Annotated in this window: 112 protein-coding genes, 1 tRNA gene, 3 rRNA genes and 1 pseudogene (2 of these 117 only partly in view); 31 read left to right on the top strand and 86 right to left on the bottom strand. The window is 68.9% G+C overall.

From position 1 onward, the window contains the following. Positions 1–6: the beginning of a DUF1653 domain-containing protein gene (locus AAEP80_RS09895; RefSeq protein ID WP_420364279.1), read on the bottom strand. Its footprint begins 219 nt before the window's first position; only the first 6 of its 225 coding nucleotides appear in the window; its start codon is at positions 4–6; its stop codon lies beyond the left edge, outside the window. A 164-nt stretch (positions 7–170) separates the two neighbouring features. Between AAEP80_RS09895 and AAEP80_RS09890 the strand changes: the two genes are divergently transcribed. The 3 genes from AAEP80_RS09890 to AAEP80_RS09880 all read left to right on the top strand — a co-directional run bounded on the left by AAEP80_RS09890 (position 171) and on the right by AAEP80_RS09880 (position 1708). Further along, complete coding sequence (locus AAEP80_RS09890) at positions 171–605, top strand: MupG family TIM beta-alpha barrel fold protein (protein WP_420366858.1); 435 nt, start codon at positions 171–173, stop codon at positions 603–605. A 249-nt stretch (positions 606–854) separates the two neighbouring features. After that, a complete protein-coding gene (locus AAEP80_RS09885) occupies positions 855–1286 on the top strand; it encodes a very short patch repair endonuclease (protein WP_420364278.1) in 432 nt (143 codons plus the stop codon). A gap of 17 nt (positions 1287–1303) precedes the next feature. Further along, the gene (locus tag AAEP80_RS09880; RefSeq protein WP_420364277.1) at positions 1304–1708 is read left to right on the top strand and encodes a (deoxy)nucleoside triphosphate pyrophosphohydrolase; all 405 of its coding nucleotides are present in this window, start codon (positions 1304–1306) and stop codon (positions 1706–1708) included. Here the strand turns inward: AAEP80_RS09880 and AAEP80_RS09875 are convergent. The 4 genes from AAEP80_RS09875 to AAEP80_RS09860 form a co-directional block, all read right to left on the bottom strand. Next, a complete protein-coding gene (locus AAEP80_RS09875; protein ID WP_420364276.1) occupies positions 1693–2511 on the bottom strand; it encodes a hypothetical protein in 819 nt (272 codons plus the stop codon). The genes AAEP80_RS09880 and AAEP80_RS09875 overlap by 16 nt on opposite strands. 224 nt (positions 2512–2735) lie before the next feature. Next, the gene (locus AAEP80_RS09870) at positions 2736–3230 is read right to left on the bottom strand and encodes a DNA/RNA helicase domain-containing protein (RefSeq protein WP_420364275.1); all 495 of its coding nucleotides are present in this window, start codon (positions 3228–3230) and stop codon (positions 2736–2738) included. A gap of 50 nt (positions 3231–3280) precedes the next feature. After that, positions 3281–4447, bottom strand: coding sequence for a DNA/RNA helicase domain-containing protein (locus AAEP80_RS09865; RefSeq protein ID WP_420364274.1), 1167 nt, complete (start codon positions 4445–4447; stop codon positions 3281–3283). Continuing rightward, complete coding sequence (locus AAEP80_RS09860; protein WP_420364273.1) at positions 4434–4754, bottom strand: nucleotide pyrophosphohydrolase; 321 nt, start codon at positions 4752–4754, stop codon at positions 4434–4436. Before AAEP80_RS09860 ends, AAEP80_RS09865 begins: the two co-directional genes overlap by 14 nt. A 608-nt stretch (positions 4755–5362) precedes the next feature. Between AAEP80_RS09860 and AAEP80_RS09855 the strand changes: the two genes are divergently transcribed. Beyond that, positions 5363–5479, top strand: a complete 117-nt coding sequence (locus tag AAEP80_RS09855; RefSeq protein WP_420364272.1) for an excalibur calcium-binding domain-containing protein — start codon at positions 5363–5365, stop codon at positions 5477–5479. Positions 5480–5683: 204 nt separating this feature from the next. Then, positions 5684–7765 carry a UvrD-helicase domain-containing protein gene (locus AAEP80_RS09850; protein ID WP_420364271.1) on the top strand — a complete coding sequence of 694 codons (2082 nt, stop codon included), beginning with the start codon at positions 5684–5686 and terminating at the stop codon, positions 7763–7765. Positions 7766–7793: 28 nt separating this feature from the next. Here the strand turns inward: AAEP80_RS09850 and AAEP80_RS09845 are convergent, their stop codons facing one another. From AAEP80_RS09845 to AAEP80_RS09820, 6 genes are read right to left on the bottom strand one after another with little or no spacing between them, the layout of a single operon-like run. Further along, positions 7794–9431, bottom strand: coding sequence for an ATP-binding cassette domain-containing protein (locus AAEP80_RS09845; RefSeq protein ID WP_420364270.1), 1638 nt, complete (start codon positions 9429–9431; stop codon positions 7794–7796). Next, positions 9407–10201, bottom strand: a complete 795-nt coding sequence (locus AAEP80_RS09840) for a hypothetical protein (protein ID WP_420364269.1) — start codon at positions 10199–10201, stop codon at positions 9407–9409. Before AAEP80_RS09840 ends, AAEP80_RS09845 begins: the two co-directional genes overlap by 25 nt. Then, positions 10188–11078, bottom strand: coding sequence for an ABC transporter ATP-binding protein (locus AAEP80_RS09835; RefSeq protein WP_420364268.1), 891 nt, complete (start codon positions 11076–11078; stop codon positions 10188–10190). Before AAEP80_RS09835 ends, AAEP80_RS09840 begins: the two co-directional genes overlap by 14 nt. Then, positions 11075–11470, bottom strand: coding sequence for a hypothetical protein (locus AAEP80_RS09830; RefSeq protein ID WP_420364267.1), 396 nt, complete (start codon positions 11468–11470; stop codon positions 11075–11077). The genes AAEP80_RS09835 and AAEP80_RS09830 overlap by 4 nt, the downstream gene beginning before the upstream one ends. Positions 11471–11499: 29 nt before the next feature. Then, positions 11500–11937 (bottom strand): hypothetical protein, encoded by a 438-nt coding sequence (locus AAEP80_RS09825; RefSeq protein ID WP_420364266.1) that lies wholly within the window; start codon positions 11935–11937, stop codon positions 11500–11502. After that, the gene (locus AAEP80_RS09820; protein WP_420364265.1) at positions 11934–12338 is read right to left on the bottom strand and encodes a hypothetical protein; all 405 of its coding nucleotides are present in this window, start codon (positions 12336–12338) and stop codon (positions 11934–11936) included. Before AAEP80_RS09820 ends, AAEP80_RS09825 begins: the two co-directional genes overlap by 4 nt. A 206-nt stretch (positions 12339–12544) precedes the next feature. On the opposite strand from AAEP80_RS09820, the gene AAEP80_RS09815 reads away from it, so the two are divergent. From AAEP80_RS09815 to AAEP80_RS09790, 6 genes are all read left to right on the top strand, one after another. Then, positions 12545–13204: a DNA-binding response regulator gene (locus tag AAEP80_RS09815; protein ID WP_420364264.1), complete on the top strand. Its 660-nt coding sequence runs from the start codon at positions 12545–12547 to the stop codon at positions 13202–13204. Between the two features lie 81 nt (positions 13205–13285). Then, positions 13286–14122: an ABC transporter ATP-binding protein gene (locus AAEP80_RS09810; RefSeq protein ID WP_420364263.1), complete on the top strand. Its 837-nt coding sequence runs from the start codon at positions 13286–13288 to the stop codon at positions 14120–14122. Beyond that, positions 14119–14901 carry an ABC transporter permease gene (locus AAEP80_RS09805; protein ID WP_420364262.1) on the top strand — a complete coding sequence of 261 codons (783 nt, stop codon included), beginning with the start codon at positions 14119–14121 and terminating at the stop codon, positions 14899–14901. The genes AAEP80_RS09810 and AAEP80_RS09805 overlap by 4 nt, the downstream gene beginning before the upstream one ends. Positions 14902–14930: 29 nt before the next feature. Further along, positions 14931–16145 carry a sensor histidine kinase gene (locus tag AAEP80_RS09800; RefSeq protein ID WP_420364261.1) on the top strand — a complete coding sequence of 405 codons (1215 nt, stop codon included), beginning with the start codon at positions 14931–14933 and terminating at the stop codon, positions 16143–16145. Next, complete coding sequence (locus tag AAEP80_RS09795) at positions 16142–16765, top strand: response regulator transcription factor (protein ID WP_420364260.1); 624 nt, start codon at positions 16142–16144, stop codon at positions 16763–16765. The genes AAEP80_RS09800 and AAEP80_RS09795 overlap by 4 nt, the downstream gene beginning before the upstream one ends. A gap of 37 nt (positions 16766–16802) precedes the next feature. After that, positions 16803–19220: an ABC transporter gene (locus tag AAEP80_RS09790; protein WP_420364259.1), complete on the top strand. Its 2418-nt coding sequence runs from the start codon at positions 16803–16805 to the stop codon at positions 19218–19220. A gap of 129 nt (positions 19221–19349) precedes the next feature. On the opposite strand, the gene rrf is transcribed toward AAEP80_RS09790, so the two are convergent. From rrf to AAEP80_RS09760, 6 genes are all read right to left on the bottom strand, one after another. Then, a 5S ribosomal RNA gene (gene rrf, locus AAEP80_RS09785) occupies positions 19350–19466 on the bottom strand. A 134-nt stretch (positions 19467–19600) separates the two neighbouring features. Further along, positions 19601–22729: ribosomal RNA gene (locus AAEP80_RS09780) — 23S ribosomal RNA — on the bottom strand. 425 nt (positions 22730–23154) lie between these two features. Next, positions 23155–24676, bottom strand: a 16S ribosomal RNA gene (locus tag AAEP80_RS09775). The 16S, 23S and 5S rRNA genes sit together here, the layout of an rRNA operon. Before the next feature lie 713 nt (positions 24677–25389). After that, positions 25390–26622 (bottom strand): 23S rRNA (adenine(2503)-C(2))-methyltransferase RlmN, encoded by a 1233-nt coding sequence (gene rlmN, locus AAEP80_RS09770; RefSeq protein ID WP_420364258.1) that lies wholly within the window; start codon positions 26620–26622, stop codon positions 25390–25392. 41 nt (positions 26623–26663) lie between these two features. Further along, positions 26664–27593: an NlpC/P60 family protein gene (locus AAEP80_RS09765; RefSeq protein ID WP_420364257.1), complete on the bottom strand. Its 930-nt coding sequence runs from the start codon at positions 27591–27593 to the stop codon at positions 26664–26666. Positions 27594–27775: 182 nt separating this feature from the next. Then, entirely contained in the window at positions 27776–28516 is a 741-nt protein-coding gene (locus tag AAEP80_RS09760; RefSeq protein WP_420364256.1) for a pyridoxamine 5'-phosphate oxidase family protein, read from the bottom strand. A 22-nt stretch (positions 28517–28538) separates the two neighbouring features. Here AAEP80_RS09760 and AAEP80_RS09755 point away from each other — a divergent pair, with 22 nt between their 5' ends. Continuing rightward, positions 28539–30089, top strand: a complete 1551-nt coding sequence (locus tag AAEP80_RS09755; protein ID WP_420364255.1) for a PLP-dependent aminotransferase family protein — start codon at positions 28539–28541, stop codon at positions 30087–30089. Here AAEP80_RS09755 and AAEP80_RS09750 read toward each other — a convergent pair. From AAEP80_RS09750 to AAEP80_RS09725, 6 genes are read right to left on the bottom strand one after another with little or no spacing between them, the layout of a single operon-like run. Next, positions 30079–30993, bottom strand: a complete 915-nt coding sequence (locus tag AAEP80_RS09750) for a phosphogluconate dehydrogenase C-terminal domain-containing protein (RefSeq protein ID WP_420364254.1) — start codon at positions 30991–30993, stop codon at positions 30079–30081. The genes AAEP80_RS09755 and AAEP80_RS09750 overlap by 11 nt on opposite strands. Next, on the bottom strand, positions 30990–31820 hold the full coding sequence (locus tag AAEP80_RS09745; RefSeq protein ID WP_420364253.1) for a sugar phosphate isomerase/epimerase family protein: 831 nt from the start codon (positions 31818–31820) through the stop codon (positions 30990–30992). Before AAEP80_RS09745 ends, AAEP80_RS09750 begins: the two co-directional genes overlap by 4 nt. After that, positions 31817–32605 (bottom strand): triose-phosphate isomerase family protein, encoded by a 789-nt coding sequence (locus AAEP80_RS09740; protein ID WP_420364252.1) that lies wholly within the window; start codon positions 32603–32605, stop codon positions 31817–31819. The genes AAEP80_RS09745 and AAEP80_RS09740 overlap by 4 nt, the downstream gene beginning before the upstream one ends. Then, the gene (locus AAEP80_RS09735) at positions 32605–33087 is read right to left on the bottom strand and encodes a ribose-5-phosphate isomerase (RefSeq protein ID WP_420364251.1); all 483 of its coding nucleotides are present in this window, start codon (positions 33085–33087) and stop codon (positions 32605–32607) included. Before AAEP80_RS09735 ends, AAEP80_RS09740 begins: the two co-directional genes overlap by 1 nt. 29 nt (positions 33088–33116) lie before the next feature. Next, positions 33117–34829, bottom strand: a complete 1713-nt coding sequence (locus AAEP80_RS09730) for a dihydroxyacetone kinase family protein (protein ID WP_420364250.1) — start codon at positions 34827–34829, stop codon at positions 33117–33119. Then, positions 34826–36220, bottom strand: coding sequence for an MFS transporter (locus tag AAEP80_RS09725; RefSeq protein ID WP_420364249.1), 1395 nt, complete (start codon positions 36218–36220; stop codon positions 34826–34828). The genes AAEP80_RS09730 and AAEP80_RS09725 overlap by 4 nt, the downstream gene beginning before the upstream one ends. Before the next feature lie 161 nt (positions 36221–36381). Here AAEP80_RS09725 and AAEP80_RS09720 point away from each other — a divergent pair, with 161 nt between their 5' ends. Continuing rightward, a complete protein-coding gene (locus tag AAEP80_RS09720) occupies positions 36382–37128 on the top strand; it encodes a FadR/GntR family transcriptional regulator (RefSeq protein ID WP_420364248.1) in 747 nt (248 codons plus the stop codon). Positions 37129–37194: 66 nt separating this feature from the next. After that, positions 37195–37875 (top strand): class I SAM-dependent methyltransferase, encoded by a 681-nt coding sequence (locus AAEP80_RS09715; protein ID WP_420364247.1) that lies wholly within the window; start codon positions 37195–37197, stop codon positions 37873–37875. Between the two features lie 82 nt (positions 37876–37957). On the opposite strand, the gene AAEP80_RS09710 is transcribed toward AAEP80_RS09715, so the two are convergent. From AAEP80_RS09710 to AAEP80_RS09700, 3 genes are read right to left on the bottom strand one after another with little or no spacing between them, the layout of a single operon-like run. Continuing rightward, positions 37958–38623, bottom strand: a complete 666-nt coding sequence (locus AAEP80_RS09710; protein ID WP_420364246.1) for an SDR family NAD(P)-dependent oxidoreductase — start codon at positions 38621–38623, stop codon at positions 37958–37960. After that, complete coding sequence (locus AAEP80_RS09705; RefSeq protein ID WP_420364245.1) at positions 38620–39012, bottom strand: (R)-mandelonitrile lyase; 393 nt, start codon at positions 39010–39012, stop codon at positions 38620–38622. The genes AAEP80_RS09710 and AAEP80_RS09705 overlap by 4 nt, the downstream gene beginning before the upstream one ends. After that, positions 38969–39886, bottom strand: coding sequence for a helix-turn-helix domain-containing protein (locus tag AAEP80_RS09700; RefSeq protein WP_413602307.1), 918 nt, complete (start codon positions 39884–39886; stop codon positions 38969–38971). The genes AAEP80_RS09705 and AAEP80_RS09700 overlap by 44 nt, the downstream gene beginning before the upstream one ends. Positions 39887–40037: 151 nt before the next feature. On the opposite strand from AAEP80_RS09700, the gene AAEP80_RS09695 reads away from it, so the two are divergent. Beyond that, complete coding sequence (locus AAEP80_RS09695; protein WP_420364244.1) at positions 40038–41255, top strand: FAD-dependent monooxygenase; 1218 nt, start codon at positions 40038–40040, stop codon at positions 41253–41255. Between the two features lie 18 nt (positions 41256–41273). Continuing rightward, the gene (locus AAEP80_RS09690; protein ID WP_420364243.1) at positions 41274–41975 is read left to right on the top strand and encodes an alpha/beta hydrolase; all 702 of its coding nucleotides are present in this window, start codon (positions 41274–41276) and stop codon (positions 41973–41975) included. Positions 41976–42133: 158 nt separating this feature from the next. On the opposite strand, the gene argG is transcribed toward AAEP80_RS09690, so the two are convergent. Further along, complete coding sequence (gene argG, locus AAEP80_RS09685) at positions 42134–43576, bottom strand: argininosuccinate synthase (RefSeq protein ID WP_420364242.1); 1443 nt, start codon at positions 43574–43576, stop codon at positions 42134–42136. A 108-nt stretch (positions 43577–43684) separates the two neighbouring features. On the opposite strand from argG, the gene cmtR reads away from it, so the two are divergent. The 3 genes and pseudogenes from cmtR (at position 43685) to AAEP80_RS09670 (ending at position 45272) form a co-directional block, all read left to right on the top strand. Next, the gene (gene cmtR, locus AAEP80_RS09680; RefSeq protein ID WP_420364241.1) at positions 43685–44038 is read left to right on the top strand and encodes a Cd(II)/Pb(II)-sensing metalloregulatory transcriptional regulator CmtR; all 354 of its coding nucleotides are present in this window, start codon (positions 43685–43687) and stop codon (positions 44036–44038) included. After that, positions 44035–44715 (top strand): annotated as a pseudogene (locus AAEP80_RS09675) (cation diffusion facilitator family transporter); the annotation flags it as partial. The gene cmtR and the pseudogene AAEP80_RS09675, both read left to right, overlap by 4 nt. A gap of 158 nt (positions 44716–44873) precedes the next feature. Continuing rightward, entirely contained in the window at positions 44874–45272 is a 399-nt protein-coding gene (locus AAEP80_RS09670; protein ID WP_420364240.1) for a hypothetical protein, read from the top strand. Between the two features lie 20 nt (positions 45273–45292). Here AAEP80_RS09670 and AAEP80_RS09665 read toward each other — a convergent pair whose 3' ends face one another. From AAEP80_RS09665 to AAEP80_RS09640, 6 genes are all read right to left on the bottom strand, one after another. Continuing rightward, positions 45293–46291, bottom strand: coding sequence for a hypothetical protein (locus AAEP80_RS09665; RefSeq protein ID WP_420364239.1), 999 nt, complete (start codon positions 46289–46291; stop codon positions 45293–45295). Beyond that, positions 46288–47181, bottom strand: coding sequence for a DUF5677 domain-containing protein (locus AAEP80_RS09660; protein ID WP_420364238.1), 894 nt, complete (start codon positions 47179–47181; stop codon positions 46288–46290). The genes AAEP80_RS09665 and AAEP80_RS09660 overlap by 4 nt, the downstream gene beginning before the upstream one ends. 34 nt (positions 47182–47215) lie before the next feature. Next, the gene (locus tag AAEP80_RS09655; protein ID WP_420364237.1) at positions 47216–48871 is read right to left on the bottom strand and encodes a UvrD-helicase domain-containing protein; all 1656 of its coding nucleotides are present in this window, start codon (positions 48869–48871) and stop codon (positions 47216–47218) included. Beyond that, positions 48868–50808 carry an ATP-dependent nuclease gene (locus tag AAEP80_RS09650; protein ID WP_420364236.1) on the bottom strand — a complete coding sequence of 647 codons (1941 nt, stop codon included), beginning with the start codon at positions 50806–50808 and terminating at the stop codon, positions 48868–48870. Before AAEP80_RS09650 ends, AAEP80_RS09655 begins: the two co-directional genes overlap by 4 nt. 103 nt (positions 50809–50911) lie before the next feature. Further along, complete coding sequence (locus AAEP80_RS09645; protein WP_420364235.1) at positions 50912–51586, bottom strand: DUF3846 domain-containing protein; 675 nt, start codon at positions 51584–51586, stop codon at positions 50912–50914. Continuing rightward, positions 51576–51995, bottom strand: a complete 420-nt coding sequence (locus tag AAEP80_RS09640) for a hypothetical protein (protein ID WP_420364234.1) — start codon at positions 51993–51995, stop codon at positions 51576–51578. The genes AAEP80_RS09645 and AAEP80_RS09640 overlap by 11 nt, the downstream gene beginning before the upstream one ends. Before the next feature lie 573 nt (positions 51996–52568). On the opposite strand from AAEP80_RS09640, the gene AAEP80_RS09635 reads away from it, so the two are divergent. Further along, complete coding sequence (locus AAEP80_RS09635; RefSeq protein WP_420364233.1) at positions 52569–53024, top strand: GIY-YIG nuclease family protein; 456 nt, start codon at positions 52569–52571, stop codon at positions 53022–53024. Between the two features lies 1 nt (position 53025). Here the strand turns inward: AAEP80_RS09635 and AAEP80_RS09630 are convergent, their stop codons facing one another. From AAEP80_RS09630 to AAEP80_RS09620, 3 genes are read right to left on the bottom strand one after another with little or no spacing between them, the layout of a single operon-like run. Continuing rightward, positions 53026–53865, bottom strand: a complete 840-nt coding sequence (locus tag AAEP80_RS09630; RefSeq protein WP_420364232.1) for a hypothetical protein — start codon at positions 53863–53865, stop codon at positions 53026–53028. 9 nt (positions 53866–53874) lie between these two features. Beyond that, positions 53875–54465 carry a hypothetical protein gene (locus AAEP80_RS09625; RefSeq protein ID WP_420364231.1) on the bottom strand — a complete coding sequence of 197 codons (591 nt, stop codon included), beginning with the start codon at positions 54463–54465 and terminating at the stop codon, positions 53875–53877. After that, on the bottom strand, positions 54465–54632 hold the full coding sequence (locus tag AAEP80_RS09620) for a hypothetical protein (protein ID WP_420364230.1): 168 nt from the start codon (positions 54630–54632) through the stop codon (positions 54465–54467). The genes AAEP80_RS09625 and AAEP80_RS09620 overlap by 1 nt, the downstream gene beginning before the upstream one ends. Positions 54633–54768: 136 nt before the next feature. Between AAEP80_RS09620 and AAEP80_RS09615 the strand changes: the two genes are divergently transcribed. From AAEP80_RS09615 to AAEP80_RS09605, 3 genes are all read left to right on the top strand, one after another. Next, a complete protein-coding gene (locus AAEP80_RS09615; protein ID WP_420364229.1) occupies positions 54769–55140 on the top strand; it encodes a hypothetical protein in 372 nt (123 codons plus the stop codon). 3 nt (positions 55141–55143) lie between these two features. Continuing rightward, the gene (locus tag AAEP80_RS09610; RefSeq protein WP_420364228.1) at positions 55144–55611 is read left to right on the top strand and encodes an ImmA/IrrE family metallo-endopeptidase; all 468 of its coding nucleotides are present in this window, start codon (positions 55144–55146) and stop codon (positions 55609–55611) included. 308 nt (positions 55612–55919) lie between these two features. Continuing rightward, positions 55920–56195, top strand: a complete 276-nt coding sequence (locus tag AAEP80_RS09605; protein ID WP_420364227.1) for a hypothetical protein — start codon at positions 55920–55922, stop codon at positions 56193–56195. Here the strand turns inward: AAEP80_RS09605 and AAEP80_RS09600 are convergent. After that, positions 56158–56234: transfer RNA gene (locus AAEP80_RS09600), tRNA-Pro, on the bottom strand. The two genes, AAEP80_RS09605 and AAEP80_RS09600, sit on opposite strands and share 38 nt — an antisense overlap. A 327-nt stretch (positions 56235–56561) precedes the next feature. On the opposite strand from AAEP80_RS09600, the gene AAEP80_RS09595 reads away from it, so the two are divergent. From AAEP80_RS09595 to AAEP80_RS09585, 3 genes are all read left to right on the top strand, one after another. Continuing rightward, positions 56562–58034, top strand: coding sequence for a hypothetical protein (locus AAEP80_RS09595; protein WP_420364226.1), 1473 nt, complete (start codon positions 56562–56564; stop codon positions 58032–58034). 66 nt (positions 58035–58100) lie between these two features. After that, positions 58101–60248 (top strand): RecQ family ATP-dependent DNA helicase, encoded by a 2148-nt coding sequence (locus tag AAEP80_RS09590; RefSeq protein WP_420364225.1) that lies wholly within the window; start codon positions 58101–58103, stop codon positions 60246–60248. Between the two features lie 25 nt (positions 60249–60273). After that, positions 60274–60717, top strand: coding sequence for a hypothetical protein (locus AAEP80_RS09585; protein ID WP_420364224.1), 444 nt, complete (start codon positions 60274–60276; stop codon positions 60715–60717). Between the two features lie 63 nt (positions 60718–60780). Here the strand turns inward: AAEP80_RS09585 and AAEP80_RS09580 are convergent, their stop codons facing one another. The 19 genes from AAEP80_RS09580 to AAEP80_RS09490 form a co-directional block, all read right to left on the bottom strand. Beyond that, entirely contained in the window at positions 60781–61902 is a 1122-nt protein-coding gene (locus AAEP80_RS09580; RefSeq protein WP_420364223.1) for a 5-methyltetrahydropteroyltriglutamate--homocysteine S-methyltransferase, read from the bottom strand. 241 nt (positions 61903–62143) lie between these two features. Then, entirely contained in the window at positions 62144–62632 is a 489-nt protein-coding gene (locus tag AAEP80_RS09575; protein ID WP_420364222.1) for a hypothetical protein, read from the bottom strand. Between the two features lie 85 nt (positions 62633–62717). After that, a complete protein-coding gene (locus AAEP80_RS09570) occupies positions 62718–63203 on the bottom strand; it encodes a hypothetical protein (protein WP_420364221.1) in 486 nt (161 codons plus the stop codon). Positions 63204–63404: 201 nt separating this feature from the next. After that, positions 63405–63980 carry a hypothetical protein gene (locus tag AAEP80_RS09565; protein ID WP_420364220.1) on the bottom strand — a complete coding sequence of 192 codons (576 nt, stop codon included), beginning with the start codon at positions 63978–63980 and terminating at the stop codon, positions 63405–63407. Positions 63981–63982: 2 nt separating this feature from the next. Further along, positions 63983–64459 (bottom strand): hypothetical protein, encoded by a 477-nt coding sequence (locus AAEP80_RS09560; protein ID WP_420364219.1) that lies wholly within the window; start codon positions 64457–64459, stop codon positions 63983–63985. 288 nt (positions 64460–64747) lie between these two features. Beyond that, on the bottom strand, positions 64748–65185 hold the full coding sequence (locus AAEP80_RS09555) for a hypothetical protein (protein ID WP_420364218.1): 438 nt from the start codon (positions 65183–65185) through the stop codon (positions 64748–64750). Positions 65186–65225: 40 nt separating this feature from the next. Beyond that, positions 65226–66710 carry a hypothetical protein gene (locus AAEP80_RS09550; RefSeq protein ID WP_420364217.1) on the bottom strand — a complete coding sequence of 495 codons (1485 nt, stop codon included), beginning with the start codon at positions 66708–66710 and terminating at the stop codon, positions 65226–65228. Next, the gene (locus AAEP80_RS09545) at positions 66703–67548 is read right to left on the bottom strand and encodes a hypothetical protein (protein WP_420364216.1); all 846 of its coding nucleotides are present in this window, start codon (positions 67546–67548) and stop codon (positions 66703–66705) included. The genes AAEP80_RS09550 and AAEP80_RS09545 overlap by 8 nt, the downstream gene beginning before the upstream one ends. Next, the gene (locus AAEP80_RS09540; protein ID WP_413602322.1) at positions 67545–68096 is read right to left on the bottom strand and encodes a hypothetical protein; all 552 of its coding nucleotides are present in this window, start codon (positions 68094–68096) and stop codon (positions 67545–67547) included. Before AAEP80_RS09540 ends, AAEP80_RS09545 begins: the two co-directional genes overlap by 4 nt. A 62-nt stretch (positions 68097–68158) precedes the next feature. After that, positions 68159–68455, bottom strand: coding sequence for a WXG100 family type VII secretion target (locus AAEP80_RS09535; RefSeq protein ID WP_071270879.1), 297 nt, complete (start codon positions 68453–68455; stop codon positions 68159–68161). 2 nt (positions 68456–68457) lie between these two features. After that, positions 68458–72990 carry an FtsK/SpoIIIE domain-containing protein gene (locus AAEP80_RS09530; RefSeq protein WP_420364215.1) on the bottom strand — a complete coding sequence of 1511 codons (4533 nt, stop codon included), beginning with the start codon at positions 72988–72990 and terminating at the stop codon, positions 68458–68460. Between the two features lie 49 nt (positions 72991–73039). Beyond that, positions 73040–73915, bottom strand: a complete 876-nt coding sequence (locus tag AAEP80_RS09525; protein WP_420364214.1) for an oxidoreductase — start codon at positions 73913–73915, stop codon at positions 73040–73042. A 65-nt stretch (positions 73916–73980) separates the two neighbouring features. Beyond that, a complete protein-coding gene (locus AAEP80_RS09520) occupies positions 73981–74307 on the bottom strand; it encodes a hypothetical protein (RefSeq protein WP_420364213.1) in 327 nt (108 codons plus the stop codon). A gap of 9 nt (positions 74308–74316) precedes the next feature. Further along, positions 74317–74841, bottom strand: a complete 525-nt coding sequence (locus AAEP80_RS09515) for a hypothetical protein (protein ID WP_420364212.1) — start codon at positions 74839–74841, stop codon at positions 74317–74319. Between the two features lie 121 nt (positions 74842–74962). Continuing rightward, positions 74963–75508, bottom strand: coding sequence for a hypothetical protein (locus AAEP80_RS09510; protein WP_420364211.1), 546 nt, complete (start codon positions 75506–75508; stop codon positions 74963–74965). 40 nt (positions 75509–75548) lie between these two features. Then, positions 75549–77075: a ribosome biogenesis GTPase Der gene (gene der, locus AAEP80_RS09505; protein WP_281267471.1), complete on the bottom strand. Its 1527-nt coding sequence runs from the start codon at positions 77073–77075 to the stop codon at positions 75549–75551. 58 nt (positions 77076–77133) lie between these two features. Further along, entirely contained in the window at positions 77134–77829 is a 696-nt protein-coding gene (gene cmk, locus AAEP80_RS09500) for a (d)CMP kinase (RefSeq protein ID WP_281267563.1), read from the bottom strand. A gap of 152 nt (positions 77830–77981) precedes the next feature. Further along, positions 77982–79106, bottom strand: coding sequence for a prephenate dehydrogenase (locus AAEP80_RS09495; RefSeq protein ID WP_402729312.1), 1125 nt, complete (start codon positions 79104–79106; stop codon positions 77982–77984). A gap of 39 nt (positions 79107–79145) precedes the next feature. Next, positions 79146–79919 carry a pseudouridine synthase gene (locus tag AAEP80_RS09490; RefSeq protein ID WP_413603034.1) on the bottom strand — a complete coding sequence of 258 codons (774 nt, stop codon included), beginning with the start codon at positions 79917–79919 and terminating at the stop codon, positions 79146–79148. A gap of 165 nt (positions 79920–80084) precedes the next feature. Between AAEP80_RS09490 and AAEP80_RS09485 the strand changes: the two genes are divergently transcribed. Then, positions 80085–81209 (top strand): hypothetical protein, encoded by a 1125-nt coding sequence (locus tag AAEP80_RS09485; protein WP_420366826.1) that lies wholly within the window; start codon positions 80085–80087, stop codon positions 81207–81209. Here AAEP80_RS09485 and scpB read toward each other — a convergent pair. From scpB to AAEP80_RS09440, 9 genes are all read right to left on the bottom strand, one after another. Next, the gene (gene scpB / locus AAEP80_RS09480) at positions 81136–81861 is read right to left on the bottom strand and encodes an SMC-Scp complex subunit ScpB (RefSeq protein WP_413602332.1); all 726 of its coding nucleotides are present in this window, start codon (positions 81859–81861) and stop codon (positions 81136–81138) included. The two genes, AAEP80_RS09485 and scpB, sit on opposite strands and share 74 nt — an antisense overlap. Then, positions 81851–82675, bottom strand: a complete 825-nt coding sequence (locus tag AAEP80_RS09475; RefSeq protein WP_281267465.1) for a segregation and condensation protein A — start codon at positions 82673–82675, stop codon at positions 81851–81853. The genes scpB and AAEP80_RS09475 overlap by 11 nt, the downstream gene beginning before the upstream one ends. After that, on the bottom strand, positions 82659–83537 hold the full coding sequence (locus AAEP80_RS09470; protein ID WP_281267464.1) for a ParA family protein: 879 nt from the start codon (positions 83535–83537) through the stop codon (positions 82659–82661). The genes AAEP80_RS09475 and AAEP80_RS09470 overlap by 17 nt, the downstream gene beginning before the upstream one ends. A gap of 50 nt (positions 83538–83587) precedes the next feature. Further along, positions 83588–84400: an SseB family protein gene (locus tag AAEP80_RS09465; RefSeq protein WP_413602334.1), complete on the bottom strand. Its 813-nt coding sequence runs from the start codon at positions 84398–84400 to the stop codon at positions 83588–83590. 3 nt (positions 84401–84403) lie between these two features. Continuing rightward, on the bottom strand, positions 84404–85150 hold the full coding sequence (gene priA / locus AAEP80_RS09460) for a bifunctional 1-(5-phosphoribosyl)-5-((5-phosphoribosylamino)methylideneamino)imidazole-4-carboxamide isomerase/phosphoribosylanthranilate isomerase PriA (protein WP_281267462.1): 747 nt from the start codon (positions 85148–85150) through the stop codon (positions 84404–84406). Positions 85151–85266: 116 nt separating this feature from the next. After that, a complete protein-coding gene (gene hisH / locus AAEP80_RS09455) occupies positions 85267–85902 on the bottom strand; it encodes an imidazole glycerol phosphate synthase subunit HisH (RefSeq protein ID WP_420366825.1) in 636 nt (211 codons plus the stop codon). Beyond that, positions 85899–86501, bottom strand: coding sequence for an imidazoleglycerol-phosphate dehydratase HisB (gene hisB / locus AAEP80_RS09450; RefSeq protein ID WP_420366824.1), 603 nt, complete (start codon positions 86499–86501; stop codon positions 85899–85901). The genes hisH and hisB overlap by 4 nt, the downstream gene beginning before the upstream one ends. Continuing rightward, positions 86498–87604, bottom strand: coding sequence for a histidinol-phosphate transaminase (locus AAEP80_RS09445; protein ID WP_420366823.1), 1107 nt, complete (start codon positions 87602–87604; stop codon positions 86498–86500). The genes hisB and AAEP80_RS09445 overlap by 4 nt, the downstream gene beginning before the upstream one ends. 126 nt (positions 87605–87730) lie before the next feature. Beyond that, positions 87731–88090 carry a hypothetical protein gene (locus AAEP80_RS09440; protein WP_281267458.1) on the bottom strand — a complete coding sequence of 120 codons (360 nt, stop codon included), beginning with the start codon at positions 88088–88090 and terminating at the stop codon, positions 87731–87733. Between the two features lie 237 nt (positions 88091–88327). On the opposite strand from AAEP80_RS09440, the gene lexA reads away from it, so the two are divergent. Further along, complete coding sequence (gene lexA / locus AAEP80_RS09435; protein WP_402729303.1) at positions 88328–88972, top strand: transcriptional repressor LexA; 645 nt, start codon at positions 88328–88330, stop codon at positions 88970–88972. A gap of 137 nt (positions 88973–89109) precedes the next feature. Here the strand turns inward: lexA and hflX are convergent, their stop codons facing one another. Beyond that, on the bottom strand, positions 89110–90633 hold the full coding sequence (hflX, locus tag AAEP80_RS09430) for a GTPase HflX (protein ID WP_281267456.1): 1524 nt from the start codon (positions 90631–90633) through the stop codon (positions 89110–89112). Between the two features lie 61 nt (positions 90634–90694). Between hflX and AAEP80_RS09425 the strand changes: the two genes are divergently transcribed. After that, a complete protein-coding gene (locus tag AAEP80_RS09425; RefSeq protein ID WP_420366822.1) occupies positions 90695–91309 on the top strand; it encodes a class I SAM-dependent methyltransferase in 615 nt (204 codons plus the stop codon). A gap of 337 nt (positions 91310–91646) precedes the next feature. Here AAEP80_RS09425 and dapF read toward each other — a convergent pair whose 3' ends face one another. The 17 genes from dapF to AAEP80_RS09340 form a co-directional block, all read right to left on the bottom strand. Then, positions 91647–92537: a diaminopimelate epimerase gene (gene dapF, locus AAEP80_RS09420; RefSeq protein WP_420366821.1), complete on the bottom strand. Its 891-nt coding sequence runs from the start codon at positions 92535–92537 to the stop codon at positions 91647–91649. Beyond that, complete coding sequence (gene miaA, locus AAEP80_RS09415) at positions 92534–93445, bottom strand: tRNA (adenosine(37)-N6)-dimethylallyltransferase MiaA (RefSeq protein WP_420366857.1); 912 nt, start codon at positions 93443–93445, stop codon at positions 92534–92536. The genes dapF and miaA overlap by 4 nt, the downstream gene beginning before the upstream one ends. A gap of 55 nt (positions 93446–93500) precedes the next feature. After that, positions 93501–94994: a tRNA (N6-isopentenyl adenosine(37)-C2)-methylthiotransferase MiaB gene (gene miaB, locus AAEP80_RS09410; RefSeq protein ID WP_420366820.1), complete on the bottom strand. Its 1494-nt coding sequence runs from the start codon at positions 94992–94994 to the stop codon at positions 93501–93503. 24 nt (positions 94995–95018) lie between these two features. After that, positions 95019–95894 carry a regulatory protein RecX gene (locus AAEP80_RS09405; RefSeq protein ID WP_420366819.1) on the bottom strand — a complete coding sequence of 292 codons (876 nt, stop codon included), beginning with the start codon at positions 95892–95894 and terminating at the stop codon, positions 95019–95021. Next, positions 95891–96961 carry a recombinase RecA gene (gene recA, locus AAEP80_RS09400; RefSeq protein WP_281267451.1) on the bottom strand — a complete coding sequence of 357 codons (1071 nt, stop codon included), beginning with the start codon at positions 96959–96961 and terminating at the stop codon, positions 95891–95893. Before recA ends, AAEP80_RS09405 begins: the two co-directional genes overlap by 4 nt. A gap of 257 nt (positions 96962–97218) precedes the next feature. Then, complete coding sequence (locus AAEP80_RS09395) at positions 97219–97443, bottom strand: DUF3046 domain-containing protein (protein ID WP_123656394.1); 225 nt, start codon at positions 97441–97443, stop codon at positions 97219–97221. Positions 97444–97521: 78 nt separating this feature from the next. Continuing rightward, entirely contained in the window at positions 97522–97830 is a 309-nt protein-coding gene (locus AAEP80_RS09390; RefSeq protein ID WP_058725115.1) for a helix-turn-helix domain-containing protein, read from the bottom strand. A 154-nt stretch (positions 97831–97984) separates the two neighbouring features. Next, positions 97985–98473, bottom strand: a complete 489-nt coding sequence (locus AAEP80_RS09385) for a CinA family protein (RefSeq protein WP_420366818.1) — start codon at positions 98471–98473, stop codon at positions 97985–97987. Next, positions 98470–99105, bottom strand: coding sequence for a CDP-diacylglycerol--glycerol-3-phosphate 3-phosphatidyltransferase (gene pgsA, locus AAEP80_RS09380; protein WP_413602345.1), 636 nt, complete (start codon positions 99103–99105; stop codon positions 98470–98472). The genes AAEP80_RS09385 and pgsA overlap by 4 nt, the downstream gene beginning before the upstream one ends. A 5-nt stretch (positions 99106–99110) precedes the next feature. After that, positions 99111–102023: a DNA translocase FtsK gene (locus AAEP80_RS09375; protein ID WP_420366817.1), complete on the bottom strand. Its 2913-nt coding sequence runs from the start codon at positions 102021–102023 to the stop codon at positions 99111–99113. 74 nt (positions 102024–102097) lie between these two features. Further along, positions 102098–103327: an ABC transporter permease gene (locus AAEP80_RS09370; RefSeq protein WP_420366816.1), complete on the bottom strand. Its 1230-nt coding sequence runs from the start codon at positions 103325–103327 to the stop codon at positions 102098–102100. Then, a complete protein-coding gene (locus AAEP80_RS09365; RefSeq protein WP_281267446.1) occupies positions 103324–104022 on the bottom strand; it encodes an ABC transporter ATP-binding protein in 699 nt (232 codons plus the stop codon). Before AAEP80_RS09365 ends, AAEP80_RS09370 begins: the two co-directional genes overlap by 4 nt. A 7-nt stretch (positions 104023–104029) precedes the next feature. Next, a complete protein-coding gene (locus tag AAEP80_RS09360; protein ID WP_420366815.1) occupies positions 104030–105022 on the bottom strand; it encodes an efflux RND transporter periplasmic adaptor subunit in 993 nt (330 codons plus the stop codon). Between the two features lie 116 nt (positions 105023–105138). Then, positions 105139–106815, bottom strand: coding sequence for a ribonuclease J (locus AAEP80_RS09355; protein ID WP_281267444.1), 1677 nt, complete (start codon positions 106813–106815; stop codon positions 105139–105141). Positions 106816–106862: 47 nt separating this feature from the next. Next, entirely contained in the window at positions 106863–107840 is a 978-nt protein-coding gene (dapA, locus tag AAEP80_RS09350; RefSeq protein WP_420366814.1) for a 4-hydroxy-tetrahydrodipicolinate synthase, read from the bottom strand. A 147-nt stretch (positions 107841–107987) separates the two neighbouring features. After that, positions 107988–108500, bottom strand: a complete 513-nt coding sequence (locus tag AAEP80_RS09345) for a dihydrofolate reductase (RefSeq protein ID WP_420366813.1) — start codon at positions 108498–108500, stop codon at positions 107988–107990. Beyond that, positions 108500–109330: a thymidylate synthase gene (locus AAEP80_RS09340; protein WP_420366812.1), complete on the bottom strand. Its 831-nt coding sequence runs from the start codon at positions 109328–109330 to the stop codon at positions 108500–108502. Before AAEP80_RS09340 ends, AAEP80_RS09345 begins: the two co-directional genes overlap by 1 nt. 90 nt (positions 109331–109420) lie before the next feature. On the opposite strand from AAEP80_RS09340, the gene AAEP80_RS09335 reads away from it, so the two are divergent. Further along, a complete protein-coding gene (locus AAEP80_RS09335) occupies positions 109421–110329 on the top strand; it encodes a TIGR01777 family oxidoreductase (RefSeq protein ID WP_420366811.1) in 909 nt (302 codons plus the stop codon). Here AAEP80_RS09335 and AAEP80_RS09330 read toward each other — a convergent pair. Together AAEP80_RS09330 and AAEP80_RS09325 are read right to left on the bottom strand one after the other, a co-directional pair. Beyond that, positions 110326–110769, bottom strand: coding sequence for a tetratricopeptide repeat protein (locus tag AAEP80_RS09330; protein WP_402729285.1), 444 nt, complete (start codon positions 110767–110769; stop codon positions 110326–110328). The two genes, AAEP80_RS09335 and AAEP80_RS09330, sit on opposite strands and share 4 nt — an antisense overlap. Positions 110770–110804: 35 nt before the next feature. Then, positions 110805–111551: a 4-hydroxy-tetrahydrodipicolinate reductase gene (locus AAEP80_RS09325; protein ID WP_420366810.1), complete on the bottom strand. Its 747-nt coding sequence runs from the start codon at positions 111549–111551 to the stop codon at positions 110805–110807. 23 nt (positions 111552–111574) lie between these two features. On the opposite strand from AAEP80_RS09325, the gene AAEP80_RS09320 reads away from it, so the two are divergent. Beyond that, positions 111575–112081 (top strand): GNAT family N-acetyltransferase, encoded by a 507-nt coding sequence (locus AAEP80_RS09320; protein WP_420366809.1) that lies wholly within the window; start codon positions 111575–111577, stop codon positions 112079–112081. 390 nt (positions 112082–112471) lie between these two features. On the opposite strand, the gene AAEP80_RS09315 is transcribed toward AAEP80_RS09320, so the two are convergent. After that, positions 112472–112755 carry the final stretch of a histidine phosphatase family protein gene (locus tag AAEP80_RS09315; RefSeq protein ID WP_413603035.1) on the bottom strand. The gene runs 319 nt beyond the window's last position, so the window shows 284 of its 603 coding nt (coding positions 320–603); its start codon lies beyond the right edge, outside the window; the stop codon is at positions 112472–112474.

Raw genomic sequence — 112755 nt, 5'->3', positions numbered from 1 at the left:
GTTCATCACTCTCCCGATCGTAGTGAGCTACCGCAACCGGCCACACCATCAGAACTCCACGTATGAACCAATACCTCCCCACGGTGATGGCATCGCCGCGTTGACCAACAACGAGACGTGGGAAGGAGGGAGGGAACCCAACATTCGCGTCCGCAGTCCACTTCACCACGCTGCTGCTCGGTTGGAACCAGCTGGGCCCCGCGGCGTCGTACCCCCGAGCGTGCGCCGGCCACGCTGCTCGACCGTGCGACCGACCACGTGCCGCAGCTCAGTGGGGACCACACGCAGCAGTACGTCGCCATGCTCGATGCTGCTCTCGGTCCACGAAACCGACGAGCTCACCGAACTGGCTCGGCGAAGGACTGCCGACTGTCGAGGCACATCGGAACGTGCCGCCGCTGTTCCAGGCGGTAGCGCTCGTCGACGCCGGTGTGGACGACGTGTACCTGGGTGATCCCGCGCTGACGGAACATTCGTGGGCGCGGCTGGGGTCGTTCGTCCGCGATGACGTCGTGCTCGACGGAGTCGCTGCGACCCGACGCTGCCGAGGCCATGATCCGGTTGGAGCACTCGCGGGAGCGCTTTGCCGGCTTGCCGCTGCCTGAGGCGGGTGGGCAGCCGAGGCCGGCGGGCGCGCTCACGGTGCAGATGGCGTAGGCGGGGAGGTACTGCGGGGAGGTGGCGGTCACATTGCGCGACTTGCCGGCTGATGACCGAGTGGCAGTGCTCGGGGTGCTTGGCGTGGGCACGAGTGCGATCAGGGCTCACTCCTCCACAAGCCCTTTGCGTTGACCTCGGCGCACGGCTCCGCCGCCGTGCACAGTCCGAAGCGCGTAGGCGTCTAGCGTCGTCGGATGCAGGTCTGGGAGGCGGATGATGCACGGCGTCGGCACATGGGTCGGTTCAGTCGGCGGGACACCGCGCCAGAGCTCGCCCTTCGTCGAGAGCTCCATGGTCGCGGCCGACGGTTCTTCGTGGATCGCCGGGTGAGCCCGTGCTCACGCGTTCGACCCGACATCGTGTTCCCTCGGGCACGGATCGCCGTGTTCGTCGATGGGTGCTTCTGGCACTGGTGTGAGGAGCATGCGCACCTCCCGAAGGCCAACGCCGCCCTCTGGCGCTCCAAGCTGCTCGCGAACCGACAGCGTGACGCGCTCAACGAGGCGATCCTGATCTCGGAGGGGTGGCGGGTCATCCGAGTGTGGGAGCACGACGACGTCGGTTTGGCAGCCGACTTGGTCGAGGAGGCGCTCGATCGTTGGGCGATGATCACCGGGCGGCTCTGATCCTGTAGACAGAGGGCATGCCGAACATCGAGGTGGTTGCCGCTGTCCTCACGCGCGACGACGGATCGGTGTTCGTCTGCCGTCGCTCGCCGGGGCGAGCATCCGCTGGGTTCTGGGAGTTCCCAGGTGGAAAGGTCGAGAGGGGCGAAGAGCCGCGGGATGCCCTCGCCCGTGAGTTGCGCGAGGAGCTCGACATCGAGTCACAGATCGGAGCGCTGATCACCCGAGACACGACCGCCGTCGGCAGCGCCCAGATCGACCTCGCGTGCTACCGCGTCGCATTCGACAGCGAAGGCCCGAAACGCAGCACCGACCACGACGAGCTGCGTTGGATGACACCGTCGGAGCTCCATCTTCTCCGGTGGGCGCCGCCCGACCTTCCGGCGGCGCGTATCGTCTCAGCGGGTCAGCCGAGCCCGTAGCGGCGATTGATTGCACGCTGGAACCGCCGGTGGTGCGCGAAGTACCGTTCAGTGAACTCATCCCACGCGCCGCAGGTTCGCCCGACGAGAGCGTTCACGGCGAGCGTGAGGTCCTCGGTCATCGGCGCGCGGCGTGGACCACGTTCGATCAGACCGCCTTTGGCGACGACGACGTATCCGAGTTCGAAAAGCGAGTCGCAGCCGATCAGACAGGCCGGCATGACAGTGTCTCTTCGCGCTCTCTCGGACCGCGATGTGTCCGCGCGTCGTTTGATGTGCGCTGTCACGAGCATCGCGACGGGAAGGTCACGACCGCAGAGAGCGCAGGTCGCGAAGAGCGCATCACCAAACAGGTACCTGCGAAGTGCCGACTGCTCCCCGCGCGCGTTCACCACGACTTGTCGATCCCCGCGGTACGTGAAGTGCTCGACGGCGTCGTCGTCATCGGGCCAGGCCTGAAGCTGTGCGGCGTCGGCGCGAAGACCGGCTTGTGTGAGGAGCCAGGTCGACAGCGCCCCTCCGATCTCGGTGAGGTAGACCTGCTTCACCGCACCCCGTCGCGAGAACGGCCAGGCGGTAGTGTCAGTTTCCGTTCGGAGTTCGAGGGGGATCTCGTCGAGGTCGATCGGGCGGTCGAGCTCTTGTATCTCGACTCGCAACACTCGGCCGTCAGTGGACCATCTCCTCGCTGGGTCCTCGAAAGGTGGTGGCCCTTCGAACGCGGGTGCCAGGACGGTGCTCCACGCACGGACAGCACCGCGTGAATAATGGAAGACCACGTCACCGGCGGTCGCTTCGAGCAAGCGGTCCCAGTGCGCGCGACTGGTTCCTGCGGTCTGGCCGGGACCTCTCCGGGAGCGCTTCGGGGCCCACAGGACTCGAGCTCGTCGTTCTTCGTCGAACGTCTGTCCCTGGTTGACCCAGAAGATCCGCACGTTTCCCCAATCGACCGCTTTGCTAACGGTCGACAGGATAACGAGTCAGGGGATCCAGTGTCGGGTGAGTTCTCTCCCGGCGACACTGATCGTCAGAAGAACTGTCGGAGGTACCGGCGGAGTTCAGGGTCGACGACGTGAACGAAGGTCCCCCTGACACCTCGCGTGAGGAGCACCGAGTACGCGTTCGTGACGAAGCGTCGGACGTCTTCGTCGGTGTAGGTGATACCGAGGCGGGGGTTGTTCTCCATTCCCTTCTTGTCGAAGTAGTTCGATCGGTCGAAGACGATCCGCCGAGCGATCGCGTCGAAACGGAGGTCCGGACCGATGATCACTCCGACGTAGTTGAGGTCGTACCCCTGGACCGTGTGGATCGAGCCCACTTGGTCGACCGCCCCGGTGGACGTGATCCAGTCGGTCTGCGTCTGGTTCCACTGCAGCCGACGCCCGTCGATCTCTATGTCGATCGCAGATCGATCACGCTTGCTCTTCCACTCCCATGCGTATCCAGCGACGAGACGGGAGAGCCCAACTTCATCGTCCTTCGCGCGGATCGCGTCGTGCATCGCACCGAGATCGTCGTACATCCTCAATTCGTAGTCACCGAATGACTTCACCCCAGGGGTTTCGCCGCGCATTATCGAACGGACAAGGAGACGTAGTCAGCGCCACCCTGAACCCGCATCTGTGTGAAGAGCCGGTAATGCCGATGGAGGCCGCGCGCCTTGCGCACCAAGTCCGCTTGAAGCGTTTGGGGCAAGTCAGCTGGCCGCACGCTCTGCTCTGAGTCGAGGAGGAACACTTGATGGGCGCTCTGGTGCTTGATCCAGTCCACCTGCGTGTAGTGGTCAGCATCTACCCCGAAGAGTCTCTCGTTGATCTCGCCGAAGCTCTTGTTCTGGGGACCTGACGCCTGGTTCGCTCGATGGTTCAACCGGTGAGACTCATCCACGACCAGCAAGTCCCATCGCTCCTCGCTCTTGCCGACCTCGAACGGGGTGAGGACCATCGACTTGTCGAGACCGGGGGTCTTCATGAACACACGCTTCAGGGAGGTACGCAACGCCTGCTGTGGCACCACCAATCCCACTCGGAAGCCGTCGAGGAGCTCGCGGTGCCCGTCGGTGAAGTAGTCCGAGAACATCGAGTCGCCGTCGATCTCGTCGATCCCTACGCCATCAGCGATGTCGCGGAGCAACTTGAGGAGATAGACAGCGACGATCGTCTTCCCGGTACCCGGGTCCCCTTGAACGACGATCGTGCTGTCCGCGCCTGATTCGAGGTCGTCGAACAATCCCTCGAGGATGTCTTCCGTGACCACCGCTTGATCCCGGTTGAGAGCCTTGAACGGGGAGAGCTTGTACAGCTCGCTGTTCTCGATGTCCGCGATGCTCCGTGTGAAGAGCTCCTGCGATCTCAGAGCGTCGAAGACCGCATCGAATGTCTCTCGGTAACGCTCTCGATCGTAGTAGTCCGCGTTCACGATGCCCTTGTTGCTGTTGAGCACGGTGTACTTGTCGTCGCCAGCGAACAAGCCGATGAGCTGAGACTCGAGATCGAGGCACACGGACTTGTTGAACGTGCTGTCGAGCACCAGGCGAACGGCCTTCAACGAGCGCCGTTCTTCCGAATCCAGGTGCTGGCGCATCCTTGCCGCGGTGTTGAGCGTCTCGCCGACGTACACCCGTTTCCCGTCATCGAGGATGTAGACGACCGGCCAGTTCAAGAACCGGGGGTCTCTTTCACGCCACAACCGGAGGTGAGCCTCGCTGAACGGCCACTTCTCGATGTCAAAGCTGGTCATACTTGGTGCTTCGTCCTCGGGCTTTGTCGATCGGGTATTTCTCCCTGGTCACAGCGAGCTTCGCTCGGACGAGATCGACCGGTTCGACGCCCAGCCGATCGGCGAGCAGAAGACAGTAGGTCAGGACGTCGGCGAGCTCCGCACGCACTCTGCTGTCGTCCGCGTCCGCCGACCACTGAAAGCATTCCAGGAGCTCAGCCGCCTCGATCGAGATGCTCTTCGCGAGGTTCTCCGGTGAATGGAACTGTGCCCAGTCACGTTCGGCGACGAACTCGCGTAGTTCGTCGCGAAGTCCCTCATCTGCCATGTCGGCACGCTAGCAGCTCGCTCGAGAACGCTCACGTGACGAACAACTCTCTCAACGTCGGGACTCGGACCCGACGCAGCACTGGGCGGCGACAACGCAACCACGGATGAGCTGTGTGAAGACGCGACCCCACGAACGGGGCATCGACTCGATGGGATCAGATCATGAGAATAGAACCTTCCTCAGATATTGGAGTACCTGGTATGAGCACCCCATCGAAGCTTCGTCGAGTCGCTTTCACTTCCGGGGGCGTCATAACCCTCGTGTTCGCACTCAGTGCTTGCAGTTCTGCGGACGGGACCGGGGCAGCAGGAAGCGCGGCGGGCCTCCCTGCAGCGAGTTCGTCGGCTTCCGCTGCCGCGGCTTCGACATCGGCATCGGCATCGGCATCGGCTGCAGCGGAAGTCGAAGCTCAGAAAGCTGCAGACGAGGCGTCTGCAGCGCAAGCAGCGGCGAAAGCGAAGGCAGCAGCAGACGCGGCGGCGGCGGCGCAGGCTGCCGCGGACGCGCAGGCAGCTGCGGATGCAGCAGCGGCGCAAGCCTCCGCTGATGCAGCCGCGCAGGCTCAGGCGGCTGCGGCGCAGCAACCGGCTCAGGCTGCAGGATCTGTGTACTACGCGAACTGCGACGCCGCTCGCGCTGCCGGCGCAGCCCCAGTCCGGACCGGAGACCCGGGATACTCCCGGAAGCTCGACCGAGATGGCGATGGAGTTGGCTGCGAATAACGCCCTCCATCCGAACCCGCGGTCGGTACCGGTGGCTTCTGACCGACCGCCGCCTTCCGGCGGTCGCCCACGCCGCCAACGCGAACAACGGCACGCGCGAACTACCGGCCCCCAGAATTGGTCCTACCGTCCGCCACGGCGAGCCACGAGAATAGCTCATGACCATCCGCCCACGGGAGGCGCGGGTCGAGAGGGCACCACACCATGACCATCGCCGGCGACTCAGCACGCACCGAAGCCCGCCGCCAACGAGACCGCGCCCACGAACTCCGCCGCCAAGCCGACGAAGCCGAAGCCCGCGCCAGCCGCTTCGACATCGCCCACCGCACCGAGAGCGAGACAGCGAAGGTCCTCGCTCCCCTGGCCGGCATCGGCTACCACCTCCTCGCCGATCGCCGCTGGCCCGGCAGCAAGACCGCCCAGGTCGACATGGTCGTCGTCGGCAGCGCCGGCGTCTTCATCGTCGACACGAAGGCCTGGCGCGACGTCGCCGTCCACAACGGCCGCATCACCCGCGGCCAAGAGGACGTCACGGACGACGTCGCGAACCTCGCCGACCTGGCGTGGAAGACCGAGGCCGCCCTCGCGGAGATCGGCCTCCCGCCGGGCGAGGTCCACGCGGTCGTCGCCCTGGCAGGCCAGAAGAAGGTGCACGCCGAGGTCGCCTCGGTCGACGTCGTCGGCGTCAACGACCTCATCGCACACATCACAAAACGTGGCCGCCGCCTGAGCGCGACCCGAGTCGACCAGCTCCTCACCGCAGTCCTCGCGCACTTCCCGGTCATCGACGGCGAGCAACACGCGCCACCGCAGGTCATCGTTCCGGCAACGGTCCTCCCCCGTGATCCCGACCCGGTGGTCGACACCGAAGAACTTCACGACCACCTCATCGACGCCGTCCTCGACGCCCCCATCGAGGAGTGGATGGCCTTCCTCGACCCGGCCCAGGCCAAGCTCGTCCGCCGCAACTTCAACGGCCCCGCCCGCATCCGCGGTGCGGCAGGCACCGGCAAGACCGTCGTCGGCCTCCACCGTGCCGCCTACCTGGCACGCGCGTCCGGCGGCCGCGTCCTCTTCACCACCTACATCCGCACCCTCCCAGCCGTCCTGCGGTCGCTCCTCGAACGCCTCGCGCCCGACATGGTCGACCGCGTCGACTTCGTGAACGTCCACGCATTCGCCAGCCAGCTCCTGAAGGAGCGCGGAGTCGTGTTCCGTATCGACGGGCTGGAGGCTCAGCGCGCGTTCTTCGATGCATGGAACGTGATCGGAGCCTCCAGTCCACTGCGCGCCCCGCGCTTCACGCGCCGGTACTGGGAAGAAGAGATCGGGCACGTCATCAAGGGTCGTGGGCTGACGCGCTTCGACGAGTACGCCGACCTGGCGCGCGTCGGGCGGAAGCACGCGCTGCCGGTCGAGATCCGGCAGGCGGTCTGGGACCTGTACGAGGCGTACTCGACCAACCTGCGGAACCGGGGCATCTGCGACTTCGAGGACGTGGTCCTGCTCGCCCGCGATGCCGTCCGCGAGCAGCCGCTCGACCGCTACGACGCCGTCATCGTGGACGAGGCCCAGGACCTGTCGTGCGCGATGGTCTCGCTCCTGCACGCGCTGGTCGGCGATCGTCCAGACGGCCTCACACTCATCGGCGACGGCCAGCAGACGATCTACCCGGGCGGGTACACCCTCGGCGAGGTCGGCATCAGCCTCTCGGGGCGCGGTGTCGTCCTCGACGTGAACCACCGCAACACCGCGGAGATCCTCGAGTTCGCGAAACAGATGGTGGCGGACGACCAGTTCGTCGACATCGAGGGGGTCGACGGTGCCGGCGATGCGGTCTCCGACGTCACCCGATCCGGCCCGCAGCCTGCCGTCCGACGATTCGCCGACCGCGCGGCGCACGATGCCGCGCTGCTCGCCCGCGTCGAGGAGGTCCTCCGTCTCGTCGGCACCGGCCGCGGCGACGTCGGGATCCTCACCGCGACGAACCCGCAGGCCGACAAGGTGATGGCGGTCCTCGACGCCGCGGGGGTGCCGTCCGTCTCGCTGAAGCACTACACGGGCAAGAGCTCCGACCGGGTCCGCGTCGGCACCATCAAGCGTGCGAAGGGCCTCGAGTTCAAGCAGGTCCTGCTGCCGCACGTGCCGGCGAAGCTCCTCGCGGACGCTCCCGACACCGAATCCGTCGCCGCCCGCGAGCGCCGTGAGCTCGACCGCCGCGAGCTGTACGTCGGGATGACCCGAGCGCGGGACGGCCTCTGGGTCGGTTCACTCGGGCGATCCTGAACGACCTGCACTCGACGAGGGGTCGGCATCACAACCGCACAACGCGATCCGCTCGACGGGCGAACTCCGCCGAGTGCGATGCGACGATGACGATCCGGCCGGGTCGAGCCCGGTCGATCGCCTCGAGCACCTGCTCCTCGGTCGCGACGTCAAGATGAGCGGTGGGCTCGTCCATCAGCAACAACGGACGGTTGCTCGCCAGCGCCCTGATCACAGCCAAGCGCTGCCGCTCTCCCCCGGACAGACTGGTACCGCCGCGTTCGAGTGCCGCATCGAGCCCGGCGCTGCCCAGTCGTTCCGTCATCCCGAGCTCGTCGATCAACCGCATGACGAGGTCGACGTCGGGCGGGTGCTCGGCGTCGGGGGTCAGGAACTCGCGGACCGACCCGCCGAGCGTCGGCGTCGTCTGCTCGACGTAGCCGATCTGCCGCCACAGCTCGATGGGGTCACAGCCACCGACGTCGATCCCGCCGACGCTGAGCGTCCCGTCCTCCACGTGCGCGAGCGCCGCGATCGCAGACAACAGCGTCGTCTTCCCGGACCCGCTCGGACCGACCAGGCACACCATCTCGCCAAGGCCAGCCGAGAAACTCACCGCCTCGGTCAGCACGCCGTCGGCGGGAGAGCACCTGACGTGGACCGCTCGGACGACCGGCGGAGTCATCGGCACTCCGAGGCCCTGCGGCAGCGACCGGGTCGACGGGGTGGGCGGCACGGCGCGAAGTTGCTCCGCGGCGGCCCTGGCTGCTTGGAGCTGCTGCGCGGCTTGCGCGGACGACGCCGCGGGTCCGAGCAACACCGCGACCGTTCCGAGGAACCCCGAGAGGCGCGCCGCCGAGAGCGTCCCGCCGGCGACGAGCGCTACCCCGAGGGCAGCGAGACCGATGAGCAGCGCCATCGAGATGACCTTCACGACCAGGTCGACGAGGGCCTGCGCACGGCCGATCTGTCGCTCCGCCAGAGCGACGTCGGACAGGTCGCGTCCGAGACGACGGAGGTGGGGCGCAGCGAGTCCCCAGACGGTCGCGGAGCGGATCGACAGGAGGTGCTCGTTCAGATCGGCAGTCGTCCGGCCGAGCGCGACCAGCGCTCGCCCAGCTCGAGCCTTCACCGGGCGCAGGACCACCGCGATCGAGGTGGCACCGACGGCGAGCGCCCCGAACATCGCCGATGCGAGGCGCCAGTCGAAGACGAACAGCAGGACGAGACACCCGGCGAGCATCACGATCGCGGTCCGACGGCGGATGCGGGCCGCCGACAGCAGCGGCTCGAGTTCACCCACCGTGCGGGAGGAGATCGAAACGGCCTCGCCGACCCCGAGCTGCTCGACGGCACGAGGAGACATCCCGAGCAGTCTGCGGGCGATGCCGAGGCGTAGGCGTCGCATTTCCTCCGCGCCGATCCGCGCGAGGACGAGGGCGCGCCAGGCGGCGGTCGCTCCCGATCCCACCACCGCGGCTGCGACGGGCAGCCAGACGAGCGGCGAGTCCGCGCCGCGTGCAGTGAGCGCGCTCACGCCGAAGGCGATCACGAGGGGCAGAACGAGTTCGAAGGTCGATGCAACGAGTGACGCGACGTGACCGAGGACGAGCTGAGTGCGATCGCATCGCGCTTCCGCGACTGCCGGGTCCAGGGTCGCGATCACGCGGCCCTGTCTCGACGACATCGCGCGACCGCGATGCACACCAGGCCGAGTGCCGCCAGGAGCACAGGTAGCGCATGAAGGGGCTCAGCGTCGGTCCGAACGAGCGCGGTGAGCGCCGACCGTGGAAGCCAGACGGCCCCATCCGGGATCGTCCCGGCAATGACGGGCTCGATGACCACCAGGTACGCGAGCATGACGACCAGGACGATCACGGAGCGCCGCGTCAGACAGGCGAGTGCGAACGTGAGCAGCGCGATCACCGCAGCGGACGCCGCTGCCCCGGCGACGGTCCTGCCCGTCGCTGTACCCGCGGTCAGATGGAGCAGCCCGGCAGCTCTGACACCGACGTCCGCCGCCCCGATCGCGGCGAGCGCGGTCAGCGCGCCGACGGCGCCCGCGATGACCGCGAGTGACACCGCTCGGACCGCGAAGACCACGCGGAGCCGACGCGCGGCCACCGCGACATGAAGCAGCGCGCCAGAAGTCATCTCGGCACCGGCGAAGTGCGCGCCGATCACCACCGCGACCAACGGCACCAGCATCGTCACGGCGCTCTGGGCGAGGGACGCGAGATCCGCGCTCGACGACGCCGAAGTGAGCGCGCCGTCGGTCTCGAGCTGCACGCCGCCGGTGCCGGTGTCCGTCCCACCAGCAGCCGCGACGGACACGGCGAGGAACGTCAGGCCAGCAGAGAGGACGACCGCCGTGCCACCGGCGATGCCAGCAGTGGTGTCCCGACCCCACCGACGGGATTCCGTTCGGACGATGGAACCTGCTTCACTGCCGTGCATCGAACCGTTCCTCCAGTGTTGCGGACCGCCGGTCTCGGTGGGTCACCGGGACGCCAACCGCACGCAATGCCTGTTCTGCCGCCGGTGCGTCGTCGAGCGGAACGACCGGGAGTCCCGAACGATCTGTCCACCACCGGAGGTTCTCTCCTGACAACGCCTCCGTGGCGCGGTCGGTGTCGTGGGCGGAGATCCCGAGCACGATGACCGCCAGCTGTTCGGCGTAGTCCTCCACCGGCCCCGAGAACATCAATCGCCCGGTGTCCAGCACGATGAGCTCCCGACAGACCGTCTCGACATCGTGGAGGTCGTGGCTCGAGAACACCACGGTCCGCCCCTGCCGGGCGAGCGTGAGGATGAGGTCGCGGGTCCGACGTCGAGCATCCGGGTCGAGACCGTTCATCGGCTCGTCGAGCAGCACGAGTCGGGTGCCGCAGAGCACAGCCGCAGCGATCGAGACCCGCTGGCGGTTCCCGAGCGACAGGCGTCGGAGCCTCGTCTTGAGCTCGCCGGCGATGTCGGTCATCTTCGCGGCGTCGTCGACAGCGGAGGGCGCGACCCCGGCGAGCCCGGCGAGGTAGCGGAGGTTCTGCTCCACCGTCCACCCCGACCAGAGCGACATGCCGTCGATGGCCGCCCCGACACCCGATCCAGCTGATTCGGCGGCGAGGTCCGTCCCCGCCACGGACAGGCATCCGCTGGTCGGTCGGGTGACTCCGGCGATGATCCGCAGCAGCGTGGACTTGCCACTGCCGTTCGCTCCCACGAGACCGACGACAGCTCCACGTGGCACGCGAAACGAGACGTCACTGAGTGCGATCCGCTCGCCGTACCGGTGCGAGATGTCCGCGGCGGACACCGTGTCCACGATCGGTGTCACCCGCCGTAGCTCGCGCAGAGGATGTACCCGATGCTGACACAGAACCCCATGCGGGGGTCGGTACCAGGACGGACCTGGACGAGCGGGGACGCCGATGCTCGGCCGTCCTCCGGCATCTCGAACTCGCGCGTCGCGATGCGCAGCCCCTCGGGGGTTGGCACACCACGCTGCTCCAGGGTCGCGAGCGTTGCAGTCGCGGCGGTGTGCGCACGACGCTCGGAGTAGGTGGGCAGCTCGGCGATGCCGTTGACGTAGTCGATGAATCCGTCCGAGGAGATGATCTCGATGAACTCGTCGATCTGCTTCGTCACGGCTTCCTTGGTGACTCGGTGACGGATCTCGTCGAGGGTCATCTCGAGCGCGGGGTCGATGGAGGTCGTGCTGATGGTCATGGTTCTCTCGATTCTGTGGATCGGGTCGTTCAGTGGGCGGACGCGATGAAGCGTCGGAGTGCGGTCAACGCGGCACGGTTGTGATCGAGGCCGGAGACGGAGCGGAAGCCGACGAGCAGGACGATCGACTCCCCGGCCCGCAGGTCGAGGACCAACGGCGCCCCATCGGCACGGGCGGCGGCGAGCGACGGGAATCCCCCGCGCACACCACCGGCAGCGAATCGTCCGTACGACGGCACGTACCGCCGCTCGACCCGCTCGATCTCGGCGGGCACGAGACGCCTCCAGTCGCCGAGTTCCAGGGCGCGCGCGCTCAGCCGGAGCTGCCCGCGGTGCGGGAACCGCAATCGCTGGTCGACGAGCCCGGTCACGCGACGGATCGGTCCCGCTGCAGCGAGTTCGTCCGTCGTTGCCGCACTGAACTCGTCGACGAGGTGGATCTCGGTACCGGACTCCGTCTTGCTCATGCTGGCGTCGGGATCGATTCGTTGTCGAACGTGTACGTGACTTTCCGAACGCCGTCGCTCATCAGCTTCGTCACGCAGAAGATGGTCGGGCGGTGGTCACCGAACTGCGAGCGCTGGACCTTGATGCCGTCGGGGACGATCACGCCTCGTTCTCGCAGTGCTTCCGGGTCCAGCAGGACGGTCCGGACGAATTCGTCACGGTGTTCCGGAGCCTGGTCGTACAGGTCGCCGAGCACACGGATGAACTCATCACGCGTGATGAAGTCCCGGATCGCCTCGAGCCCGGCCCGGGCTTCCCCCCGAACAGCCTCGCGCGACAGTTTCGGGACCGCGGCGTCTTCCTCGACCTTCGGGTAGTCGATCTTGGCCAGGTTTTCGTACTCGTGACGCTCGTTCGGCATCGTGTCCCCTCCTCAGGAGCGCATCAGCGCGCTCTGCGGTACCGAGATTCGCAGCCTCGCACCCTCGGCTGCATCGGCCATCGGCCCTCCTTGTTCCATCCGTTCGGCCAGGTAGTCTCGACGTCGATACGACCTAAAGTACTACCGCTAACATTCAAAACGCGAGACGCGACGAGGGTGGGGGATGAACTGTGATCCGAGTACTGGTGCACGACCCGGACCCGCTCGCTGCGGCTGGTCTACGAGCGGTCTTCTCTGGCGCAACCGGCATCGAGGTCGTCACCAGCGCCGCCGGGATCGAAAGCGTCGTCGAGCCCGCCGCCCCGACTCGCCGACAGGTCGCGATCGTGTCGGTCTCGAACCGGGCAGACACGTCGATGGTGGTGATCGAACGGCTGGCAAGTGCCGGAACCGCCGTGCTGACGCTCACGCTCGACGAGGACGACGACCTCCTCCTCGCGACACTCGAATCGGGCGCATCCGGCAACCGCACCAAGTCAGCGAATCCAGATGAGCTCATCCGCGCCGTTCGCGGTCTCGCCGACGGACGGCCTGCACTCTCGGACCGTCAGTCCCGACTCCTCCTGGACCAGTGGGTGCTGGGTCGCCGAAGTCCGGGACACATCGAAGCCCGACGGGCCGCGGCACGCCTCAGCGCGCGCGAACGCGAAGTCGTCCGCGCCGTCACCCGCGGCCTGACCAACAGCCAGATCGCCACCGAGCTGCACTGCGCACCTACCACCGTGAAGGCCCACCTCGCGGCGGTCTTCACGCGACTCGGGGTGACGAACCGCGTCGCACTCGCGATCCTGGGACTGCGTGCCGGTCTGCTCGACGACGAGGGCACTGACGACGACGACGACTGAGCGGCCCATCCTCCGATCGGAGGATGCACCCACGCCCCACCCACCGATCCGCCGGCGGCCCGGCCGCGCCACGCTGGACTCATGCCCGAATCCCCCGCCATCGAGGTCCACCACCTCACGAAGCGCTACCCCACCGGCAAGCTCGCCGTCGACGACGTCTCCTTCACCATCGAGGCCGGCGAGACCTTCGCCCTCCTCGGCCCCAACGGCGCCGGCAAGTCCACAACGGTCGAGATCCTCGAGGGCTACCGATCCCGCACGGACGGCACGGTCACGGTCCTCGGCCACGACCCCGCCCGCACGAGCCGCAGCCACAACGCCCGGATCGGCATCGTCCTGCAGTCCAGCGCGGAGTCCCCGAACGTCACCGTGGCCGAGCAGCTGCGCCACTTCGCAACGCTCTACCCGAGGCGTCGGGACGTCGAAGAGACCCTGCACGCCACAGGGCTCACGGAACAACGCAACACCCGGATAGCGAGGCTCTCCGGTGGCCAACGCCGCCGCGTCGACGTCGCCCTCGGCATCATCGGCCGCCCGGAGGTCCTCTTCCTCGACGAACCGACGACCGGCTTCGACCCGGAGGCTCGCCGCCAGTTCTGGGGTCTCCTCCGGCAGGTCCGCGGCGAGGGCACGACGATCCTCCTGACCACGCACTACCTCGACGAGGCAGCGCACCTTGCGGACCGGGCGGCCGTCATCGCCGACGGCAGGCTCCTCGACCTCGCCCCGATCAACGAGCTGGGCGGCGCGGAGGCACGCACCCCCCGAGTCAGGTGGACGAGCGACAACGAACAGCACGACGAACGCACGAACGACCCCGCCGTCCTGATCAGGGCAAGCACAGACCCGATGCGCGACCTCGAAGTCATCCGCCCGTCCCTGGAGGACGTCTACCTCGAGATGGTGGGGTCGAAGTGAACCGCATCACCTACGAGATCCGCTCCTACTTCCGCGCCCCCGACGCGGTGTTCTTCACGTTCCTCTTCCCGATCATCATGCTGGCCCTCTTCTCGGTCGCCTTCAGCAGCGCCGCGGACATCAGAGCAGGAAGCGCCAGCGTCGACTACGCGACGTACTACCTCCCGGGCCTGGTGGCGACGGGCTTCCTCCTCTCCGGCACCCAGTCCCTCGGCGTCGACATCGCCACGGAACGCAGCGACGGCACCCTGAAGCGCCTCGGCGGCACGCCACTCCCGGTGCTGAGCTACTTCATCGGCAAGATCGGCATGGTCCTCGTCACGACGATCCTCCAGACGGCATTGCTGATCGGCATCGCGAGCATCGTCTTCCGCGTGGACCTGCCGACAGCCCCAGAGCAGTGGGCTCGATTCGCCGGCATCATGCTGCTCGGCATCGCGACGAGCTGCGTCCTCGGCATCGCGATCTCCGCACTCCCCCGCGAGGGCCGCCGCGCCACCGCGACGATCGTCCCCGTGGTCCTGGTCCTGCAGTTCATCTCCGGCGTCTACCTCCCCTTCACGCAGCTCCCCGGCTGGCTGCAGAACGTCGCGTCGGTCTTCCCCCTCCGCTGGATGGCGAGCGGGATGCGCTCCGTCTTCCTGCCGGACGCGTTCGCGTCCGCCGAGCCGGGAGGCTCGTCGCAGCTCGGCCTCGGAACGCTCGTCCTGGTCGCGTGGCTGGTCCTCGGCACGGTGGCCTGCGTGCTGACGTTCCGCTGGAACCGCAAGGACGCGTGATGCCGACTCCGAAGTGGGATGCTCGGACCATGGGCACAACGCGCATGACCGATGAGTCCTGGGTGCGAAACCGGTGGCTGCACGCCTTCTTCGCCGCGACGATGGCCCTCACGGCGTTCATCACCGCCTACGGCTGGTCCCCGTGGAGCACCCGCTGGCCCGCGTACGCCGCGATCGCCGTCCTGGTCGTCGCGTACGCCGCGTTCGGCCACCGCGGCTACGACGAGCCCCGGGCGGCAGCGGCGTTCCTCCCCCTGCTCGTCGCCGCCGCGCTGGTCCTGCCCGCCGTCGCCCCGAGCACCGCGTTCGTGCAGTGCATCCTGTTCCCGCTCGTGTGGGTCCAGTCCGAACGCATCAGGAGCGCCGTCCTCCTCTCGATCGCGATCGGTGTCGCGAGCGGCATCGGCCTGCAGGTCTCCAGCGGCGCCGGGGCGCTCGTCAGCACCCTCCTCATCGAGGGCATCAGCGTCGTCGGCGCGTGCGCCATGGGCGTCTGGATCTCGAGCGTCGCCGGGCTGTCCGAGGAGCGCCGCAGACTCCTCGACGAGCTCCGCGCGACACAGACGTCCCTCGCCGAGGCGAACCGCACCGCGGGCATCGCCAGTGAGCGGGAGCGCCTGGCCCGGGAGATCCACGACACCGTGGCGCAGAACCTCGCCGGCATCGTGATGCTCACGGAGCGCGCGCAGAGCGACCTCGCAAGCGACCGCACCGACGCGCTCGAAGAACGCCTCACCGTCCTCGAGGAATCCGCCCGCGCAGCACTCGAGGAGTCACGCGCCCTCATCGCCGCCGGTGCCGCCGGTGTCACCCGTGACAGCCTCGGCGGCGCGCTGCACCGCCTCGGCGAGCGGCACACCCGCGAGACCGGCACGCCCGTCACGGTGGACGCGCCCGACTGCGCGCTGGACCGCGACGCGCAGGTGGTGCTGCTCCGGGTCGCCCAGGAGGCTCTCGGCAACGTCCGCGCGCACGCTCGCGCCGCCTCGGTGCGCGTCGCACTGCTGCCCTCGCCCCAGCAGACCGTCCTGCGGATCACGGATGACGGGGTCGGCTTCGACGCATCGGACCCGACCGCGGGCCACGGACTCCGCGGCCTCCGGGAGCGCCTCGCCCTGGCGGGCGGGTCCTGCCGGATCACCAGCGGCCCTGGACGCGGCACCGTCGTCGAGGCGAGCCTGCCCGCCGGGGCCGCACCGAGCCTCCCGGCTGTCCAGCACCCCGCTGCGGCGGTGACCCGGTGATCCGCGTCGTAGTGGCGGACGACCATCCGATCGTCCGCGCGGGAATCGTCGCGCTCCTGCAGGACGCCGACGACGTCGAGGTGGTCGGCCAGGCCGCCGACGGCGAGTCAGCGGTGTCGACGGTGCTCGCCGAGCGGCCGGAGGTCGTGCTGATGGACCTCCGGATGCCGGGGATCGACGGGGACGCTGCGACCGCGCGGATCCTCGCCGTGGAGCCCGGGATACGCGTACTGATCCTGACGACGTACGAGTCCGACGACCAGATCCTCGCCGCGATCGAGGCCGGTGCCACCGGGTACCTGCTGAAGGCCGCTCCCGAGTCCGAGATCCTCGCCGGGGTCCGGGCGACCGCGCGGGGCGAGACGGCACTCGCGCCCTCGGCAGCAGCCGCACTGGTCCGCCGGGCGACCGGCGCAGTGCCGACCGGGCCATCGCTCACGCCCCGGGAGCTCGACGTGCTCCGGCTCGTCGCGCAGGGCCAGAGCAACCCGGCGATCGGTCGCACGCTGTTCCTCAGCGAAACGACGGTGAAGACGCACCTCGGCCACGTGTTCGAGAAGCTCGGCGTGGGCGACCGCACCCGAGCGGTGACGCGCGCGATGGAGCTGCGCATCCTCTGACGGCCGCGGTCAGCCGCGCGCGTCTACAGTCGAACGAATGCCCGCCCCGCACGCACGACCGACCCCGTCCACCGCGATCGACGGCATGATCCGCGTCCGCGGCGCCCGCGAGAACAACCTCCGGAGCGTCGACGTGGACGTGCCCCGCGACCGGATCGTCGCCTTCACCGGGATCTCCGGCTCGGGGAAGTCGTCCCTGGCCTTCGGGACGATCTTCGCCGAGGCGCAGCGTCGCTTCCTGGAGTCCGTCGCCCCGTACGCGCGACGGCTCATCGCGCAGGGGTCGACGCCGCACGTGGAGTCCATCACGGGCCTCCCGCCGGCGGTGGCACTGCAGCAGCGGCGCGGCGCCCCGAGCTCCCGGTCGACGGTGGGCACGCTGACGACCCTGTCGAACTCGACCCGCATGCTGTACTCCCGCGCCGGCACGTATCCTCCCGGGGCGGAGCGGCTCGAGTCCGACTCCTTCTCCCCGAACACCGTCGCCGGTGCGTGCCCGCGGTGTCACGGGCTGGGCACCGCGCACGAGGTCACCGAGGCCTCCGCCGTGCACGACCCGTCGCTGAGCATCCGCGACGGGGCGATCACCGCGTGGCCCGGTGCGTGGCAGGGCAAGAACCTCCGCGACGTGACGGCGGTCCTCGGGTACGACATCGACCGGCCGTGGCGGGAGCTGTCCCGCGAGGACCGCGACTGGCTGCTGTTCACCGAGGAGCAGCCCGTCGTCGAGGTGCACCCGCAGCGCGACCGGATCGCGAAGCCCTACAAGGGACGGTTCTGGAGCGCACGACAGTTCGTACTGCACACGCTCGCCGACTCGCAGAGCGAGACGCAGCGGAAGAAGGTGCTGCAGTTCGTCGAGTCCGGACCGTGCACGCTGTGCGGCGGCACCGGGCTGACGCAGGCGGCGCTCGCGGTGACGTTCGGCGGGAAGACGATCGCCGAGCTGCACGCACTCCCGCTCACCGCACTCGCCGAGGTGCTCCGCCCCGTCGCCGAGCTCACGGATGCGGCGCCGGCGACGTCTCGCGCCTCGTCGGGTGAGCGCACCGAGGTCGCCGTCGCGATCGCGAAGGACCTGCTGACCCGGGTCGAGGTGCTCACCGGGCTCGGCCTCGGGTACCTCGGGCTCGACCGCGCGACGCCGACGCTCTCCCCCGGCGAGATGCAGCGGCTCCGCATCGCCACGCAGCTCCGGTCGGGACTCTTCGGCGTCGTCTACGTGCTCGACGAGCCGAGTGCCGGTCTGCACCCGGCCGACGTCGAGCCGCTCGTCGAGGTCCTCGACGGACTCCGCGCCGGCGGCAACAGCGTCTTCGTCGTGGAGCACGACATGAGCATCGTGCGGCAGGCCGACTGGATCGTGGACGTCGGCCCGGGTGCCGGGGCGTCGGGCGGGACGGTGCTGTACAGCGGGCCCGTGCCCGGGCTCGCGTCCGTGGAGGAATCCGTCACCCGCCGCTACCTGCAGCCGCGACCGCCCGTCGATCGTCAGCCGCGGACAGCGTCCGGCACGCTCGAGCTCCGGGACGTCACGCGGCACAACCTCCGCGGGCTCGACATCGACCTGCCGCTCGGTGTCCTCACCGCGATCACGGGCGTGTCCGGGTCGGGCAAGTCGTCGCTCGTCGGTGGGGTCCTGCCGTCCGTGGCCCTTGAACACCCGGGCATCGACCGGGTCGTCGAGGTCGACCAGAAGGCGATCGGCCGGACGCCGCGGTCGAACCTCGCCACGTACACCGGGCTGTTCGACGCGGTGCGCGCCGCGTTCGCCGGCACCGACGAGGCGAAGGCCCGCGGGTGGACCGCCGGCCGGTTCTCGTTCAACGTCGTCGGCGGCCGGTGCGAGGTCTGCCAGGGCGAGGGATCCGTGTCGGTGGAGCTGCTGTTCCTGCCGGGGAGCTGGGCCCCGTGCCCGGAGTGTCACGGGTCGCGGTACACGGCCGAGACGCTCGAGGTCCGGTGGCACGACGCGACGATCGCGGACGTGCTCGGGATGACCGTCGAGGACGCGGCGTCGTTCCTCGCGTCGTTGCCGGTGGCCTCTCGCGCGCTGGAGACCCTCCGACAGGTCGGACTCGGGTACCTGCGCCTCGGACAGCCGGCGCCGGAGCTGTCGGGCGGTGAAGCGCAGCGGATCAAGCTCGCGACCGAACTGCAGCGGGCTCGCTCCGGCCACACCCTGTACCTGCTCGACGAGCCGACCACCGGGCTGCACCCCGCGGACGTCGAGCTCCTCACGACGCAGCTCCTCCGACTCGTGGACGCCGGCAACACGGTCGTGGTGGTCGAACACGCGATGAACGTCGTCGCAGCGGCGGACCACGTCATCGACATGGGCCCGTCGGGCGGCGACGAGGGTGGTCGGGTCGTCGCTGCTGGCACCCCCGCCGAGGTAGCCGCGGCGGCCGGCAGTCGCACCGCCCCCTACCTCAGGGCCGAGCTCGGACGCTGACGCCAGGTCCGGGTCCGGGTCCTGGTCCTGGTCCTGGTCCTGGTCCTGGTCTTAGTCCTGGTCCGGCCCCGGAAACGCAGAAAACCCCTGACCAGTACTGGTCAGGGGTTCCCTGGTGTTGCAAAAGAAGTCCGGCGGCGTCCTACTCTCCCACAAGGTCCCCCTTGCAGTACCATCGGCGCTGAGAGGCTTAGCTTCCGGGTTCGGAATGTGACCGGGCGTTTCCCTCTCGCTATGACCACCGGAACACTGTCGACCATGATCTGGTCTCAACATGTTCCTTCAAGCCGTTGCTGAAGTATTCAATTGATTCCCGATCGTCTGTCGGGAACCACAAAGTGGACGCGAGCCCGTGACCCGAAAGTCACGGAAATAATTGTGTTGTCAAGTCTTCGGCTTATTAGTACCGGTCAGCTCCACGGGTCGTTAGTCCCCGCTTCCACATCCGGCCTATCAACCCAGTAGTCTGCTGGGAGCCTCTCACACTCAAGGTGCATGGAAATCTCATCTCGAAGACGGCTTCCCGCTTAGATGCTTTCAGCGGTTATCCGGTCCGAACGTAGCTAATCAGCGGTGCCCTTGGCAGAACAACTGACACACCAGAGGTTCGTCCATCCCGGTCCTCTCGTACTAGGGATAGATCTTCTCAAATTTCCAACGCGCGCAGCGGATAGGGACCGAACTGTCTCACGACGTTCTAAACCCAGCTCGCGTACCGCTTTAATGGGCGAACAGCCCAACCCTTGGGACCTACTCCAGCCCCAGGATGCGACGAGCCGACATCGAGGTGCCAAACCATGCCGTCGATATGGACTCTTGGGCAAGATCAGCCTGTTATCCCCGAGGTACCTTTTATCCGTTGAGCGACAGCGCTTCCACAAGCCACTGCCGGATCACTAGTCCCGACTTTCGTCCCTGCTCGACCTGTCAGTCTCACAGTCAAGCTCCCTTGTGCACTTACACTCGCCACCTGATTGCCAACCAGGTTGAGGGAACCTTTGGGCGCCTCCGTTACTCTTTGGGAGGCAACCGCCCCAGTTAAACTACCCATCAGGCACTGTCCATGAACCCGATCAGGGTCCTACGTTAGACATCCAAAGTGACCAGAGTGGTATTTCAACAATGACTCCACGAACACTAGCGTGCCCGCTTCACAGTCTCCCACCTATCCTACACAAGCCACTCCGAACACCAATACCAAACTGTAGTAAAGGTCACGGGGTCTTTCCGTCCTGCTGCGCGTAACGAGCATCTTTACTCGTAGTGCAATTTCGCCGAGTTCGCGGTTGAGACAGCTGGGAAGTCGTTACGCCATTCGTGCAGGTCGGAACTTACCCGACAAGGAATTTCGCTACCTTAGGATGGTTATAGTTACCACCGCCGTTTACTGGGGCTTAAATTCAGAGCTTCGGCCGAAACCTAACCCCTCCTCTTAACCTTCCAGCACCGGGCAGGCGTCAGTCCGTATACATCGTCTTGCGACTTCGCACGGACCTGTGTTTTTAGTAAACAGTCGCTTCCCACTGGTCTCTGCGGCCTTCAACGCTCACGGAGTGAATCCGGTCACGTGTCCGGCCCCCCTTCTCCCGAAGTTACGGGGGCATTTTGCCGAGTTCCTTAACCACGATTCTCTCGATCTCCTTGGTATTCTCTACCTGACCACCTGAGTCGGTTTCGGGTACGGGCGGCTGCAACCTCGCGTCGATGCTTTTCTCGGCAGCATAGGATCACTGATTTCCCCTAACGGGTACGCGTCGGATCTCAGGCGTACAGACGACGGATTTGCCTATCGTCAGCCCTACATCCTTACACCAGGTTCACCTTACGGATACCATCGCCTGGCTCAGCTACCTTCCTGCGTCACACCTGTTCATACGCTAACCGCACCAGCATGGGGTCGAGCGTTAGACCGCACCGCTTCACCCCGAAGGGATCCGCTGGATACGGGTTAGGACTCTTAGCACCACTGGATTAGCTTGGGCGGTTGTTCGCCGGTACGGGAATATCAACCCGTTGTCCATCGACTACGCCTGTCGGCCTCGCCTTAGGTCCCGACTTACCCAGGGCGGATTAACCTGGCCCTGGAACCCTTGGTCTTTCGGAGGACGGGTTTCTCACCCGTCTTTCGCTACTCATGCCTGCATTCTCACTCGTGTGGCGTCCACGGCTGGATTACTCCGCCGCTTCACTCGCCACACGACGCTCTCCTACCACTCCGCACGACTGAACCACGAAGGCTTGTCTAACATGCGAAATCTACAACTTCGGCGGTGTGCTTGAGCCCCGTTACATTGTCGGCGCGGAATCACTTGACCAGTGAGCTATTACGCACTCTTTCAAGGGTGGCTGCTTCTAAGCCAACCTCCTGGTTGTCTATGCAACTCCACATCCTTTCCCACTTAGCACACGCTTAGGGGCCTTAGTTGGTAGTCTGGGTTGTTTCCCTCTCGACGATGAAGCTTATCCCCCACCGTCTCACTGCTGCGCTCTCACTCACCGGCATTCGGAGTTTGGCTGACGTCAGTAACCTGTTGAGGCCCATCGGCCATCCAGTAGCTCTACCTCCGGCGAGAAACACGCAACGCTGCACCTAAATGCATTTCGGAGAGAACCAGCTATCACGAAGTTTGATTGGCCTTTCACCCCTATCCACAGCTCATCCCCTCCATTTTCAACTGAAGTGGGTTCGGTCCTCCACGACGTCTTACCGTCGCTTCAACCTGGCCATGGATAGATCACTTCGCTTCGGGTCTAGGACATGCGACTAAAATCGCCCTATTCAGACTCGCTTTCGCTACGGCTGCCCCACACGGGTTAACCTCGCCACATATCACTAACTCGCAGGCTCATTCTTCAAAAGGCACGCCGTCACCCCTACAAGGAGGCTCCGACGGTTTGTAAGCAAACGGTTTCAGGTACTATTTCACTCCCCTCCCGGGGTACTTTTCACCTTTCCCTCACGGTACTTGTCCGCTATCGGTCATCTGGGAGTATTTAGGCTTATCAGGTGGTCCTGACAGATTCACACGGGATTTCTCGGGCCCCGTGCTACTTGGGATACACATCCGGCCATAACACCATTTCGTCTACGGGGCTGGCACCCACTACGGCCCGGCTTTCAAACCGGTTCGACTATGATGCGCTGTAACCGCCCCAGTCCGGCAGAACTGAGCGACGTGTCCCACAACCCCGACCATGCAACGCCCGCCGGCTATCACACATGATCGGTTTAGCCTCATCCGCTTTCGCTCGCCACTACTCACGGAATCACATGTTGTTTTCTCTTCCTGTGGGTACTGAGATGTTTCACTTCCCCACGTTCCCTCTACCCGCCCTATATATTCAGGCGGGAGTCACCAGGTCGACAAGTCGCCTGGCGGGGTTTCCCCATTCGGAAATCCTCGGCTCACAGCTCGATTATCAGCTCCCCGAGGCTTATCGCAGATTTCTACGTCCTTCTTCGGCTCCAGATGCCAAGGCATCCACCGTTTGCTCTTAGAAACTTGACCACAAAGATTAAAATTGCGATCGACTCGACAACACGACCACCCCGAAGAGCAGTCATCGTTGCGAGCGATCTAAGATGCTCGCGTCCACTGTGTAGTTCTCAACATACGATCGGCACCACACTCCCCCAGCCATAACAGCTAGCTTCATGTGGCCCATCGAAGAACCATGCGGATCACTCCGCCGGCCCAACCCCCACCACCACTCACGTGGACGGCAGGAAGCCTGGTCCCTCAGGACCCAACAACGTGCACCAGCCAGCCCGCTCACCCCCGACCCCTTCCAACCAGACCCGAAGACCTGGCGTACTAAGACCGGAAGCCGCGCTCCCGACTGCACTGTCAATGTTCCACCCATGAGCTACCGGCGAGAACGTTCGTCTCGATCCGGCGCCTGGACATCGCAAGCGATGCCAGATGCTCCTTAGAAAGGAGGTGATCCAGCCGCACCTTCCGGTACGGCTACCTTGTTACGACTTAGTCCTAATCACCGATCCCACCTTCGACGGCTCCTTCCACAAGGGTTAGGCCACCGGCTTCGGGTGTTACCGACTTTCATGACTTGACGGGCGGTGTGTACAAGGCCCGGGAACGTATTCACCGCAGCGTTGCTGATCTGCGATTACTAGCGACTCCGACTTCATGAGGTCGAGTTGCAGACCTCAATCCGAACTGAGACCGGCTTTTTGGGATTCGCTCCACCTTACGGTATCGCAGCCCTTTGTACCGGCCATTGTAGCATGCGTGAAGCCCAAGACATAAGGGGCATGATGATTTGACGTCATCCCCACCTTCCTCCGAGTTGACCCCGGCAGTCTCCTATGAGTCCCCGGCATAACCCGCTGGCAACATAGAACGAGGGTTGCGCTCGTTGCGGGACTTAACCCAACATCTCACGACACGAGCTGACGACAACCATGCACCACCTGTACACCGACCACAAGGGGGCGACCATCTCTGGCCGTTTCCGGTGTATGTCAAGCCTTGGTAAGGTTCTTCGCGTTGCATCGAATTAATCCGCATGCTCCGCCGCTTGTGCGGGCCCCCGTCAATTCCTTTGAGTTTTAGCCTTGCGGCCGTACTCCCCAGGCGGGGCGCTTAATGCGTTAGCTACGACACAGAAACCGTGGAAAGGTCCCTACATCTAGCGCCCAACGTTTACGGCATGGACTACCAGGGTATCTAATCCTGTTCGCTCCCCATGCTTTCGCTCCTCAGCGTCAGTTACGGCCCAGAGATCTGCCTTCGCCATCGGTGTTCCTCCTGATATCTGCGCATTCCACCGCTACACCAGGAATTCCAATCTCCCCTACCGCACTCTAGTCTGCCCGTACCCACTGCAAGCCCGAGGTTGAGCCTCGGGATTTCACAGCAGACGCGACAAACCGCCTACGAGCTCTTTACGCCCAATAATTCCGGACAACGCTTGCACCCTACGTATTACCGCGGCTGCTGGCACGTAGTTAGCCGGTGCTTTTTCTGCAGGTACCGTCACTCTCGCTTCTTCCCTACTAAAAGAGGTTTACAACCCGAAGGCCGTCATCCCTCACGCGGCGTTGCTGCATCAGGCTTTCGCCCATTGTGCAATATTCCCCACTGCTGCCTCCCGTAGGAGTCTGGGCCGTGTCTCAGTCCCAGTGTGGCCGGTCACCCTCTCAGGCCGGCTACCCGTCGTCGCCTTGGTGAGCCATTACCTCACCAACAAGCTGATAGGCCGCGAGTCCATCCCCAACCAAAAAATCTTTCCACCACCAGACCATGCGGCCAGTGATCATATCCAGTATTAGACGTCGTTTCCAACGCTTATCCCAGAGTCAGGGGCAGGTTACTCACGTGTTACTCACCCGTTCGCCACTAATCCACCCAGCAAGCTGGGCATCATCGTTCGACTTGCATGTGTTAAGCACGCCGCCAGCGTTCGTCCTGAGCCAGGATCAAACTCTCCGTAAAAAATTACAGACCCAACACCCGAAAGCGTCAGGCCGAGTTGATCTTGACTGTTGACTGTCTACTGACAATCTTCAATCCAAAAGGAATTGTCTCCGACTCGACCAGCAAAACCGGCCGAGCACGGGGTCAATAAATTGGCATTGACAATGTGCACGCTGTTGAGTTCTCAAGGACCAGACGCACTCCCCGCTCGACCCCGAAAGAGGTTCCGCCAGAGAGGCATTCGTTCTTGTTCCCCGAGCACGCCGAATCTCTTCGGCTTCTACGGGGGGTGGTTGCCAGAGCGGGAACCCGTCCGGACTGCGACTTCCGGGGCTTGCACCCTGGTGTCCGTCTCGGCCGTTCCGTTCTCCGCCTCAGCGGCAACGAGTGATTACTTTACACACGCCCCGGGGGCCCTGCCAACCGTCGCTCCCCCCGGGCGTGTCGCGCGTCCGGGCGCTCATGGCCAGGCGCCGCGATCGGCCCGAGTGCGCAGAAGTGGCGGCCAGTCTGGCCCCGGACGCGCATCGTCTGCGCACTCGATCCCCGCGGCCGACGCGAGCCCGATCGAGAGCGCGGATGGTGCGACGTGCAGGGACTCCGGGTCGCCACGTCTGCGCACTCGATCGGCGCGGCGCGAGGCGGAGTCCCAGCGGGCGACGGCGGAACCCCCGGGACGACGAGGGGCACAGTGCGCGAACGCACTGTGCCCCTCGAGGTGGAACGGCCGACTACTCGGCAGCGGCGAGCTGCCCGCAGGCCCCGTCGATCTCCTTGCCACGGGTGTCGCGGAGGGTCGTCGGGATGCCGGCGGCGTTGAGTCGACGGACGAACTCGTCCTGCACGTGGACCTCCGACGAGGTCCACACCGATCCGGGCGTCGGGTTGAGCGGGATCGGGTTCACGTGCACCCACCCCTTGCCGCGCTTGTTGAGCTTCTCGGCGAGCAGGTCGGCTCGCCAGGCGTGGTCGTTCATGTCCTTGATGAGCGCGTACTCGATCGAGACCCGTCGCCCGGTCTTGACGTAGTAGTTGTGGGCGGCGTCGATGGCCTCGTCGGCCTTCCACCGCGAGTTGACCGGGATGAGCTCGTCACGGAGCTCGTCGTCCGGCGCGTGGAGCGACAGCGCGAAGGTGATCGGGATGTTCTCGTCGGCGAGCTTGTTGATCGCGGGGACGAGCCCGACGGTCGACACCGTGATGCCGCGAGCGCTCATGCCGAGTCCGTGCGGCTGTGGCGCGACCATCGTCCGGACGGCGTCCATCACCCGCTTGTAGTTCGCCAGGGGCTCCCCCATGCCCATGAACACGATGTTCGTCACGCGCTCGGCGTCGACACGGTCCTTGCCGCCCTTGCGCGGATCTCCCCCGAGCTCTCCCGCGGCGATGGCCGCGTTCGCCCGGACGATCTGCTCGATGATCTCGGCGGTCGACATGTTGCGCGTCAGGCCCTGTTGTCCGGTCGCGCAGAAGGGGCAGTTCATCCCGCAGCCGGCCTGGGACGAGACGCAGAGCGTGATGCGCCCCGGGTAGCGCATGAGCACCGACTCGACGAGGGCGCCGTCGTGCAGCTTCCAGAGGAACTTGATGGTGTCGCCCTTGTCCGTCGCGAGGCGCCTCGTCTCGGTGAGGAGCGGCGGGAGCATCCCGGCGACGAGCTGCTCGCGCTGGGCGGCGGGCAGGTCGGTCATCGTCGACGGGTCGGACGAGTAGTGCGTGAAGTAGTGCGTCGACAGCTGCTTGGCCCGGAATTTCGGCAAGCCGAGCTCGACCACCTTGGCCTCGCGTTCCTCCACAGACAGGTCGGCGAGGTGCACCGGCGGCTTGCCGCGCTTCGGCGACGCGAACTGCAGGAGCGGACGGCCCTCCCCGTCGGTGGCCTGGGTCCAGCCCTCGGTGCGCGGACGCACCTGCGGGCGAGCAGAGCGCTGCTCTTCGAACGGGGTTCGGGTGTCGGCGGCCATCACTCCAGCTTACGGGACGCGTGGCGCGGGTCGGCGTCCGGTCAGGAACCGGCGGGCAGCAGGCGGGCGAAGTGGTGCGCGGCGGCGTACATCGGGACGATGTCGACGACCTCGCCGGGGTGCGGCGCCTGCAGCACGAGACCCTCGCCGAGGTACAGGCCCACGTGGTCCTCGTTGTCGTACACGACCATGTCGCCAGGCTTCGCCTCGGACTCCGGGATCGTCGTCGCGGCCGCGTCCTGGGTCGGGACGTAGTGCGCCAGCTGGATGCCGACCGCCTGGTACGCCACCATCGTCAGCCCGGAGCAGTCGATGCCCGAGTGGCTCGCCCCGCCCTCGACGTACGGGTCGCCGAGGTACTGCAGCGCCGTCGACAGGATCGTCGCCCGATCGCCGCCCGCGGAGAGCGCCGTGGACAGTGCGGCCTGCGCCTGCGCCGTGGTCACGCCGAAGCGCGTCACGAGGGTCGGGTACGAGACGACGGTCGTGGTCGTCGCACTCATGCCGTCGGTCGTGGTGATCGGCACCTGGACGTCGTGCGCCACGGTGTAGTTCTGGAGCGGCTCGGCGGCGGACACGGTCTGCGCCGCGGTGACGTCCGGCGTCGCGGCGTTCGCCGGCATCGACAGGGTCAGCGCCGAGGTGAACGCGAGCGCCGGCGCGAGCAGGATCGCGGCACGCTTGGCGTTCGTCGCACGACGCACGTGCCGGGGATCGAGTGCACGTTCCGCGCGGAGCGCGCCGGAGCGGGACACGAAGGCGGCGCCGGCCGGCTGGGCCACGGCGATGGGCCGTCCCGAGGACGCCTGCCGGAGTGCGATCACCTTGGCGGGCTTCGCGTGTTCGACGTAGGTGGAACGGGCCGCGACGGGACCGGAGGCCGATCGTCGACCGCGGGCACGGGAGGTGGGAAGAGCAGGCGGCGCGGGCTGACGGTCGTCGGCTGCTGCGGGCAGGGCGTGGCGTCCCATGGTTCCTTCCGGGTCTCGAGCCGTCGAGCGGTGGTGCACGGGCACGGTCGCAGCGGTGCGATCGCGCCGTCGGGAACGGCGACTCGGGAAGATAACGTATTGGTCACGAACCTGATCCCGGCTGGGGAAGACCGGCGAGTCCCTGCGGGCCGTCACAGGAACCGCCCGGTCTCGCAGGTTCCTCAGGCGACCGGCTCGTCGACCGTCGGCCGCATGACGGCGGCGAGGCGGGCCTCCCGGTCGGCCGCGACGTCGTCGAGGCGCGCCGCCAGCCCGAGGACCGACGCGTCGACCGGTGCGTCCCCCGAGATGTCCCCCGCGATCGGGGCTCCCGCGCGCAGCGCGACCGGCAGGACGCCCGCCCAGACGCCGTGGTCCTCGCTGTCCGTGGGGTCCTCGCCGACGCCGGCGAACCGGATCTTGACGCTCGCGTGGTCGAGCGGGACCTGCAGGACCTGGGTCTGCCTGACCTCCTTGGCGGCCATCTCGCGCACCTCGTCACGGCGGCCGGGCATCAGGTGGTCGCTGACCTGCCACAGTGCCTCGGCGCGGAGTTCGGTGGGCACCACGGTCGCGCGGCCGGCGATCATCGCGCTCCGGTAGTTCGCCGAGCTGTCGAAGGTCGAGCGGGCGAAGACGATGCCGTCGAGGTGCGTCACCGTCGCGGCGACCGGCACACCATCGGCGCCGGCGTCGAGGAACAGGCCGCCCCCGGTCGACCCGTGCAGCAGCAGGACGGGCCCTGCGCCGAGGTCGCCGACGCCGCAGAGGAACGGCAGCACGATCGGGTGGCCGTCGCGGACCAGGCCCACGTGGGCGACGAACGCCTCGGCGAGGACCTCGCGGAGGGCTTCGGGATCGGTGGCCTGGCGGTCGCGCTTCCGGCGGACGGACATCGAGGGAACGGCGGGGGTGCTGGTCATGGCGATCACGCTAGGTTCGGGAGTGGACCAGTCAGTAGTCCAGATCGGATCGAGTGCGATGGACCAGTTCGGGAAGACCGCCGGCGTCGTCGCCCGGGTGCGCGGCATGGTGCATGACGGGACGCTCCGCGCCGGGGACGCCCTGCCCTCGACGCGAGTGCTCGCTGCCGAGCTCGGGGTCGCCCGCGGAACGGTGGTCGCGGCGTACGAGCAGCTCGACGGCGAGGGGTACATCCGGACCAGGCACGGGGCGGCGGCGCGGGTCGTCGCGTCGGTGGACCCGGCCCCGGGCGCGGGCACGAACCCGTCCGCGGACGGGGGCGCGCGGGCGATCGGGGCTGTGCGGGCCGCCGGGGCTGCGCGGGCCGCCGGGGCTGCGCGGGCCGCCGGGGCGGCGCGGGCTCCGGAGGCCGGCGTCGTCGACGCACGCCCCGGGATCCCTGCCGTCACCGCGATCTCCGCGCGGGACTGGCGCGCCGCCTGGCGTGCGGCGGCGGACCAGCCACTCCGGAACACCATGTCCGACCCGCTCGGCCTGCCGGCACTCCGGGAGCAGATCGCCGTGCAGCTCGGGCTGAGCCGCGGGTTCGCCCCCGACCCGTCGCGGGTGGTCGTCGCCGCCGGGACCTCCGACGCGGTGTCGCTCGTGACCGAGGCACTCCGCAACGCGCTCGGCCGCCCACCGCGCGTCGCCGTCGAGGACCCCGGCTACCGCTCCGGCCACCGTGCGGTCGCGAGTGCGGGCGGGATCGTCGTGCCGGTTCCCGTCGGGCCGGACGGCATCTCGCTGTCACACCTGGCCGACACGGCCGTGGACGCCGTCATGGTCACGCCCACCCACCAGTACCCGCTCGGCTCGGTGATGCCGGTCGCGGGCCGGCAGCGTCTGCTCGCCTGGGCCGCCGACACGGGAACGCTCGTCGTCGAGGACGACTACGACTCCGAGTTCCGGCACCGCGGGCAGCCCGTCCCGGCCCTCGCCGCGCTCGACGCGTCGGTCCTGCACGTCGGTGGGTTCTCGAAGACCTTCGACCCGCGGCTGCGCTGCGCGTACGTCGTGCTGCCCGACCACGACCGGGCAGCAGACGCCGTGGTCACCGAAGCCGTCGTCGCGGCACGCGTCGCGCGTGGTGCGGTCGTCGCGGAGCCCGTGCAGGCGGCGGTCGCGCACCTGCTCAGGACCGGCGCGTTCCGCCGACACCTGGGGCGGGTGCGGCGCGACTACGCGCACCGACGGGAGCTGATCGCGGCGCGGCTGGCCGGTGCGTCCGGCACGACCGGACTGGAGGCTCGGGCCCTGAACGGCGGGCTGCACGCGGTGGTCTCGTGGCCGGGTCACCCCGCCGCCGCCGACGTCGTCGCCCGGCTGGCGTCGCGCGGGGTCCTCGTGGCGGAGCTCGCGGACTACGAGGTGACGCAGGGGTCGGCCGGCAACGGGGTCGTGCTCGGGTACGGCGCGGTGGCGCTCCCGGCCCTCGAGCACGCCGTCGACGCGTTGCTCGAGGAACTGGGGGCCGGCCGGCCGCGCCGCCGCGGTCAGCGGACGGCGCCAGCGGACGGCGTCAGCGCTTGACGGCGTCGATCTTGAGCATCTTCGCGATGACGCTGTCGAGCTCGCTGTCGTCGAAGACCTGCTTCCAGTCCTCCTTGATGAGCTTGTCGCGGCCGTAGCCCATCGCGATGTGGCAGGCGTCCGAGAACGGGTTCGAGCCGCGGAGCCCGTTCGTCAGCGCGATCCAGGTGTGGCCGTAGAGCATCGCGCGAGCGGCCTCACGGGGAACCCCGACACCGGTGACGGTCTCCTCCAGGGCGTCGTTGAGGAAGTCGCCGATCATGCAGGCGATCGTCTCGACGAGGGTCGGCTCCAGGACGGCGAGCTGCTTGACGGTGACCCAGTGCACCTGGATGACGGGCGCGTACATGGTCGAGATGACGGCTTCGGCGACGGCCTTGGCGACGTCGCCCTCGTCACCGAGGGACTCCGACGCGTCGAACGCAGCGATGACCTCCTGCGGGGCGGCGATGCCACCGAAGGTGTCGTCCCACTCCTCCTTGGTGGTGCGCTCGAGGAACACCGACGGGTGGCACGGGTGCGCGACGGCGTAGTGGATGTCCTCGCGCTTCGCGAGCAGCCCGGCGTACGCGGCGGCGGGGTCGAGCGTCAGGATCGTCGCTCCGGGCCGCATGACCGGCACGAGCTGCTCCGAGATCGTGCCGAGCAGGACGTCCGGGACGGCGAGGACGACCACGTCGGCGGCCTTCGCGGCGTCGAGGCTGTCGGTGATCGATCGGCCGAGGGCCTCGATGCGCTCCTGACCCGCAGGCGAGGCCTCGCTGTAGAGCGTCGTGTACTCGCTCTTCGCGAAGTTGTTCGAGACGCGGGTGCCCATCTTGCCGCCGGCACCGATCACGGCGACGGTGACGTCGGCGGTGCCGGAACCTGCTGCGATGGTGTGGCTGATGGCGGTGTCGGTCATGATTCCTTGCTCCTGGTGTACTCGATGGTGTGTTCGGTCCACGCCGCCTCGACGCGCGTGGTGGTCTGTGCCGGATCGCCGTCTGCGCCCACGGTGGCGTCCTGCCACGGGAGCCAGAACTCGATGACCCGGTTGATGTCCCGGCCGTGCGGGTCGATCGCGTCCCGGACGGCCACGTGGTCGATGCGTCCGGTGCCGATCGGGACGCCGGTGTACTGGAACCCGACCCATCCCGGCGAGCGGGTGAAGTCGGCGTCCTTGACGTGCCAGTTCCGGGTGTGCGGGGCGCACGCGGCGACGACGTCGGACGGGTGTTCCAGGTTCGCGACGGTGTTCGCGGGGTCCAGGCAGATCCCGAGGGACGGGGACGCGACCGCTGTGACGACGGCGACGAGGTCCGCGGTCGGCACGACCTCGTACGTCTCGAGGGCGAGCGTCACGCCAGCGGCTTCGTACGCGGGCAGCGCCGCACGCAGCCGGCGTTCGGTCTCGTCGCCGGACGGCAGGTCGTCGCCGGAACTCCACATCGAGCGGACGAGCGTCGCGCCGAGCGCCACCGCGATGTGCAGGTACCGCGCGAGGTGGTCCGGCGCGGTCCCCCTGGTCCCCACCTCGAGCACGAGCCCGAGCTCCCCGGCGAGCGAGCGGATGGCAGCCAGACGCTCGTCCGACGCGGTGTCGAGCGGCAGGTGGTCGCAGATCTGGAAGAGGTCGACCCCGTGCGCCGCCGCGTCCCGCATCGCGTCGTCGAGCGACATCGGCGACGGCACACGGTCGGACATCCGCCAGAAGTAGGCGTAGGTGGAGAGCCCGAGCAGCGACGTCATGCGGTCACCGCCAGGGCCTGCGCTTCGTCCAGGATCGTCCTGATCGCCTCGGGGTCGTGCGCGAAGCGGCCGAGGAACAGTCCTCCGATGCCGCCCCGCCCCCGGGTGAGCAGGCCGGGTCCGGCGCTCCCGCCGTAGATCACGACGCTCCCGGCCAGTTCCGGCCGGGTCGCGAGGTGCGCCTCGATGCCCTCGAGCACCTCGACGATGTGGTCGTCCGGCGCCGGCTGCGGCGCGCCGATGGCCCAGACCGGCTCGTACGCCGCGATCACCGGGCCGGCGATGCCGTCGGCGACGGCCGTCGAGACGAACCGGTCGAGCTGCGCCGTCACGTCCGAGATCGCTTCCGGACGGGAGGCTCGGGTCGCCTCTCCAACGCAGATCAGGGGACGCAGGTGGTTGCGGAAGGCAGCGTGGACCTTCCCGGCGACGTCGTCGTCCGTCTCGTGGAACAGGCTGCGACGCTCCGCGTGCGCGATCTCCACGAGGTCGACGCCGATCTCCGCGAGCTCACGCCCGGAGACCTCGCCGGTGAACGCGCCCTCGTCCGCCCACGCCAGGTCCTGGGCACCGAGGAGCACCGGGGTGCCCTCGAGGACCGACCGGACCGGGACGAGAGACGGGAACGTGGGGATCACGAACAGGTCGACGGCGCCGCTCGTGACGGCGGGGTGCTCGCGGGCGATGTCGGCCACGGTGGACGCCCACTCGAGCGTCCGGGCGTGGCCGAAGTACATCTTCAGTGACACCCCGATCGTGAGTCGGGGCGTTGCCGTGGCCGTCATCAGGCGTCCGTGCCGACCGGAGCCGAGCCGTCGTACGAACAGATCGCGGCGACCTTCTCGGCGCTGGCGGAGGTCTGGTCGAACTCGTAGCCGAGCCACTCCTTCGCCATCCGGCGGGCGACCTCGACTCCGACGACGCGCTGCCCCATGCAGAGCACCTGCGCGTCGTTCGACAGGATCGACCGCTCGACCGAGAACGAGTCGTGCGCGGTCACGGCACGGATCCCGGGGACCTTGTTCGCCGCGATCGCCACACCGAGCCCGGTGCCGCAGATCAGGATCGCCCGGTCGGCGTCGCCGTTCGCGACCATGCGGGCCGCGTCGACGGCGACGTGCGGGTAGGCGGTGTGCCCGTCCGCGTCGACGCCCACGTCGACGACCGACGCGACGCGCGAGTCCTTCGCCAGGTCGGCCTTGATGATCTCCTTGTAGTCGAACCCGGCGTCGTCGGAACCGACGACCAGACGGAACTGCGTGCTCATGGTGATGCCTTTCAGGGGGTGCGTGCGGGTCAGGCCGGGACGGAGATCGTCGACAGGACCGCTGCGGTGATGAGGGCGAACGAGATCGCGCCGGCGTCGGGTGTGCCGACGGCGTCCTCACCGTGGGTGCGCGCCCGGCCCATGCGGGGCAGGAGGGACGCGGTCGCGTCGGCAGCGCTGGTGGCGGCCGCTGATGCCTCGGACCAGGCGGTGGTCAGGTCGTCGCCGGCGGTGATGCGGGTGGTGAGGACGTCGTCGAAGGGGACGAGGGCGTCGACCATGGTCTTGTCGCCCACGACCGCGCCGAAGGCGAGGACCGCGTCGGTGGCTGCGTACACCGCGCGCTGGACGGTCGCCGCTGTCGGACGTTCCTCGTCCCCGATGACGCGACCCAGAGCCTCCAGTGCGGCACCCCAGATCGCGCCGGACGTGCCACCGGCCTTGTCCGACCACGCGTCTCCCGCGATCGTGAGGACCGTGCCGGCGCCTGCGCCGCGTTCGGCGGCGTCGCGTGCTGCCGCGTCGGCGGCGGTGGAGCCGCGCTGCATGCCGATGCCGTGGTCGCCGTCACCGGCGACCGCGTCGATCCGACCCAGCTCGTCGGCGTGGCGGTCGATGGTCGCGCGGATCGCGGTGATCGCTTCGGCGACGACGCGGGCGGACTCCTGGGATTCGGGGGTGCCGGGGGTGACCTGGACCTGCGCACCGGCGGTGAGGACGTCTTCGGGGAGACGCTCCTGCGCGACCGCAGCGCCCTTCCGGAACGCGGGCGCGTTCGCGGGTGCTGCCCAGAGCTGCTCGAGTTCCGCGTCCGGCCAGAACAGCGTCAGCGACACCCCGGCCATGTCGAACGACGTGACGAGCTCCCCGACCTCGGGCTCCACGATCGTGATGCCCGCATCGGTGAGGCGCTGCTGCACAGCGTTGAACACCACGAACAGCTCCTCGTACTTCACGCTGCCGAGGCCGTTGAGGATCGGGACGACCCGGTCTCCGGCGCCCTCCGGACGCTCCTGGAGGAGCCGGTCGGTGAGGAGTTCCGCGAGGCCGTCGGCGGTGGGGACGTCGGCTTCGTCGATGCCCCGTTCACCGTGGATCCCCATCCCGATCGCCATCCGCCCCTCCGGCACGGTGAAGAGCGGTTCGTCCGCGCCCGGCAGGGAGCAGCCGGAGAACGCGACGCCGAAGGACCGGGTGCGCTCGTTCGCACGGGTGGCGACGGCGGTGACCTCGTCCAGGGACTTGCCTTGCTCGGCGGCGGCACCGGCGACCTTGAACACGCACAGGTCCCCCGCGATCCCCCGCCGCTTGTGCGTCTCGCCCGCCGGCGCCGACGCGACGTCGTCGGTGACGCGCACCGTGCGGACCTCGATCCCCGCCTCGGTCAGTGCCCGGGCGGCGGCGTCGAAGTTGAGGACGTCGCCGGCGTAGTTGCCGTAACTCAGCAACACGCCGCCGCCGTGCTGGCTTGCGCGGGCGACCGCGGCGACCTGCTGCGCGCTCGGGCTGGCGAACAGGTTGCCCATCGCCGCACCGGCGGCGAGCCCGTGGCCGACGAGCCCGCCGAACGCCGGGTAGTGGCCCGACCCGCCGCCGATCACGAGGGCGACCGTGCCGTCGGTGGACGCAGTGGACCGGGCGACACCACCGTGCACCTTCCGCACCCACGCCCGGTTCGCCGCGACGAACCCGTCCACCATCTCGTCCGCGAAGTCCGCCGGGTCGTTGAACAGCCGGGTCATGCGCCTGCCTCCGTGGTGACCGCGCGCTCGGCGTCGGTCGTCGTCGGTGCGGAGCCGGCATCGCCGGTGCCGCGGTGCTGTCGGGACACGATCACCATGAGCACGCTCGACAGGATCATGAAGAAGCCGACGATGAACATCGGGATCTGGTACCCGCCGGTCCACTCGCTGACCGCGCCCGTGATGTACGGCGCCGCGAACCCACCGAGGTTGCCGACGGTGTTGATGAGCGCGACACCGGCGGCCGCTGCGGCACCGGACAGGAACTGCGTCGGCACCGTCCAGAAGTTCGGCAGCGCGGCGAAGATCGAGCACGCGGTGATCGCGATGACCGCGACGGTGGCCGCCGGGGAGTTCATGTAGAGCGCCACCGGGATGCTGACGCCGCCGACGAGCGCCGGCAGCGCGATGTGCCAGACCTTCACGCCGCGGCGGAAGGCGTCACGCGACCAGAAGTACAGGACGACCGCGGCGGGCACGTACGGGATGGCCGTGATGAGCCCCTTCTGGAACAGGTCGAACGACGTGCCGAACTGCTCCTGGAAGCCGTCGATGATCGTCGGCAGGAAGAAGCTCAGCGCGTAGAGCCCGTAGATGAAGCCGAAGTAGACGAACGCCAGCATCCAGACGCGGCCGTTGCCGAACGCGGCGCGCAGACCACCCTTGCCGTGGCCGTCGTTCTTTCCCTGGGCGTCCTTGGCGAGCGCGGTCTCCAGCCAGACCTTCTCGTCCTCGTCGAGCCACTTGGCCTGGGACGGCTTGTCCTTGAGGACGAAGAGGCACAGGATGCCGACGATGATCGCGGGGATCGAGACGCAGAGGAACATGAAGCGCCAGCCCGCGAGTCCGCCGAGCAGTCCCTCGTGGGTCATCAGCCAACCGGCGAGCGGGGAGCCGATGACGCTCGTCAGCGGCTGCGCGAGGTAGAACAGCGCAAGCATCTTGCCGCGGTGGCGTGCGGGTACCCACGTCGACAGGAACAGGATCGCGCCGGGGAAGAACCCGGCCTCGGCGATGCCGAGCAGGAAGCGCAGGCCGACGAGCTGCGGGTAGTTCTGCACCCACGTGAACAGCAGCGAGACGACGCCCCACGTGATCATGATGCGGGCGAGCCAGATCCGCGCGCCGAACTTGTGCAGGGCCAGGTTGGACGGCACCTCGAGCACGAGGTAGCCGATGAAGAACACACCGGAGGCGAAACCGAACTGCGCGGCGGTCAGACCGAGGTCCGCCTCCATGCCGTTCGGCGCCGCGAAGGAGATCGCGGTGCGGTCGAGGAAGTTGATGAAGAACATCAGCGCCACGAACGGCACGATGCGGATGGAGATCTTGCGGATGGTCGTCTTCTCGACGACGGAGGTGGGGATACCTCGCGTGGCGGGGATGTCCACGATGACTCCTGCTCGATGGGGTGGTCGAGCTCGTCCGGCACGGCTGCGTGTGCGGGTTCCGGAACGAGTTCGGGGCGCTTCGGCGCGCCCAGGACAGTGTGCATCGCACCCTTCGTATTTGTCAACCGGTTGACCAGTTGACCGAACGGTACGATCTCCCCATGCCCGCGTTCAGCGAGAACGACCCGCTCAACATGCGACTCGAGCTCGAGTCCGTGCCGACGGGTTCACCCGCCTCGGAGGTCGCCCGTCAGCTCGTCTCGTTGCTGACCGCCGGCGACCTCGCCCCCGGGTCGCGCCTGCCGTCCGAGCGCGTCCTCGCCGAGCGGCTCGGGGTCGGTCGTTCGGCCGTCCGTGAGGCGCTCGCGGCACTCGAGATCCTCGGCATCGTGCAGATCCGGCCGGGTTCGGGCACGTACCTGCGCGGTGGCACGTCGGACCTCCTCCCCACGACGCTGTCCTGGGGCCTGATGCTCGCGTCCAACCGGACGCGGGAACTCCTCGAGATCCGCTCGTCGCTCGAACGGACGGCGGCGATCCTCGCCGTGCAGCGCGCGACGGACGAGGAACTCGACGCACTCGGCGCGACCCTCGACCAGCAGGACGCGGCGCTCGACGATCCGACCGCCTTCATCGAGGCCGACGTCCGCTTCCACATCCTGCTCGCCCGGGCCGGTGGCAACGACGTGCTCGCCGACCTGTTGCAGAGCCTCCGTTCGATGCTCAGCGTGTGGGTCGGTCGCCGGGTGACCACGCGTGAGGCGACCGAGGCCGCGTACCGCGAGCACCGTGCGGTCTTCGACGCGATGCGTTCGCGCGACGTCGCGGCGACCCAGCGTGCGATGGACGAGCACATGGCAACGGCGAGCGCCCGCATCGAGCACGCCGACCCGGTCCCCACGGAGTAGCACCGGTCCTTGCTGATCCGGCAACGGGGCTTGCCCGACGAGCGCGGCGTGTGGCTGGATTGCACGATGCACGAGCATCACGACATCTCCGCAGACGCGTCTCCCGACCCGGCGACGTACTGGGAAGCCCGCTACGCCGACCAGGACCGCATGTGGTCCGGCCGGGTGAACGCGGTGCTCGCCGACACGGTGGAACGGCACGTCTCGCCGCGGAGCGGACGGGATCCGCGGGACCTGCGTGCGCTCGACCTCGGGTGCGGGGAAGGCGGCGACGTCCTCTGGCTCGCGGCGCGGGGGTGGGCGGCGACCGGCGTCGACCTGTCGGGCACAGCGACCGACCGCGGACGCACTGCGGCGGAGGCTGCCGGGCTCGAGGACCGTACGACCTTCGTCGCCGCGGACCTCGCCGTCTGGGACACCGATGAGCGCTTCGACCTCGTCACGGCGTCCTTCCTGCAGTCCTGGCCGGTCGAGATCCCCCGCGACGCGATCCTGCACCGGGCCACCCGCTTCGTCGCACCCGGTGGGCACCTGCTCGTCACCGCGCACGCCGCGCCTCCTAGCGGCGTCTCCGAGGAGTTCCACGGCCACCGCTTCCCGAGGCCGTCGGACGACCTGGACGCCCTTGCGCTCGCGCCCGACGAGTGGGACGTCGTCGCTGCGGAGATCCGGCCGCGATCGGTGCAGCGCGACGACGGGACCGTGCACGAGCTCCTCGACAGCGTGGTGCTCGTCCGGCGGCGATGACGACGGCAGCGGCGGCACAGCCGCCGGCGGCGGGGACGACGACAGCGACGGCAGCGCCGCCGCCGTCGTCGGCACCGTCGACTCAGTCGGGCATGGCCTCCGCGTAGACACGGAAGTCGCCGCGCTCGACGTGCATCGACCAGAGGCGCTCGGCGACGGACTCCCCCGAGTGCGACGGATCTCCGTCGTCGATCCCGAACGGGATGATCACCTGGCCGACGTGGATGCCCTCGTCGGCGAGGGCGTTGTGCAGGAGCTGCGCGTAGGCGCTCTCCCCCGCGAACGCCACGGACGTCCCGGTCACCCGGGGCCCGGGCCGGACCGCGCTCCCGCCGTTGACGAACAGCATCGTGCCGCGGCCGAGCGCCCGCATCCCGGGGATGACCTGGTGGGCCGCGGTGACGGGGCCGTAGATCGAGAACTCCACTGGGCCGACGAGGTCGTCGGCGACGGTCTCGAGGACCGGGCGCATGAACTCCTTCGCCGGCAGCGGGCTGTACTGCAGGACCTCGATCAGGCCGAGGTCCTCGCTCGCACGGACGAGCGCGGTGCGGAGGGCGCCCTGGTCGCGGACGTCCGCCGTGTAGCCGCCTGCGGTGATCCCCTCGCCGCCGAGGGTCTCGACGAGTGCGTCGACGCGCTGCTGGTTGCGGGCGATCATCGCGACGGAGAAGCCCTCGCGTCCGAATCGCCGGGCGACGGCCATGCCGAGGCCCTTTCCTGCTCCGATGATGGCGATGGTGCTCACGGGCGGTGGTACTCCTCGTCGCTGACGTGCTCGAGCCAGGTCGCGGGGTCGTCCGCGAGGTCGAGCATCGCGAGGTGCTCCATGGAGTCGTCCGGCGTCGCGCCGTGCCAGTGTTCCTCGCCGGCGGGCGTGTACACCGTCTGCCCGGGGAGGACCTCGATGACGCCGCCGTCACGCGTGCCCATCAGGGCGACACCCTCGGTGACGTGGAGCGTCTGCCCCTTGGCGTGCGAGTGCCACGCGGTGTGGGCACCCGGCATGAAGCGGACCTTGGCGACGGTCATCGTCTGGCCCGACTCCTTCGGCCCGGCGATCGGGTCGAGGTAGACGTCGCCCACGAACTGCTCAGGCGGGTTCTTGGTCGTGGGCTGCTTTGGATCGATCTGCATGGCGCTCCTTCTGTCGTGCTTCGTCTTCCTGCGTCGCCACCCAGCTCGCGAGCAACCGGAGGGAGTCCTCGGTCGGCGAGCCGGGCTCGGCCGAGTACACGAGGAAGTTCAGTCCGGGGTCGCCCATCGGCTCCATGGCCTCGTAGACGAGGTCGAGATCGCCGACGACCGGGTGGTGGAAGTGCTTGCTGCCGTTCGCGTGGTGCCGGACGTCGTGGGCACCCCAGCGGGTCCGGAACTCGTCGCTCCGCGTGGACAGCTCGCCGATGAGGTCCTGCAGTGCCCGGTCGTCGGGGTTCCGGCCGGCCTCGGTGCGGAGGATCCCGACGTTGATGTCCGCGGCCGTCGTCCAGCTCGGGTAGAACCGCTCGGCGAGATCGCGGTGCAGGAACGTGAACCGGGCGAGGTTCACCGGACGCTCGGGCTGCGCGTACATGTCCCAGTACAGGCCGCGGAACAGCTGGTTCTCCGCGATGACGTCCATCCGACCGTTCCGGACGAACGCGGGACCGGCGGTGAAGCCGTCGAGCGCCCACTGCATGCTCGTGCGCACCGACTGCGCAGGCTGGCGTCGACGGCGCCGCACCGGGGACGCGTTGGCTGCTCGTGCGAGGTCGAAGAGGTGCTCCCGCTCCGCGTCGTCGAGCAGCAGCGCATCGGCGAGGGACGCGAGCACGACGTCGGACACCCCGGAGAGGTCCCCGCGCTCGAGACGCGCGTAGTACTCGACGCTCATGCCCGCGAGCATCGCGACCTCGGTCCGCCGGAGACCGGGCACCCGACGGCCGGGACCCCCGGGGAGCTCGACCTGCTCGGGGGTCACCCGTGCACGACGGGAGGTCAGGAACTCCTTGACGTCGTCCTTGTTCGACATGCCCACCACGGTACGAGCCGCAGCCCGGACGTGGAACGCCCTGGTGGTACACCCCAAGCCCGGCGGCGTGCAGGCTCGCTCCGGTTGAATCGGAGAGCCCGACCGGCCCACCAGCCCGACCGGCCCACCCCACCCTGCGAGAAGGAGCACCATGACCCGCAGACGCGTCCTCATCTCCGGCGCGAGCATCGCCGGTCCCGCCCTGGCGTACTGGCTGCACCGGTACGGGTACGAGACGATCGTCGTCGAGCGCGCACCAGCGCTCCGCACCGGCGGGCAGAACGTCGACGTGCGGGGTGCCGGCCGCGAGGTCACGCGCCGGATGGGCATCGAGGACGACATCCGTCGCGCAACGACCGGCGAGGTCGGCACCCGCTTCATCGGACCGAGCGGCCGCGTCATCGCAGAGTTCCCCGCCGGCACGACGGACTCCGGCGGCGCGACCGCCGAACTCGAGGTCCTGCGCGGCGACCTCGCCGCGCTCCTCGTCGCGCAGACCACCGCCGACACCGAGTACCGCTACGGCGACCGCATCACCGCGATCCACGACGACGAGGGCGCGGACGCCGTCCGCGTGGAGTTCGAGTACGCACCGTCCGAGCACTTCGACCTGGTGGTGGCGGCCGACGGGATCGGGTCGTCCACGCGGCGACTCGTCTTCGGCAAGGAGCCGACGATCCGGTCCCTCGGCCTCGAGACCACGTACGCGACGATCCCCCGCACGGCCGCCGACGACGACTGGTGGCGGTGGTACAGCGCTCCGGGCGGACGGTCCGTCACCCTGCGCCCCGACGCGCACGGCACGATCCGTGCGGCGATGTCGTTCCTCACCGACCGCACGCGCGAGCAGGCCGGTGCCGAGCTCCGGGACGTCGACGCCCAGCGCGCCCGCCTCCGCGAGCGCTTCGCCGACGCCGGGTGGGAGGCGCAGCGGGTCCTCGACGGGTTCGACGTCGCCGACGACCTGTACTCCGAGTCCATCGGCCAGGTCCGGGCTCCCCGGTGGACGTCCGGCCGCGTCGCACTCGTGGGCGACGCCGCGTACTGTGCCTCACCGATCAGCGGGATGGGCACGAGTCTCGCGATCACCGGGGCGTACGTCCTGGCCGGGGAGCTCGCCGCGCACGTCGACCACCGGGACGCCTTCCGCGGGTACGAGCGGATCATGCGGCCGTACGTCGACCAGGCACAGCAGCTCCCGCCGGGCACACCACGCGTCGCCAACCCGAGGTCGCGTGCCGGCGTCGCGCTGTTCGGGCTCGCCGTCCGCGCGGGGTCGACGCCCCTCGTCGGCAAGGTCGCCGGGCGACTGTTCACCCCGCCTGCCGACCGCATCGACCTGCCCGACTACGCCCACCTGGAGCGCTGAGGTCGTAGCGTCGACACCATGGAACTCCTCTTCGTGCACGGCGCCCTGGTCCGCGACGGTGCCTGGTGGTGGCAGCCGACCGCCGACATGCTGTCCGAACGGACCGGGATCCGCAGTCGGGCCGTCGAACTCCCGTCGTGCGGTGAGACCACGTCCGGCCGCCCCGCCGGTGGCCTCGTCGCCGATGCCGCCGCACTCCGCGCAGCACTCGACGAGGTGGACGAGGCGATCGTCGTCGGGCACTCCTACGGCGGCACCGTCATCGCGGAGGCCGGACCCCACCCGGCCGTCCGGCACCTGCTGTACGTGTCGTCGTACCTGCCCGACGTCGGGCAGGCGCAGGGCGCGATCATGGCCGACGAACCGGACCCCGTGTCGATCGGCGACGCAGGGGACGGCACCCTCGCTGTCGCGGGCTACGACGCCGCCTCGTTCGGCGCGCGGTTCCTGCAGGACGCCGACGAGTCCGTGCAGCGCGCCGCCTGGGAGCGCGTGACCACCCAGACCGCCGCCGCGTTCGTCACCCCGACGAGCGCTGCTGGCTGGCAGGGCGTCGATTCCACGTACCTGGTGTGCACCGACGACCGCAGCACCACCGTCGCGCTCCAGCGCTCGCACGCGGCACGCGCGACACGTGCCGTCGACGTCCCGACCGGGCACCACCCGTTCGTCACCCGACCCGACATCGTCGCCGACGTGGTGGAGTCGGTGCTGTCCTGACGCCGGGGTCGCACCCCAGTGTGGACAACGCGCCCGCTCACGACGGGGCGCGGCGTGCATGACGGGGTGCGATGCGGCCCGGGTCGCCACCCATGACGGACTGGAGGCTCGGTGCCATCTGGCACCGAGCCTCCAGTCCGTCTGTGGCTTGGTTCCGATCAGTCGGTGCCGGCGTCGAAGGCCGCGCCTTCGGACGCCGCGTCCGTCGCGCGGCCGAGCGCGTCGTCCGCGTCGGAGGTCACGACGGCGCCACCGAGGATCTCCTCGGACTCGCCGGCTTCGAGCTCGCCGACGAGCTCACCCGTCGCCCCGCCGATGAGGCCGGCGGCCGCGTACTGCTCGAGGCGCGCACGCGAGTCCGCGATGTCGAGGTTCCGCATCGTGAGCTGCCCGATGCGGTCGTCCGGGCCGAACGCGGCGTCGCCGACACGCTCCATCGAGAGCTTGTCGGGGTGGTACGACAGCGCCGGGCCGGTGGTGTCGAGGATCGTGTAGTCGTCGCCGCGACGGAGACGCAGGGTGACCTCACCGGTGACGGCGGAGGCGACCCAGCGCTGCAGCGACTCGCGGAGCATGAGCGACTGCGGGTCGAGCCAGCGGCCCTCGTACATCAGGCGGCCGAGGCGGCGGCCCTCGTTGTGGTACGACGCGACGGTGTCCTCGTTGTGGATCGCGTTGAGCAGGCGCTCGTAGGCGATGTGGAGCAGCGCCATGCCGGGGGCCTCGTAGATGCCGCGGCTCTTCGCCTCGATGATGCGGTTCTCGATCTGGTCGGACGCGCCGAGGCCGTGGCGGCCACCGATGGCGTTCGCTTCGTAGACGAGTGCGACGGCGTCGGCGAACTCGACCCCGTTGATCGCGACGGGCCGACCGGCCTCGAAGCGGACGGAGACGACCTCGGTCGCGACCTCGACGTCGTCACGCCAGGCGGCGACACCCATGATCGGCTCGACGATGTCCAGGCCGCTGGAGAGCTCTTCGAGGCTCTTGGCCTCGTGCGTGGCGCCCCAGATGTTGGCGTCCGTGGAGTACGCCTTCTCGGTGGAGTCACGGTACGGGAAGCCCCGCGCGACGAGCCACTCGCTCATCTCCTTGCGGCCGCCGAGCTCCTCGACGAACTCGGAGTCGAGCCACGGCTTGTAGACGCGCAGACGCGGGTTCGCCATCAGGCCGTAGCGGTAGAACCGCTCGATGTCGTTGCCCTTGTAGGTGGAGCCGTCGCCCCAGATGTCGACGCCGTCTTCCTTCATCGCGCGGACGAGCATCGTGCCCGTCACGGCACGACCGAGCGGCGTCGTGTTGAAGTACGTCTTGCCGCCGGAGCGGATGTGGAAGGCGCCGGTCTGCAGGGCGACGAGGCCTTCTTCGACGAGGGCGCTCTTCGCGTCGACGAGCCGCGCGATCTCCGCGCCGTACTCGTGGGCACGACCGGGCACGGCGTCGATGTCCGGCTCGTCGTACTGGCCGATGTCGGCCGTGTACGTGCAGGGCACCGCGCCCTTCTCGCGCATCCAGGCAACGGCACAGGAGGTGTCGAGACCTCCGGAGAACGCGATGCCGACTCGTTCGCCGACGGGGAGACTGCTCAGGACCTTGGACACGCTGACAATCGTAGGGGACGGGGCACGATGCCCGGCCGTCCGGGTGGACGGTTGTGGAGAACCCGCGGCACGGTCGCGTCTGGTCAGCGCTCACTGTATGGTCACTAAGTGCTGACCACTGCGCCGCGGCTCGACGTGCTGAACCGACTCGGGCGGGCCCTCGCCGACCCGACCCGGTCCCGCATCCTGCTCCGACTCCTCGACGGCCCCGGATACCCCGCTCGCCTGGCCGAGGAGCTGGGGCTGACCCGCACGAACGTCTCGAACCATCTCGCCTGCCTGCGCGGGTGCGGGATCGTCGTCGTCGCGCCGGAGGGGCGGAGCACCCGGTACGACATCGCGGACCCGCACCTCACACGCGCGCTCGAGTCCCTCGTCGACGTCGTCCTCGCCGTCGACGACGGCACGGGCTGCACCGACGCCGACTGCGACGTCCCGCTCTGCTGCGGGCCCGGCGCATGACGGCCGCCGCGCCGTTCCGCACGCCTGCGTCCGCCGCGCGTCGGCTGGTGCTGCAGCGGCGAGTCCGGTTCATCGTCGCCGCGACGATCACCTACAACGTCATCGAGGCAGTCGTCGCCATCGGCGCCGGCACCGTCGCGTCCTCGACCGCCCTCATCGGGTTCGGTCTCGACTCCGTCGTCGAGGTGCTCTCCGCCGGCGCCGTGGCGTGGCAGTTCGCCGGCCGCGACCCCGAAGCACGGGAACGCGCCGCGCTGAAGCTCATCGCGGTGTCGTTCTTCGGCCTCGCGCTGTACGTCACCGTCGACGCGGGCCTGACACTCACCGGCGTCCGCGAACCGGAGCACAGCACCGTCGGCATCGTCCTCGCGGCGATCAGCCTCGCCGTCATGCCGTTCCTCAGCCTGCTCGAGCGGCGGACCGGCACCGAGCTCGGTTCGGCCTCCGCGATCGCCGACTCGAAGCAGACCCTGGTGTGCAGCTACCTCTCCGCCGCGGTCCTCGTCGGACTGCTGCTGAACACCCTGTTCGGCTGGACCTGGGCGGACCCGGTGGCGGGACTCGTCGTCGTCGTCTTCGCCGTCCGCGAGGGACTCGAGGCGTGGCGTGGCGACGCGTGCAAGCAGCCGGTGTCGGCGCTGACCGGCGAGCGACCAGCCGACACGTGCGACTGCTGCTCGCTCTTGACCGGTGACGAGCTGTCGGTCAACGCTGCCCACAAGGTGAAGCACGGCCTGGCCCTCACCGCGCGCGGCGACGTCCGCATCGAGCTGATCACGACGCCCCCGGACGATCTCGGCCAGATTCCACTGAGCGCCTTGGCGAAGGGAAGTCGGTGCCGATCTTCGACCACCTTATGCTGACCTACCTCAGCCGCCCGCACGTCAAGCCGAAGCAAGGTTTGGAAGCTATCTCGCTGCGGGTCGATGTCCGTGTGGTGGTGGCGGAAGCCTGGATGATCGCGAACGTCTACGCCGCGATGTTCCACGCGCGAGCGAAGCGCCATTTCGGCGAGGAGATGCCAGAAGGCGTTGCGCCGTATCCCACGCTGGTGATCGGGCGCCTGCCGGAGTACGTCATTGGCAACCGTCCGCTCGTGGATCGGGCCGCGGTGACGTTGCCGCCGGACGGCATCATTCCCCCGAGAAAGTCTGGACTGTTCCTCCATGGCAGCTTCATGCCGATGGACGTCGACTACGAGAGCAAGGTCAGCGGAGTCGTCGTCGACGGATAGCCCACGATGTCGGCGAGGCCTCAATCCCAGAGCTTGATTCTGAAGAACCCGCCCTGAGGTGTGTCGTGGAAGTCGAAACCAAGCTCGTCCGCCCAGGTCTGGAGGTGAAGCCCCATTTCGCGAACCACTTCGTCAGTAGCGGCAATATCGACCTCGACCGTCATCGGAATGTCGCCGAGAAGCTCCACATATCGGTCCCACCACGGCTCGATGTGCTGACGCCAGCCTGGGAGCATCGCAATTTCGCTGGGTACAGGACGGAACCCCTCCTCGGTACGAAGCGCCGCGGCTAGATAGGCGAGCGTCTTCCAGAGGATGTGCAGCGCGTTGAACGTCGCGAGCATGCCGCGCTGAAAGTAGTCAGGGTCGTCTTCGGAAATCGCGGGCAGCTCCGTAGCCAGCGTCTCCTGCCATGCCTCGATCGATGCCTCGACGTTGCTTGCGGACTGCTCGACTTCGCGCCCCGTGACCTGGGAGCCCAGGTACTCAGCCAGGTGCTCCTCGATCTGCTCGCTCGCCATCGAGACGAAGTTCATCGACGCGTAGCCGAACTCTTCGCGGTCGTGCAGATCGAAGGGCTCGTCGCCGATGTGATGAATGCTGGCATGGACTGCCTCGTGCGCGGCGAGATGCTGAATCAGTCCGGACTGCTCTGCGGTTTCCTGCGCGCTTTCGAGTGGCAAGAGCCAGTAGACGGGGATCAGAATGTCGACGAATCCATCGGCGTTCGGCGGCATGGTCTTCGCCGCAACTACCCCCGCTCCGCGCTCCATCGTGAAGGGGGTGCCGGTCCGGTCCTCGCGCGCGTTCACTGTCGCAACGAGATCGCCGGTGATCACCAGTCGCGTCTTCGCACGATCTTCAGGTCGAAGTGCGTTCGTGACTGAGCCGATCAGCTGCGCGAGAGCGCCGCCATCTCCGCTCGACTCGATGCCGGCGGCGAGAAGCCTGGCGCCCTCATCACTCAGGTTCTCGACGACGATCTGAAGTCCGCCGGGGCTGTCAGTTGACCCGGTCATGATGTTGTTCCTTCGTCCTGATCGCGGTTTCCTCGCCGCTCATTGATATATCGCTCGTGGAGCTCGTCAGTCTTTTCCAGTAGCGCGATCAGCGCACGGCCCCGCTCTTGGAGGACGTCCGGAATCGACATCTCGAGGAAGATGCGGTTGTAGTCACCAAGGGTAATCAAGGACAGAAGCGCCATCGAGAGCAGCGGCTGCGGGCGGAATGGCTGCGGCCGGAGCTCTATCTCGAAGCCCCCGCTCACCTCGTCGAGGTGGTGCTTGTAGATATCCGCGAAACTCCCATGTACGGCACCGGAGCCCGTCCGATACGCCGCGTAGGCGGTTGGCCCGAGAAGCTCAAGACGCACCTGGGCGTTGGGCCAGCCGTTTTTCCGGCGTGAGGGGATATCTTCTTCGCGCACCCCGGCGGCCTTCAGCATTTCAGCGATAGAGCGATTGATTCGCTCCTCGATCGGTAGCATGACGTCACTGCGCTGAGCGACCTGCTCGCGAACGTCCTTCAAGAACTCGCGCTCCGCGATGAGGCTGTTCATCACGTAGGACGTGTACCGGCTTCCGTCCCCGGGATCGCCGAGCAGATACATCACCGTCGAGACGGAATCCATGAACTCGCGGCTCACCGCGATCTGCTGATCCCCGCCGTGCCCATCAGCGATCTGGCGGATCAAGGTCGTCATAAGCTTGATCATGCGGGCGTAGTGACCGATGACAATCGCGTGGTTGCGCGAGAGTCCGTCAGTCTGGCCCTCCGTGCGGATGCCCGCGACCGCGGCCAGGAACATCGACGTCTCCTTCAGCAGCTCAAAGCTCTCACGGACGAAAGGCACCTCGTGTGTAGTAGCTTCGAGCTCCTCAAAGTTGACAGCATGGAGTTCCGTGAGCACCGCCGGATCTAACGGGCTCGTACCTCGTGCGGATTCAGGATTCATCGGCATACCCCAGAAGTTCATCGTGCGGAGGCGAGTCCTCACTCCAGCGGTAACTCGCCCCATTTGGCTTCACGCGGTGACGAGCCGTGGAGAGCACCAGCTCGTCCTTGGCCCGTGAAATGGCGACGAAGAACTCAGCCTTCACGTCGCTGTCATTGCCCCAGAAAAACTGCGGCTCGACTCCGAAGACGACGACCTTCTCAAACTCGAGACCCTCGCACTTATGTACCGTCAAGATCCGGATGGCGTCCTCTTCCGACAGCCGGTCGAGTGCCGCAATCGGATCGCCGTCGATCGCCAGTTCGCGCTTGAAAGCGCCGGTCGCTTCCTTGATCACGTGCTTCAGCCGGTCCCCCTGTTGATACGACGGCGACAGCGCATTGAGTGACGGCCGCGTCACGAACTTTAGGAACGAACTGATGAGTGGATTCCACGACGAGTACTCGGCGGCATCGAAGCCTGGCACACGCACGGCCAGGCGAGCGTCGCGAAGCAGCGCGCGGAGCTTGCTGTCCAACACGCCGTCCACCTCCTCGATTCCACCGCGGGTCACCACGCGCACCAGCTCGGTATAGGCGGACGGTCGCCCCTCATCCGCTACGACGCGGAGGTAGTTGAAGATCAGTGCTGCGACCGGCTCCGTCGTCAAGTCTTGAAACTGCTGCTCGTTGCGATACGCAATACCAGCGGCGGTGAGGTGCTCGCCAAGGACACTCGTGATGAGGTGGGGCTGCTGCCGCGCCAGCACCGTGATCTCCCGAGGAGGAACACCCGCCTCAAGCCATTTTTGGATCAACGAGGCCACCGCGGCTGCCTCGTCTTCGTCGGTCTCGAAGCGCAGCGCTTGGAGCACGCCTTCGTCGCCGACAAGATCTTCGTCCGGGCTCGCGGCACCCGGATCCATCTCGAGAATCATGCGGTTCTGCATCCGACGCAGGCGCGGCTTCGATCGGAAGTTTTGGTACAACTGCAGGTCGGTTGCGCTGAAGTCTGCAGCAAAGGTCGCCATGACTCCGTCGAGCGCGCCCGCGAAGCGCATGATGCGCTGCTTAGTATCGCCAACGCCGATGAGCTGCACGCCGGTACCCTCGAACGCCTCCTTCAAGAAGGCGTACTGCTCGGTCGTGGCGTCCTGGAACTCGTCCATGAAGACGTGGCTGTAGGTCTGCCGAAGCGCCTCTCGTGCGTACTCGTTCTTCTTCAGGATCTCCAGGGCGAGCGGTACAAGGTCGTCGAAGGTGATCTGCTCGTTCTGAATTCGGGCACGCGCGTCGAGCCGGTAGTCCGCGTTGAGGGCGTTCAGGCCGGTAAGCGCTGGACGGAAGTTGTCGACGAGCCGCTTGGCGAAGGCGTGGAAGGTGAAGCTGTCGAAGCGAGCGGCGTACTGCGAGCCGGAGCGCAGTCGAACGCGGGACTGAAGATTGCGGGCTGCGTCGACCTTGAATGAGATCGCCAGGATCCGCTTGGGATACGGACTCGCGCCGGTTCGGAAGAGGAAGTCCGCACGCTGCGCCAGCAGCTCGGTCTTACCCGCGCCAGGGCCGGCGGTGACAACGATGTTGGCTGCCGTTTCACGCACGGCCTTCAGCGCGTTCGGTTCGAGCTCCAGTCCGCCGACCGGATGCCAGTTATTGGGATGGATCACTCGGGAAGGGCCCCCAGCTTCGCACGCACGTCCGCGACGAGCCGCTCGAGTACCTCGGGAAGGTCTTCGAGTAGCTCCTCGTCGGTCAGCGCCGCCATCGCCCGAAGGTGTGACGCAGGCTTGCTCTTCAGATCGAACAGCCGGTGATAGTCGTCGAAGAGCTCGCGGACGCCGCTCGGGAGGCGATCCTCGTTCGCATGCGACTTGCCGAGCACCGCAGCGATGGTCTTGTCGTCGGGCGTACCAACAGACTCCACTCCGTAGGCATCCGGAAACGCCTCGAGCATCATGAGGTCGAGATCGACGGGGTGCGAGAAATAGACGCCCTTTGTCTCGAGGGAGTTGACGGGGCCCACGCCGCCAGCGATGCACGGATCTACGAGTTCCGGGAAGTCGACGACGTCGTTCCACTTCCGAAGGCCTTCGATCGACGCGTCCGCATACGTGCCGGGCGTCAGCTTGTTGTACTGCTTCAGCGCGTTCCGAACGCGACCCCAGCCGCCCTGATGGCGCCCGGAATCAAGGTCGAGCAACGTCACGTGTGGGATCTCCAGCTCGTGGAGGAGACGCCAAAAGTGATTGACGTGGCGACCGCCGAGCGGAACGACCGAGACTGAGGCATCGTCCTCGGCGACGCCGGCCGCAGCAAGGACGCGAGGCAACACGATCTGCTCGCTATCTCCCTCACCAAGAACGACCAGACGCGAGAAGTAGAGCTCTGGGAATGCGAGCACGGCTTCACGCACGTACTTCCCTGTCTCATCGCTCGTCGTTGGTAGCAGGATGCGGCGCACCTGCGACTGGCGGGAGCTGTCGAGGCGCAGGAAGCAGATCGACTCAGGATCGACCCGGCGGAGCAAGGCCGGTGAGTGCGTCGCGATGAGGGACTGCGAGTCGCCGTGCTCTGCGGCCGTCCGGAGCTGGCGGATGATGCGACCGAGGTACTGCGGAGCCAAGCTGTTCTCCGGCTCCTCGAGCGCGATCACGGTGTGAACGGGAGGGCGCAGGCGGTGCTGATCGAACGAGGTCTCGGTGCCATTCAGCACTTCCCGCGCGAGGGACTGCCAGGTGAGCACGAGTGAGATGTAGAGCAATGACTTCTGTCCGTCACTTAGCCGATCGAACGGAAGCGACGAGCCGGCCGGGGACGGTGCGAACGAAACGGTAAGCTGGCGGAGCACACTCTCTAGATCGCCACTGCCAAACGCAATCGACGGGTCGGTGAAGAAGGCGCCGGAGTGGAGACCCTTCCACTCCCCCGCGAGCTGAACACCGATGCTCTTTACGGCGTCATTGTCAGCAAGCGCGTCGGTGAGACTCTTCGACAGCGTGTACAGTGTCGCGCGCTCGGCAGTCCAATCCGCAGCGCGTAGCGCGCGACCGACCAACGACGCGGTCGTGTAAGCGATGTGCTCGGCCGGATCGCGGCGCGCAGGCAGGTAGTGCACCTCTATGTTGGCGCGGTCGAAGCGCGACATGTCGGCTCGCTGCAGCGGTTCTCCGTCCGCATCCGCTTCGAGGATGTACTCGAGCTTCTCCTCGATCACATTGTCGGGAGCGATAGTGGCGGTGAGGCGGACGCGGATCCGCGGAACCCCGTCCTCCGTAGCGATTCGCATGTGCGCGAAGTTGGGCGGGACCGAAGCGTGGTCGCCTGATGCGCCCGACTCGGGCACCTCAAGGTCTACCTCGATCCACAGCACGGGGCTAGCGACATGCACATCTGCTGCCGTCTGCCCATTCGGGATGTGGAAGTCCGAGTGACGAACTTTGCGCTGCGCCGACAGCGGGCTGAAGAGCCGCGAGAGCGCCTCGAGCACAGCCGTCTTGCCGGCGCCGTTAGGTCCGAGCACGTAGGTGACGTCGCGCAGGGCGATCTCAGTCGGGTCGGTGCCGAACGATTGGAAGCCGGACATTCGAAGGTGGGTGATCTGCATCAGGCGTCCTCGTCTCGATGCGCGTGCGAAGAAGCTCGACGGGACGGACGAGCGCGCTGGGTGAGCTGGAAATGCTTCATCGGGTGCATTCTCCTTTGTGCCCTTAGTTATGAGGCAACGGACGCGCCGTGGCAATAGGCCAGATGTTGTGACTTGAGCAACGAGGTCGGCCCGAAACGGAAGAGCGGCGACCACGAGCGACGAGCCTGTCGCTGCTCAAGTGGTCGCCGCTCCTCAGATGAAGGAGAGCGCGCGTGGATGGATCCGAAACTGGACGCCCGGTCGAGCGGAGCGCGTCAGCAACATGCACCAGACCGCCGCCTCGAACACCGTGCCGAACTGCGCACGTCACTAGCCGGAGTCGGCCGGCGTGGGCTCTCACGTCGATGAGGAACGTCGTCGCCTCGAACACATCGCGCACGAGCTCCTCCGGCACATCGCCGTCGTTCTCGATGCCGAGACCCGAGAACACCACGTCGCCGAAGAGGAGCGGATGCTTCATCGGGTCGACGGCGTGAAGCCAGGCCAGTGCCATCGCCCTCGTGTTGAGCGGCGCAAAGTCACGATGGGCGGCCTCGTTGACGTACATCGTGGCGTTCATGCCGGGCGCTTCGATTATCTCGAGCCCGCCATCGACAGCCTCCGGGAAGGCGCCGATGTCGGGCATCTCCTGGAGCCGCGGTGGGCGGCCCTCGTCGTGCGGGATGACGATGCATTTCACCATCGCTCCCACCTCCTTACTGTTGTCGCGGCCGAGATCTCGGTAGTTATCTGACAAGCCGCGAGGCAGCAACGAGGACAGGTGGTTGAAGCGCCGAGACGCCCGGGAGAGCACTGGCGGTACTCGATCTCGGCCGCCCGGTGCGGGTCAGGCCGAAGACTGCTTGGTAGTGCGGCCGCCACGCGGCGGAGCGCCCCCGAAGATGGCCTCGATCGCGTTCTGCTTGGTCTTGGCCTCGCGCTCGATCTCGGCCCGCACCCACGGTGCGCTGCAGCACCTTCGGATCGGAGTTGCTCGTCTCGACCCAGGACTCCAGCGCCAGACGGATCTCCTCTGTGACGCTCCGGTCGTTGAGCTGCGCGATCACTTCGATCTGCGCTCGCAGATCATCAGTGATGCGCACGCTCAGCGGACGGATGGGACCGAGAGCCGTGGCCGGCACCTCGGGCAGTTCGTTCTCGCTCATCGCGAGCCTCCTCATCGGATGCGGCCGACGAACCCCGGATGGGTTCCTCTAGATGAAGCCGCTGCCCGGCGAGGAGGACTGCTGAGTATGACGACTCGGGTCATGACGTCAATGCGCCGGTCGCAAACGATGTCGATTCCACAACGTCGCTCCGGTGCGATTCACTGGTGAAAGCGCTTGACGATCTGACGCCGAGCAACGAGCGAACGGGGCAGGCATGGCGTTGACACTCAGTCCGCTTCTCGTGGACGCGGGGATCGATCCCGCGAAGGCGCTCGTCATCCGCCACGCGTTCGCGCAGGAGGCCGGAGAGAGCGGCCTCACCGGACTTCACGCCAACTCAACGCACGCGGAGATCTTTGAGTACACGCGGAGGCAGTCCGCGAGCGCGCGGAGCTTCCCGTCCGCACCTCCGCCGATCTGGGTCGTCTTCATCAAAGAAGGCGGCGACCAGGCACGGTTGTGGTCCGTCGTGGAGAACCACGGTGAGGTCGAGAACAACGGCATCATCCGCACCTTCGACATTGCCGAGTCAGAGCACATGGCAGACCTACGCAACCGGCTCGTCATCGGATGGCGATCCCCGCGCACCTGGAGGATGAACGCCACGACGGCGCGAGCTACCCCGTGGTCGGCATTGCCGACGCCGAACCTATCCCGTCCTCCGGCTTTGACCGACTCGTCCTGAATCACATCCAGCTGCAAGCCGTCATGCGGGAGCACCGATACGCCTCGTGGCGCACCGCGCTCGCGTCAGTGGTCGGGATCTACCTCATCACGGACACCCGAGATGGCCGGCACTACGTCGGCAAGGCCGACGGCGAAGAGAGTATCTGGCAGCGCTGGAATGCCTATGCCACAAACGGGCACGGCGGCAACGTCGAGCTGCGTCATCTCGATCCGAGCAGCTGCCGCTTCTCACCCCTGCGCGTGTTTGATCCGTCCACGCCAACCCGCGACATTGACATCGCCGAGAGCCACTTTAAGGACGCGCTCGACAGCCGCCGGCACGGGCTCCATCGCAACTGACCTAGTTCAACGCCTCATCAGCAACGAACGGCCGGATTGCCATCCAGTCGACGTCGTCGTTGACGAAGAAGTATTGCCGGCCGCCCGGACCATGGCGGAGCTTGCCCATGATCGCGAAAAAGGATCCCGACAGGTCTTCGAACTCTTCGAGGCCGGAGCGCTCGAGCAGCGTCGCGAGCTCGTCTTCCTCGATCACGATGGTGGGCGACCCGCGGCCGGTGTTAAGCCAGGCGCCGCCGTCGTCCTTTGGGCGAGGAAAGCGGATCGTGCCCCAGTAGACACGGAGACGGTTCCGGTGCTTGTCTTCGATCTCCGAGAGATGCACGCACCCGGACTTGACTGTCTGACGGGTGTCGTCTGACATGATCAGCAGCGTCTGGCTGCGCCGGAACGCCTCGCGCATCACGAGCTGACGAAGGAGTCGACCAAGTCCCATCGAGGACTGGCGCACGTTACCTCGACCCCGACGGGTGTAGCGGACAGCCGATCCGCCAGTCGAGGGCGGCGCTGTCGGGTCGTGGCGAACGTGCCGGATGGCGCGGCCGCGGTTCGGGTCGATCCGGAAGATGTCGCCCGCGTTGATGAGTTCGTCGACCTCATCGAGGGGAGCACCGCCACCGTCATCGGTGACGAAGGAGGCAAGCTCGCAGTTCTCGCGGTGCGGTCGAGCACCGAAGCAGGCGCGACGACCGTTGCGGGCCTCGCGGATGAAGTAGGCGTCGGCTCCGCACCCGGTGCAGATCAGCGTCTCGCGCAAGGCATCCCGCTCCCCCGAACTCAGGGCAGCAAAATCCTCGGCGTCCCAGACGGCGCCGGTCGTGCGACTCTTCGCTTCCTCCACGATCAGCCCCTAAGCGGCCAGGCCGCGGAACTCCGCGCCAAGCTCGTCGAGCCACTCATCGATGCCGTCGGTCGGTGCTGCGGCGACCGCGAAGGTGCGGCGCACGTCGATGAAGACCGGCTCGAGATGCGCCTCGTGGCCGTCGCGGGTCAGCAGGTGCCGGACTCCCGCGAGCGTGTCGTCCCGAAGCTCCTCCTTATTGAACCAGACGTAGGCAGCCTCGGCGTGCCCATCGGTCCACTGCTCGGAGAAGAGCGGGTTCACGCGAACCTGCAACCCACCGATCTCGATCCGGGCGGCGTGCGACGGGATGTGGCCGGCACCGTTCCAGCGCGGCGCGACGCCGTCCCAGCGGACGCTGATCTCCTCGAAGCTCGGGCGACGACGATCGGGAGCCGCCTGCGCGACCTGACGGAGCGCCTCACCGTCACGGGTGGTCTTTCGGTCGCGGTTGATCGCGTGCCGCATGGGACGCCAGAAATCCGTCGCAGGTTCGTAGTCGCTGCGCGACTGCTCCGCGATCTGGCGCGCCAGACGGGAACGAGCCCGCGGGGTGGCGTTGGCGAACTTGATGAACGCCCCGAGCCCGATCTCCATCATTAGTCCTCTCGTCGGACGCCCTTGAAGGGCTTCCCGTCGCTCTTGCCGTCCATGAAGCGCCCCGTCGAGGTGTCCCACTTCGCGTGGGTCTGGGTCTTGGGGTTGTAGGTCTGCGAGCGCCCCGTCACTGCGCCCTGCCGGTAACCCTTGCCGGTGTTCTTCGCCATGTCTTCCTCCTTGGAAGTGTTCTATTAGCAAAACAGTGACTCAAGAGTAACACGGCGTTCCAGTTGCGCAACATCTCATCACTCACGGGTTACGCTGGAGGTGCGGGCCGCAACGGCTCAGAAAATTGGGAGCCTCATGCCAGACACAGTCATCGACGTAGCGGGCCTCGCCAGCGCACTCGAAACGCGAGTCAAAGCAGACGAGATCTCTTGGCGAACGGCCGCCGGCCAAATCGGCGTCAGTCCGTCGCTTCTCACCCGACTGCGCAACGAACAGCGCCCCGACCTTGATGCGTTCGCGCGCATTGTCCGGTGGCTACGAATCCCCGCCGATCAGTTCATGGTTGACGCCGACGAGCTCGCCAACCGAGAAGAGCCGGAGCTCGGCTCGTCGATCAACGCGCTGCTTCGTGCGCGCAACGACCTCGACGAACAGGACAAGCAACACCTTGAATCGATCCTGAAGTCAGGACTCGACTACTTCCGCTCCACGAGGAAGACGAGCTAAGTCATGAACAAGGCTGCTCTCGGCCGACTCGCCATGGAGGTGAGGAAGGACTACGACCTGTCAGAGGACGTGCCTTTCGATCCGTTCCACTGGTCGGGCGAGAACGGCATCCCGTTCATCTCGCTGCGGGACTTCACCGCAGACGCAGCGGCCATGCGCCGCTTCCTGGAGGAGAAGCCCCACGTCTGGTCCGCGGCACTCCTCCGCGATGGTCGACGCAGCCTGGTGATCTACAACCCTGAACGAAGCAACGAGCGCATACGCTCCGACCTGTCGCACGAGGTCGCGCACTTCGAGGCCGAGCACGACCCGTCGCCGGCTTGGACGGGCGCCGACAGCAGCTGTGGCGGTACCTCGAAGGCCCAGGAGAAGGAAGCCGAAGAGTTGGCCGGGGCACTACTGATTCCGCAGGAGAAGGCCAAGATCGCGGTCATCAGGGGCATCGCGCCGCTCGTCGTCGCCAACCGCTAGCAAGTCAGCATTGAGATGGCGACCTGGCGCATGAAGATGTCCGGCGGCTACGCCATCCGAGAGCGCAGCCGACGGAAGTGGGGCAAGACTGGCTAGTCGCCAGCCGGTGACGGCCGATCCAGACCTAGACCGGGCACCGTCTAGCTACTGATCGCTATCGCTGGTCGGTTCCCCAGATGCCAGCCCCTCAGGAATCATTTCCGCGTACTCCTCACGAATGAACGCGAGTCCCTCGGCAAGTGACGGATCGAACTCGAGCGAGCTGGTCACGAAGTCGAGACCGCGCTTGCTCTAAGCGATGATGTCACTTGCTCCTCGCGTTCTTCAGCAAGCTGCGCGTCTACGACGGCCCGGAGGGCCTTCGCGTCGAGAGCGAACGCACCGAGATCAACGACCCCCTTCACGCCTGGCAGGCGCAGCAGCGCCACGCTGCCGCTGACCACGTCGCAGACAAAAGTAAGAGAGCCTCCCGCATTTCTGCGGAAGGCTCTCTTAGTTCGACCTCCACTGGCCTCAACGAGTCCAATGGTTTAAGCAACTCAATAATGGTCGGGCTGACAGGATTTGAACCTGCGACCCCTTGACCCCCAGTCAAGTGCGCTACCAAGCTGCGCCACAGCCCGTGAGCCCTTGCGGACTCGGAGTCCCGGAGGACTCCGCCACCCACACCCGACCGAGCGCGGAGCAGCCCGACCAGCATAGCGGACGCCGGACCCCTGCCGCGCCACGTCCTGTCCCGGTCCCGCGTCCGGGCATCGAGTGCGCAGGAACGGGGACCTCCCGGTGCTGGAGGCCGCCACGTCCGCGCACTCGATCTCGCGCGCTACCGAGTCAGCGCCCACAGCGCCACCGAGCCGGCGCCAGAGCGACCCGAGAAAGCACCACACAGCGACACCGCCCGCCCCACCCCGGACATGCAGCGCCCAGCACCCGGCTCGTAGGGTGGCCCGATGCGTTCCCGTACCGCCCGTGCCCTCGTCGCACTCGCGGCAGCCGGCCTCGTGCTCGGCGCCGCCGGATGCACGAAGGCCGAAGCCCACGACGACCGGCCGACGCTGACGAAGGCCTCCGCCGACACCGTGACCGTCGCGGACGAACAGGATCCCGTCGAACGGTCGATCCGGGCGAGTCGCGCACTCTTCGCCACCGCACCCGGCGCCGTCGTCGCGCCAGCCGGGAACGACAGTGCCATCGAGACCGCGGCCGACGCTGCGACGAGAGCGCACGTCCCCCTGCTCCTGACCAGCACGAAGCAGGAACAGACCGTCGCCCGCGAACTCGACCGCCTCGGCGCCACCTGGTACCAGGCCGAGGGCGACGTCCGCATCGACACCGACGCCCAGCGGCGATCCGCGCCGGAGGACGGGGACGCGCCGGAGTCGACCCGGTCCTCCCGGCCGACGACCGTGGTGGTGGCGGACGGGACGGCCGACGCTGCCCCGGTGGCGACCGCGAAGGCGGCCGGTGCACGCGTGGTGACCATGCCGGACGGCGTCACGGACCCGGCGGCGGCACCCGACGTCGTGACCGCGCTCCACGACCACCGCGACGCGCCGACGCTGTTCGTCGGGTCCGCGTTCGGTGGGCTCGGCGACCCGACGTGGACCGTCCGCGCTGCGGAAAGTGGGTTCCAGCTGCCGCATGGCGGGCAGCGACCGTTCGACGGGCACCGGTACGTCGCGATGTACGGCGCACCGGGGGCGCCGTCCCTCGGCGTGCTCGGCGAGCAGGACCCGGCGGCGTCCGTGTCGCGCGCGAAGCAGCTCGCCGCGTCGTACGACGACGTGTCCGACGAGCCCGTGACCCCCGCGTTCGAGGTCATCGCCACCGTCGCGGCCGGTGACGCCGGCGCCGACGGGGACTACTCGACCGAGCTCCCCGTCTCGACGCTGGAGCCCTACGTCGACGCCGCGCACGACGCCGGCATGCCCGTGATCATCGACCTGCAGCCCGGCCGCTCGGACTTCCTGTCCCAGGCGAAGCGGTACGAGTCGCTCCTGAAGCAGCCCGGTGTGTGGCTCGCGCTCGACCCGGAGTGGCGGCTGACGGCGGACCAGGTGCCCCTGCAGCAGATCGGGAGCGTGAACGCCTCGGAGGTGAACCAGGTCTCGGACTGGCTCGCACAGCTCGTCCGATCCGAGGGGCTGCCGCCCAAGGCACTCGTCCTGCACCAGTTCCGGCTGTCGATGATCCAGGACCGCTCGTCGCTGGAGTCGCACCCCGAGCTCGACCTGCTCATCCACGCCGACGGGCAGGGATCGCAGCCGGACAAGCAGGCGACGTGGAAGGCGCTGCACGCCGACGCGCCAGCAGGCACGCGCTGGGGCTGGAAGAACTTCTACGACGAGGACCAGCCGATGCTGACGCCTGCGCAGACCATGCAGGACGTGGCGCCGACGCCGTCGCTGGTCACGTACCAGTAGCGCGCGTTCTCCACAGCCTGGAGGCTCGGCCTGCGTTTCATCGGTCGGGCCTGACAACATGGGGCCATGGACACCCCCGTTGCAGCCCCGCCGAACGCCTCGCCTTCTGCAGACATCGCTGCCGAGGCGCAGGCAGCGCTGGCTGCGCTCACCGGGCGTCCCGACGCCGTCTTCCACCCCGGCCAGCTCGAGGCAATCTCCGCCCTGGTCGAACACCGGCAGCGCGCACTCGTCGTCCAACGCACCGGGTGGGGCAAGTCCGCGGTGTACTTCCTCGCGACCCTGCTCCTGCGGCGTCGCGGCGGGGGCCCGACGGTGCTCGTGTCGCCGCTGCTGGCCCTGATGCGGGACCAGGTCGCTGCCGCTGCCCGCGCCGGTGTCCGGGCCGTGTCGATCAACTCCGCGAACGCCCACGAGTGGTCCGACACGCAGGCCGCGCTCGCCCGTGACGAAGTGGACGTCCTGCTCGTCTCCCCCGAGCGGCTGAACAACCCGAAGTTCCGCGACGAACAGCTGCCGACGCTGGTCGCCCGGATGGGCATGCTCGTCGTCGACGAAGCGCACTGCATCTCGGACTGGGGCCACGACTTCCGGCCCGACTATCGGCGCCTCGCCGAACTCATCCGGTCCCTGCCGCACGGCGTGCCCGTGCTCGCGACCACCGCGACCGCGAACGAGCGCGTGGTCGAGGACGTCGCCGAGCAGCTCACCGCGGGGCCGGCAAATCCGGTGTTCACGATCCGCGGGTCGCTGGCTCGCGCTTCCCTGCGTCTCGGGGTCCTGACGCTCCCCGATGCCCGAGCCCGGCTCGGGTGGCTCCTGGCGCACCTCGGCGACCTGCCGGGCAGCGGCATCATCTACACGCTGACCGTCTCCGCGGCAGAGGACATCGCGCGGCTCCTGCGCGAGAGTGGCCACGCCGTCCGCGCGTACACCGGGCGCACGGACACCGACGAGCGCGAGCAGCTGGAACAGCAGCTGAAGGGCAACGAGCTGAAGGCCCTCGTCGCCACCAGCGCCCTCGGCATGGGGTTCGACAAGCCCGACCTCGGGTTCGTCGTGCACGTCGGGGCGCCGTCCTCCCCCGTCGCCTACTACCAGCAGATCGGACGTGCCGGCCGAGCGACGGACAACGCCGACGTGCTCCTGCTCCCCGGGTACGAAGACCAGGAGATCTGGAAGTACTTCGCCAGCGCCTCGATGCCGACCGAAGCCCGCGCCTCCGCGGTCCTCGGCGCGCTGTCGACCGACTCGGCGATGTCGACGGTCGCACTCGAAGGGCTCGTCGACATCAAGCGGTCCACCCTCGAGCTCCTGCTCAAGGTCCTCGACGTCGACGGCGCCGTCCGTCGGGTGACCGGAGGATGGGTCTCGACCGGGCAGCCGTGGGAGTACGACGCAGCGCGCTACGAACGCGTCGCCGCCGCCCGTGCGGCCGAGGCCGCATCGATGCTCGACTACGAGTCGACCTCCGCCTGCCGGATGCAGCTCCTGCAGCAGGACCTCGACGACCCATCGGCAGAACCCTGCGGCCGCTGCGACAACTGTGCGGGCGCCTGGTACCCGGCTGACGTCCCTGAGGGGGCAGCGACCGGCGCGGCCTCGGCACTCGACCAGGTCGGCGTCGAGATCGCTCCCCGCGCGCAGTGGCCCTCGGGCATGTCCGCGCTGAACGTGCCCGTGCGCGGCAAGCTCGCCGCCGACGAGGTCGTCGCGCCCGGTCGCGCCGTCGCCCGTCTGACCGACCTCGGCTGGGGCGGTCCGCTGCGTGCGCTCTTCGCGTCCGGGGTCGCCGACGCACCGGTCTCGCGCGAACTCCTCGACGGCTGCATCCGGGCGCTCAAGGACTGGCCGTGGGAGACCCGGCCGACCGGTGTCGTGGCGATGTCGTCGCAGTCCCGGCCGCAGCTCGTCTCGTCGCTCGCGCAGGCACTGTCGTCGATCGGGAAGCTCGAGTTCCTCGGGACCCTCGACCGCACCGGTGGGACCCAGCGGGGCGATGGTGCGACGAACAGCGCCTACCGGCTCGCCGGCGTGTGGGACAGCTTCACGGTCGGGCCTGCTCTGTCTTCGGCGCTGCAATCGCACCAAGGACCGGTGCTGCTCGTGGACGACCTCGTCGACAGCCGTTGGACGATGACCGTCGCCGGGCGGGAGTTGCGACGTGCCGGTGCGTCAGCCGTGTTGCCGTTCGCGCTTGCGACAGTCGCATAGGGTCGTCTCGAGGGGGGCAGAAGCCATGGACGTCGCTCAAGACTGGCGAGGAACGCCGTCACCGGCCCCGGTCGACCACGCTCCGCTCCCCTGGTGGGCACTGCCCGCATCGTCGCAGCCCCTGTCCGCAATGCCGTCCCCGCGGTCGCCGGAGGGGCGACGAGAACGGAGATGGGGCGACACGCCGTTCGGGCTCGCCGCATTGATCACCGCACTCATCGCGCTCACTGCGGGCATCATCGCCATCATCGTCGGCGTGTTCTGCGTGGGGTTCATCACCGCGTTCGGAGCACCGCTCGACGTCACCCGTCCGGCGATGGCGGGGTTCGCCGTGCGAGGATCGGCGATCACCGCGGCTCTCCTCCTCGTCGCGCTGGTGCTCCTCGTCGTGGGCCTGTTCCGCCGACTCCCGCCCCGGTGGTGGATCGCCCCTGCGCGACGCTCCTCGGCCTCGCGATCGCATCCCTGATCTGGTTCCACCCGGGGACCCACATCTCGTGGGACTTCTCGTCCTGACGAACGGTCGCCGAACTCAGGCGGTGGGCCAGACTCGATTCGCGATCTCCACCACGGAACGCACCTTCGCCCACTGCTCGTCCTCGGTCAGGACGTTGCCCTCCTCGGTCGACGCGAAGCCGCACTGCGGGCTGAGCGCCAGCTGCTCGAGCGGCGCGAACTCAGCGGCCTCAGCGATCCGACGTTCGATGACGGCCGGATCCTCGAGCTCCCCCGACTTCGAGGTGATCAGCCCGAGGACGACGACCTGGTCGCCCTTCGGCAGGAATCGCAGCGGCTCGAACCCACCCGCGCGGTCGCTGTCGTACTCCAGGAAGAACCCGTCGTAGCCCGTGTGCCCGAGCATCTGCTCCGCCACCGGCTCGTACCCGCCCGACGCGATCCACGTCGACCGGAAGTTCCCGCGACACACGTGCGTCGTCACGACCAGGTCGTCGGGCCGACCGTCGAGGACCCGGCGGATGATCGTGGCGAACCGCTCCGCGATGCCGTCGGTCTCGATCCCCTGAGCCCGTGCCTTCTCCATCTCCACGTCGGAGCACGCGTAGGCCCAGGCCGTGTCGTCGAGCTGCAGGTAACGGACGCCGGCGTCGTAGAACGCGGCGATCGCGTCGCGGTAGGCCTGCACGAGGTCGTCAGTGATCGCATCGCGGTCGGCGTAGTGGTCCGTGCGGATCTGGTCCGCGTCGAGCCGGAAGTCGAACACGGTCGGCGACGGGATCGTCATCTTCGCCGTCACGCCGCGCTGCGCTGCCTCGGCGAGCACGAACGCGGCGTGCGCGAGGAACGGGTGATCGGCTGGGAAGGACACCGGGCCGGTGACCCGCATGCCCTTCGGGGTGGTCTCGACACCCTGGAACGCGATGCCGTGGTCAAGCTCGACGACCTCGACGCCGTTCAGGCGACCCCAGAAGTCGAGGTGCCACCAGGCACGGCGGAACTCTCCATCGGTCGCGAGCTGAAGGCCGGCCTCGACCTCGGAGTCGATCAGGCCGCGAATCGCCTCGTCCTCCACGGACTGCAGCTCGGTCGGGTCGATCGTGCCCGCGGCAGCTCGCTGCCGAGCGTCCTTCACACTGGCGGGGCGGAGGAAGCTGCCGACGATGTCGGCACGGTACGGCGGTCGCTGCGTGGTCATCAGTCGATGCTATCGACGGTCTCCTGCGGCGCATCCGCTCAGGGAGTGATGACCGCGACGGCGGGGAGCACTTCACGGCTGCCGAACCCTCTCCACCCGAACGCGGCGAGCACCCACGGAGGGAAAGCGACGACGGTCGCGATCGGGAGTGTCCACCAGGGATGGCGCCATCTCTTGCAATCAGCGCCAGCGCTCCGTTCCGTCCCCACCGTCGGCAGCGTATCGGCCGTCGTCCCACGCGTCAGTATGTGCGAGGTCGCTTGAAGTCATCGGGAAGGCGGATGCAGGGTGAGGCCGAGTCGATGTCCAGCACGGTGCCGTGGTCCCACACGGTGAGCAGCATCTGAACGCCGTCATCCGTCGTGATCGTGTATCGGCGGCGCCCCGAGAGCAGTTCGTCCTCCCGCACGTCATCACCGCGTTCCTCGGCTCGAACGGCCAGTGTCTTCTGCGCACCGGCACCGTCCTCGCCTTCCCGCAAGGACGCTCTGATATTCCCGCTCCACACGTATCCACCGGAGCACCGGAGGAACGACCCTTCGGACAGCTGCTCGATGTCGATCACGTCCCCCTTCGGGAGGAGTTCCATGGCCGCGCGCTCGGAACGCTGCGTCAGCTCCTTCGCGGCAGCGATGCGTTCCATCGGGTCGCCTTCATCCACAGCATTTGCGGCGCATCCGGCGAGGGCACCCACAACGGATGCGACGCCGACTGTCTTGACGATCCGCATCAATCGCTCTCCCCTCACTCGCACCCGAACTCCCGCTGCGTCACCGGTCGGTCCACTCGTTGCGCAAACGTCCTGGGCCGACGGTTCAGAATTCGCCGCCTCGGTAGAATTCCTTCGGAAGAGAGAAGCAGTCCGAGAAGGAGCCTCCATCGATGCTGTGCGGTGCGCTGTCCAGCAACACAGAGACCCCCTCGTGGTCCGACACCGTGATGCGCTCCGTCCCGTTGAATGACTTGCTTTGCTCCACCTCCAAGCCCGCGTCGTCCGCACGCTGGCCGAGCTCGCCGAGGACGAGGTCTGGCCGTGCGTCTGTGCGCAGATTGATCGTGATACCGCCCGCCCACATGTCACCGTGCTCGCATGATTGCAACGAGCCGTTCGGAAGCTGCTTGATGTCATCGACGACCGTGTCCGGCACGAGTTCTGCCACACGCTGCTCGAACCGTTGTGTTCGTGCTTTTGCGTCAGCCACTCGCTGCTTCGGGCTCTGCGCCACAGTCGAGGTGTTGGCGGCGCATCCGCTCAGGAGCGCGACCCCCATCGTGATCGCGAGGATTCGTGCGGTCCTCATCCTCGACTCCTCGCTTCGGGCAGATCATGGCACGCCGTACCCGTTTTCACACAATTCATCCGCGACCCTGCCTCGCCATTCTCCATTCAGCGTGATTCATTTGACCGGTCCAGTGGTGAGAGTCTCGCCGTGCCTGGTCGAGGGCCCCCAACGCGAGAGCGATCATCACCGCCGCGGCCTTCGACAACGCGGCACACGCGGCTACTTCGACGAATCCGGCACAGCGCCTGGCCATTTTCCGAAACGCTCCTCGACCGCGACCTCTGGCAGGAGTACAAGTTGCTTCAGCCGGTCGGTCGACGTGGCATAGGCCGCATCGGTCCATCCATTCGCCTTCGCGATGTCTCCGATCACCGGCTGCGGTGTGAGTTTCAAGCGGACGTAGACGCCGGTGTCCGGTTCGTGCTCGTTCACCGACCAGCCAAGCTGCGCCAACTTGTCGATCACCATCGGGAGCTGGGAGGGATCCTCCGCGGTCGCCGTCACGAGCACCTGGTGATGCTTGTTCAGTCCAGAGACGGTCTGGTCGATCTGGACTGACGTGTCCGTCAGCCCAGGCATCGCTCGGAGCTGCTCCCGCGCGGCGTCGAGCGACTGGCCCGCACGCCCGTGCGACGACGGAGTTGAACTCGTCGGCGTCGGACCCTGTGTACCCATCGTGCTGCACCCTCCGACAGATCCCAGGATAACGATCGCCGCACCGATGCACGCGAGGCGTCGATGTCGAACAGAAGGAGCTGAATTCAATGCGCTCCTCGGATTGGTGCGGTTGATCACGGTCAATAACTAGGTTCTGGCAGGAAGCCGTCTGGAAGCGAAAAACACATCGAAAACGAGTCGATGTTGACCACAGTCCCGTCGTTCCACACCCCAACAAGCAGGGAGACGCCGGAGTCCGCGGTCAGAGTTACCCGCGGGGTACCCGAACGAGTCTTGTCTTGCTCCACATCGAACCCGCTATCCTCGGCACGCCGCGATATCTCATCGACGAGCCGGGAATCGTCCTGTCCACTGACGAGACTCAGCGTCGTATTGCCGGACCATTGCTTCCCAGAGGAGCAAGCCAGCAAGCTGCCGGTGCGCGTCTGGTGGAGACTCTTCACTTCCTTCTTGGGAACGAAGCCCGCAACGAGTTGCTCAGCCGACTGCGAAGCAGACTTCACGGCCTTGATGCGTGCGACCGGGTCGTCGGGGAGATCAGAAGACATCGTCGAGCATCCAGCCATCGTCGAAACCAGGCCGAGCGCGGCGATCACTCCCGCGGTTCGTTTTGAGTGGGTCATTTGTCTCCGAACAGAATTTCCCGCATGTCGGTCAGGAGCTTCCGACTGTCCGGGCTGTCCACCCCACACCCCATCAATCGGGATGCGTTGCGCTTCCTGGAGTAGAGCAGCCGCGTACGGAGCACTATTTGCTTGGGGAATCGATGCGGGAACGGGCCGTCCTTTTAGGCGAATGCAGCCATGTTCGGATCACGCTGCTGGAACCATCCGGCGACCGCCTGCGTGACGAGTTCGTTGCACCCGGGGGTGAAGGTCACCTGCTCATTTGATCCGGTCCGGAACCTCGCCCGGCCATTTTCCCCATTTCTGCTCGAGGTCCTTTGCCGTGATGAGTGCGCTGGAATTGTCCCGAGGGCCGGGATAACCTTTGAGTCCGAGTTCATCGAGGGCGGCGATGACGTCGGGACTACCGGGACCTGACAACAAGAGCTGCACTCCCGTCGGCTGATGGCCGATATCCGTCGCCCATCCGACCCGCGTGACGTAGTCGACGAGCTGGGTCAGCTCGGTCGAGCTCTCGCTGCCACGTATCGTCACACGCACGTCGACGAAGTACGTCGTCTTGAGACTTTCACGATCTGTACCCGTCGTGACGGTCGCTTTGGTCACGTCCGGTGCGCTCTGCACGCGGTCTCGCGCTTCGAGCGGGGTGAGCGAGCTTCGCATTGCGCATCCTCCTAAGCCGCTGACGACGATCACGCCCGACACCATCGCGAGCACGATTCGACGCCACCGCCGATCACTTCCGAACGCCATAGAAGTCCGTCACCTTCTTGTCACCGCGGAAGTACGTGTCAAACTGCGTCGACGAGTTCTGTGAAGACCCCTGTGCCATACGCGCGTATCTGTCCGCGTTGTGGATGTCTCCCGGACCTAGGAGATCCGCACCCGGCCCCGACTCGCTTTCAAGGCGAGCCGGCGGTCCGGCAACAGTACCCCGCGAATTGTCTTGTCCGTCCAGTCGGGCCACCGGATCGCCGTCTGCCTCGAGTGCGGTGACTCCAGTCGTACCCGGTATGTCAAATCGGCCGATGGGCGCACCTGCCGTGACGACCTGCTGCACGTTGTGCGAACCCGGATTCGCTGCCATCGAGCCAGCGGTGATCCCTCCGAGACTGAACCCACTAAGCATCACGGGCGAGTCCGATGCAGCACCATCGTCATGCATAGCGCGATCCAAGGCGTTCCACGCCGCGGTCGAGAGAGCGGTCTGACGTTCTTGCTGAAGTGCGAGGACATCACTGGTGAAGTCGTTCCCAATGGACGCAGTGGTCGGCCACCACCTGAGCGTCGAAGGTATCTGAACGATGTACGAGTACTTGTCCTTCGCGTACTCCGTCCGGATGATCCTGATGTCCGACACATCCTGGCCGCCGACGCTGTCGATCTGCGAGGATCCGGCGAAGAGACTCGCGAGGTCCTCGGGCAGGATGCGCCCGTCCTTGTCCTTCGGGAGGTCTTCGAGTCCAAGCGCTGCGAGACTTGCGCGGTAGGAACGATCGCCGCGGTCGCCGACGGAATCAGGAACAAGCTGTCCGTCCACCTCGCGGTCGGGGATATTGGGTTCATCGGTAGTCAGCGCGAGCGCGCGGTCATCAAACAGACCAAGCCAGGTGCCATCCCGGATGATCGTGTCCAAGAGCCCTTGGTAACCGGCGCCGGGTATCCGGTTGAGTCCGTCTTGAAGCCCATTCACGGCATGCTTCTGGAACAGGAGCGGGATCTGCAGCATCACGTCGCCGACGTCCTCACCCGACAGGATGCGCTGCCACGCCTCTCCGAAGGTTCCGCCAACCCCGGTGTTCAACGCTTCGGACAGAACCGCAGTGATCTTCTTCGCCGCGTCGACGGTATCGGCGGTGATCACCACTACGCGGATCAAGAACTGTCCGAAGCTGTCGGCGTCCACAACTGCTTCGACCGCGGCGAGGGACGCGGACAAAGCCTGGTCGGCCGTCTGGTACACCTTCACGATCGACGCCGTGATCACCACGAGCGCCTCGGTCGACGCGACCGTCACCCCGAGCTGCACGGATGCGGTCAACACCGCCGACTCAGCCGCCACGGCCGTTCCCGGCGAGAGGATCGCCGACGCCAACAGATCACCATCTGCCGAGATCGCCCCGACCTTCGGCACCAACGGCAACGCGTACGCATTGAGGTCAGTCAGCCCGTTCGTCATTCGGTCGAGTTCGGCGAAGTCGACCTTCAGCCCTTCAGCCATCCCTGTCCCTGTCCCTGATCAGTCCTGCGACGAGGCTCAGCAGCTCCGTACGGATGTCATCGTCGGTCTGCGCCGTCACCGTGACGGTCCCGGCATCGGTGATGAGCTCTGGCGTGACCTCGGCGCCACGCGCCTCGGGCTCGAGTCCGACGCCCATCCGCAGCCAGCCTCGGGTGGTACCGAACCAGTTACCGACGAACACCGGCCCGTGGTCGAGCGTGAACGCCTTCACTCGGAACCCCGAGTGCACGGGGTCCGCGAGTCCGCGGAACAGGTCGACCGCCTCGGCCGGCACATGGAGCTCGCGCACGACGGCGTCGAGCAAGCGCGGATCACGCTGGCCGATCGCGTCGACGAGTGCCTGCGACGCGACCGTGCTGACTGTGACCGCGCCGCGTGCAGGGCCGTCGACGGACACTGCCGGTACGAGCCCTGCGAGGGTCCGCCAGGCCTGCTCGAGTGTCGTTCCCCGGAGACGGGCGGAACCGTCGCCGTGCACCGTGAGGTGTGAGGCGGCCGACGCCTGGATCACGGTGGAGTGCGCGGCCGTCCCGCCCGGCGTCCACGCGGTGACCTGGATGACGATCGACCCGGCGTTCTGCAGCGCGAGCGCCAGCAGGAACGGCGCGTCGAGGTCCTCGGCCCACGAATCTGCGTCGAGAGCGGGAGAACGCTCCAGCACACCTCGCGAAGCGAGTCCCGCCGCGAGGTCGTCCCGACCGTCGCCGGCGGGCACGAACGACGGCAGCACGAGGCCGGGCAGGTGGGAGCGCAGCGTCTGGAGCTCGTCCACGGACAGCTCCCACTCGATGACGTCAGTGCTCGGCGCCGCGCTCATCCGACGCCGTTCCGCATCGCTGCCCCACGCACGTCGAGCCAGTCCTTCGACCCCGCTGCGGGCGGTGCGGGCACCTGCCCGATGAACGCCCGGGCGCTCGACACCTCGGAACTCGAGACCTCTCGTCCGTTGACCTCGTGGACGGACACGCGGATCTCGTCCGGGTTGCCGGACAGCGCTGCCCCGACGACGTTCATCAGTCCGTTCACGGCACCGCTGGCGACGTCCTTCACCCTGTCGACGACGTTGGCGACCAGGCTGGACGCCTGGTTCCAGAGATCACGCGCGATCCGCTCCGCCTCGGCGATCTTCGCCTTGACGGCATCGACCGCCTTCGCATGCGCCTCGAGCGCCTCCGCTGCATCGTCGAGCAGCTGGGCCTTCTTGCCGAGCTCGGCACCGGATTCGTGGACGCGCCGACGCACAGCATCAGCGGCCTTGGACGACGACGAGAGCGCGTCGGCCTGCGCCACGAGCCCGGAAGCTCGCGAGCGCAGACCGGCGGCGTCGTCGCGGAGCGTGCGGGCTTTGGCCCGCAGGTTCGCCATCTCCCCGTACACAGTTCACCCCCGTAGCGGCATCACACGGATGCCGCACACGACGGACCGGCTCAGCGACCCAGCTTCGACGCCAGCTGCTGGTCCACGTCACCCAGCGTGGTAGCCGTGGTGCGCAGGAACTGCGCCAGGTCGTTCAGCCCACCGATGGTGTTCTGCGCACCGGAGGTGAAGCGCTGGTACGCGTCGTTGTACGCCCCCGACGACCGGTCCGTCTGGAACCCCGCCTGCGTCAGCGATGCGATCTGCGCCTGCAGCTTCGACAGCGTCGCGTTGATCTCGTCACGACCAGCAAGCAGCCGGTCCGCGTTGCCGTTGAGCTCCTGGTAGGACACGTTGATGTTCGGCATGATCATCCCCTCGTTCGGTTCTCGTCGCCAGCCCCTCCGGCGACTTCTGGCACGCTACCAGAGGAGGAGAATTCCTCACCCATGCGATGGGAAACAGGCAACGCGACCTGCACCCGGGTGACCCGCCCGGAGTCGACCATGAACCCCCGACCGAGCGGGAAGTCCGACCGCGTACAGCGCGGGAACGCCGTCCGGAACAACGTCAGCCCGTCCGTCTCCTCCGGCTGCAGGGCGATGCCCGCGCGGGCGGTCTTGAGCTCCCCGAACAGCTGCCAGGCGCTCGGCGCGGTGACGGTGTCGGCCTCCGCGAGGACGAACACCCCTGCGCGTCGAGCGGCCTTGATCAACCGCGCGACCTGCGACTCGGCTGGCAGCCCCTCGAAGTCGCCGACGTTCTCGATCACGATGAACGGCGACGGGTCGATCGTCCCTCCTGCTTCGAGCGACGACGCCAGCTGGCTGGCGAGCGCGTCGGCCGAGTCGGAGTCACTCGCGACCGCGGCCCAGTCCGCCGCGTCCCGGAGCGCACTCCGGCGGCCGACAACCAGGTACGCAGGGCGAGCAGGGTACGTCGCCGTGACCGACCCGATGAGCGTGCGCATCGTCGTACTCCGGCCGGACCCGAACGGCCCGGTGACGACGAAAAGCCCGTCGGTGGGGATGCCGATGGCCGACAGCGTGTCGTCGGCCACCCCGATCGTCGGACGTCCATCGACCGACACGGGCAGCGAGGAGATCCCGACGGAGGCGGGCAGCCGTCGGACCGCCGGTGTCGCCGGGACGCCGCGCGCCACCAGGGAACCGGCCAGGGACTCCACCGAAGCGGCCTGCACGACGAGATCGGCAGAGCCGCTCGGGACGGCGACCTGCACCTCGTGGGATCCCACGAGCCCCCGCCCGGGGACGGCGTCTTCGAGCACGTCCGCGGCGACGTCGGCCGCGTTGTACTCGATGTCGCTCGCGAGCCGCAGCACGATCCGTTCGCCGATGTTCGCCTGCAGGTTCGTCGGGAAGGCCCCGACACGGTCGGCCGACATCACGAGGTGCACGCCGAGCGCCCGCCCGGTGGAGGCGATCGCGAGCACCTGGTCGAACAGTTGCAGCGTGCCCGGTCGGAACTCGTACTCGTTCCGGAACGCGCCCATCCCGTCGACGAGCACCAGGATGCGCGGCTCCGCCTCGCCGGTGACGGCCCGGTACTCGGTCAGGGAGGAGGCTCTGGCCGCCGCGAACCGCCGCGAACGGTCCGAGATGGTCGCCTCCAGATCGACCAGGAGGCGCGTGATGCGTTCGTCGTCCGGCCCGCTGATCACGGACCCGACGGTGGGCAGTGCGTCGAGCATCGAGAGCCCGCCCCCGCCGAAGTCGAGTCCGTAGACCTGCACGGGGTGCTCGTCGGCCACCGAGGACGCCGCGATGGCGACGGCGCGGAGCACCGTGGACTTGCCGGCGCCACCGGTCCCGAGCACCGCGACGTTGCCGACGACGTCGAGGTCGACGGCGTAGGCGGTCTGCTGCTGGTGTTCCGGGACGTCGAGCGTGCCGATGACGAGCGACGCTCCGTCGGATCGCCCGACCGCGCCGAGGTCGACGCTCTCGCCGAGCTGGTCGAGCCACGGCTTCCGCGGGATCGCGAGCGAGCGTCGGTCCGCTGCGGCCGCGATGGTGCCGGCGAGCCGTTCGATGTCCTTCGCGCGAGCGGTGTCCCGCGGAGCGCGTGCGGCACTCGGCCACATCGTGCCCGGCCCGAACGGGAAGTCCTGCACGTCGATGTCGGGCTCGTGCACGACGTCGTCCGACCGTCCACCGAGGTACGCCGTCTGGAAGTCCAAGACGCGCCCCGGTCCGGTCTTCGCCGCAGCGCGTCCGGGGGTGCCCGGATCGAACCACGCCGCGTCGGGCACACCGAGGACGTCGGCGCTGTCCACCTCGTCGGCGACGCGCAGGGCGATGCGGAGGTTCGTGTTCGCGCGCAGGGAGTCCTTGATGACCCCGCTCGGCCGCTGCGTCGCCATCACGAGGTGGAGCCCCAGCGAACGACCACGCTGTGCGACGTCGATGACCCCGTCGATGAACTCGGGGATCTCGGAGGCGAGCGCGGCGAACTCGTCGATGACGATCACGAGCGACGGCGGCGCCGCCGGATCACCGCGCTGCTCGAGCGTGACGAGGTCCTTCGCCCCTCGCTCGTTGAGGAGGTGCTCGCGGTACCGCAGTTCCGCCCGCAACGACGTCAGCGCGCGGCGGACCAGGTGCGGGTTGAGGTCGGTGACGAGTCCGACCGTGTGCGGCAGCCCGACGCACTCGGCGAACGCCGCACCACCCTTGTAGTCGACGAGCAGGAACGTCACGCGGTCCGGGGCGTACTCGGCCGCGATGCCCATGATCCACGTCTGCAGGAACTCGCTCTTGCCGGAACCGGTGGTCCCGCCGACGAGCGCGTGCGGGCCCTGGGTGCGGAGGTCCAGCGCGAGCGGCTCGCTCGGCCCCTGCCCGATGACCGCCCGGATCCCGCCGGCTTCGCGACCGGCACCGGGCACCCAGTCCGCGGTGATGCTGTCGTTCTTCGCCCAACGGCTGACGACGGCGAGCGGGTCCCCGGCGAGGTCGCCCTCGTACAGGTCGACGAACGCGACGCTGTGCGGCAGGTCGGTCTCGTCGAGCACGCGGGCGCCGGTGTCCTGGACGGGTGCGATGGCCCTGGCGACGGTCGCGGCCTCGATCACGTCGACGCGGTCGAGCTCGTCGAGCACGACCGCCTGGCCGGACCGCACGAACCCGACGGTCGCGGTCCCGGTGGAGCGGTCGAGGGAAATGTACGTCCGGCACACCACCGGCAGCGCCTGCTGCGTCGGGGCGAGCCACAGCACGAAGACGCCGAAGTCCGCGCCCTCCTCGGCGAGCGCCACCAGTCGAGCGCGGTCGGCAGGGGCCTCCGCGGTGACGATGACGAGCACCGCTGGGGTCGCCGGCAGCCGGTCGACGGACTCGCCGTGCTCCTCGTCGAGCGCGTGCCCCTCGTCCAGGCGCGACCGCACCTGCTCGCCACGGCCCGCGCCGGCGTCACGGCGGGTGGCGACGAGCCCCTCGAGTTCCGCGAGCAGCGTCGACGCGCCCGCGAAGTCGCTGACGAGCCCTCCGGACCGGAGCGGGCTGTACGCGGAGTCGACGTGCGGCAGCCACTTCAACCACCCCCACTGCTCCGTCGTGGTGCCACCGGCGAAGGCCGTGACGACGAGGTCGGCCGGGCTGTGCAGGCCGACGAGCTGCACGACGAGCGAACGGGCGACATCGTCGGCGGCGAGCCCGGTCCCGGCGACGCCGATCGCACCGGCTCGTTCGAACGTCTCGATGACCGGGACGGGACCGACGGTGGCGTACTCGTCGGCGAGTGCTTCTGCGCGGTTCCAGTCGTCGACGCTGCCGGTGTTCTTCGACGGCAGCGTGATCGATGCGCGCGATGGCTGGGTCCCTGCGCCGAACCTGACCTCGAGGAAGGTGGTGTGCTCGGGTTTGCGCGTCCACAGCAGCTCGGACCGCGTCCGCATCGCCGCCGTCACGACGGCGGGAGCGGGCGATTCGGCCACCCGGGCGTCGATCTCGCGCGCCCGCTCCGCCGCGAGCCGCGAGCGGACGTCCGCGAGCGAGTCCTCGAATCGCTGCCGTTCGTCGCGCTTCCGCCGCTTGACCTGCACGCGCTGGTCGATCCACGTCCCGATCATGATCACCGGGGACAGCGCGATGAAGATGAGCGTGTACGGCTGCTTCGTGACGAGGAACAGCACGGCACCGAGCACGATCGGGGCGATGATCGCGATGATCGGGAGCCGTGGCTTCTCGCCGGGGACGGGGATCTCGGGCAGCGTGAACGACCGACCCCGGTACGCGGGGTCCACCCGCGGAGACCGCGAGAACTCCGACGGCGTCTCGGCGGCGCCCGGGAGCGTCGGGAGACCGCTGGATGCGAGCGGCACGATGCGGAGCCGGGACTCCCCCACCTGCACCTCGGACGACGGCTCGACGAAGGCCCGTGCGACGAGCCGTCCGTCGACGGAGACGCCGTTCGCGGAGTTGAGGTCGACGACCTCGATCGTCTCGCCGACCGTGACCGACGCGTGGCGGCGGGAGACCTCGTCGTCCCCGGCGAGGTACACCTGCGCCATCGCGTCGCGTCCGATGAGGTTCACGCCGCGCGAGAGCGTGTACTCGTGTCCGGCCTCCGGACCGGCGAGCACCTGCACGACGGCGGCGGGTGCGTCCTCCACGTCGTCCCCACGCCGCCGCTCGGTGACCGGCACGACCTCCACCCGGCAGCCGGACCGCAGCGAGGACTCGTGCACCGTCGCCGACGGGTTGAGGAGCCGCGCCTGCGGACGGTCCGGGAACTGCACGCGCAGCGTGAGCGGGTGCACCCCGGCCGGACTGCCGGTCGCCAACCGGTTCGCGAGGCTCCCGATCGTCGCGGTCACGTCCGCCGTCACGACGACGTCGCGATCGCCCCCGGCCGTGCCGCCGATGGTCATCTTGAGTTTCACACGTCACCCCCGCGACCATCTTAGGGAGGCGGCGCGACGAGCGGCGCGTCTACGCGGCGGTGCCGATCGCGTCCAGCTCAGCCACCGCGTCGGCCGGCAGCGCGAAGCCCGCCGACGCGACGTTGTCGCGCAGGTGCGCGACCGACGACGTCCCCGGGATCAGGAGCATGTTCGGCGACCGCTGCAGCAGCCACGACAGCGCGACGGTCAGGCGCGACACCTCGAGACGGGCTGCGACCGCGTCGAGCGCCCCTGACTGGATCGGCGAGAAGCCGCCGAGCGGGAAGTAGGGCACGAAGGCGATCCCCTGGGCAGCGGTGAGGTCGACGAAGGGGTCGTCCTCACGGTGCGCGACGTTGTACAGGTTCTGCACGCACACGACCGGTGCGATGCCCTGCGCCTCCGCGAGCTGTTCGGCGTTCACCGTCGAGAGCCCCAGGTGGTTGATGAGCCCCTGCTGCTGGAGCTCGGCGAGCGCCTCGAACTGGGGAGCGATCGATCCGGGCTGTGGGCCTTCCATGCCACCCATGCGCAGGTTCACCACGTCGAGTCGCTCGACGCCGAGGTTCCGGAGGTTGTCGTGTACCTGCTCGACGAGCTCGTGCGGTTCCCGCGTCTCGGGCCACCCACCCTGGTCGTCGCGTCGGGCACCGACCTTCGTCACGATGCGCAGGTCGTCCGGGTAGGGCGCGAGCGCCTCGCGGATGAGGCCGTTCGTCACGAACGGACCGTAGTAGTCCGACGTGTCGATGTGCGTGATGCCGAGGTCGACGACCTCGCGCAGCACACGGATCGCCTCGTCGTGGTCGGCGGGCGGGCCGAACGCCCCGGGTCCGGCCAGCTGCATCGCGCCGTACCCGACACGGGTGAGTTCGAGGTCGTCGGCGAGACGGTACGTGCCGCCGGGGAGCGTGGTGTTCGTCATGTCGTCCACGATCCTCCTGGACCGGGATCGGTGACAGGCCCCGATGGTCCCTGGGACCCGGGGTCCTAGGAGCGGTACCCGACGATCCGGCGAACCGCTTCCTCCACACGAGAACGCCGCTCGCGGGCGTCCACAGGCTCGACGAACACGGCGTCGGGCAACGACGTCTCCGCGTGGACCACGGCGAGCACGTACCCGAGCAACTCCGCCGCGTCGAACACGTCGGCGTCGACCGCGCCGCCCCCGGACCCGGCGAGGACCCCGACCGCGTCGGCGAACGGTGCGCCGTCCACGTCGGGGGCCGTCCCGCCCGCAGCCACGTGGTCGAACAGGTCACCGGCGAACCGGGGCAGGTCCTCCGGGTCGAACCGCACCCCGCCGAACATCGTCATGACGCGATCCTACGGAGCCGCGGGCTTCGTGGGCTTCGGGAAGGCCGAGCGCATGTGGTCGGACGTGAGCACGTCACCGATACCGATCATGAACACCGAGAAGACGATCTGCTCGATCACCATCCAGAACGGGTAGAGGCCGGGGATCGCCGCGATGATGAGCGTCACGATCGGGAAGATCCTGCTGAACAATCGCAGCCGCTGGTACGCCCAGTAGTACCCGAGCTGCGCTCGCCAGGCGAACACGTACAGCGTCAGCGTGATGAGGAGCACCACGGTCGCCCGGAACCACACGGCCCACGGGATCGTCTCGCCGGCCCGCGTGAGCAGGACCGCCACGACGATCGCGGCGAGACCCACCACCGTCTCGGCGACGAGCAACCAGCGGATCCACCGGAACGACCGCACGGTCGCGGGGTGCGCGAGCATGTCCTCACGGATCACGTAGTCGGCCTGTCGGCCGCCGGCCAGGCGGTCGAGCCGGAGTCGGCACCACAGCCGGTCGGCCCGGTCCGCGATGGATTGCAGCGTCACCCGTCCATGGTGCCGTATCCGGCGCGGATCACGTGCCACGAGCCTCCCGTCCGACCAGCCGGGAGGCTCGGATCGCGACCGGCGCGCACCCCGCGCGACCGGCGTGACCGGGTCCACGGCGTCAGCCGGCTGGCAGCAGCTCGGCACCACCCAGGATGGTGGTCGTGTTCCAGTCGAGGATCACGAGCGAGTGCACCTGGGGCGGCAGGATCTGCGGGACGCGCAGGTCGATGACCGCGGACGTCGCGCCGTGCGGGATCGTGCCGACCTCGACGGGGTCGCCGTCCGGGACCCATCGTGCTTCCTGCCCGGTGCCCACCACGTCGCCGCCCGTCAGCTGCACCCGGACGTCCGCGGTGGCGAGGTCGGTCCGGAAGTCCGTGATCGTGACGCGCAGCGCACGCTCGCCCGACCTCGTCACCGTGACGTGGCCGGTCGTGTCGACGCCGATCGGGACGATGTCACCGTCCACCGGCAGCCCGGTGCGGTACCAGGGCTCCGGGTGCGGTGGCATGGTCGCGACGGCGTCCGTCGGCGCACGCTCGACGGCCGTGTGCGCCGTCGGGGCCGGAGCGAGCAGCCAGAAGAAGACCGCCGCGGCGACGATCACGCCGGCCGCGCCGATCGCTGCCCAGCCGTTCGGCGTGGGCCCGTGCCCGGGTGACATGCACGGAGCGTACGCCCGTGCATGCCGTTCCGGGGAGGGGTCAGGTGCGCTTCCGGCGCTCGCGGACGCGCATGTTGACCGTGATCGGCGTTCCAGCGAAGCCCCAGACCTCGCGCAGACGCCTGGTGATGAACCGGCGGTACTGCGGGTCGAGGAACTGGGTCGTGAAGAGCACGAACGTCGGCGGCTGGCTCGCGGCCTGGGTGCCGAAGAGGATGCGCGGCTGGCGTCCGCCACGGACCGGGTGCGGGTGCTCCTGGACGAGCTCGGCGATGAAGGCGTTGACCTTGCCCGTCGGGATGCGGGTGTCCCACGACTCGAGCGCGGTCTCGAGGGCCGGGACGAGCTTCTCGAGGTGCCGGCCGGTGCGGGCCGAGATGTTCACGCGCGGCGCCCACGCCACGTGGGCGAGGTCCTGTTCGATCTCACGCTCGAGGTACCGACGACGCTCGTCGTCGAGGAGGTCCCACTTGTTGTACGCGAGGACCAGTGCGCGACCGGACTCGAGCACGAGGTCGATGATGCGGAGGTCCTGGACGGACACCGGCTCGGTGACGTCGAGGACGACCACGGCGACCTCGGCCTTCTCGAGCGCGGCCGTCGTGCGGAGCGAGGCGTAGAAGTCCGCGCCCTGCTGGAGGTGCACGCGCTTGCGGATGCCGGCGGTGTCGACGAAGCGCCAGACACGGCCGCCGAGCTCGACCTGCTCGTCCACGGGGTCGCGGGTGGTGCCGGCGAGCTCGTTCACGACGACGCGCTCTTCACCGGCCGCCTTGTTGAGCAGCGAGCTCTTGCCGACGTTCGGGCGTCCGAGGATCGCCACGCGACGCGGGCCGCCGATCTCCTGCTTCGCGACGGCGGAGACGTCGGGGAGGGTGGTGATGATGAGGTCGAGGAGGTCCGCGACGCCACGACCGTGGAGTGCGGAGACCGGGTGCGGCTCGCCGAGCCCGAGGTTCCAGAGCTCGTAGGCGTCGAGGTCGCGGCGGTCGTCGTCGGACTTGTTCGCCACGACGATCACCGGCTTGTCGGTGCCGCGCAGCATCTTCACGACGTGCTCGTCGGTCGCGGTGATGCCGACCGTGACGTCGACGACGAACAGCACGGCGTCGGCGAGGTCGATCGCGACTTCTGCCTGGAGCGCGACCGAGGCGTTGATGCCCTTCGCGTCGGGCTCCCACCCGCCGGTGTCCACCAGGGTGAACCGCTTGTCGTTCCACTCGGCCTTGTAGCTCACACGGTCGCGCGTGACGCCGGGGACGTCCTGCACGACGGCTTCGCGGCGACCGATGATGCGGTTGACGAGCGCGGACTTGCCGACGTTCGGACGACCGACGATCGCGAGGACCGGGAGTGCCGGCAGGTACGCGACGCCGTCCTCGCCGAACTGCGCGGAGTCGAGGAGCGCGACGTCTTCCTCGTCGAGGTCGTAGTCCTCGAGGCCGGCGCGGAGTGCGGTCGCCCGCTGCTCCGCTTCCGACTCGTCGAGGCCCGCGAGACGCTCGCCGAGGGCGTCGTCGTACTCCGGGAAGTCGTCGTGCTCTGGTCCGTTGTCCAGCTGCGCCATGGTGGGTTCCTTGCCGGCGGCCGGTCGGCCGCGTGTGTTCGGGCCCGTCGGGCCGGTGTCAGTGTCCGGCCGCGCGGGCCAGGTCGACGACCGCCTGCACGGTCTGGTCGAAGTCGAGATCGGTGGAGTCGAGCGTCGTCACGCCGTCCGCGGCGTTCATGAAGTCGACGACCTTCGCATCGGCTGCGTCACGTCGGGCGAGTGCAGCCGAGGTCTCGGCGGCCGACTGGGTCGTGACCTCCGCCGAGCGTCGGGCCATTCTAACCTGCTCGTCGGCGGTCAGGAGGATCCGGACGTCGGCGTCGGGCGCGACCACCGTCGTGATGTCCCGGCCCTCGGTGATGATCCCCTTCGCATCGGTCTTGCGCATCACGTTCCGGAACAGCTGCACGAGGCGCTTCCGGACGTCGGGGAGCTTCGCGATGTGCGCCACCGCCGCCGTCACCTCCGGGGTCCGGATCGCATCGGTCACGTCGGTGCCCGCCACGCGGACGAAGTACGCGTCCGGGTCGGTGCCGATCTCGTAGTCGAACGTGTCCCAGCTCGCCAGGATCGCCGCGGCGTCGTCGAGGTCGACCTCCTGCTGCAGGGCGTGCCACGCCAGCGCGCGGTAGGCGGCGCCGGTGTCCTGGTAGCCGAACCCGAGCGCGCGAGCGGCGGCCCGGGAGACGCTGGACTTGCCGCTGCCAGCCGGACCGTCCACCGCGATCACGAACTTCGCGACGTACGCGCCGTCCGCGAGACCGGCCGGCATCGGGTCGCGGGTCAGGCCCGGTTCGCCACTGCCCTGGCCGTCGGCGCCGCCGATGTCGCCACCGGTCACCGGGCCGGGCTGGTCGACGGGCGTGGGGAGCCCGGTGTCGGGGCCGTCCGGCCCACCGGTCACGCCGGACTCGTTCTGGTCGTTCAGGCCCATGCTGCTGCGATCCTCCATCCGCGGCTCTCGAGTTCGTCGACGAGTCGCTGTTCCTGCTCGGGCACGACCGACGCCTCGACGATGCCGATCGGTGCTCCGGGTGAGTGCTCGAGGCGCATGTCCTCGAGGTTGATGCCGATCTCGCCGATGGTCGTGAGGAGCTCGGCGATCTGCCCGGGTCGGTCGTCTACCAGGACGACGACCTGGGCGAAGCGCTTCGTGGTGCCGTGCTTGCCCGGGAGTCGCTCGACGCCGCGATTACCGGATGCCATGGTCTCGGCGATCGTCCGCGGAGCACCGGGTGCGTCGGGGTCGGCGAGGGCGTCGATGACCTTCGTCAGCTCGTCCCGCAGGTCGCTCAGGACCGGCCGGATGTGCGCCGCGTTCGCCCCGATGATCTGGACCCAGAGCCCTGGATCGCTCGCCGCGACCCGGGTGACGTCGCGGACGCCTCCGCCGGCCAGTCCGAGCGCCGACTCGGGAGCGCTGCGGAGTCGGGACGCCATCAGCGTCGAGACGAGTTGCGGGACGTGCGACATGATCGCCACGGCCTGGTCGTGCGGCTCGGGCTCCATCGGGACGACCGTCGCCTCGAGGTCGAGGGCGAGCGCTTCGACCACGGCCGCCCGGCGGTGCGTGATGTCGTCGTGGCCGGCGATCACCCACGGGCGTCCGATGAACAGGTCGGCGCGCGCCGCGGTCGGGCCGCTGCGCTCGCGACCGGCCATCGGGTGCGACCCGACGTACCGCGTGACGTCGGCTCCAGCGGCACGGAGACGCTCGAGCGGTACTGACTTCACGCTCGCCACGTCGGTGACGACCGCGTCGGGGTAGGCGGTGAGCTCCCGCTCGACGACCTGCGCGGTGACGTCCGGCGGGACCGCGACGACGACGAGTTCGGGAGCGTCCCCGTCGGCGGGGCGACGGCCGGCGCCGTAGTCCACGGCGAGCGCGAGCGCTGCTGGTGAGACGTCGTCGAGGATGACCTCCACGCCCTTCTGCCGGAGACCGAGGCCGATCGACGCGCCGAGCAGGCCGGCACCGACCACGCGAACGGGTCCGCGGAGCCGGCGGTCGGGCTCCGGTGTTGTGCCGGGGTGGGGCGTCTGGGTCACCGGGCAAGCCTACCGACCGGGTCCGAGCGCATCACGCGGTCAGTCGCTGGTCTCCGCGGAGTCCGGTCCCGTCGGTGCACTCGCACCGCGCGCGATGCCGAGCAACTTGCCGAGCTCGACGTTGCTCAGCTCGCGGGTCCGGCCACTCGGCAGGCTCCCGAGGTGCAGCGGCCCGAACGACCGGCGGACCAACTCGTTGACCGGGTGACCGACCGCGTCGAACATACGGCGGACGATGCGGTTGCGGCCCGAGTGCAGGGTCAGTTCCACCAGGGACTCACCCCGCGATGATTCGAGCAGCCGGACCTTGTCGGCGGCGATCGGGCCGTCCTCCAGGTCGATGCCGTCGAGCAGCAGCTGGATCGTGGCCGGGTTGACGTTGCCGGCGACCTTCGCGATGTAGGTCTTGGTCACGCCGAACGACGGGTGCGCGAGCACGTGGGCGAGTGCACCGTCGTTCGTGAGCAGCAGCAGGCCCGAGGTCTCGGCGTCGAGCCGCCCGACGTTGAACAGGCGCTCCTCGAACTTCTCGACGAACTGCGACAGGTCAGCACGGCCGCGTTCGTCGAGCATGCTCGACACGACGCCGGTCGGCTTGTTCAGCAGGACGTAGCGGCGCGAGGTGTCGACCTGCACGGGCACACCGTCGACCGCGATCGCGTCCGTCTCCGGGTCGACCCGACGCCCGAGGGCCTCGACGACGGCACCGTTCACGGTGACACGCCCCTCGGCGATCAGGTTCTCGGCGACCCGACGCGACGCGACACCGGCCGCAGCGATGACCTTCTGGAGGCGCTCACCGTCCGGCTGCAGGTCGGCCGGTGTCGACGCACTCTCGGCTGCGTCCCACTCGGGGATGATCGGGCGTTCCGGGGTGCCCTCCACCGGGGTCCCCGCGGCGTCGCGCTCCCCCGCTGGTCGTGGCGTCGTCGCACGGTTCCGGACGGTCGCGGTCCCGCCGACGTAGCGTCGACCGTTGTGCCAGACGCGGCTGGCCTGCCCGTCGTCCTCGCGGCGATCGCGGCCGCGGTCGTCCCGGCGGTTTCGCTGGTCGCGCTGGTCGCGGTCGGCGTTGCTCCACCGGGGGCGATCCGTCCGACGGTCTCCGGTCGGCGCGCCGCGGCGGTCGTCGTCGCGACGGCCGTACCCGCGGTCGTCACGACCACCCTGCGGTCGATCGTCACGACCACCCTGGGGCCGGTCGTCTCGGCGGCCGTACCCGCGGTCGTCACGACGGGGGGCGCCGCGGTCGTCACGACCGGGTCCACCACGGTCGTCCTGACGCGGACGGTACCCACGGTCGTCGTCACGACGGCCGTACCCACGGTCACCGGCGCCACGGTCATCCCGACGCGGACCACCACGGTCGTCCTGACGCGGACGGTACCCACGGTCGTCGTCACGACGGCCGTACCCACCACTCGCAGCGCCACGGTCATCGCGACGCGGACCACCACGGTCATCCCGACGCGGACCACCACGGTCGTCCTGACGCGGACGGTACCCACGGTCGTCGTCACGACGACCGTACCCACGGTCACCCGCACCACGGTCATCCCGACGCGGACCACCACGGTCGTCCTGACGCGGACGGTACCCACGATCGTCGTCACGACGGCCGTACCCACCGCTCCCGGCACCACGGTCATCGCGACGGTCGTCCCGACGGGGACCACCACGGTCGTCCCGACGGGGCACCCCGCGGTCGTCCTGACGCGGACGGTACCCACGGTCGTCGTCACGACGACCGTACCCACGGTCACCCGCACCACGGTCATCCCGGCGAGGCGCTCCGCGGTCGTCGTCCCGGCGGCCGTACCCACGGTCGTCGCGCTGGACAGGCGCACCCGAGCGACCGCCGGAACGGTCGCCGTACCCGCGGTCCGCACCACCGGGACGACCGGAGTACCGGTCCCCGTCGCGACCCGACCCGCCCGGGCGACCCGAGCCTCCAGTGCGTCCACCGCCGGAGCGGCCGGCGTCTCCGCGGCCCGCACCCCCGCGACCGGCGCCGCCGTGTCGTCCGTCCTCATACGCGGCCATCGGGGATCCCTTCGTTCTGCTCGAAGCCGTCGGCGCCGTCCTCCAGGAGGGGCGAGATGAGCGGGAGTTCGTCGAGCGAGTTGATGCCGAGCTGCTGCAGGAGCAACCCGGAGGTGACGTAGTTGATGGCACCGGTCTCGGAGTCGGTGAACGACTCCTCGATGAGCCCGCGGGCCACCAGCGTCCTGACGACCCCATCGACGTTGACGGCCCGGATCGAAGCGATCTGGGAGCGGGTGATCGGTTGCTTGTAGGCGACGACGGCCAGCGTCTCGAGCGCGGCCTGCGACAACCGCGACGGGCGCTCGGCCTCGACGAACTGTTCGACGACGGCGTCCAGGTCGGCTCGGACGTAGAAGCGCCAACCACCGCCGACCTCGCGCAGTTCGAACCCGCGGCGGACGGTGCCGTCGACGCCGTCGAAGTCCGCAACGAGGCGCTCGATGGCCTGGCGGACGACGGGGACCGGCGCGCCCACGGCCGCTCCGAGGGACACGAGGGACTGTGGTTCGTCCGCGATCATCAGGATCGCCTCGAGCTGCCGGTCGACCGGCGCGTCGGACCGCACCGATGCACCGGACCCGACCGGGGCGTCCGACACGGGCGCATCGGCGGCACCGGAACGGATCGACTGCTCGATCGCCCGGGCGTCGGCGATCTCGTCCGCACCGCCGGGTTCGGCACTCGAGACGTCGTGGACGTCATCCGTCATAGTCGGCTCCAAGATTGGCGAGGCTCTCGTCGGTCCAGTGCTCCGCGGTCCACCGCAGGGTGAGCTCCCCGAGCGGTTCGTCCTGCTCGAAGGTGATCGACGCGTTCCGGTAGAGCTCGAGGATCGCGAGGAAGCGAGCCACCACGATACCCGTCATGTCGACGCCGGCGACCAGTTCCCGGAACGAGACGTCCGGATCGCCCGATCCGGCGCGCGTGCGGAGGATCGAGACGACGACGGCTGCCTGCTCCCGGATGCTGACCAGCGGCGCGTGCAGGTGGTCGAGGCCGACGGTCGGGATCTCCCGTGGGGCGAAGGCGAGTGCCGCGAGCGCGGCGAAGTCCTGCACCGACAGCGTCCACACGAGCTCCGGCGTGCGGGCGCGGAAGCGTTCCTCGAGCCGGACGCTGCGGACGTGCCGGCGCGACTCGGTGTTCCAGCGCGCACCGAACCAGTCGGCGGCCTGCTTGAACGCCCGGTACTGCAGGAGTCGGGCGAAGAGGAGGTCACGCGCTTCGAGGAGTGCGACGTCCTCGGCGTCCACGAGCTCGCCCTGGGGCAGCAGCCCGGCGATCTTCAGGTCGAGCAGGGTCGCGGCGACGACGAGGAACTCGCTCGCCTCGTCGAGCTCGTCCGCGGACTCCGCCAGCCGGACGTAGGCGATGAACTCTCCCGTGACGACGCCGAGGGACACCTCGGTGATGTCCAGCTCGTGCTTCGTGATGAGCGACAGCAGCAGGTCGAACGGGCCGTCGAAGTTCCGCAGCCGGACGCGGAAGCCCGACCCGTCGGTGGCGTCAGGCGACGGCGCCACGCTGGACGAGCTCTCGTGCGAGCTGCCGGTAGGCGTGCGCCGCAGCGTGGTCCGGAGCGGTCTGGGTGATCGGGCGGGCCGACACCGTGGCATCCGGGAACTTCACGGTGCGGCCGATCACGGTGTCGAGCACGCTCTCGTCGAAGGTGTCGACGACGCGCTCCATGACCTCGCGCGAGTGCAGCGTTCGCGAGTCGTACATGGTGGCGAGGATGCCGTCGAGCTTCAGTGCGGGGTTCAGCCGGTCGCGCACCTTGTCGATCGTCTCGATGAGCAGCGCGACACCACGGAGGGCGAAGAACTCGCACTCCAGCGGGATCAGCACACCGTGCGCGGCGGTGAGGGCGTTGACGGTGAGCAGGCCGAGCGAGGGCTGGCAGTCGACGAGGATGACGTCGTAGTCCCCCGCGACCTTGCGCAGGACGCTCGCGAGGATCTGCTCCCGGGCGACCTCGTTGACGAGGTGGACCTCGGCCGCCGACAGGTCGATGTTCGCCGGGATGACGTCGAGGTACGGCGTGTTCGTCGGCTGGATGACCTGGTTCGGGTCCTTGATGGAGCCCATCAGCAGGTCGTACACGGTGGGGATGTCGTGCGTGCGGACACCGAGCCCTGCGGACAGGGCGCCCTGCGGGTCGAAGTCGACGGCGAGGACCTTGCGGCCGTACTCCGCCAGCGCGGCACCGAGGTTGATCGACGTCGTGGTCTTGCCGACGCCGCCCTTCTGGTTGCAGAGGGCGATGATGCGTGCGGGCCCGTGACCGTCGAGTTCCTCCGGAACGGGGAACTCCCGAACGGGCCGGCCGGTCGGACCGTACGTGGTCTCGCCGGTGCCGGGCTGTGTCGTCGGGTTGGTGCTCACCGGGCCATCGTACAAGCGCGGGCGACCGGAGCCGGGCCGCACCGCCGGGCTCAGGCCGCCCGCAACGCGACCCGCATGCTGTCGACCCGCTCCGCGATGACGGGGTCGCCCGCCCACCGCTGCTGCAGACGCCCGACGAGCTCACCGACCTGCGCGCGGTCGAGCCCCGGGTGCAGTGCCAGCCCCACGGTCAATTCCGGGCCGGCGAAGCGGCCGAGCGGGTCGCCCGGCTCGAGCTCGACGCGGGCGACGCTCTGCTCACCGTCCACCGAGGCGGCGAAGGCGGCCGCAACGCCCGGGTCCTCGAAGCACGGAGTCCACGGCAGGTCCTGCCCGATCGCCCAGACCGCCGGCCGACGGAGGACGAACTCGCTCGCTGACGTCGGGTCGAGCACCACGAGCTGCGTGTCCTCGCTCGCGGCGGCCATCGCGACGCGGCGGGACTCGACCGGGATCGGCCGTGCCGTGGCGTCCCAGGCCTGCATCGCCGCCACCGAGGTGAACGCGGGCATGACGGTTCGGCCGTCCGGCCCGGCGACGGTGACGATCGAGAGCTCCTGCGTCTTGTCGACGATCCGGCCGTCCGGGGTCTCCCCGACCTCGCCGGCCTCGGCGACCAGCGGGATCAGCAGGCGAGCCGTTCGCAACGCGGAGACGACGTCAGCCTGCGACGAGCCTGCGGGCAGCGCGGCGATCGCGGCGAGCACGGCCGGGTCGGCTAGTCCGTCGTCGTCGGCGAACGCGTCGTCGTGGCTGTCGAACGTCCGACCGGCCCACGGGAACCCGGCGGAGTCCGCCGCGTGGTCGTGGGGTGTCGCCCCGTCCTCCGGCCCGCCGCCGCGCCCGTTCGAGATGCCCACCATCCGCTACTCCGACGCGATGTCGAGCGCGGCCGGCAGCGTGAACGCGCCGGAGTACAGGGCCTTGCCGATGATCGCGCCCTCGAGTCCGTGCGGCACGAGCTCCCGCAGCGCGACGAGGTCGTCGAGGGTCGAGATGCCGCCGGACGCCACGACGGGCTGGTCCGTACGGTCGCAGACCTGGCGCAGCAGCTCGACGTTCGGCCCCTGCAGCGTGCCGTCCTTCGTGACATCCGTCACGACGTAGCGGGCACACCCGGCGTCCTCGAGGCGGTCGAGGACCTCCCACAGGTCGCCGGCGTCCTCGGTCCAACCGCGGCTGGCCAGGGTGGTGCCGCGGACGTCGAGCCCGACGGCGATCTGCTCGCCGTACTCCCCGATCACCCGCGCGGCCCACGCGGGGTTCTCGAGCGCGGCGGTCCCGAGGTTGACGCGTGCAGCGCCGGTCGCGAGCGCGGCTTCGAGCGACGCGTCGTCGCGGATGCCACCGGAGAGCTCGACCGAGACGCCGTGGACCTCCTTGATCGCGTGCGCGATCACCTTGCGGTTGTCCCCGCGACCGAACGCCGCGTCCAGGTCCACCAGGTGGATCCACTCGGCACCCTGGTCGCGCCACGTCCGCGCAGCGGTCACCGGGTCGCCGTACGAGGTCTCACTGCCGGCTTCGCCCTGGGTCAGGCGGACCGCCTGGCCGTCGACGACGTCGACGGCGGGCAGCAGGACGAGGGGCGGGGTCGAGGTCAGGTCGGTCATGGTCCTGTCGGTTTCGTTGCGGGGTGCGGTGCCGGCTCGTGGCCGGACGGGAGGCTCGGTGCGGGTCCGGCACGCTCCTCACCTGGACCGTGGTCGGGCCCACGACGCGGCGCGGGTCAGAGCGAGTTCACCCAGTTACGGAGCATCTGGATGCCCGGCTCGCCGGACTTCTCGGGGTGGAACTGGGTCGCGGTGAGGGGTCCGTTCTCGACGGCGGCGACGAACCGCTGACCGTGTTCGGCCCACGTGAGCTTCGGCGCGCGGAACGGCCCGTACGCCTCGAGCGGGAAGTCGGTGACGCCGTACGAGTGCACGAAGTAGAACCGCTCGTCGCGGATGCCGTCGAACAGCACGGAGTCCGCCGGGGCGTCAATCGTGTTCCAACCCATGTGCGGCAGGACCTCGGCGTCGAGCTGCTCGACGGTCCCGGGCCACTGCGCGAGGCCCTCGACGTCAGCGCCGCGCTCCACCCCGCGGGCGAACAGCACCTGCATGCCGACGCAGATCCCGAGGACCGGACGGCCACCCGCGAGCCGGTGGTCGACGATCTCGCCGCCCTGGACGCCTTCGAGCTGGTCGATGACGGCCGCGAACGCGCCCACGCCGGGGACGAGCAGTCCGTCGGCGTCGAGCGCCGTGCGCTTGTCGGCCGTCAGCGTGACCTCGGCGCCGGCACGCTCGAGCGCCTTCGCCGCGGAATGCACGTTCCCCGATCCGTAGTCGAGGACGACGACGTTCGGCTTCGTGGTCACAGTGCTCCCTTGGTCGAGGGGATGCCGTCGACGCGCGGGTCGAGTTCGACCGCACGGCGCATCGCCCGCGCGAACGCCTTGAACTCCGCTTCCGCGATGTGGTGCGGATCGCGGCCCTCGAGCACGCGGACGTGCACGGTGATGCCCGCGTTGAACGTGATCGCCTCGAAGACGTGACGGACCATCGACCCGGTGAAGTGGCCACCGATCCGGTGGAACTCGAAGCCGGCCGGTTCACCCGAGTGCACCAGGAACGGACGGCCGGACACGTCGACGACCGCCTGCGCCAGTGCTTCGTCGAGCGGGACGAGCGCGTCGCCGTACCGACCGATGCCCGCTCGGTTGCCGAGCGCCTGCTTGAGAGCCTGGCCCAGCACGATCCCGGTGTCCTCCACCGTGTGGTGCACGTCGATGTCGGTGTCCCCGGAGGACTGCACCCGGAGGTCGATGAGGGAGTGCTTGCTGAACGCGGTCAGCATGTGGTCGAAGAACGGCACGCTCGTCATGATCTCGGACTTGCCGGTGCCGTCGAGGTCGAGCGACAGGGAAACGGTCGATTCACTCGTCGAGCGGGTGATCTCGGCGGTACGCGCGGTCATGCTGCAACCCTAACCGGCGGCTGTGCGGCGGCCACCCGGCGCATGGCGTCGAGGAACGCGGTGGTCTCCTCCTCGGTGCCGGCACTCACCCGGAGGTGGTTCGGGATCCCGAGGTCCCGGACGATCACGTCCTGTTCGAGCAGCGACTCGAACGCCGCACGCGGGTCGGCCACACCGCCGAAGAGGACGAAGTTCGACCACGTCTCGTACGGCGAGTACCCCATCGCGCGCAGCCCGTCGACCATGCGGTCGCGCTGCCCCCGGATGTCGTCGACCATCGCGAGCATCTCGGGTGCGTGCCGGAGCGCCGCGACCGCCGCCGCCTGCGTGAGCGCGGACAGGTGGTACGGCAAGCGGACGAGACGGAGGGCGTCGATCACGGCGGGGTGTGCCGCGAGGTACCCGACGCGGGCGCCCGCGAACGCGAACGCCTTGCTCATCGTGCGGGACACGACGAGTCGTTCGCGACCGGGCAGCAGTGTCAGCGCGGTCGGCTGCCCCACCGGCATGAACTCGGCGTACGCCTCGTCGACCATGACGATGCCGTCCGTGGCGTCGTAGACCGCTTCGATCGTCGCGAGGTCCAGCGGGGTGCCCGTCGGGTTGTTCGGTCCGCAGAGGAACACGACGTCCGGGCGGTGCGCACGCACGGCGGCGACCGCGGTCTCGGGCGAGATGCGGAACTCGGCGTCGCGCTCGGCAGCGATCCACTGCGTGCCGGTGCCCGACGCGATGATCGAGTGCATCGAGTAGGTGGGCGGGAAACCGAGCACGCTGCGCCCGGGACCGCCGAAGGCCTGGAGGAGCTGCTGGATGACCTCGTTCGAGCCGTTCGCCGCCCAGATCTGCTCGGCCGTGAGATCGTGCCCGAGGTACCCCGCGAGTGACTCGCGCAGCTCGGTGAACTCGCGGTCCGGGTACCGGTTCACCGTCCCGAGCGCCCGACGGACCGACTCGACGATGTCGTCCGCGACGTCCTGCGGCACCGGATGCGTGTTCTCGTTGACGTTGAGCTGCACGCGGACGTGCTTCTGCGGTGCCCCGTAGGGACTCTGACCGCGGAGGTCGTCTCGGATCGGGAGGTCTTCGAGCGTGAATGCCACCGATCCATCGTAGAGCGGTCGGGCTGCACGGTGACCGGCCGTCCGGACGGTCATGCCCTGTGCACCCGCCGACGGGTGGTGCTTGCTTCGCCGGGGCGTGGTGCTTACTTTGCCGGCGCGAGGTGCTTACTTCGCCGGTGCGTACTTGGCCGGGATGGCGATCTGCTCGCCGGCCTGGACGCCGGAGCCGTCGAGCGCGTTGAGGCTCACGACGTCCGCGATGAAGTCACGCGGGTCGGCGTTGGGCGCGGTCTGCTCGGCGAGCTGCCAGAGCGTCTCCCCGGGTTCGATGGTCACCGTCTGGAAGTGCACGTCCGCCGAGGTGTTGCCGGCAGCGGCCTGGCCACCGTTCAGCGCGAACAGACCGACGACGATCATGACCGGCAGGGCGGCGAGCGTCGTGAAGACCACACGGCCGCGGCGCGTGATGCGGAGCCGGGTACGGACGGCCGTGCCCTGCATGTCTGCGAGTGCGATGGTGCTCATGTCGTGGTGCCTTCCTGCTCTGGTGAACCGAAGCGATGTACCGAACATACGTTCGAACGGGCAGCCGCACAAGTCCCCTGGACACATTTCTGGGAGGTTTTCGTGCGACACGCTCGAACAGGTGTTTGTCCGGCAGCATGCCGTCGGATACTGTTTCGACTGACTGGGACAAGCCTGACGGGGACCACCGACATTCCCGCAGAGGCCGTCTCCGGTCCGACCAGAAGGCGAGACGACGTGGCGGACGAACTGCGGGGACAGAAACCGCTGACGGCGAAGCAGCAGGCGATCCTCGACGCGATCCGTGCGTCGATCGCCAGCCGGGGGTACCCGCCGAGCATGCGCGAGATCGGCGACGCTGCCGGCCTCTCGTCACTGTCGAGCGTGTCGCACCAGCTCGGCCAGTTGGAGCTCGGCGGCTGGATCCGCCGCGACCCCAACCGCCCGCGAGCGCTCGAGGTCCTGGTCGACGAGCCGACACCGGACGCGGACGGCCCCGATGTCGACGCCACGACCCTCGTCCCGCTCGTCGGCCGCATCGCCGCGGGTGTTCCGATCACCGCGGAGCAGCACGTCGACGAGATCATCCCGCTCCCCCGTCAGCTCGTCGGCACCGGGGACCTCTTCATGCTGAAGGTCGTCGGCGAGTCGATGATCGACGCCGCGATCTGTGACGGCGACTGGGTCGTCGTCCGGTCGCAGCAGACCGCCGAGAACGGCGATGTCGTCGCGGCGATGCTCGACGAAGAAGCCACGGTCAAGGTCTTCCGCCAGCGCGACGGTCACACGTGGCTGCTCCCCCGCAACTCCGCATTCGAACCGATCCTCGGCGACGCCGCGACGGTGCTCGGCAAGGTGGTCGCCGTCCTCCGCAGCATCTGACGCACGAGACACCTCGGGAACGACGAAACGCCGCCGGATTCGGCGGCGTTTCGTGTGTCCAGGACTGTCTCAGGGACCGAGCCGTGTCTGGCGGAGGCGAGCCGGGCCTCCAGGCCGACGAAGCGAGCCTGCGGGGACTAGGCCGTCGTGACGGGCGCGACCACGAACGGGTCGAGCTCGGCGACCTGGCGCTGGAAGACGCGCACGCGCAGTCGCGTCCCCGCCTCGACGTAGTCCACGGACTCGACCGCACCCGCGTCGTGCAGGGACGAAACCAGGTCGCCACGCTCGTACGGGATCACCACGGTGAGCTCGACGTCGGGCTCGGGGAGCCTCGCCTCGATCGCCCGGAGGAGCTCCGGGATGCCCTCGCCGGTGCGTGCCGAGACGAACACGGCGTCCGGGGCGAGCCCCACGAGCACGAGCCGCTGGGCGTCGTCGATGAGGTCCGACTTGTTGAACGCGACGATCTCGGGGATGTCACGGGCGCCGACGTCGCCGATGACGTCCCGGACGGTCGCGAGCTGGGCTGCGGGGTCCGGGTGCGACCCGTCGACGACGTGCACGATGACGTCGGCCTCGCCCACCTCTTCGAGCGTGGAGCGGAAGGCCTCGACGAGCTGGTGCGGCAGGTTGCGCACGAAGCCGACGGTGTCCGCGAAGGTGTACTCGCGGCCCTTGCCCGTGTTCGTCCGGCGGATCGTGGAGTCCAGCGTCGCGAAGAGCTGGTTCTGCACGAGCACGCCGGCGCTCGTCAGCCGGTTGAGGAGGGACGACTTGCCCGCGTTCGTGTACCCGGCGATCGCGACGCTCGGCACCTCGTTGCGGTGCCGGTCGGCGCGCTTGGCCTCTCGCGCGGGACGGAACGACGCGATCTGCCGGCGCAGCTTCGACATCCGCGTGTGGATGCGGCGACGGTCCAGTTCGATCTTCGTCTCACCCGGACCACGCGACCCCATGCCGGCACCGCCGGAGACCTGACCACCGGCCTGGCGGGACATCGACTCACCCCAGCCGCGCAGTCGCGGCAGGAGGTACTCGAGCTGCGCCAGTTCGACTTGCGCCTTGCCCTCGCGGCTCTTCGCGTGCTGGCTGAAGATGTCGAGGATCACGGCGGTCCGGTCGATGACCTTCACCTTGACGACGTCCTCGAGCGCACGCCGCTGGGACGGGGCGAGCTCGGTGTCGGCGATCACGGTGTCGGCCCCGGTGGCCTTGACCACCATCGCGAGTTCTTCGGCCTTGCCCTTGCCGAGGTAGGTCGAGGGGTCGGGGTGGGGCCGTCGCTGCAGCAGCCCGTCCAGGACCACGGCACCCGCGGTCTCGGCGAGTGCCGACAGCTCACGGAGCGAGTTCTCGGCGTCGGCCGCGTCGCCCTGGGCGTACACGCCGATGAGGACGACCTGCTCGAGCCGGAGTTGCCGGTACTCGACCTCGGTGACGTCCTCGAGCTCGGTGGAGAGGCCGGCCACGCGGCGCAGCGCTGCGCGGTCGTCGCGGTCGTACTGGTCGCCGTCACCGGCCCAGCCGTGCTCGTCGACCGAGCGGGTCTGGATCGCCTGTGCCGGCGCGAAGATGGACGAGCTGGCTCGCGAGTCGGCGTTGCGCAGCACGCGCTCGACGACGCCGTCGCCTTCAGCTTGGTTGTGGGTATCCGTCATGCTGTCCACAGGGTACCTCTGCGGGCTCCAGGACACACGGGGTTGCCGGTACGGTTCATCCATGGCGAACGACCACTACTTCTCGGCCACCCCGGAGAGCCAGGCGCGCCCGCGCCAGATCCACGTGACGCTGGCGGGTCGTTCCCTGGCGCTGACCACTGCGTCCGGGGTCTTCAGCCCGGACGGCATCGACCGCGGGACCCGGGTGCTGCTGGGCTCCGTTCCGCCGCCCGCGCACGACGGTGCACTCCTCGACGTCGGTTGCGGGTGGGGGCCGATCGCGATCACGATGGCGCTCCACTCCCCGGGCGCCCAGGTCTGGGGCGTCGACGTGAACGAGCGCGTGCTCGGCCTCGCGCGCGCCAACGCCGAAGCCGCCGGGGTCACGAACGTGACGATCGGGGTGCCCTCCGACGTCCCGGCGGACCTGCGCTTCCGGACGATCTGGTCGAACCCGCCGATCCGCGTCGGCAAGGACGAGCTCCACGACATCCTGATGACCTGGCTCCCCCGGCTCGAGGTGTCCGGCGACGCCTGGCTCGTCGTGTCGAAGGACCTCGGTGGTGATTCCTTGCAGCGGTGGCTCCACGACGCGCTCGGGGCGTCGTTCCACGTCACGCGGGCATCGACGGACAAGGGGTTCCGCGTGCTGCGCGTGCACCGCACGGCGGAGTAGCCGCGTCACGGACGCGGTGCGCGCGCACCTCGGCCGAGCGTTCGTCTGCCCGTGCGAGCGCCCGTGCGCCCGCGCGCCCGCGCGCCTGCCCGCCCATGCGCCCGCGCGCGTGCCCGTGCGCCCGCGCCTGCGCGGGTGCCTGCGTCCGCGGCCGCCGTCGAGTGGTCACGACACCCCGCTTGCGGTCGCTGAGCGGTCACCGATCGTCGTTCGCGGCGAGCAAAGGCGACAGCTCGCGACCGCTCAACGGCAGTGAGCGGGGTTTCGTGACCTCTCGGCTCCATCGCCGGCCGGTCGGGCGTCTCATGCGCCGCGCCGCCGCGCCGCGCGCCCCGCGTCAGACGGTCAGGTCGCCGGAGAACACCAGCTCGGCCGGCCCGGCGAGCGACACGTGTTCGCCGTCCTCGGCCGCGAACATCCGTACGGTCACGACGCCACCAGGGACCCGCACGCGCCAGGTGTCCGGCGCGCTCGCTCCCGCCCAGTACCGCGTCGCGAGCGCCGCGGCGACCGCCCCGGTGCCGCAGGACAGCGTCTCGCCGCTCCCTCGCTCGTGCACCCGCATCGTGATCTGCCCGACGCCGTCCTGGACGAGCGGGTCCCCCGGCAGTACGAACTCGACGTTCGCACCGGCTGCCGGTGCCGGGTCGAGCACGGGGACGTAGGTCAGGTCGAGGTCGGCGAGCTCGTCCTCCGTCGCGACGGCGACCACGACGTGCGGGTTACCGACGTCGATACCGAGGCCCGGCCGGGCACGGTCGAGGTTCTTGGCGCGGACGAGCACGTCGGAGGACCCACCGCCCTCGATGCCGAGGTCCCACCGCCCGAGGTCGGCGGCGAACCCGTTCGCCTGGCGCTGGATGTCGACGATGCCCTTGCGGCTCCCGACCGAGAGGGTCTCGCCGGGTTCGAGCTCCACGAGCCCGGACTCGGTCAGGTAGCGCGCGAAGACACGGAGGCCGTTCCCGCACATCTCCGCGACCGTGCCGTCGGCGTTGTGGTAGTCCATGAACCACGTGACCTCGGGAGCGGACGCAGCGATGGCGCGCCCCTCGGGGAGGGCATCGGCCCGCACCGCCCGGATCACGCCGTCGGCCCCCACACCGAACCGTCGGTCGGCGATCGCGCGGATCCGGTCCGGGGTCAGGTCGACCGTCGCGTCCGGGTCGGCGAACAAGACGAAGTCGTTGCCGGTCCCCTGGCCCTTGGTGAAGTGCAGCTCGGTCACGGGACGATCCTACGGGCCACGTCCGAGAGCTCCTGCCGGTCGGCACCGGTCACGTCGAGGTCCTCGGCGTCGGCGTACCGCTTGAACCAGGAGACCTGTCGCCTGGCGTACTTCCGCGTCGCCACCGCGGTCGCCTCGACGGCATCGGCGACCGTCGCGTCGCCGCGCAGGACGTCGAGCGCCTGGGAGTACCCGATCGCGGCACGCGCGGTGCGTCCCTGCTCGAGCCCGCGCGTCCGCAGCGCGGCGACCTCGTCGACCAGTCCGTCACGGAACATGCCCGCTGCGCGGTCATGGAGCGCGGCGACGAGCTGCGCACGATCACGACGCAGGTGCAGGACACGGGCGGGTCGCCACGCGCGCGGCGCGGACGGGAGGCTCGGGGTGACCCGGTCGGATCGGCTCGCGATCTCCACGGCGCGGATCAACCGCCGTGGGTTGCGGACGTCGATCGTCTCGGCGGCCGCCGGGTCGAGTTCGCGCAGCCGCGCGAGCAGTGCGTTCGGTCCGTCCTCCGCGTGCTCGCGTTCCAGCGCGGCGCGGAGTTCCGGGTCGGTGCCGGGGAACTCGAGGTCGTGCAGGACGGACGACACGTACAGGCCGCTGCCCCCGACGAGGACCGCGACCCCACCGTCGTCGACGATGCGGCCGATGACCACTCGCGCGTCGCGCTGGTACGCGGCGACGCTCGCCTCGTCGGTGACGTCGAGCACGTCCAGCTGGTGGTGCGGGATGCCGTGTCGTTCGGCGAGCGGGACCTTCGCGGTCCCGATGTCCATGCCGCGGTAGAACTGCATCGCGTCGGCGTTGACGATCTCGGCGTTCCGGCCGTGCGCGCGGTGTCGATCGGCGATCGCGATCGCCAGGTCGGATTTGCCGGTGCCGGTCGCGCCGACGACGGCGATCAGCGAGAGGGTGTCGGCCGCGGGCTCGCCTGGCTCGTCGTGCGGCCCCGGTGCGGGGTCAGCGGCCGACACGGAGCGTCGGCAGACCTAGCGACACCGGCTTCGGCCCGTCACCAGGTGCCGCCGGGGTCGGGACACCGCAGGACTCGGCCTGCGCACGGTCCCACGCCTCGCCGGCACGGGTGCGCCGGATGCGCAGCGGCTGGTCGGTGTCCGCGATCAGGAAGTGCGGTGCAGCACGGGTCACCTCGACCGTGACGACGTCGCCTGGGCGCGGGACGTCGGAGCCGGCCGGCACCGAGAAGTGCACGAGACGGGAGTCCTCGGCTCGGCCGGACAGCCGGTGCGTGGCACCGTCCTTCTTGCCCTCACCGGTCGCCACCAGGACGTCGACCGTCCGGCCGACCTGCCGCTGGTTCTCCTCCGCGGTGATGCGATCCTGCAGCGCGGTGAGCCGCTCGTAGCGTGCCTGGACGACCTCCTTGGGGAGTTGGCCGTCCATCGTGGCCGCCGGGGTGCCGGGGCGGATCGAGTACTGGAACGTGAACGCCGACGCGAACCGCGCCTGCTCGACGACGCGCATCGTGTCCTCGAAGTCGGCCTCGGTCTCGCCGGGGAACCCCACGATGATGTCGGTCGAGATCGCCGCGTTCGGGATCGCGGCGCGCACGCGGTCCAGGATCCCGAGGAACCGCTCGCTCCGGTAGCTGCGGCGCATCGCCTTGAGGACCCGGTCCGAGCCGGACTGCAGCGGCATGTGCAGCTGCGGCATCACGTTCGGGGTCTCGGCCATCGCATCGATGACGTCGTCGGTGAACGCCGCCGGGTGCGGGCTCGTGAACCGCACGCGCTCGAGGCCCTCGATCTGCCCGGCCGCGCGCAGCAACTTTCCGAACGCCTGCCGGTCACCGAACTCGACGCCGTAGGAGTTCACGTTCTGGCCGAGCAGCGTGACCTCGATCGCGCCGTCGTCGACGAGCGCCTGGATCTCCGCGAGGACGTCTCCGGGACGACGGTCCTTCTCCTTGCCACGGAGCGACGGGACGATGCAGAACGTGCAGGTGTTGTTGCAGCCGACGGAGATCGACACCCACCCGCTGTGCGTCGAGTCGCGCTTGGTCGGCAACGTCGACGGGAAGACGTCCAGGGACTCGAGGATCTCGAGCTGCGCCTCACCGTTGTGCCGGGCGCGCTCCAGCAACGTCGGCAGCGACCCCATGTTGTGCGTGCCGAAGACGACGTCCACCCACGGCGCCTTCTCGAGGATGACGTCCTTGTCCTTCTGCGCCAGGCAGCCACCCACCGCGATCTGCATGCCGGGGTGGTCCCGCTTGATGCCCGCGAGCTGCCCGAGGTTGCCGTAGAGCCGGTTGTCGGCGTTCTCACGCACAGCGCACGTGTTGATCACGACGACGTCCGCCTGGGTGCCGTCCGCCGCGACGTACCCGGCGGCCTGCAGCGACCCGCTGAGGCGCTCGGAGTCGTGCACGTTCATCTGGCACCCGTAGGTGCGGACTTCGTAGGTGCGGGGCTGCGCTGCGACGGTGGCCATGGTCGTCCCAGTGTAAATCGGTGCCTACTCGAACCGGACCGTGCCGCGCGGCCCACCCTTCCGTGACCCGCCCCCGTCGAGCGCTCGCTCCACCGCGATGCGCACGACGCCGCCGTTGTAGCCCTTGCGCATGAGGAACCCGGAGAGCCGGCGCTCTGCGGTCGCACGGTCGAGGCCCCTGAGCTGACCGGCACGCTTCTCGGCGAGCTCGATCGCACGGATGAACTCGTCGTCCTCGTCGTCCGCCGCTGCATCGAGGGCTGCATCGATCGCCGCCTGGTCGATGCCACGTCGGCGGAGCTCGGCGACGACACCCTGGCGCCCGAGCCCCTTGCGATCGTGGAGTCGGTCAACGAGGTCGGTCGCGAGGGCGACGTCGTCGAGCAGTCCCACACGGGTGAGCCGTTCGACCTCGTGCTCGATCACATCCGGGTCGAGGTCGTTGCCCCGGAGCATCGTCCGGAGCTCGGACTCGCTCACGCCCTTCCGGCCGAGTGCGCGCATGCTGAGCCGCTCGGCGTCCGCGCGCTGTTCGTCCAGCGGTCGGGGCGCGTCAGCGGGGTCGATCTCGTCACCGCCGGCGATCGAGAACACCGACGCCGTCGTGGCATCGGCCTCGTCGGTGTCGTAGCCGTCCTGCTCGGCGCGGGCGCCGCGACCGGAGCCGTCCCCCACGACCGGCGAGACCCACTCGGACTCCGCACGGTGTCCACGGAGCGGAACCGGCGCGCTCGCAGCGGCATCGGCATCGGCATCGGCATCGAGCGTCGTTTCGACGCCGGGGGTGTCCGCTTCGCTCTCCGGTTCGGGCAGCGGCGGTGTCCGACGGCGGCGGGACCTCGCACCGAACAGGTCGGTGACCGGTGCGAGGTCGTCGCTGCCGTCGTCGTGCCCGGTCACGCGCCCTTGCGTGCGGTGAGCTTGGCTTCGAGCGACTCGACCGGCGCCGTTGCTTCTTCGGTGGCCTTGGCACCACCGATGCCGAGCTTGGCGAGGATCTTGCCTTCGATCTCCGCAGCGATCTCCGGGTTCTGGATCAGGAAGGAACGCGAGTTCTCCTTGCCCTGCCCGAGCTGGTCGCCGTCGTAGGTGTACCAGGCACCGGACTTCTTGACGATGCCGTGGTCCACGCCGAAGTCGAGCAGCGAGCCTTCGCGCGAGATGCCCGTGCCGTAGAGGATGTCGAACTCCGCCTGCTTGAAGGGCGGCGCCATCTTGTTCTTGACGACCTTCACGCGGGTGCGGTTGCCGACGGCGTCGGTGCCGCTCTTCAGCGTCTCGATGCGACGGATGTCGAGGCGGACCGACGCGTAGAACTTCAGCGCCTTACCGCCGGACGTGGTCTCCGGGGAGCCGAAGAACACACCGATCTTCTCGCGCAGCTGGTTGATGAAGATCATCGTGGTCTGCGTCTGGTTCAGCCCACCGGCGAGCTTGCGGAGCGCCTGCGACATGAGTCGCGCCTGGAGGCCGACGTGGGAGTCACCCATCTCGCCTTCGATCTCGGCGCGGGGCACGAGCGCCGCGACGGAGTCGATGACGATCAGGTCGATCGAGCCGGAGCGGACGAGCATGTCGGCGATCTCGAGTGCCTGCTCGGCGGTGTCGGGCTGCGACACGAGCAGCGCGTCGATGTCCACGCCGAGCTTCTTGGCGTACTCGGGGTCGAGCGCGTGCTCGGCGTCGATGAACGCGGCGATGCCACCGTTGCGCTGCGCGTTCGCGATGGCGTGGATCGTCAGGGTGGTCTTACCCGAGGACTCCGGGCCGTAGATCTCGATGATGCGGCCACGCGGCAGCCCACCGATCCCGAGCGCGACGTCGAGGGCGACGGAACCGGTCGGGATGGTCGCGACCGGTGCACGCTCGTCGGAGCCGAGGCGCATCACGGCACCCTTGCCGAACTGCCGGTCGATCTGGGCGAGTGCGGTCTCGAGGGACTTCTCGCGGTCTGCGGGTGATGGCATGGTGTGCTCCTTCGTGCTCGATGTCGGCCGCCTGTAGGCTGTCTCGTCCCCCGGGGCCGGTGGTGCAAGGCCCCTGGTTCTTCGACAAGGCTTCGGACGTTCCCGATGGCTTCGAACCTAGGGCGGGCCACCGACATCGATGCCGATCACCGCGCTGACTGTGGATGAATCCGCCGATCACGCCGCTGTGCAGGAAGCTATCACCCATCGAACACGCGTTCGAGCGACACGCCGAACAGATGTTCGGTAGCCGAACGCTAGTCGCGCGGCTCCAACAGCCCCTTGCCGTGCCGGCGGTCCTGTGGGACGTCCTGCGAGTCACACAGTGCGTCCCACACCTTCCGGGTGTCGATCCCGGCGGCGATGGCATCGGCGGCGGAGCGCCCGCCGAGCTCCTCGAGGACCACGTCACGGGCGACGACCGCACCGTAGGCCTCCCCGAAGACCTGGTCGACGGCCCGCCAGAACTCACTCACACGCATCAGACCACCCTAAGCGTCAGCACGAACGGCGAACGCCCCCGCCGGCGGACCGACGGGGGCGTTCGTGTGCAGTGCGTCTCAGCGCACCGCGAGGTCGTTGTCGAACTCGGCGACGAGTTCGTCCGGGAGCGTGTCCGGGACCGGGGTGAGACCTTCCACCACGGCGAGGCGGTCTCCCACCTCGCGCATGATCGTGGAGATCGGGGTGTCCAACGCATCCGCGACGGAAGCGAGGATCTCCGAGCTGGCCTCTTTCTGACCGCGCTCCACCTCACTGAGGTACCCGAGAGCAACGCTGGCCTTGGACGCGACCTGACGGAGGGTCCGGCCCTTCTGCAAGCGGAAGTCCCGCAGAACGTCGCCGATTTCCTGACGAACGAGAACCATGAGAACTCCTCCTCTCTGTCGTCTCCGCGCCCGACCGGCCAGGGTGACCGGGTTCGGGTTCAGCAACACTAGCGTTGCCGGTTGCAGCATGCTAGCCACCTGGGCTGCCGTCCTGCTGGAGATTGCGTGAGATGTAACCCAGCGGTAACGCGGGCTATTCCCCGGTCTCGAGCGTGACGTGCAGCCGTGTCAGGAGTTCGGAGACAGCGGCCTGCCGGATTGCCTGACGGTCCCCGTCGAGGTGCAACTCGAACGCCTCCGCGCCCGCCGCTGATGCGATGCCGACGAACACCGTGCCGACGGGCTGGCCGTCCTGCGGGTCGGGCCCGGCGACACCCGTCGTCGAGATCCCCCACGTCGCGGGTACGCCGTCGACCGCCAGGGCGGTCCGCACGCCGGTGGCCATCTGCGCCGCCACGGTCGGGTCCACCGCGCCGTTCCGGGCGAGGAGCGCCGCGGAGACGCCGAGGACGGACGCCTTGACGGGCGTCGCGTAGGCCACGACTCCCCCACGGACGACGGCGCTCGCTCCGGGCACGCCGACGAGTTCCGACACGACGAGCCCGCCGGTGAGCGACTCCGCCACCGCGACGGTCTCGCCCCGCGCGGTCAGCGCCGCGACGACCGATGACGCGAGGGTCACGCTGCGGTCCGGTTGTGCTTCCACGCCTGCCAGAGGTAGTCCAGCCCGCTCCACACCGTGGCGATGAACGCGGCCGTCATCAGGATCCCGTTCGTCCAGTGGGCGAAGTCGCCGGCGATGTTCCACCACGGGAAGAGCGCGAGCGTGATGGCGACCGCCTGCAGCACGGTCTTGATCTTGCCGCCGCGGCTCGCCGGGATGACCCGGTCGGACAGCACCGCGAACCGGAACACCGTGATGCCGATCTCGCGCACCATGATCAGGACCGTCACGTACCAGGGCAGCTCGCCGAGGATGGACAGGGCGACGAGCGCTCCCCCGATGAGCACCTTGTCGGCGATCGGGTCGACGAGCTTGCCGAAGTCCGTGACGAGGCCCTGACGCCGCGCGATGATGCCGTCCGCGCTGTCGGTGACGATGGCCACGACGAAGAGCACGGCCGCCCAGATGCGCGTCGGCCCGTCCTGCCCGGCATCGGCCAGCAGCAGGACGAAGAACAGCGGCGCCATCAGGATCCGGATGACGGTGATGATGTTCGCGACGTTCGCCGTCGACGCGGGACCCGGTCCCTTGCGGACGAGACGTCCCCGCCAGGGGAACCGCTTCGTGTTGGTGCCTTCCGAGGCGGTCATCGTCTTCACTCCCTGCCCGTGAGGCCCCAGGCGTCCTCGTCCGGTTCTTCCTCGACTCGATCGTACCCGCGCGTCATGTCGCCGACCGGGTCAGCGCTGTACCGGTCCCCGTCATCGGACGGCGACGGGACAGGCGGCGACACCGGTGCCGGCGCCGCCGCCGCGGGCTCCGGCGGTGGCTCCTCGCCGCGGAGCTTCGCGAGCACCGCCGGCAGCTGGTCGCCGGTGACGAGGACGTCCCGCGCCTTCGACCCCTCGGACGGCCCGACGATGTCGCGCGACTCCATGAGGTCCATCAGCCGCCCGGCCTTCGCGAACCCGACACGGAGCTTCCGCTGGAGCATCGAGGTCGACCCGAACTGCGTGGAGACGACCTGTTCGACCGCGGCGAGGAGCAGCTCGAGGTCGTCGCCGATGTCGGCGTCGATCTCCTTGCGCTCGACCACGGCCTGGACGTCCTGGCGGTACTCGGGCTGGGCCTGCCGGGTGACGTGCTGGACGACCTCGGCGACCTCGCTCTCCTGCACCCATGCGCCCTGCACGCGGACGGCCTTCGATGACCCCATCGGCAGGAAGAGCCCGTCGCCCTGCCCGATGAGCTTGTCGGCGCCGGGCTGGTCGAGGATCACGCGCGAGTCGGTGACGCTCGTCACGGCGAACGCGATCCGCGACGGGACGTTCGCCTTGATGAGGCCGGTGATGACGTCCACCGACGGCCGCTGCGTCGCGAGCACCAGGTGGATGCCGGCGGCACGTGCGAGCTGGGTGATGCGGACGATCGACTCCTCGACGTCCCGCGGGGCGACGAGCATGAGGTCGGCGAGCTCGTCGACGACGACGAGCAGGTACGGGTACGGCTTGAGCTTCCGTTCGCTGCCGGCGGGCAGGACGATCTCGTCGTTCTCGATCGCCTTGTTGAAGTCGTCGACGTGCCGGAACCCGAACGACGCGAGGTCGTCGTACCGCATGTCCATCTCCTTCACGACCCACTGCAGCGCCTCCGCTGCCTTCTTCGGGTTCGTGATGATGGGCGTGATGAGGTGCGGGACCCCGGCGTAGATCGAGAGCTCGACGCGCTTCGGGTCGACGAGGACCATGCGGACCTCGGACGGCTTCGCGCGCATCAGCAGCGAGGTGATCATCGAGTTGATGAACACCGACTTGCCGGACCCCGTGGAGCCGGCGACGAGCAGGTGCGGCATCTTCGCGAGGTTCGCGACGACGAAGCCGCCCTCGACGTCCTTGCCGACACCGATCGTCATCGGGTGCTTCGACTTGGTCGCGGCACTCGAGCGCAGGACGTCGCCGAGGGACACGATCTCGCGGTCCGAGTTCGGGATCTCGACACCGATGGCGCTCTTGCCCGGGATCGGGGACAGGATGCGGACCTCGTTCGAGGCGACCGCGTACGACAGGTTCTTCGACAGCGCCGTCACGCGCTCGACCTTGACGCCCGGACCGAGCTCGATCTCGTACCGGGTCACCGTCGGGCCACGGGAGAAGCCGGTCACCTTCGCGTCGACCTTGAACTCGGTGAGAACACCGGTGATGGCCGCGACGATGTCGTCGTTCGCCTGGCTGCGCGCCACCGACGGCGTCCCGGCGCTCAGCGTCGTGGCCGCAGGGAGCCGGTACGGCTTCGCCGGGTCGTCCGCCGATGCCGCCGCCATCGCGTCGTCCGCCTGAGCTGTCGCGTCGTCGACGGGGTCGGCCGGAGCGGACGGGAGGCTCGGTGCGGCCGCCGCGGGCAGGTCCCGTTCCGGACGGATCACCTCGGTGCGGTCGTCCGGGACGGGGGCGCCGAAGTCACGGAGCGCCTGCTCCGCACGGTCGAGGTCAGCGGCGACGTCCTGCTCGAGGGAGTCGTTGAGGTTCACCGACGCAGGCTCGGCCGGCGTGTGGTCGACGAGGCCGGCAGCGGCACCGGCGTTCGGGCTCGGTGCCGGTGCCGGTGCGACCGCGGCGGTCGAGGCCGGGATGACCGGGCTGTCGTACGCCGGGTCTTCTTCGCGACCGGACTTGTTGCGGCGCCACCACGGGATGTGCGCCTCGGCGTCGTCGTCCGGCTGCTCGCCGTCGCCGAACCCGAGGTCGTCGAACAGCTGCAGGCCCTGCGAGTCCGTCTTGCCCGCGACGCCCTTGCGCGGCGCCTTCGCCGGTTCGGCGGGCACGTCTTCCTCGGCGGCGGGGGCGGGGGCGCCGAACAGGTACGCGTACAGCTCGTGGAGTCGACGCCCGACCTTGTTCGGCGGCGTCTTGGTGATGATGAAGAGGGAGAGCACCAGCAGGACGATCGCCACCGGGACGGCGATCCAGACGGTGGCGACCGCGACCAGCCAGCCGATCACGACCCAGCCGATCACACCACCAGCCGTGGCGAGCGCCGGCATGCCGTCGGACGCGCTCGGCTGGCCGCCGAAGACGTGGCACAGGGAGGAGATCGACACGAGCAGCAGCCCGAGGCCGATCCCGATGCGGGTGTTGTCGTGGACGGACGCCGGATGCCGGAACAGCCAGCCGGCGAACACGATCATGATGACGGGGAGCGCGAACGCCAGCCGGCCGAACAGGCCGCCGAACGTGTACGCGTCCAGCGCCACCGAGACGCCGTTGCTCGGGTTGAGCCACTCGACGACCGCGCCGGCGATGGCCAGCACGAACAGGAAGAACGGGAAGCCGTCGCGACGCTGGTCCTTCTCGAGGGTCTCGGACCCGAGCAGCCGGAACATCGCACCGACGCCGTGGGCCATGCCCATCCAGGCGGTCACGAGCGGGTTCTGCCCGGTGAACTCGACCGACGGCTTCGCCTGCGGCAGCTTCTTCGTGGTGGCCTGCGTGCGCGACGTCCCGCGCGACCCGCTTCCACGGGACGACGATGACGCGCGTGAGCGCGTGGTCGACTTGGTGCCTCCGGCCATGGGGTAGACCCTAACGCCACCTGGGGACAAACCGACGGAGCCCCGCCGCACGAGGCGGCGGGGCTCCCGACGGGTCAGTACCGGATCGCGTCGATGACCTTGACGCGCACCGCGACGAGCGCGGGGAGCAGTCCGGCGAGCGCCCCGACGAACACCGCGGCGCCGATCCCGACGAACGCGGCCTCGAGCGGGAACGGTGCTCCCCCGATGTCGGCCCCGCTCGTGATCGCGGTCCGCACGGTCTCGTTGCTGAGCACCGCCGCCCCGAGCATCACGCCGACGCCCCCGGCGACGGCGGTCCCGAGGACGTTCTCGAGCAGCACGGCCACGAAGATCCGGCCGGCGGAGGCACCGACACCGCGCCGGATGCCGATCTCGCGGATCCGCTGCCGGACGCTCACGAGCGACACGTTGAGCAGCCCGAGCCCGCCGAGCACCAGGACGAGCACGGACACCGCGGCGATGACGTAGCGCAGCGGCCCGAGCGGGTCACCGTCCACCGTGGCACCGGCGTCCATGCGGCTCGCGGTGACCTCGACGCCGCCGCCGAGGGTCCGCTCGGTGTCGCTCGCGATCCGCTTCGCGAGCTGCTTGCCGCCCGACGCGGGGATCCAGACCTCGAACGTGCGACTGCCGCCCGTCTCCGGGTCGACGACGGTCCCGGCGGCGGCCGTCGTGCGCGCGAGCTGGAACATGCCGGGCTCGGTGTCGTACTCGGACGTCTTGTACTCCCCGACGACGACCGCGGTGACCGCGGGCGTCCCGGGCAGTCGGACGGTCGGGTGCGTCACGAGGTCGGGGTCGCCCAGACGGTCGAGGAAGGCCCGGTTCACGATGATCGCCGGCGCGAGCCTGTCACGGTCGGACTCGGTGAACCATGATCCGTCGGCCATCCGGACCCGGTGCATCTCGGCGTACCCGGGATCGACGGTCTTCGTCCACACGTCGCCGACGCCGTCCGGGAACTGGACCTTCCGCGGCCCCTCCGCCGCCTCGCTCGCGTACGACACGCCGTAGCGAGCAGCCCCGGCACGGAGCTGGTCGAACACCGCGTCCTCGTCGGGCAGGGCGTCCCCCGACTTCGTCGACGCGGTGAGCTGGAACGTCGCCGGCCGGCCACCGTACTGCTCGTTGAACGCCTCGGTCGCCTTCTCGGCGAGCGATCCGAACCCGACCACGACGGCGAGCGACGCGACGGCGATGGTCACACCGACCAGGCTGAGGACGACACGGCCCCGGTGCACGCGGAGCTCCTGCCAGGACTCGACGAAGGTCCCGACGACGGTGCTGAACACGCCGTTCACGCGGCGGCCTCCTCGAACGCGTCGACCACGAGGCCGTGGTCGATCCGGTGGACGGTGTCCGCTCGGGCCGCGACGGCGGCGTCGTGCGTGATCGTCATGAGCGCGGCACCGGTCTCGGCGGCGACGGTCTCGAGCAGCTCCATCACGATGCGACCGGTGTCGACGTCGAGCGCTCCGGTCGGCTCGTCGGCCAGGATGAGCCGGGGCGAGCGGACGAGCGCCCTGGCGATCGCGACGCGCTGCTGCTCGCCGCCGGAGAGCCGGTGCGGCTGCGTGTCGGCCCGGTCGGCCAGCCCCACACGGTCGAGCATCTCGATCGCGAGACGACGACGACGCCAGAAGTCCTTCCCGGTCGCGTAGAGGAGCGGGATCTCGACGTTCTCGACCGCGGTGCGGCCCTGCAGCAGGTTGAACTGCTGGAACACGAAGCCGACGTCGGCCCCGCGGATCCGGTCGCGACGGAGCGACCCGGCCCGGCCGACGTCGACCCCGCCGAACTCGTGCGTGCCGTCGGTCGGGGTGTCGAGCAGCCCGAGGACGTTGAGCAGCGTCGACTTGCCGGAGCCCGAGCGGCCGACGATCGCGGTGGTGCTGCCGGCTTCGACGTCGAGGTCGATCCCGCGGAGGATCTCGAGCGTGGAGCCGTCCGGCAGCGTGACGGACTTCTGCAGCCCGCGGACGGAGACCAGACTCATCCGACCATCACCGCGCCCCCTCGGTGGAGTCGTCCTCGGACTGCTCCTTGCCCGGCACGAACTGCAGGACCTGGTCACCCTCGGCCACTCCGGACTTCACCTCGACCAGCTCACCGTCGTTGATGCCGAGCTCGACGTCGCGCGTCTCGTGCTTCCCCTCGTCGGTGACGACCGTGACGACACCCTTCTGCGCGGTGCCCTGGACGGCCGTGGTCGGGAGGGTCAGGACGCCCTCTGCCTTGCCGGCGGGCACGGCCACGGTGACCTCGAGCCCCGGGAACACCGTGACGTCGCCCGGGACGTCGCACTCCAGCTGCGTCCCGCCGGAGGAGGCGTCCGCGCCGGACCCGTCAGCGGCGTCGGTGTCCGACGACGAGGAGTCGGACGCGGCCGCGCTCGTCAACGACAGGTTGGTGCAGGTGAACGGCGCCGGGCCGTCCTTGACCGTCACCGTCGCCTCGGACGGGCGGTTGATCAGGCGGTAGAGCTGCGCGGCCTCGAGCGTGGCGCTCGCGCGGTACGACTCGGGGGCGACGCGGGCCACGGTCGTGCCGATGTCGACCGGCTGCTGCGACACCAGGTCGAGCCCGGACACGGTGCCCGCGGCCGGAGCGGCGACGGTCGAGAAGGTGACCTTGGGCGGGAGCGGGCTGCCGTCGGCCGTGACACCGTCGACCGGGGTCTCGACACGGACGTCGAGGATCGCCGCACCCTGCTCGACGTGGTCGCCGTTCGCCACGAAGAGGCGGTTCACGGTGCCGGCTGCCGTCGAGCGCACCGGGGTGGACGCGACGGAGCGGATGGTGCCCTTCGCCTCGACGTCGTTGCTGATGTCGCCCTTCTCCACCGTGACGACGGGGTCGTCGATCTTGCCGGTCGGGACCTTGTCGGCCTCCGGCGGCTGAGCGGCGAAGAACGCGAGCCGGACGAGTGCCACTGCGATGGCGGCGAACACCAGGAACTTGAGGCCGGGCCACACCCAGCGTCGCAGAACGATCACACAGGAATACTAGTGACCGGCATCCCGACGAAAGATCATGCTCAGGGATGAGAACGGCCCGCCGCAGCGTCCGGGACGGACGTGCGGCGGGCCTCCGGTCGGACCGCGCGCGGGCCCTACGCCTCGATGATCACCGGGACGATCATCGGACGACGGCGGTGCTTCGTGTTCACCCAGCGTCCGACGGTCCGGCGGACCACCTGGCTGAACGCGTGCTGGTCCCGCGTGCCGTTGCCGGCCGCGTCGGCCAGGGCACGGGCGATCTGCGGGCGGACGTCGTCGAAGACGGAGTCGTCCTCGGCGAAGCCGCGCGACTGGATCTCCGGGCCGATGACGCACTGTCCTGTTGCGAAGTCGACCGCGCAGAAGACGGAGATGAACCCCTCTTCCGCCAGGACACGACGGTCCTTGAGGTCGGCGTCGGTGATCTCGCCGACGGTCGAACCGTCCACGTAGACGTACCCGATGTCGAGCTGTCCGACGACGTTCGCGACGCCGTCCTTCAGGTCGACGACGATGCCGTCCTGACCGAGGATCACGTTGCGCGGCGGGACACCCGTCTGGATAGCGAGGTCGGCGTTCGCGTAGAGGTGCCGGTGCTCGCCGTGCACGGGCAGGACGTTGCGCGGACGCAGGATGTTGTAGCAGTACAGCAGCTCGCCGGCGGACGCGTGGCCGGAGACGTGCACCTTCGCGTTGCCCTTGTGCACGACCTTCGCACCGAGCTTCGTCAGGCCGTCGATCACGCGGTAGACGGCGTTCTCGTTGCCCGGGATGAGCGACGACGCGAGGATGACGGTGTCGCCGTCGCCGATCTCGATCTGGTGCTCGAGGTTCGCCATGCGGGCGAGGACGGCCATCGGCTCGCCCTGGGACCCGGTCGACATGTAGACGATCTGGTCGTCCGGGACGTCCTTGGCCTTCTTCGTGTCGATCAGCACGTTCTCCGGCACCCGCAGGTACCCGAGGTCGGCGGCGATCGTCATGTTGCGGATCATCGAGCGACCCATGAACGCGACACGGCGGTTCGCGGCGGCCGCGGCGTCGAGCACCTGCTGCACGCGGTGCACGTGCGAGGAGAAGCTCGCGACGACGACCTTCTTGCGCGCCCGCATGATGATGTTCTCGAGCACCGGGCCGATGTCGCGCTCCGGAGCGGTGAACCCGGGGACGTCGGCGTTGGTGGAGTCCGGCAGGAACAGGTCGACGCCGGCCTCGCCGAGCCGCGCGAACGCACGGAGGTCGGTGATGCGGTCGTCGAGCGGCAGCTGGTCCATCTTGAAGTCGCCGGTGTGCAGCACGCGCCCTGCCGGGGTCGTGATGGCGACGGCGAGGGCGTCGGGGATGGAGTGGTTCACCGCGACGAACTCGAGGTGGAACGGGCCGAGCTGCTCGGTCTGGTCCTCCTGCACGACGAGCGTGTACGGCTTGATCCGGTGTTCCTTGAGCTTCGCCTCGACGAGCGCCAGGGTCAGCGTGGACCCGATCAGCGGGATGTCCTGGCGGAGCTTCAGCAGGTACGGCACGGCACCGATGTGGTCCTCGTGACCGTGCGTGAGCACGACGCCGAGGACGTCGTCGAGGCGGTCCCGGATCGGCGCGAAGTCGGGCAGGATCAGGTCGACGCCCGGCTGGTGCTCCTCGGGGAACAGCACGCCGGCATCGACGATGAGCAGCTTGCCCTCGTACTCGTAGACGGTCATGTTGCGACCGATCTCGCCGAGGCCACCGACGGGGATGACCCGGAGGGTGCCCGGCTCGAGGGGCTGGGGTTCGGAGACTTGCGTGGGCATTCGGTCCTGACTGCTTCGGCGGCGCGCGTCCTGCGCGCCGCGGTCGATCAACGGGTGGTGCCTGGCACCTTCGGAAGCGCTCCTCCCGCGGCCGCGTTGCGGTCCGGGCGGAAGTTGGAGAAGTCGGCGCCGGGGATGCCGTGCACGGCTTCGAGGGAGGTCTCGATGGCGTAGGCCTCCGAGTCCTCGGGGCCGACGAGCGGCAGGCGGACACGGGGGCTGCCGATGCGGCCGAGCCCGTGCAGGATGTACTTCGCCGCGACGGTGCCGGGGACGTGCGTCATCACGGCGCGGACCAGCGGTTCGATGCGCTGGTGCTCGCGCGTCGCGGTGGCGAGGTCACCGGCGTTCACGGCGTCGATGATGGTCCGGTACGGCGTGGACGTGATGTTCGCCGTCACGCCGATGAGTCCGGTCGCGCCGATCGACAGGTGCGGGAGCACGTTCGTGTCGTCGCCGGAGAAGTACATCAGGTCGGTGTTGTTGAGCACGCGGGACACCTCGGCGAAGTCGCCCTTGGCGTCCTTGACGGCCACGATGTTCGGGTGGTGCGAGGCCCGCACGATCGTCTCGTACGTGATCGGGATGCCCGTGCGGCCCGGGATGTCGTACAGGATCACCGGCAGGTCGGTGGCGTCCGCGATCATCCGGAAGTGCGTCAGCACGCCGGACTGCGTCGGCTTGTTGTAGTACGGCGTGACGATCATCACGCCGTCGGCGCCGGCCTGCTCGCTCTGCTTGTAGAGGTGGATCGCGTGTGCGGTCTCGTTGGAGCCGCCGCCCGTGATGATCTTCGCGCGGCCGTTCGCGACGGACTTGCCGACCTCGACCAGCCGGAGCTTCTCCGGGTCGGTGAGCGTGGACGTCTCACCGGTGGTGCCGGTCACGACGATGCCGTCGGCACCGGCGGTGATGCAGTCGTCGATGTGCTGCTCGACGCCCGGCCAGTCCACTTCACCGTCGGCGGTGAAGGGGGTCACGAGGGCGACGAGGACCTGACCGAAGGGATTCTCACGCGGGGACACGGCCACCAGCGTACCGGGGATGCGCGTGGGCGAGGCCGTCCGCCCGGACGGTGCGGCACCAGCGGCCGGCCGGGAGGCTCGGCGCGCGTCCGTCACGCCGGTCCCGCCCCACACACGGCCCCCACCAGATCGAGGGCGCGGCGCGCGCTACGAGCGGCGGCGCCACTCCACGAAGCGGTAGCGGACGCCCGTGCGGGAGGTCTGCCACGGGCCCTCGTCGACGAGCGCCCACGCGTCGTCCAGCGTCGGCGCGACGGTGTCGCCGGCGACCTCGGTGTCGATCACCGTCTCGGAGACCCGGTCCGCGAAGGGCACCGCCGCCTCGTAGACCTGTCCCCCGCCGATGACCCAGACGGGCTCGTCGGTGTCGAGCGCCGTCGCCAGGTCGTGCACGACCTCGGCGCCGTCGGCCGACCACGACGCATCGCGGGTGAGCACGACGTTGCGGCGACCCGGGAGCGGTCGGAAGCGCTCCGGCAGCGAGTCCCAGGTGCGCCGACCCATCACGACGGTGGCGGTCCCCGTCACGTGGCGGAAGTGCGCGAGGTCCTCCGGCACGTGCCACGGCATCCCGCCGTCCGCGCCGATGACCCCGTCGAGCGACCGCGCCCAGACCAGGCCGACACCCCGGACGGGTTCGACCCACTGCTCCGGCGTCATCAGACGGCGACCGCGCCCTTGATCGCCGGGTGGTGGTGGTAGCCGAGGACCTGGAAGTCCTCGTACTCGTAGTCGTCGATCGAGTCGCGGTGCGCGATCTCGAGCGTCGGCGGCGCGTACGGCGTGCGGGAGAGCTGCTCGCGGACCTGCTCGACGTGGTTGTCGTAGATGTGGCAGTCGCCGCCCGTCCACACGAAGTCACCGACCTCGAGCCCGGTCTGCGCCGCGATCATGTGCGTCAGGAGCGCGTACGAGGCGATGTTGAACGGCACGCCGAGGAACATGTCGGCGCTCCGCTGGTAGAGCTGGCACGAGAGCTTGCCGTCGTTGACGAAGAACTGGAAGAAGGCGTGGCACGGTGCGAGCGCCATGTCCGGGATGTCCGACACGTTCCACGCCGACACGATGAGCCGGCGTGAGTCGGGGTTCGTCCGGATCTGCTCGATGACCTGGGCGATCTGGTCGATGTGCTCCCCGGACGGCGTCGGCCACGATCGCCACTGCACGCCGTAGACCGGGCCGAGGTCGCCGGACTCGTCCGCCCACTCGTTCCAGATCCGCACGCCGTGCTCCTGCAGCCAGGTCGCGTTGCCGTCGCCGCGCAGGAACCAGAGGAGTTCGTACGCGATCGACTTGAAGTGCACACGCTTGGTCGTGACGAGGGGGAAGCCCTCCGACAGGTCGAACCGGAGCTGCGCGCCGAAGATGCTGCGCGTGCCGGTCCCGGTGCGGTCGCCCTTGGGAGCGCCGTCGTCGAGGACGCGCCGGAGCAGGTCTTCGTACGGGGTGGCAACGGTGGCGTCGGGCTGGACGGTCGCGGTGTCGGTCACACCCGAAGCCTAAACGCGACCACCCACACTGGCGAGTCGACATGCGCGACGTCCCCCGAGCCTCAAGACCGACTGCGTAGCGTGGTCTCCATGACCGAACCGCTCTCGATCCTGGTGGCCGGCGCGTCCGGCTTCATCGGGACCCCGCTGGTGCGTGCCCTGCGCGATGCCGGGCACCACGTCTCGACCCTGGTGCGGCGCGAGCCGCACACCCCCACGGAGTTCCGGTGGGCCCCCGGCAGCCGACCGCTCGACCCCGCGGTCCTCGACGGCGCGGACGTGGTCGTCAACCTCGCCGGGGCGAACATCGGCAAGCTGCCGTGGACGGACACGTACAAGCAGGAGATCCTGCGCTCCCGGGTCGACGCGACGGACACCCTCGTCGAGGCGATGCGGCACGCGACGACCCCGCCGCGCCTGTTCCTGTCCGGGTCCGCGTCGGGCGTCTACGGCGACCGTCCCTCCGACGTGCTCGGGGACGACGCCGATGCCGGGACGGGCTTCCTCGCCGAGGTGTGCACCGCATGGGAAGCCGCCGCGAACCGGGCGCCGGACGGGGTCAGGGTGGTCACGTTGCGGACCGGCATCGTCGTCGGGAGGGGCGGGGGCGCGCTCGCACCGCTCGTACCGCTCACGAAGGTCGGACTCGGCGGACGACTCGGCACCGGCGGCCAGCACTGGCCGTGGATCGCGCTCGAGGACGAGGTCGGTGCGATCGTGCACCTCGCGACCGTGTCCTCCGCGGCCGAGGTGTCCGGCCCGGTGAACCTCGCCGGTCCGGAACCGGCCGTCGCCGACCGGATCACGAAGCGCGTCGCCGAGGACCTGCACCGCCCGTACCTCTTCCGGATCCCGGAGTTCGCGCTGAAGGCGCTGCTGCGGGACGCCGCGGACGAGATGCTGCTGTCGAGCCAGCAGATGGTCCCGACGAAGCTGCTCGAGTCCGGCTACGCGTTCCGGTACACCCGGGCAGAAGCCGCGGTCGACGCGGCGTTCTAGCGGGAGTGGGCCAGGGCGGTCCGCATGGCTGCCCTGGCTCGCTTCCGGTCGCCTGCGGCGTCGTAGACGACCCCGAGTCGGAACCATGCACGCCAGTCGTCCGGAGCGGCCTCGACCGCGGCCTTGTACTGCGGGAAGAGCTCGTCTGCCGCCGCACGGTCGGGTCGGCCGGACGGGCGCAGCGGGACGACGTCGGCCGGGGTGCCGTGCTCGCGTTCGAGGCGGGCACCGAGCCGCGTGATGCGCAGCCCGAACCGGAACTCGAGCACGAGCAGGAGCGCACCGATGGCCGCGACGACGAAGAGCGCGACGCCGATCGCGATGCCCACGGCGAGGCCCGTCGCGATGAACGCCACGGCGCGCTGCCCGACGAGCACGATGTAGAGCGCGAGGAGCACCGTCATCAGGGCGGCGCCCCAGAACGGCGAGCGGAGCTTCACGCGGCGCTCCTGGCAGATGGCTTCACGCGGTGCTCCTAGCCGATGCCGAGCACGGTGCCGAGCCCGACCGACAACCCGCGGAGGTCGCCGACAGCGGCGAGGGCGGCGCGGATGCCCGGTGCGTAGGCCACGTCGTCGTTCGTGTCGTGCCGGATCGTCAGGGTCTCCCCCGGGCCGCTCAGCACCACGTCTTGCACGGCTTTGACTCCCGGCAGCCGCAGCGAGTGGATCGGCACGCTCGCGACCTGCTGCCCGCGGGCACGCTGGTCGACGTGCGGAGCGTCGACCGGGCCGACCGCCCGCCGGGCGTCGGAGATGAGCTCGGCGGTGCGCACGGCGGTGCCGGACGGGGAGTCGATCTTGCCCGCGTGGTGGGTCTCGACGATCTCGATCGCCGGAAACCACGGCGCGGCGATCGTCGCCAGGTGGGTGCCGAGGACCGATCCGATCGAGAAGTTCGGCACCACGAGCGTGCCCTGCTCCGGACGGGCCTCGAGCGACGACCGGAGCTTCGCGAGACGGTCTGCTGACCAGCCGGACGTGCCGACGAGCACGTTCGCACCGCTCTCCAGCGCGTTCGCCACGATCGCGGGGCTGAGCGCCGGGACGGTGACGTCGACGACGATCCCGGCGCCGTTGAAGACCGACGGCCCGGCTTCGTGCGCGCCGTCCTTGGACGACAGGCTGGCGACGAGCTCGAACCCGGGGAGTTCCTCGACGACGGCGGCCACGAGGCCCCCGAGACGACCGGTGGCGCCGACGACGGCGACGGGAGTGACCATGCGCCCCATCCTAGGATCGACGCATGACCACCGAGCGCACCCGGGTCACCGTCCGCATCGTCCCGGCCGACCTGCCGGAGGTCGACGTGCTGCTCGACGCCTACCTCGACGAGCGCGAGGCGACGTTCCCGAGCGCGCAGGGCAGCTACTCGCGGAAGCGGACGCCCGCCGCGGAGTTCACCCCGCCGAACGGCGTGTTCGCGGTCGCCTCGGACGACGCGGGACGGGCGCTCGGGTGCGGCGGGCTCCGGCGCATCCCGGACGACGGCGACGACGTGCGGTTCGAGGTGAAGCACGTGTTCGTCACGCCCGAGGGCCGCGGGCGGGGCGTGGCCACGGCGATCATGGACGAACTGGAGCGCGCGGCCGCCGGACTCGGCGCGACGTCGATCGTGCTCGACACGAACGACTCGCTCGTCGCAGCCGGTGCGATGTACCGCTCGCGGGGCTACGCGCGCGTCGAGCCGTTCAACGACAACCCGAACGCGACCGCCTGGTACCGCAAGCCGGTGGCCCTGGACGCGCGCTGACGGCGCACTGGAGGCTCGTGGCGGCCCGCCACGAGCCTCCCGTCCGGATCACGCCTGCGGTCCGGTGGCGGGGCGGGACGAGTGCGCGGATACGGCGGCGCGCGGCGGCGGCGGAGCGCCGCTTCTGCGCACTCGATGGGGTGGCCGGGCCGGGCAGGTGAGCCGCCGGACGGGAGGTCCGTGGCGGCCCCGCACCGTGCCTCCAGTCCGGTGCCGGCGGCGGGACGAGTGCGCGGATGTGGCGACGCGCGGCGGCGGCAGAGCGCCGCTTCTGCGCACTCGATGCGGGCGGGCGCGGCTCAGGGCTGCGGGGTCCCGGACGCGCGCTGACGGCGCACTGGAGGCTCGTGGCGGCCCGCCACGATCCTCCCGTCCGGATCGCGGTTACGACTAGAGCGGCTGGTCGACCGGCAGGCCGGTCCGGAGCTCGACCGGCAGGTGCGCCGTGTCGTTGAGGGTCACGAGCTCGGCGGGCTTCGCCGACCGGATGCGGATGATCGTCAGCGCCGTGTGAGCGACGTTCGTCCCCATCCAGCGCCACTCGGGCGCCCGGAAGACCTCGCGTACGAACCAGCCGATCACGGCGTTGTGCGTGATGATCAGGTCGTGCCGGTCCTGCATCGCCGGCGTGAACCACTCCGCCACCGCATCGCCCATCTGGGCCTGCCCGGCGA

This window comes from Curtobacterium sp. L3-7 (genome assembly GCF_048756585.1).
Taxonomy (GTDB): domain Bacteria; phylum Actinomycetota; class Actinomycetes; order Actinomycetales; family Microbacteriaceae; genus Curtobacterium.
This window is presented reverse-complemented; position numbering and strand designations above follow the sequence as displayed.

What these genes read in the sequence shown, in the direction of transcription:
- AAEP80_RS09885 (WP_420364278.1), top strand. Translation starts at nt 855, where the DNA reads ATGCAGGTCTGGGAGGCGGATGATGCACGGCGTCGGCACATGGGTCGG.
- AAEP80_RS09880 (WP_420364277.1), top strand. Translation starts at nt 1,304, where the DNA reads ATGCCGAACATCGAGGTGGTTGCCGCTGTCCTCACGCGCGACGACGGA.
- AAEP80_RS09870 (WP_420364275.1), bottom strand. Translation starts at nt 3,230, where the DNA reads ATGTACGACGATCTCGGTGCGATGCACGACGCGATCCGCGCGAAGGAC.
- AAEP80_RS09865 (WP_420364274.1), bottom strand. Translation starts at nt 4,447, where the DNA reads ATGACCAGCTTTGACATCGAGAAGTGGCCGTTCAGCGAGGCTCACCTC.
- AAEP80_RS09860 (WP_420364273.1), bottom strand. Translation starts at nt 4,754, where the DNA reads ATGGCAGATGAGGGACTTCGCGACGAACTACGCGAGTTCGTCGCCGAA.
- AAEP80_RS09850 (WP_420364271.1), top strand. Translation starts at nt 5,684, where the DNA reads ATGACCATCGCCGGCGACTCAGCACGCACCGAAGCCCGCCGCCAACGA.
- AAEP80_RS09845 (WP_420364270.1), bottom strand. Translation starts at nt 9,431, where the DNA reads ATGTCGTCGAGACAGGGCCGCGTGATCGCGACCCTGGACCCGGCAGTC.
- AAEP80_RS09840 (WP_420364269.1), bottom strand. Translation starts at nt 10,201, where the DNA reads ATGCACGGCAGTGAAGCAGGTTCCATCGTCCGAACGGAATCCCGTCGG.
- AAEP80_RS09830 (WP_420364267.1), bottom strand. Translation starts at nt 11,470, where the DNA reads ATGACCATCAGCACGACCTCCATCGACCCCGCGCTCGAGATGACCCTC.
- AAEP80_RS09825 (WP_420364266.1), bottom strand. Translation starts at nt 11,937, where the DNA reads ATGAGCAAGACGGAGTCCGGTACCGAGATCCACCTCGTCGACGAGTTC.
- AAEP80_RS09820 (WP_420364265.1), bottom strand. Translation starts at nt 12,338, where the DNA reads ATGCCGAACGAGCGTCACGAGTACGAAAACCTGGCCAAGATCGACTAC.
- AAEP80_RS09810 (WP_420364263.1), top strand. Translation starts at nt 13,286, where the DNA reads ATGCCCGAATCCCCCGCCATCGAGGTCCACCACCTCACGAAGCGCTAC.
- AAEP80_RS09800 (WP_420364261.1), top strand. Translation starts at nt 14,931, where the DNA reads ATGGGCACAACGCGCATGACCGATGAGTCCTGGGTGCGAAACCGGTGG.
- AAEP80_RS09790 (WP_420364259.1), top strand. Translation starts at nt 16,803, where the DNA reads ATGCCCGCCCCGCACGCACGACCGACCCCGTCCACCGCGATCGACGGC.
- rlmN (WP_420364258.1), bottom strand. Translation starts at nt 26,622, where the DNA reads ATGGCCGCCGACACCCGAACCCCGTTCGAAGAGCAGCGCTCTGCTCGC.
- AAEP80_RS09765 (WP_420364257.1), bottom strand. Translation starts at nt 27,593, where the DNA reads ATGGGACGCCACGCCCTGCCCGCAGCAGCCGACGACCGTCAGCCCGCG.
- AAEP80_RS09760 (WP_420364256.1), bottom strand. Translation starts at nt 28,516, where the DNA reads ATGACCAGCACCCCCGCCGTTCCCTCGATGTCCGTCCGCCGGAAGCGC.
- AAEP80_RS09750 (WP_420364254.1), bottom strand. Translation starts at nt 30,993, where the DNA reads ATGACCGACACCGCCATCAGCCACACCATCGCAGCAGGTTCCGGCACC.
- AAEP80_RS09745 (WP_420364253.1), bottom strand. Translation starts at nt 31,820, where the DNA reads ATGACGTCGCTGCTCGGGCTCTCCACCTACGCCTACTTCTGGCGGATG.
- AAEP80_RS09740 (WP_420364252.1), bottom strand. Translation starts at nt 32,605, where the DNA reads ATGACGGCCACGGCAACGCCCCGACTCACGATCGGGGTGTCACTGAAG.
- AAEP80_RS09735 (WP_420364251.1), bottom strand. Translation starts at nt 33,087, where the DNA reads ATGAGCACGCAGTTCCGTCTGGTCGTCGGTTCCGACGACGCCGGGTTC.
- AAEP80_RS09730 (WP_420364250.1), bottom strand. Translation starts at nt 34,829, where the DNA reads ATGACCCGGCTGTTCAACGACCCGGCGGACTTCGCGGACGAGATGGTG.
- AAEP80_RS09720 (WP_420364248.1), top strand. Translation starts at nt 36,382, where the DNA reads ATGCCCGCGTTCAGCGAGAACGACCCGCTCAACATGCGACTCGAGCTC.
- AAEP80_RS09715 (WP_420364247.1), top strand. Translation starts at nt 37,195, where the DNA reads ATGCACGAGCATCACGACATCTCCGCAGACGCGTCTCCCGACCCGGCG.
- AAEP80_RS09705 (WP_420364245.1), bottom strand. Translation starts at nt 39,012, where the DNA reads ATGCAGATCGATCCAAAGCAGCCCACGACCAAGAACCCGCCTGAGCAG.
- AAEP80_RS09700 (WP_413602307.1), bottom strand. Translation starts at nt 39,886, where the DNA reads ATGTCGAACAAGGACGACGTCAAGGAGTTCCTGACCTCCCGTCGTGCA.
- AAEP80_RS09695 (WP_420364244.1), top strand. Translation starts at nt 40,038, where the DNA reads ATGACCCGCAGACGCGTCCTCATCTCCGGCGCGAGCATCGCCGGTCCC.
- AAEP80_RS09690 (WP_420364243.1), top strand. Translation starts at nt 41,274, where the DNA reads ATGGAACTCCTCTTCGTGCACGGCGCCCTGGTCCGCGACGGTGCCTGG.
- AAEP80_RS09665 (WP_420364239.1), bottom strand. Translation starts at nt 46,291, where the DNA reads ATGACCGGGTCAACTGACAGCCCCGGCGGACTTCAGATCGTCGTCGAG.
- AAEP80_RS09650 (WP_420364236.1), bottom strand. Translation starts at nt 50,808, where the DNA reads ATGCAGATCACCCACCTTCGAATGTCCGGCTTCCAATCGTTCGGCACC.
- AAEP80_RS09640 (WP_420364234.1), bottom strand. Translation starts at nt 51,995, where the DNA reads ATGAGCGAGAACGAACTGCCCGAGGTGCCGGCCACGGCTCTCGGTCCC.
- AAEP80_RS09635 (WP_420364233.1), top strand. Translation starts at nt 52,569, where the DNA reads ATGGCGATCCCCGCGCACCTGGAGGATGAACGCCACGACGGCGCGAGC.
- AAEP80_RS09625 (WP_420364231.1), bottom strand. Translation starts at nt 54,465, where the DNA reads ATGATGGAGATCGGGCTCGGGGCGTTCATCAAGTTCGCCAACGCCACC.
- AAEP80_RS09620 (WP_420364230.1), bottom strand. Translation starts at nt 54,632, where the DNA reads ATGGCGAAGAACACCGGCAAGGGTTACCGGCAGGGCGCAGTGACGGGG.
- AAEP80_RS09615 (WP_420364229.1), top strand. Translation starts at nt 54,769, where the DNA reads ATGCCAGACACAGTCATCGACGTAGCGGGCCTCGCCAGCGCACTCGAA.
- AAEP80_RS09610 (WP_420364228.1), top strand. Translation starts at nt 55,144, where the DNA reads ATGAACAAGGCTGCTCTCGGCCGACTCGCCATGGAGGTGAGGAAGGAC.
- AAEP80_RS09595 (WP_420364226.1), top strand. Translation starts at nt 56,562, where the DNA reads ATGCGTTCCCGTACCGCCCGTGCCCTCGTCGCACTCGCGGCAGCCGGC.
- AAEP80_RS09590 (WP_420364225.1), top strand. Translation starts at nt 58,101, where the DNA reads ATGGACACCCCCGTTGCAGCCCCGCCGAACGCCTCGCCTTCTGCAGAC.
- AAEP80_RS09585 (WP_420364224.1), top strand. Translation starts at nt 60,274, where the DNA reads ATGGACGTCGCTCAAGACTGGCGAGGAACGCCGTCACCGGCCCCGGTC.
- AAEP80_RS09580 (WP_420364223.1), bottom strand. Translation starts at nt 61,902, where the DNA reads ATGACCACGCAGCGACCGCCGTACCGTGCCGACATCGTCGGCAGCTTC.
- AAEP80_RS09575 (WP_420364222.1), bottom strand. Translation starts at nt 62,632, where the DNA reads ATGCGGATCGTCAAGACAGTCGGCGTCGCATCCGTTGTGGGTGCCCTC.
- AAEP80_RS09570 (WP_420364221.1), bottom strand. Translation starts at nt 63,203, where the DNA reads ATGAGGACCGCACGAATCCTCGCGATCACGATGGGGGTCGCGCTCCTG.
- AAEP80_RS09550 (WP_420364217.1), bottom strand. Translation starts at nt 66,710, where the DNA reads ATGGCTGAAGGGCTGAAGGTCGACTTCGCCGAACTCGACCGAATGACG.
- AAEP80_RS09545 (WP_420364216.1), bottom strand. Translation starts at nt 67,548, where the DNA reads ATGAGCGCGGCGCCGAGCACTGACGTCATCGAGTGGGAGCTGTCCGTG.
- AAEP80_RS09540 (WP_413602322.1), bottom strand. Translation starts at nt 68,096, where the DNA reads ATGGCGAACCTGCGGGCCAAAGCCCGCACGCTCCGCGACGACGCCGCC.
- AAEP80_RS09535 (WP_071270879.1), bottom strand. Translation starts at nt 68,455, where the DNA reads ATGCCGAACATCAACGTGTCCTACCAGGAGCTCAACGGCAACGCGGAC.
- AAEP80_RS09525 (WP_420364214.1), bottom strand. Translation starts at nt 73,915, where the DNA reads ATGACGAACACCACGCTCCCCGGCGGCACGTACCGTCTCGCCGACGAC.
- AAEP80_RS09520 (WP_420364213.1), bottom strand. Translation starts at nt 74,307, where the DNA reads ATGACGATGTTCGGCGGGGTGCGGTTCGACCCGGAGGACCTGCCCCGG.
- AAEP80_RS09510 (WP_420364211.1), bottom strand. Translation starts at nt 75,508, where the DNA reads ATGTCACCCGGGCACGGGCCCACGCCGAACGGCTGGGCAGCGATCGGC.
- der (WP_281267471.1), bottom strand. Translation starts at nt 77,075, where the DNA reads ATGGCGCAGCTGGACAACGGACCAGAGCACGACGACTTCCCGGAGTAC.
- cmk (WP_281267563.1), bottom strand. Translation starts at nt 77,829, where the DNA reads ATGCCGGCCGGTCTCGCGGACGGCGCGTACGTCGCGAAGTTCGTGATC.
- scpB (WP_413602332.1), bottom strand. Translation starts at nt 81,861, where the DNA reads ATGACGGATGACGTCCACGACGTCTCGAGTGCCGAACCCGGCGGTGCG.
- AAEP80_RS09465 (WP_413602334.1), bottom strand. Translation starts at nt 84,400, where the DNA reads ATGGTGGGCATCTCGAACGGGCGCGGCGGCGGGCCGGAGGACGGGGCG.
- priA (WP_281267462.1), bottom strand. Translation starts at nt 85,150, where the DNA reads ATGACCGACCTGACCTCGACCCCGCCCCTCGTCCTGCTGCCCGCCGTC.
- hisB (WP_420366824.1), bottom strand. Translation starts at nt 86,501, where the DNA reads ATGACCGCGCGTACCGCCGAGATCACCCGCTCGACGAGTGAATCGACC.
- AAEP80_RS09440 (WP_281267458.1), bottom strand. Translation starts at nt 88,090, where the DNA reads ATGAGCACCATCGCACTCGCAGACATGCAGGGCACGGCCGTCCGTACC.
- hflX (WP_281267456.1), bottom strand. Translation starts at nt 90,633, where the DNA reads ATGACGGATACCCACAACCAAGCTGAAGGCGACGGCGTCGTCGAGCGC.
- AAEP80_RS09425 (WP_420366822.1), top strand. Translation starts at nt 90,695, where the DNA reads ATGGCGAACGACCACTACTTCTCGGCCACCCCGGAGAGCCAGGCGCGC.
- miaB (WP_420366820.1), bottom strand. Translation starts at nt 94,994, where the DNA reads ATGGCCACCGTCGCAGCGCAGCCCCGCACCTACGAAGTCCGCACCTAC.
- recA (WP_281267451.1), bottom strand. Translation starts at nt 96,961, where the DNA reads ATGCCATCACCCGCAGACCGCGAGAAGTCCCTCGAGACCGCACTCGCC.
- AAEP80_RS09395 (WP_123656394.1), bottom strand. Translation starts at nt 97,443, where the DNA reads ATGCGTGTGAGTGAGTTCTGGCGGGCCGTCGACCAGGTCTTCGGGGAG.
- AAEP80_RS09390 (WP_058725115.1), bottom strand. Translation starts at nt 97,830, where the DNA reads ATGGTTCTCGTTCGTCAGGAAATCGGCGACGTTCTGCGGGACTTCCGC.
- pgsA (WP_413602345.1), bottom strand. Translation starts at nt 99,105, where the DNA reads ATGACCGCCTCGGAAGGCACCAACACGAAGCGGTTCCCCTGGCGGGGA.
- AAEP80_RS09375 (WP_420366817.1), bottom strand. Translation starts at nt 102,023, where the DNA reads ATGGCCGGAGGCACCAAGTCGACCACGCGCTCACGCGCGTCATCGTCG.
- AAEP80_RS09365 (WP_281267446.1), bottom strand. Translation starts at nt 104,022, where the DNA reads ATGAGTCTGGTCTCCGTCCGCGGGCTGCAGAAGTCCGTCACGCTGCCG.
- AAEP80_RS09355 (WP_281267444.1), bottom strand. Translation starts at nt 106,815, where the DNA reads ATGCCCACGCAAGTCTCCGAACCCCAGCCCCTCGAGCCGGGCACCCTC.
- AAEP80_RS09345 (WP_420366813.1), bottom strand. Translation starts at nt 108,500, where the DNA reads ATGACGCCGGAGCAGTGGGTCGAACCCGTCCGGGGTGTCGGCCTGGTC.
- AAEP80_RS09335 (WP_420366811.1), top strand. Translation starts at nt 109,421, where the DNA reads ATGACCGAACCGCTCTCGATCCTGGTGGCCGGCGCGTCCGGCTTCATC.
- AAEP80_RS09325 (WP_420366810.1), bottom strand. Translation starts at nt 111,551, where the DNA reads ATGGTCACTCCCGTCGCCGTCGTCGGCGCCACCGGTCGTCTCGGGGGC.
- AAEP80_RS09320 (WP_420366809.1), top strand. Translation starts at nt 111,575, where the DNA reads ATGACCACCGAGCGCACCCGGGTCACCGTCCGCATCGTCCCGGCCGAC.